Origin of the sequence: Psychrobacter sp. S4(2024) (genome assembly GCF_036861305.1) — a bacterium.
GTDB classification, from domain to species: Bacteria; Pseudomonadota; Gammaproteobacteria; order Pseudomonadales; family Moraxellaceae; genus Psychrobacter; species Psychrobacter cryohalolentis.
Genome location: NZ_JAZAQR010000002.1, coordinates 55996 through 171338, shown reverse-complemented (window position 1 = coordinate 171338; position 115343 = coordinate 55996). Strand labels below are relative to the sequence as shown.

91 protein-coding genes and 6 tRNA genes (2 of these 97 only partly in view) are annotated in these 115343 nt (G+C 42.3%); 49 read left to right on the top strand and 48 right to left on the bottom strand.

Annotation, left to right across the window (positions count from 1 at the left end; all coding sequences use genetic code 11):
• Both rpsB and tsf read left to right on the top strand, forming a co-directional pair.
• Positions 1-778: the 3' portion of a 30S ribosomal protein S2 gene (gene rpsB, locus VLA57_RS05660; protein WP_011279657.1), read on the top strand. Its footprint begins 17 nt before the window's first position; 778 of the gene's 795 nt are visible here — the last part of the coding sequence; the start codon falls outside the window, past its left edge; it ends in the stop codon at positions 776-778.
• A 256-nt stretch (positions 779-1034) separates the two neighbouring features.
• A complete protein-coding gene (gene tsf, locus VLA57_RS05655) occupies positions 1035-1919 on the top strand; it encodes a translation elongation factor Ts (protein ID WP_011512758.1) in 885 nt (294 codons plus the stop codon).
• A gap of 132 nt (positions 1920-2051) precedes the next feature.
• On the opposite strand, the gene VLA57_RS05650 is transcribed toward tsf, so the two are convergent.
• The 4 genes from VLA57_RS05650 to hflX form a co-directional block, all read right to left on the bottom strand.
• Positions 2052-2873, bottom strand: a complete 822-nt coding sequence (locus VLA57_RS05650) for a lytic transglycosylase domain-containing protein (RefSeq protein ID WP_133103747.1) — start codon at positions 2871-2873, stop codon at positions 2052-2054.
• 448 nt (positions 2874-3321) lie between these two features.
• Entirely contained in the window at positions 3322-4011 is a 690-nt protein-coding gene (locus VLA57_RS05645) for an LrgB family protein (RefSeq protein WP_133105494.1), read from the bottom strand.
• Positions 4012-4042: 31 nt separating this feature from the next.
• Entirely contained in the window at positions 4043-4471 is a 429-nt protein-coding gene (locus VLA57_RS05640) for a hypothetical protein (protein ID WP_041772203.1), read from the bottom strand.
• Positions 4472-4770: 299 nt separating this feature from the next.
• The gene (gene hflX / locus VLA57_RS05635; RefSeq protein WP_333954532.1) at positions 4771-6240 is read right to left on the bottom strand and encodes a ribosome rescue GTPase HflX; all 1470 of its coding nucleotides are present in this window, start codon (positions 6238-6240) and stop codon (positions 4771-4773) included.
• A gap of 413 nt (positions 6241-6653) precedes the next feature.
• On the opposite strand from hflX, the gene VLA57_RS05630 reads away from it, so the two are divergent.
• On the top strand, positions 6654-7454 hold the full coding sequence (locus tag VLA57_RS05630; RefSeq protein WP_333954531.1) for a lysophospholipid acyltransferase family protein: 801 nt from the start codon (positions 6654-6656) through the stop codon (positions 7452-7454).
• A gap of 155 nt (positions 7455-7609) precedes the next feature.
• Here the strand turns inward: VLA57_RS05630 and VLA57_RS05625 are convergent, their stop codons facing one another.
• Both VLA57_RS05625 and VLA57_RS05620 read right to left on the bottom strand, forming a co-directional pair.
• The gene (locus VLA57_RS05625) at positions 7610-8650 is read right to left on the bottom strand and encodes an aldo/keto reductase (RefSeq protein WP_333954530.1); all 1041 of its coding nucleotides are present in this window, start codon (positions 8648-8650) and stop codon (positions 7610-7612) included.
• A 41-nt stretch (positions 8651-8691) separates the two neighbouring features.
• Positions 8692-9189, bottom strand: a complete 498-nt coding sequence (locus VLA57_RS05620) for an FKBP-type peptidyl-prolyl cis-trans isomerase (protein ID WP_133105490.1) — start codon at positions 9187-9189, stop codon at positions 8692-8694.
• A 156-nt stretch (positions 9190-9345) separates the two neighbouring features.
• Here VLA57_RS05620 and VLA57_RS05615 point away from each other — a divergent pair, with 156 nt between their 5' ends.
• On the top strand, positions 9346-10005 hold the full coding sequence (locus VLA57_RS05615; RefSeq protein ID WP_227673128.1) for a DUF1294 domain-containing protein: 660 nt from the start codon (positions 9346-9348) through the stop codon (positions 10003-10005).
• 95 nt (positions 10006-10100) lie between these two features.
• Here VLA57_RS05615 and lspA read toward each other — a convergent pair whose 3' ends face one another.
• The 3 genes from lspA to VLA57_RS05600 form a co-directional block, all read right to left on the bottom strand.
• Entirely contained in the window at positions 10101-10739 is a 639-nt protein-coding gene (gene lspA, locus VLA57_RS05610) for a signal peptidase II (protein WP_201530782.1), read from the bottom strand.
• On the bottom strand, positions 10732-13575 hold the full coding sequence (gene ileS / locus VLA57_RS05605) for an isoleucine--tRNA ligase (RefSeq protein WP_333954529.1): 2844 nt from the start codon (positions 13573-13575) through the stop codon (positions 10732-10734). Before ileS ends, lspA begins: the two co-directional genes overlap by 8 nt.
• A gap of 652 nt (positions 13576-14227) precedes the next feature.
• Positions 14228-14944 (bottom strand): GntR family transcriptional regulator, encoded by a 717-nt coding sequence (locus VLA57_RS05600; protein ID WP_149493177.1) that lies wholly within the window; start codon positions 14942-14944, stop codon positions 14228-14230.
• 153 nt (positions 14945-15097) lie between these two features.
• Here VLA57_RS05600 and VLA57_RS05595 point away from each other — a divergent pair, with 153 nt between their 5' ends.
• Both VLA57_RS05595 and VLA57_RS05590 read left to right on the top strand, forming a co-directional pair.
• Complete coding sequence (locus VLA57_RS05595; RefSeq protein WP_041772206.1) at positions 15098-15796, top strand: aspartate/glutamate racemase family protein; 699 nt, start codon at positions 15098-15100, stop codon at positions 15794-15796.
• A gap of 68 nt (positions 15797-15864) precedes the next feature.
• The gene (locus VLA57_RS05590) at positions 15865-17223 is read left to right on the top strand and encodes an NCS1 family transporter (RefSeq protein ID WP_011512773.1); all 1359 of its coding nucleotides are present in this window, start codon (positions 15865-15867) and stop codon (positions 17221-17223) included.
• 95 nt (positions 17224-17318) lie between these two features.
• Here the strand turns inward: VLA57_RS05590 and VLA57_RS05585 are convergent, their stop codons facing one another.
• Complete coding sequence (locus tag VLA57_RS05585) at positions 17319-17870, bottom strand: protein disulfide oxidoreductase (RefSeq protein ID WP_333954528.1); 552 nt, start codon at positions 17868-17870, stop codon at positions 17319-17321.
• Positions 17871-18157: 287 nt separating this feature from the next.
• Positions 18158-19795 (bottom strand): carbon-nitrogen hydrolase family protein, encoded by a 1638-nt coding sequence (locus VLA57_RS05580; protein ID WP_201530774.1) that lies wholly within the window; start codon positions 19793-19795, stop codon positions 18158-18160.
• Between the two features lie 533 nt (positions 19796-20328).
• Between VLA57_RS05580 and VLA57_RS05575 the strand changes: the two genes are divergently transcribed.
• The gene (locus tag VLA57_RS05575; protein WP_020442745.1) at positions 20329-20961 is read left to right on the top strand and encodes a BLUF domain-containing protein; all 633 of its coding nucleotides are present in this window, start codon (positions 20329-20331) and stop codon (positions 20959-20961) included.
• 147 nt (positions 20962-21108) lie between these two features.
• Here VLA57_RS05575 and VLA57_RS05570 read toward each other — a convergent pair whose 3' ends face one another.
• Positions 21109-22551 (bottom strand): FAD-binding oxidoreductase, encoded by a 1443-nt coding sequence (locus VLA57_RS05570; protein WP_333954527.1) that lies wholly within the window; start codon positions 22549-22551, stop codon positions 21109-21111.
• Positions 22552-22950: 399 nt separating this feature from the next.
• On the opposite strand from VLA57_RS05570, the gene serA reads away from it, so the two are divergent.
• Positions 22951-24177, top strand: a complete 1227-nt coding sequence (gene serA / locus VLA57_RS05565; protein ID WP_011512778.1) for a phosphoglycerate dehydrogenase — start codon at positions 22951-22953, stop codon at positions 24175-24177.
• Between the two features lie 123 nt (positions 24178-24300).
• Here the strand turns inward: serA and trhO are convergent, their stop codons facing one another.
• Positions 24301-25386 (bottom strand): oxygen-dependent tRNA uridine(34) hydroxylase TrhO, encoded by a 1086-nt coding sequence (gene trhO / locus VLA57_RS05560; protein WP_333954526.1) that lies wholly within the window; start codon positions 25384-25386, stop codon positions 24301-24303.
• A 306-nt stretch (positions 25387-25692) separates the two neighbouring features.
• On the opposite strand from trhO, the gene VLA57_RS05555 reads away from it, so the two are divergent.
• On the top strand, positions 25693-28917 hold the full coding sequence (locus tag VLA57_RS05555; RefSeq protein WP_201530767.1) for an Eco57I restriction-modification methylase domain-containing protein: 3225 nt from the start codon (positions 25693-25695) through the stop codon (positions 28915-28917).
• 93 nt (positions 28918-29010) lie between these two features.
• Here the strand turns inward: VLA57_RS05555 and VLA57_RS05550 are convergent, their stop codons facing one another.
• The 3 genes from VLA57_RS05550 to metX all read right to left on the bottom strand — a co-directional run bounded on the left by VLA57_RS05550 (position 29011) and on the right by metX (position 31931).
• Positions 29011-29592 carry a tetratricopeptide repeat protein gene (locus tag VLA57_RS05550; RefSeq protein WP_011512780.1) on the bottom strand — a complete coding sequence of 194 codons (582 nt, stop codon included), beginning with the start codon at positions 29590-29592 and terminating at the stop codon, positions 29011-29013.
• A gap of 402 nt (positions 29593-29994) precedes the next feature.
• Positions 29995-30612 carry a methionine biosynthesis protein MetW gene (metW, locus tag VLA57_RS05545; RefSeq protein WP_011512781.1) on the bottom strand — a complete coding sequence of 206 codons (618 nt, stop codon included), beginning with the start codon at positions 30610-30612 and terminating at the stop codon, positions 29995-29997.
• Complete coding sequence (gene metX / locus VLA57_RS05540) at positions 30609-31931, bottom strand: homoserine O-acetyltransferase MetX (RefSeq protein WP_333954792.1); 1323 nt, start codon at positions 31929-31931, stop codon at positions 30609-30611. Before metX ends, metW begins: the two co-directional genes overlap by 4 nt.
• A gap of 511 nt (positions 31932-32442) precedes the next feature.
• Between metX and hemH the strand changes: the two genes are divergently transcribed.
• Complete coding sequence (gene hemH / locus VLA57_RS05535) at positions 32443-33462, top strand: ferrochelatase (RefSeq protein ID WP_333954525.1); 1020 nt, start codon at positions 32443-32445, stop codon at positions 33460-33462.
• Between the two features lie 86 nt (positions 33463-33548).
• Here hemH and VLA57_RS05530 read toward each other — a convergent pair whose 3' ends face one another.
• From VLA57_RS05530 to VLA57_RS05510, 5 genes are all read right to left on the bottom strand, one after another.
• The gene (locus tag VLA57_RS05530; RefSeq protein ID WP_020442752.1) at positions 33549-33905 is read right to left on the bottom strand and encodes a hypothetical protein; all 357 of its coding nucleotides are present in this window, start codon (positions 33903-33905) and stop codon (positions 33549-33551) included.
• 219 nt (positions 33906-34124) lie between these two features.
• Positions 34125-34913: an SDR family oxidoreductase gene (locus VLA57_RS05525; RefSeq protein ID WP_333954524.1), complete on the bottom strand. Its 789-nt coding sequence runs from the start codon at positions 34911-34913 to the stop codon at positions 34125-34127.
• 118 nt (positions 34914-35031) lie between these two features.
• Positions 35032-35562: a hypothetical protein gene (locus tag VLA57_RS05520; protein WP_333954523.1), complete on the bottom strand. Its 531-nt coding sequence runs from the start codon at positions 35560-35562 to the stop codon at positions 35032-35034.
• Positions 35563-35754: 192 nt separating this feature from the next.
• Positions 35755-38721, bottom strand: a complete 2967-nt coding sequence (polA, locus tag VLA57_RS05515) for a DNA polymerase I (RefSeq protein ID WP_333954522.1) — start codon at positions 38719-38721, stop codon at positions 35755-35757.
• A gap of 239 nt (positions 38722-38960) precedes the next feature.
• Positions 38961-39374: an organic hydroperoxide resistance protein gene (locus VLA57_RS05510; protein WP_333954521.1), complete on the bottom strand. Its 414-nt coding sequence runs from the start codon at positions 39372-39374 to the stop codon at positions 38961-38963.
• Positions 39375-39660: 286 nt separating this feature from the next.
• Here VLA57_RS05510 and VLA57_RS05505 point away from each other — a divergent pair, with 286 nt between their 5' ends.
• The 10 genes from VLA57_RS05505 to rimI all read left to right on the top strand — a co-directional run bounded on the left by VLA57_RS05505 (position 39661) and on the right by rimI (position 47947).
• Positions 39661-40551, top strand: coding sequence for a hypothetical protein (locus VLA57_RS05505; RefSeq protein WP_133105474.1), 891 nt, complete (start codon positions 39661-39663; stop codon positions 40549-40551).
• A gap of 157 nt (positions 40552-40708) precedes the next feature.
• Positions 40709-42304 carry a peptide chain release factor 3 gene (locus VLA57_RS05500; RefSeq protein ID WP_011512790.1) on the top strand — a complete coding sequence of 532 codons (1596 nt, stop codon included), beginning with the start codon at positions 40709-40711 and terminating at the stop codon, positions 42302-42304.
• Positions 42305-42493: 189 nt separating this feature from the next.
• Entirely contained in the window at positions 42494-43348 is an 855-nt protein-coding gene (locus VLA57_RS05495) for an RsiV family protein (RefSeq protein ID WP_333954520.1), read from the top strand.
• A gap of 82 nt (positions 43349-43430) precedes the next feature.
• Entirely contained in the window at positions 43431-44564 is a 1134-nt protein-coding gene (locus tag VLA57_RS05490) for an FHA domain-containing protein (RefSeq protein ID WP_333954519.1), read from the top strand.
• 491 nt (positions 44565-45055) lie between these two features.
• Positions 45056-45131: transfer RNA gene (locus VLA57_RS05485), tRNA-Thr, on the top strand.
• A gap of 67 nt (positions 45132-45198) precedes the next feature.
• A tRNA-Tyr gene (locus tag VLA57_RS05480) sits at positions 45199-45282 on the top strand.
• A gap of 85 nt (positions 45283-45367) precedes the next feature.
• Positions 45368-45441: transfer RNA gene (locus VLA57_RS05475), tRNA-Gly, on the top strand.
• 117 nt (positions 45442-45558) lie between these two features.
• Positions 45559-45633: transfer RNA gene (locus VLA57_RS05470), tRNA-Thr, on the top strand.
• Positions 45634-46116: 483 nt separating this feature from the next.
• On the top strand, positions 46117-47307 hold the full coding sequence (gene tuf, locus VLA57_RS05465) for an elongation factor Tu (RefSeq protein WP_011512793.1): 1191 nt from the start codon (positions 46117-46119) through the stop codon (positions 47305-47307).
• 163 nt (positions 47308-47470) lie between these two features.
• Positions 47471-47947 (top strand): ribosomal protein S18-alanine N-acetyltransferase, encoded by a 477-nt coding sequence (gene rimI / locus VLA57_RS05460; protein ID WP_333954518.1) that lies wholly within the window; start codon positions 47471-47473, stop codon positions 47945-47947.
• A gap of 85 nt (positions 47948-48032) precedes the next feature.
• Here rimI and VLA57_RS05455 read toward each other — a convergent pair whose 3' ends face one another.
• The 3 genes from VLA57_RS05455 to trxB form a co-directional block, all read right to left on the bottom strand.
• A complete protein-coding gene (locus VLA57_RS05455; protein WP_333954517.1) occupies positions 48033-48467 on the bottom strand; it encodes a MerR family transcriptional regulator in 435 nt (144 codons plus the stop codon).
• A 152-nt stretch (positions 48468-48619) separates the two neighbouring features.
• On the bottom strand, positions 48620-49444 hold the full coding sequence (gene aat, locus VLA57_RS05450) for a leucyl/phenylalanyl-tRNA--protein transferase (protein WP_333954516.1): 825 nt from the start codon (positions 49442-49444) through the stop codon (positions 48620-48622).
• Positions 49445-50467 carry a thioredoxin-disulfide reductase gene (gene trxB / locus VLA57_RS05445; RefSeq protein ID WP_333954515.1) on the bottom strand — a complete coding sequence of 341 codons (1023 nt, stop codon included), beginning with the start codon at positions 50465-50467 and terminating at the stop codon, positions 49445-49447.
• A 715-nt stretch (positions 50468-51182) separates the two neighbouring features.
• Here trxB and VLA57_RS05440 point away from each other — a divergent pair.
• Both VLA57_RS05440 and VLA57_RS05435 read left to right on the top strand, forming a co-directional pair.
• Positions 51183-54458 (top strand): DNA translocase FtsK, encoded by a 3276-nt coding sequence (locus VLA57_RS05440; protein ID WP_333954514.1) that lies wholly within the window; start codon positions 51183-51185, stop codon positions 54456-54458.
• A 288-nt stretch (positions 54459-54746) separates the two neighbouring features.
• Positions 54747-56240, top strand: a complete 1494-nt coding sequence (locus VLA57_RS05435; RefSeq protein WP_333954513.1) for an amidase — start codon at positions 54747-54749, stop codon at positions 56238-56240.
• A gap of 42 nt (positions 56241-56282) precedes the next feature.
• Here the strand turns inward: VLA57_RS05435 and VLA57_RS05430 are convergent, their stop codons facing one another.
• The 8 genes from VLA57_RS05430 to dapC all read right to left on the bottom strand — a co-directional run bounded on the left by VLA57_RS05430 (position 56283) and on the right by dapC (position 65564).
• Positions 56283-57197, bottom strand: a complete 915-nt coding sequence (locus tag VLA57_RS05430) for a DODA-type extradiol aromatic ring-opening family dioxygenase (RefSeq protein ID WP_083759460.1) — start codon at positions 57195-57197, stop codon at positions 56283-56285.
• A gap of 92 nt (positions 57198-57289) precedes the next feature.
• Complete coding sequence (gene rlmH / locus VLA57_RS05425; RefSeq protein ID WP_133105465.1) at positions 57290-57778, bottom strand: 23S rRNA (pseudouridine(1915)-N(3))-methyltransferase RlmH; 489 nt, start codon at positions 57776-57778, stop codon at positions 57290-57292.
• A 246-nt stretch (positions 57779-58024) separates the two neighbouring features.
• Positions 58025-58567, bottom strand: coding sequence for a DUF421 domain-containing protein (locus tag VLA57_RS05420; protein WP_133105464.1), 543 nt, complete (start codon positions 58565-58567; stop codon positions 58025-58027).
• 122 nt (positions 58568-58689) lie between these two features.
• A complete protein-coding gene (locus tag VLA57_RS05415; protein WP_133105463.1) occupies positions 58690-59205 on the bottom strand; it encodes an ABZJ_00895 family protein in 516 nt (171 codons plus the stop codon).
• Positions 59206-59244: 39 nt separating this feature from the next.
• Positions 59245-61368, bottom strand: a complete 2124-nt coding sequence (locus VLA57_RS05410) for a D-alanyl-D-alanine carboxypeptidase/D-alanyl-D-alanine-endopeptidase (RefSeq protein ID WP_020442768.1) — start codon at positions 61366-61368, stop codon at positions 59245-59247.
• A gap of 61 nt (positions 61369-61429) precedes the next feature.
• Positions 61430-62041: a 3'-5' exonuclease gene (locus VLA57_RS05405; RefSeq protein ID WP_020442769.1), complete on the bottom strand. Its 612-nt coding sequence runs from the start codon at positions 62039-62041 to the stop codon at positions 61430-61432.
• Between the two features lie 26 nt (positions 62042-62067).
• A complete protein-coding gene (locus VLA57_RS05400) occupies positions 62068-64011 on the bottom strand; it encodes a DUF294 nucleotidyltransferase-like domain-containing protein (RefSeq protein WP_333954510.1) in 1944 nt (647 codons plus the stop codon).
• Positions 64012-64331: 320 nt separating this feature from the next.
• Positions 64332-65564, bottom strand: coding sequence for a succinyldiaminopimelate transaminase (gene dapC, locus VLA57_RS05395; protein ID WP_333954509.1), 1233 nt, complete (start codon positions 65562-65564; stop codon positions 64332-64334).
• A gap of 294 nt (positions 65565-65858) precedes the next feature.
• Here dapC and VLA57_RS05390 point away from each other — a divergent pair, with 294 nt between their 5' ends.
• Entirely contained in the window at positions 65859-66527 is a 669-nt protein-coding gene (locus VLA57_RS05390; protein WP_333954508.1) for a hypothetical protein, read from the top strand.
• 9 nt (positions 66528-66536) lie between these two features.
• On the opposite strand, the gene glnD is transcribed toward VLA57_RS05390, so the two are convergent.
• A complete protein-coding gene (glnD, locus tag VLA57_RS05385) occupies positions 66537-69278 on the bottom strand; it encodes a [protein-PII] uridylyltransferase (protein WP_333954507.1) in 2742 nt (913 codons plus the stop codon).
• 173 nt (positions 69279-69451) lie between these two features.
• Entirely contained in the window at positions 69452-70243 is a 792-nt protein-coding gene (gene map / locus VLA57_RS05380; protein WP_413771532.1) for a type I methionyl aminopeptidase, read from the bottom strand.
• Between the two features lie 310 nt (positions 70244-70553).
• Between map and VLA57_RS05375 the strand changes: the two genes are divergently transcribed.
• From VLA57_RS05375 to VLA57_RS05345, 7 genes are all read left to right on the top strand, one after another.
• The gene (locus VLA57_RS05375; protein ID WP_020442775.1) at positions 70554-71609 is read left to right on the top strand and encodes an esterase/lipase family protein; all 1056 of its coding nucleotides are present in this window, start codon (positions 70554-70556) and stop codon (positions 71607-71609) included.
• 276 nt (positions 71610-71885) lie between these two features.
• On the top strand, positions 71886-73004 hold the full coding sequence (locus tag VLA57_RS05370) for a lipase secretion chaperone (RefSeq protein WP_133105456.1): 1119 nt from the start codon (positions 71886-71888) through the stop codon (positions 73002-73004).
• 347 nt (positions 73005-73351) lie between these two features.
• Positions 73352-73840, top strand: coding sequence for an META domain-containing protein (locus VLA57_RS05365; RefSeq protein ID WP_201530732.1), 489 nt, complete (start codon positions 73352-73354; stop codon positions 73838-73840).
• Between the two features lie 241 nt (positions 73841-74081).
• Positions 74082-75104 carry a Xaa-Pro aminopeptidase gene (locus tag VLA57_RS05360; protein ID WP_333954506.1) on the top strand — a complete coding sequence of 341 codons (1023 nt, stop codon included), beginning with the start codon at positions 74082-74084 and terminating at the stop codon, positions 75102-75104.
• A gap of 29 nt (positions 75105-75133) precedes the next feature.
• Positions 75134-75304 carry a DUF2256 domain-containing protein gene (locus tag VLA57_RS05355; protein ID WP_083759461.1) on the top strand — a complete coding sequence of 57 codons (171 nt, stop codon included), beginning with the start codon at positions 75134-75136 and terminating at the stop codon, positions 75302-75304.
• Positions 75305-75349: 45 nt separating this feature from the next.
• On the top strand, positions 75350-75496 hold the full coding sequence (locus tag VLA57_RS05350; protein WP_333954505.1) for a DUF2256 domain-containing protein: 147 nt from the start codon (positions 75350-75352) through the stop codon (positions 75494-75496).
• A 26-nt stretch (positions 75497-75522) separates the two neighbouring features.
• The gene (locus tag VLA57_RS05345) at positions 75523-76023 is read left to right on the top strand and encodes a hypothetical protein (protein WP_333954504.1); all 501 of its coding nucleotides are present in this window, start codon (positions 75523-75525) and stop codon (positions 76021-76023) included.
• 1 nt (position 76024) lies between these two features.
• Here the strand turns inward: VLA57_RS05345 and VLA57_RS05340 are convergent, their stop codons facing one another.
• Together VLA57_RS05340 and metH are read right to left on the bottom strand one after the other, a co-directional pair.
• On the bottom strand, positions 76025-78049 hold the full coding sequence (locus tag VLA57_RS05340; protein ID WP_333954503.1) for an AAA family ATPase: 2025 nt from the start codon (positions 78047-78049) through the stop codon (positions 76025-76027).
• An 81-nt stretch (positions 78050-78130) separates the two neighbouring features.
• Entirely contained in the window at positions 78131-81946 is a 3816-nt protein-coding gene (gene metH, locus VLA57_RS05335; protein WP_333954502.1) for a methionine synthase, read from the bottom strand.
• Between the two features lie 554 nt (positions 81947-82500).
• Here metH and VLA57_RS05330 point away from each other — a divergent pair.
• Both VLA57_RS05330 and VLA57_RS05325 read left to right on the top strand, forming a co-directional pair.
• Entirely contained in the window at positions 82501-83055 is a 555-nt protein-coding gene (locus VLA57_RS05330; protein ID WP_333954501.1) for a fasciclin domain-containing protein, read from the top strand.
• Positions 83056-83394: 339 nt separating this feature from the next.
• On the top strand, positions 83395-83997 hold the full coding sequence (locus VLA57_RS05325; RefSeq protein WP_133105450.1) for a fasciclin domain-containing protein: 603 nt from the start codon (positions 83395-83397) through the stop codon (positions 83995-83997).
• A gap of 286 nt (positions 83998-84283) precedes the next feature.
• Here VLA57_RS05325 and VLA57_RS05320 read toward each other — a convergent pair whose 3' ends face one another.
• The gene (locus VLA57_RS05320; protein WP_333954500.1) at positions 84284-85834 is read right to left on the bottom strand and encodes an alanine/glycine:cation symporter family protein; all 1551 of its coding nucleotides are present in this window, start codon (positions 85832-85834) and stop codon (positions 84284-84286) included.
• A gap of 969 nt (positions 85835-86803) precedes the next feature.
• Here VLA57_RS05320 and VLA57_RS05315 point away from each other — a divergent pair.
• The 4 genes from VLA57_RS05315 to VLA57_RS05300 all read left to right on the top strand — a co-directional run bounded on the left by VLA57_RS05315 (position 86804) and on the right by VLA57_RS05300 (position 90551).
• Positions 86804-87436 (top strand): LemA family protein, encoded by a 633-nt coding sequence (locus VLA57_RS05315; protein ID WP_020442783.1) that lies wholly within the window; start codon positions 86804-86806, stop codon positions 87434-87436.
• Positions 87437-87696: 260 nt separating this feature from the next.
• Positions 87697-88845, top strand: coding sequence for a TPM domain-containing protein (locus tag VLA57_RS05310; protein WP_333954499.1), 1149 nt, complete (start codon positions 87697-87699; stop codon positions 88843-88845).
• A 91-nt stretch (positions 88846-88936) separates the two neighbouring features.
• Positions 88937-89461, top strand: a complete 525-nt coding sequence (locus VLA57_RS05305; RefSeq protein ID WP_020442785.1) for a TPM domain-containing protein — start codon at positions 88937-88939, stop codon at positions 89459-89461.
• Between the two features lie 91 nt (positions 89462-89552).
• Positions 89553-90551: an adenosine deaminase gene (locus tag VLA57_RS05300; RefSeq protein ID WP_333954498.1), complete on the top strand. Its 999-nt coding sequence runs from the start codon at positions 89553-89555 to the stop codon at positions 90549-90551.
• Between the two features lie 16 nt (positions 90552-90567).
• Here VLA57_RS05300 and VLA57_RS05295 read toward each other — a convergent pair whose 3' ends face one another.
• Positions 90568-91368, bottom strand: coding sequence for an NAD-dependent deacylase (locus tag VLA57_RS05295; protein ID WP_333954497.1), 801 nt, complete (start codon positions 91366-91368; stop codon positions 90568-90570).
• A 35-nt stretch (positions 91369-91403) separates the two neighbouring features.
• Here VLA57_RS05295 and VLA57_RS05290 point away from each other — a divergent pair, with 35 nt between their 5' ends.
• Positions 91404-91763: a hypothetical protein gene (locus VLA57_RS05290; RefSeq protein WP_333954496.1), complete on the top strand. Its 360-nt coding sequence runs from the start codon at positions 91404-91406 to the stop codon at positions 91761-91763.
• 191 nt (positions 91764-91954) lie between these two features.
• Here the strand turns inward: VLA57_RS05290 and VLA57_RS05285 are convergent.
• Positions 91955-92031: transfer RNA gene (locus VLA57_RS05285), tRNA-Arg, on the bottom strand.
• Between the two features lie 298 nt (positions 92032-92329).
• Between VLA57_RS05285 and VLA57_RS05280 the strand changes: the two genes are divergently transcribed.
• The 4 genes from VLA57_RS05280 to queF all read left to right on the top strand — a co-directional run bounded on the left by VLA57_RS05280 (position 92330) and on the right by queF (position 96119).
• Positions 92330-93007 carry a c-type cytochrome gene (locus VLA57_RS05280; protein ID WP_011512827.1) on the top strand — a complete coding sequence of 226 codons (678 nt, stop codon included), beginning with the start codon at positions 92330-92332 and terminating at the stop codon, positions 93005-93007.
• Between the two features lie 239 nt (positions 93008-93246).
• Positions 93247-94194, top strand: a complete 948-nt coding sequence (locus VLA57_RS05275; protein WP_011512828.1) for an ABC transporter ATP-binding protein — start codon at positions 93247-93249, stop codon at positions 94192-94194.
• A gap of 179 nt (positions 94195-94373) precedes the next feature.
• A complete protein-coding gene (locus tag VLA57_RS05270) occupies positions 94374-95147 on the top strand; it encodes an ABC transporter permease (RefSeq protein WP_011512829.1) in 774 nt (257 codons plus the stop codon).
• A gap of 114 nt (positions 95148-95261) precedes the next feature.
• Positions 95262-96119: an NADPH-dependent 7-cyano-7-deazaguanine reductase QueF gene (queF, locus tag VLA57_RS05265; protein WP_011512830.1), complete on the top strand. Its 858-nt coding sequence runs from the start codon at positions 95262-95264 to the stop codon at positions 96117-96119.
• Between the two features lie 104 nt (positions 96120-96223).
• Here the strand turns inward: queF and VLA57_RS05260 are convergent, their stop codons facing one another.
• On the bottom strand, positions 96224-97942 hold the full coding sequence (locus VLA57_RS05260; protein ID WP_011512831.1) for a proline--tRNA ligase: 1719 nt from the start codon (positions 97940-97942) through the stop codon (positions 96224-96226).
• Positions 97943-98626: 684 nt separating this feature from the next.
• On the opposite strand from VLA57_RS05260, the gene VLA57_RS05255 reads away from it, so the two are divergent.
• The gene (locus tag VLA57_RS05255) at positions 98627-99394 is read left to right on the top strand and encodes a DUF4230 domain-containing protein (protein ID WP_011512832.1); all 768 of its coding nucleotides are present in this window, start codon (positions 98627-98629) and stop codon (positions 99392-99394) included.
• 309 nt (positions 99395-99703) lie between these two features.
• On the opposite strand, the gene VLA57_RS05250 is transcribed toward VLA57_RS05255, so the two are convergent.
• Entirely contained in the window at positions 99704-101329 is a 1626-nt protein-coding gene (locus tag VLA57_RS05250; RefSeq protein ID WP_333954495.1) for a cryptochrome/photolyase family protein, read from the bottom strand.
• A 137-nt stretch (positions 101330-101466) separates the two neighbouring features.
• Here VLA57_RS05250 and VLA57_RS05245 point away from each other — a divergent pair, with 137 nt between their 5' ends.
• The 7 genes from VLA57_RS05245 (at position 101467) to VLA57_RS05215 (ending at position 109534) form a co-directional block, all read left to right on the top strand.
• On the top strand, positions 101467-102150 hold the full coding sequence (locus VLA57_RS05245; protein ID WP_011512834.1) for a phosphoribosylanthranilate isomerase: 684 nt from the start codon (positions 101467-101469) through the stop codon (positions 102148-102150).
• A gap of 180 nt (positions 102151-102330) precedes the next feature.
• Positions 102331-103533 (top strand): tryptophan synthase subunit beta, encoded by a 1203-nt coding sequence (trpB, locus tag VLA57_RS05240; RefSeq protein WP_181210862.1) that lies wholly within the window; start codon positions 102331-102333, stop codon positions 103531-103533.
• 114 nt (positions 103534-103647) lie between these two features.
• Entirely contained in the window at positions 103648-104466 is an 819-nt protein-coding gene (gene trpA, locus VLA57_RS05235) for a tryptophan synthase subunit alpha (protein WP_011512836.1), read from the top strand.
• A gap of 262 nt (positions 104467-104728) precedes the next feature.
• On the top strand, positions 104729-105682 hold the full coding sequence (gene accD, locus VLA57_RS05230; RefSeq protein ID WP_333954494.1) for an acetyl-CoA carboxylase, carboxyltransferase subunit beta: 954 nt from the start codon (positions 104729-104731) through the stop codon (positions 105680-105682).
• 227 nt (positions 105683-105909) lie between these two features.
• Positions 105910-107283: a bifunctional folylpolyglutamate synthase/dihydrofolate synthase gene (locus VLA57_RS05225; RefSeq protein ID WP_333954492.1), complete on the top strand. Its 1374-nt coding sequence runs from the start codon at positions 105910-105912 to the stop codon at positions 107281-107283.
• Between the two features lie 230 nt (positions 107284-107513).
• Positions 107514-108701: an SPOR domain-containing protein gene (locus VLA57_RS05220; RefSeq protein ID WP_333954491.1), complete on the top strand. Its 1188-nt coding sequence runs from the start codon at positions 107514-107516 to the stop codon at positions 108699-108701.
• A 302-nt stretch (positions 108702-109003) separates the two neighbouring features.
• The gene (locus tag VLA57_RS05215; RefSeq protein WP_333954490.1) at positions 109004-109534 is read left to right on the top strand and encodes a DUF2726 domain-containing protein; all 531 of its coding nucleotides are present in this window, start codon (positions 109004-109006) and stop codon (positions 109532-109534) included.
• A gap of 25 nt (positions 109535-109559) precedes the next feature.
• On the opposite strand, the gene VLA57_RS05210 is transcribed toward VLA57_RS05215, so the two are convergent.
• The 7 genes from VLA57_RS05210 to gatC form a co-directional block, all read right to left on the bottom strand.
• Positions 109560-110516 carry a DUF1853 family protein gene (locus VLA57_RS05210; RefSeq protein ID WP_333954489.1) on the bottom strand — a complete coding sequence of 319 codons (957 nt, stop codon included), beginning with the start codon at positions 110514-110516 and terminating at the stop codon, positions 109560-109562.
• 102 nt (positions 110517-110618) lie between these two features.
• Positions 110619-110798 (bottom strand): hypothetical protein, encoded by a 180-nt coding sequence (locus VLA57_RS05205; RefSeq protein ID WP_333954488.1) that lies wholly within the window; start codon positions 110796-110798, stop codon positions 110619-110621.
• A 149-nt stretch (positions 110799-110947) separates the two neighbouring features.
• Positions 110948-111556, bottom strand: coding sequence for a hypothetical protein (locus VLA57_RS05200; RefSeq protein ID WP_333954486.1), 609 nt, complete (start codon positions 111554-111556; stop codon positions 110948-110950).
• Between the two features lie 214 nt (positions 111557-111770).
• Positions 111771-111847, bottom strand: a tRNA-Pro gene (locus VLA57_RS05195).
• 114 nt (positions 111848-111961) lie between these two features.
• A complete protein-coding gene (gene gatB, locus VLA57_RS05190) occupies positions 111962-113491 on the bottom strand; it encodes an Asp-tRNA(Asn)/Glu-tRNA(Gln) amidotransferase subunit GatB (RefSeq protein ID WP_333954485.1) in 1530 nt (509 codons plus the stop codon).
• Positions 113491-114987 (bottom strand): Asp-tRNA(Asn)/Glu-tRNA(Gln) amidotransferase subunit GatA, encoded by a 1497-nt coding sequence (gene gatA, locus VLA57_RS05185; RefSeq protein WP_333954484.1) that lies wholly within the window; start codon positions 114985-114987, stop codon positions 113491-113493. The genes gatB and gatA overlap by 1 nt, the downstream gene beginning before the upstream one ends.
• Positions 114988-115052: 65 nt before the next feature.
• Positions 115053-115343: the 3' portion of an Asp-tRNA(Asn)/Glu-tRNA(Gln) amidotransferase subunit GatC gene (gene gatC, locus VLA57_RS05180; RefSeq protein ID WP_011512845.1), read on the bottom strand. The gene runs 24 nt beyond the window's last position; the window shows 291 of its 315 coding nt (coding positions 25-315); its start codon lies beyond the right edge, outside the window; its stop codon occupies positions 115053-115055.

Below are 115343 nucleotides of genomic sequence, written 5' to 3'. Positions count from 1 at the left end.
AACCAAAATCGAAATGCGCGACCTATTACAAGCCGGCGCTCACTTTGGTCACCAAACACGTTTTTGGAATCCAAAAATGGGTCCATATATTTTTGGTGCCCGTAACAAGATTCACATCATTAACCTTGAGCACACTGTAAAAGCGTTTAACGAAGCATTGACTTACGTTAACGGCTTAGCTGCTAAGAAAAACAAAGTATTATTTGTTGGTACTAAGCGCGCAGCTAGCGGCGTTATCGCTGAGCAAGCAGCACGTGCTGGCATGCCATACGTTGACCATCGCTGGTTAGGTGGTATGTTGACTAACTGGAAAACACTACGCCAGTCAATCAATCGTCTAAAAGAGCTAGAAAAACAAGCTGAAGACGGTACTTTCGCTAAGCTTACTAAGCGTGAAGCGTTAGAGCGTACTCGCGATATGGAAAAACTTGAGCGTTCATTGGGCGGTATCAAAGACATGGGCGGTCTACCTGACGCAATCTTCGTTGTAGACGTAGATCATGAAGCAATCGCTATCAAAGAAGCTAAAAACCTAGGTATCCCAGTTATCGGTATCGTTGATACTAACTCTAACCCTGATAACGTTGATTACATCATCCCAGCAAACGATGATGCTATCCGTGCTGTGACTTTGTACGTAACTTCTATGGCTGATGCAATCATCGCCGGTAAAGAATACGCACAAACTCAAGCTGGTGGTAAAGCTGAGCAAGAAGCACCTGCTACTGAAGAAGCAGCTGATGCTCAAACTGAAGAAGCTGCTACTCCAGCAGAATAAATCGCTGAGTAATACGGTTTGATGTTGTAAGGCTGCTTTGATAGTTTGTCTATTAACAGCCATATAACATGACTTATAGTATAGACAGCATAAAGACAAACAATAGGCATGATGTAGTATTACTCGTCATGCCTTATTGTTAAAGCGGATTTGTTAAAGTGGCGTTGTTAAGCCGCTATACAGAATTCAAGTGCGTTTAGATATCGTGCACTCCCATATATAATAATACTCACCTACATAATAAAAGGTAACTCTTATGTCAGAAGTAAAAGTATCTGCCAAAATGGTAAAAGAATTGCGTGACCGTACTGGTCTTGGCATGATGGAATGTAAAAAAGCGTTAGAAGAATCAAACGGTGATGTCGAAACTGCCATTGATAACCTACGTAAATCTGGTCAAGCAAAAGCGGCTAAAAAAGCGGGTAACATCGCAGCTGACGGCGCTATCATCATCGCTCAAGGCGACAGCAAAGCATTCTTGTTAGAAGTTAACTGCCAAACTGACTTCGTTGCAAAAGATGAAAACTTCGCTGCATTTGCAGAAACAGTAGCGAACCTTGCATTAGAAAACAATGTGACTGACGTAGCTGCTATCGCTGAATTGCCATATGGCAATGGTCAAACAGTTGAAGAAGCACGTGTATCTCTAGTACAAAAAATCGGTGAGAATATCCAAATCCGCCGTGTTGAAGTACTTGAAGGCGCTAACATTGCTGCATACCGCCATGGTCTACGTATCGGCGTAGTGGTATCTTATGAAGGTGGCAGTGCAGAAACTGGCAAAAACCTTGCTATGCACATCGCTGCATTCAACCCTGTTGCTGTTGCTGATGAAGACGTCGCTGCTGATCTATTAGCGCGCGAAAAAGACATCATTGAAGCAAAAGCACGTGAGTCTGGCAAGCCTGACAACATCGTTGAAAAAATGATCGAAGGTGGTCTACGTAAGTACCTAGAAGAAGTTACTTTATTACGTCAGCCATACGTTATGGACAATGAGAAAAAAGTTGGTGACGTACTAAAAGCTGAAGGCGTAAAAGTACTTGGCTTCAAACGTCTAGAAGTTGGTGAAGGCATTGAGAAGAAGCAAGAAGACTTCGCTGCTGAAGTTGCTGCAACTCAAGCACTAGCTAACAAGTAAGTTTTAAAATGCAGTAAGTACTGAGTTTGTTTTTGCTCAGTACTTATAGATTGTTTGAAATAAAAATCACAGACATAAAAAAGCCCGTTATTTATTTAACGGGTTTTTTATGTCTGTGATTTTTATTTTGGATTAACGCAATGCTAAATAAGCAGAGTTGGCATAGCTTGCGCTATTACTGTTGCTACTCGTGCCATAACTAACGTTTTGCATGCCACCGCCATTACTGGTATTGGCTGTATTGCTATTGTTAGCATTCATCGTATTACCAGATAGCCCTGAATCGTTTTTATACAGGCTATGATAGCGGCTCATCACACTTTTGACATAGTTACGCGTTTCTTTAAACGGTGGAATGCCATTATATTTATCGACGTTACCTTCACCTGCATTATAACCCGCGACCGCAAACTCGACGTTGTTGTTAAAGCGGCGCATCAGCCAAGCGATATATTTGGCAGAACCTTCAATATTATCAGCAGGATTCCAAGGGTTACTCACTTTAAATCGACGTGCTGTAGCTGGCATTAGCTGCATCAAACCCTGCGCACCAACTGGTGAGCGAGCATTGGGATTAAAGGCAGACTCAGTATGCATCATGGCTTTCATAAGTCCTGGATCGACACCGTGGCGCTGCGCTGAAGCCATAATATAGCTATCATAAGAGTTACGAGTACCGCTGCTGCTTGCAGAGCTGCTCCCATAGTCATTGCTATTACTGCTACTACCACCATCATATAGACTAGAATCTTTATAATAAGTGACTTTTACTTTTTTAGTAAATTTATCAAAATTACCACTGGGATTGACGTTAGTGAGAAGTACTTGTCCGCCTTTGTCTTTATAGATATACATATTGCCTGCTTGAGCAGCGATAGGTAGGCTAGATAGGGCAACGGCGGTGAGTAAAACGGGAGACAAGCAGCGGGTTATGAAAGGTGCAACATTTATCATAGGGTTATCACTTTTTATCGAGTAGTAGCAAATTGCCTTGCTTATGGACGCATTGGTTTGCGCAATAAAGCGGTTATCCTGTCTGCAATATTTCATAGTCACTAAGCTTAAGTGCTACAACGCAGAACCACGGTTAACAAAACCAATTGCAATAGATACAAAAAATAATAGTTGCTTACTATAACATATAATAACTTTTTACTACATCTGATTGCCCTGACAAGCTGGCCAAACAAACATTTAAATTGTAAAAATTTTTAATAAAATCAATATGGTATTGCAGTGTACCTTATTAAGTGCGAGGTCAGAAGTAGCGACATACCATTTACAGTGAAGGCAAAATAGAGGAGGGCTATTATCACTAATATTAGCCAAAAAGCATTGAAATACACGATGCATCTAAATATTCGCAGCCGTATTAGAATAGCAGTGCTGTATTAAAGGACTATTAAGCAGACAGTGCTGTGATAAATATAGGTACCCAGACAGCAGTGACCAAACCGTTCACTGCTAAGCCAAACGCGGCATATCTGCCCGCTGTATGACTGATTTGCCATGCTTCTACGGTGCCGAACGCATGAGCGACTAAGCCAAGCGCTAAGCCTTTGGCACGGTCATCTTCAATGCCAATAAATAAGAAACGCGCTAATGTCCCGCCAATGAGACCTGAAACGATAATAATTAGGTTTGCCATCGCTAGAGGTGCTTTGATTAAATCTGCGATGCTCAGACCAATCGGCGTGGTCACTGAACGACTGGCAAATGCTAATATCGTATCGTGACTGAGTGAAAATAGATAGGCTAATGACATCGGTAATAATGCGCCAATCAAACTCGCCATCGCTACAATCAAGACAAGTTTCTTGATGGGTAAACCTTTGAAATTCATGGCAGCCAAAGGTATTGCCAATAAGACAGTGACATAACCTAATAGATGGTCAAAAACGGGTTTGGCAACGGCGTAATAATTATTGTAATTCCATTGGAAAATGAATAGAAATATAACGACCAATACTAGTGCGGTAATGACCATCGGTAACCATGAAAGTTTGCGTGCCAATATGCGAGCAATTACATGGGCTGCTAAAGTCAGTAATATCGCCGCAAAGGTTGCCACAAACACATTATCAAAACTCATAAGATTCCTTTATTCATACCGCTCAAGGCTGTCATTTTTGCTCATTAATAGTAGTGTTGCCGTTCATATCATTATTACGGTTCAGCCAACGATTGGATAACACGGCGAATCCCCAAATCGGTATCAGCGTACTAATCAGTATGGTAAGCATAAAGCCCCATAGCTCATCTCCTAAAGCAAATAACAGCAAGCCTGCACCGGCTGAAACTGGCAAAAAAGCAAAGCCACTATCCACAAGTAAAGTATTACTCGCTTGGGTAAGCCAGCCTGGAATACCTTTGATAAATCGCCAAATCATCAGAATAAAAAACATGGTCAGTAAGCCGACGATATTGGCCGCTTTTTCAATACCCGCCAACTGACAGACAAATACTGCCGACTCACGCACAGTAATGACAATGGTGAGCGTCAGTAGTAATGCCATCCATAAGGGCATTTTTGAAGAATGGGTAGACTTCATAAGCAAGTGGACCAAGTCAGGGATAGATAAAAGAGTAAAAAGATGAGTGAAAGGAGACTCACGAGTGCAGTATATAAAAGATTATATATAGAGTATCGCAACTAATAAAGCGTATCGGTCAATAGTGACCATATAGTCTGTAAGTAATAAAATCGATCCATCGATCCATCGATCCATCGATATATAGCTGTTGCTAATACGAGTTTCTCCTGTGCGCTATGTTGATTCAGCATTAAAAAGGACACTATTAATAAATAGCGTCCTTTTTAATTTTATTCAAAGTATTTTAAGTAAATGACTTATTTTTGCAAATCAGATGTTTGAGTATTTTCTATCAGCAAGTCTTCCGCTACTCTCTCAGCTTCAGCATTTAACGCCTCAAATTCAGCAAACGCTTTTTCTTCAGCATCCGTCATCGTTTGTTCTTCCACATCATCAGGCTGCTCAAACTCTTCAAGTATCGGCATCAGCAATGTTGCTTGCGCTAATGGCAACACATCTAAAGGTTCTAAGTTGGCTTGACCAAGTAACTGTCTCAGTCTATCGCTTGGCAAGCGAATCGTTAAGCACTCATGACCACTGTCATCATAGCTTTCTTCTTGAATAACACCGAGCTCATACAAAGCATTTTTTAACTGCCCTGCGCTATAAGGTAGTGTCAAATCAAAGGTGGTCAGTGTGCCCGTGAGTAACTGCTGCACGGCTAATGACAACTCTTCCATGCCTAAATTTTCTCTAGAAGAAACATAGACGCGGTTGGGTTGACCTTCGCTGGCATAACCGATACGTGCAGGCTCATCGGTCAAATCGATCTTGTTGTAGACATTGAGCACAGGCACATCGTTATCAATTTCAGCCAGTACGTCTTTCACCGCCTGAATTTGCTCATGCATGTCTTCGCTCGAAGAATCGATGACATGGAGCAATAGGTCTGCTTCAAGTGTCTCTTCTAAGGTCGCATGGAACGATTCGACCAACTCATGTGGTAAATGACGGACAAAACCGACCGTATCGACCAGTACCACGCGTCCAACACCTTGCCAATCTAAGCGGCGTAACGTCGGATCGAGCGTCGCAAACAGTTTGTCGGCCGCATAGATGTTTTCATCGACCAAGCGATTAAACAAGGTAGACTTACCAGCATTGGTATAACCCACAAGCGAAATAGTCGGCACATCTGATTTTTGACGGCGAGCTCGACCTTGCGCACGTGTCTGTCTGACTTTTTCGATTCTACTTTTGAGCTGCATGACTCGCACTTGCAGCAAGCGACGATCCGTCTCAAGCTGGGTTTCACCGGGTCCACGTAGACCAATACCCCCTTTTTGACGTTCCAAATGCGTCCAACCACGCACCAAACGTGTCGACAAATGGTTAAGCTGAGCCAGCTCTACTTGTAGCTTACCTTCGTAAGTACGTGCACGCTGCGCGAAAATGTCCAAAATCAGACCCGTGCGATCAAGTACGCGGCATTGTACCAAGGCTTCAATATTACGCTCTTGTGAAGGCGACAAACTATGGTTAAAAAGAACGATGTCCGCATCATGCTCGCGCACCAATTCTGCTATCTCTTCTGCTTTGCCGCTACCAACGAAATATCTGGCATCAGGACGGGCACGTGAGCCTGTGACGAGTGCCAAGCGGTCTGCGCCTGCTGAGTCTGCCAATAATTCAAATTCACCTAAATCATCAGGATCTTGAATTTGGCGGATGTCTAAATGTACGATGATGGCGCGCTCGCCACCGGTATGTCTTTCAAAATATTCCAAAGAGTATCACCTATCCATAAAGTAAATAAATCGCAACGCTGCTTATTCTAAATACCAGTTCTAAATATTTGGGTTTTATTCAATACATTGAATAAATTACCAAGCTTACTTAAATAGAATAACCATTATAGTTGCGTTCAGATAACCATTTATATGTGGTCTTATCAGTTGATATTAAAGCGTATTCACAAAATTAGCGATGATTTTATGTTACAGCGTTCATTAAGTAGGATTTTATCTTTGCAGCGCAATATTCTTTCTAAACTGAATCAGTTAGAGACATTAGCAGCAAATTACTCACAAAACCTATTCATAACTCAGTGAACAAGTCGTCACTGACTGCATAAACTTTGTTATACTCATTGCGTTTGTTTACCATATATAATCATAAGTTTTAATTACGAGGGACACAGATGAGCCAACCCAAGACAGGCTTTTCAATTAAACAGCAATTGGGGCGCGGCAAACAGATTGCTGGTATGACCACCACAATTGCTGGTGGGCTACGCGCTGCCCAACGTATCGGGGCATTTAAACAGCCACCACGCGAAACACTGCCGCGCTACATTCAAGCTTTTTGTCGCAAAATGGCAGGCTCTTTTGGCGTCAAGGTTATCGCCGTTGAGCGCGTAGAGCAACATCACGGGCTATGGGTTTCTAACCATGTATCGTGGATGGATATCCCTGTGGTCGGTACAGTGAGCCCTGCTTTTTTCTTATCCAAAGCCGAGATTGGTGAATGGCCTATCTTTGGTAAGCTGGCACACGCAGCAGGCACAGTATTTATCGAGCGTGGTTCCGGTGATGTGGGTTCAATTGCGTCGCAGATTGCTAACTTTTTAACCAAAGGCTTCTCGGTTATCTTTTTCCCTGAAGCGACCACCACAGATGGCAAAAAAATCAAACGTATTCATGGCACATTGCTACAAGCGGCGATAGATGCTGATGTACCTGTGCGCCCGCTAGTGATTGCGTATGTCAATAAAGACGGTACCTTAAGTGAAGAACTGCCTTATTACGGCAAGCTGACGATGAAAGACAGTTTGAAAAAGGTTTTAGATAGTAAAGATGTCACCGCTTACGTCTTACCACTAGAAGCGATCGATCCTAAAGGTTTGAGCAAAAGTCAGCTGACAGATTTATTACAATTACGTATGCAAGAAGGCTTAGCTGAATTACATTCACGTGTATTGACGAAAATAGCGAAAGTTTAATTCTATACGCTTTAAATTGGTTAGTTAAACGTGTATAAAAAAGGCGCAAATCTTAGTAGTTAATACTAACGACTTGCGCCTTTTTCTTTGCTATGCAAATACCTGAACTTCAGCTTTTTGAAAGCTGAACAATATCAATCTATGACCACGCAAAATTATGGTGACGGATTAGGATGTTGAGTATGTACCGCTTCGATAGCGTCTAGTACATCTGAGTCTAAGGTTAAGTTAATGCTATCAATATTAGATTTCAGCTGTTTGATAGTGGTAGCACCAATGATATTGCTGGTTACAAACGAGCGTGAGTTAACAAAGGCTAATGCCATCTGCGCCATATCTAAACCAGCATCTGCTGCGATTTTGGCATATTGGGCGGTGGCTGATAGTGCTTCTTCATTAGTGTAACGGGCAAAGCGATCATACATGGTCAAGCGCGCGCCAGTAGGACGTTTACCATCGAGGTACTTACCAGACAGCACACCAAAACCAAGCGGTGAATAAGCAAGTAGACCTACGTTTTCACGATGGGCAATCTCTGCCATCGCCACTTCATATAAGCGGTTAAGCAAACTATAAGGGTTTTGCACCGTAATAGGTGCGATCAAACCATTTTTATCTGCTTCCCATAAGTAGCGCATCAATCCCCAAGCAGTATCGTTTGATAATCCATAAGCACGGATACGGCCTTTTTTAATCTCATCATTTAACGCTTGGATGGTTTCTAAAAAAGGCGTCAAATCATCGAGCGGCTGTGCTGCCATTGCTTCGGTATAACCGAGCTGACTGAAATAATTCGTTTGACGTTCAGGCCAGTGTAGTTGGTAGATATCAATGTAATCGGTCTGCAAACGCTCAAGATTGCCATCAATAGCACTGCTGATATGCGCGGCATTAAAACGCGTTTGCCCGTCACGTAAAAAATCCATTGGCGATATTTTACTGGCAAGAACGACTTTATCGCGTTGTTTGGTCTTTTGGAACCATGTGCCCATAAAGCGCTCAGTATCGCCTTGCTTATCTTTATCCGGCGGTGAGGGATACATCTCAGCAGTATCCCAGAAATTTACGCCTTCGCTGAGTGCTAAGTCCATCTGCTCATGTGCATCGCTTTCGCTATTTTGCTGTCCCCACGTCATCGTTCCCAAGCAGATTTTGGAGACTTTTTCATTGAGTTGCGGCAGTGTTTGATATTGCATATGTTCTTCCTTTTTTATTTTATTCTAAAACAATTTTTATATTATATGAGCTTGATACCTGTGACACCCGGCGGCGTCACTTGAAAGATTTTAATTTTAAACTGCACGGATTGTCCAGCAAGCGGATGGTTAAAGTCTACTTCTACTTGGTCATCAGTGATGGCGCTAATCGTACCGGGTAGAGTGTTTTTGCCTTTGTCTTCAAATTCTACTAGCATGCCAATTTCAGGATTGTCAGCGATAAGCGCAAACTGAGTAGGGCTAAAGCGTTGGATGTTGTCAGGATTCCATTCACCAAATGCTTGCTCTGGCTCAAGATGAGCGGAACGCGTATCGCCTGCACGCAGATTCATCAGCACTTGCTCAAAGCCAGGTAGCAAGCTCTCATCACCTATAGTTAAAGTAACGGGTGTATCACGGCTAAAGGTTGAATCAATTACGGTGCCATTCTCGAGCGATACTTCAAAATGCAGCTTAACTAGGCTGCCAAAAGTAATACGTACATCTTCATTTGGTGTGATAAATTGTGAGTCGGTCATGGAAAATTTACCTATTACTGGAGTAGGAAGTTAGGTGGAATCAATATAAGAAATGATAAGTCATCTAGAAAAGGTTGTAAGCGCCAATAGTGTAACGTAAATAGTGTAATATATTTGGCGAATCTAAAAGTGAGCGCAACATTTATGGCAAAACTGATGGCAAATAAACAACAAGGTCGAGTCACAAAATGGCAAGACGATAAAGGCTTTGGCTTTATTGAAACCGAAGCAGGCGAGTCGGTATTTTTTCATGTCAGCGCGTTTAAAGCGCAGCGTCGTCCTGTTATCGGCGAAGAGGTTGTTTTTATCGTTGGATATGATAATCAAAGACGATTGCAAGCAAAAGAGGTGCAAGAGCTGAGCTTTGTACAACAAAAGATGGCGCAAAAAAATAAGCAAATTCGTCAGCGTAATCACAAACGTAACGCCCAAGCAGAGTTTGAAGCAGGACAAAAGAAACGCTTGTTTCTTGGTGTTGGATTTTATGGTGTATTGATATTACTGGCGGTCATGAATAAGCTTAGCTGGCTAGTCGTTGGGTGGTATGCTGTATTGGGTATGATAACCTATACCATGTATGCCAAAGACAAAGCGGCTGCTCAAAATAATGACTGGCGAACACCTGAGATGACATTACATATTTTAAGTGCGCTTGGTGGCTGGGTAGGGGCAATGGTCGCACAAACTTACTTGCGTCATAAGTCACAAAAGCCTGAATTTCGTATTGCGTATTATTTGACTGTCATCATTAACATGGCAGGGTTACTATTTATATTGGCGGATGGCGGTTTGGATTTTCTGGAAGAATTGTTATAGGTTTTAGATAGTGAAAATAAAAGCCAAAGAAAAGGTGGATTTACGAAAATGCAATCCACCTTTTCTATTAATAAAGTGATATGCCTTGAGACGCGTTAAACGTCACGCTTTTTTTCCAAAAACAGCATATCGATGACAATCAATAATACACCGATAGAAATGCCAATATCAGCAATATTAAAAATGGGATAATGCCAAACATCAGCATAATGCACATGTATAAAATCAATGACGTGACCATGTAATAAGCGATCGATCAAATTGCCCACGGCACCGCCTAACACCAATGCCAAACCTAGTGATAACAGCTTAGCTTGACGGGGCGCTTTAGCTAGATAGCCTATCAAGAATAGTGACATCAATAGCGCCAACCCTGCAAAAAACCACTTTTGCCAACCGCCAGCATCTGCCAAAAAGCTAAAAGCCGCGCCGTAGTTGTAAGCAAGCGTCCAGTTTAGAAACGGCTCAATCACAGGTACAGGTTCAAGAAAGGTCAGATTGGTTTCAGCCAACCATTTTGTCCACTGATCAAAAATAACCACGACCAGTGACAACAGATACCAGTTAAGTGCAAGGCGACCATTAGCAATCATCTTTGGCGTCTTATTCGAGCGACTTTTAGGCGTCGATGAGCTACCCGTAGTTGCATGAGCCGGTTTAGGTGAGTTGTCGACTTCGATAGACGGCTGTTTATCATCCGGTAAGTTCGTGGGATTAGGCGTTAAATTAGGCATAGTGGCGCACCTCGCCATCACCGCTGACGTTGGTTGCGCAGCGCGCACATAATTCTGGGTGTGCGCTATCTGTACCAATGTCGTCCCGGATATGCCAACAGCGCACGCACTTGGTGCCGGTTGCAGCATTTACTTCGACGACTAAGTCTGCCGCTGAACTATTACTGTCCGCTTGTTCATCTGTGCTTGCTACATTAGCAGGGGCAGAACTCAAAAGTTTTAAAGTTGCGCTACTGGTAATGAGTACAAAACGCAGCTCTTCACCAAGCTTATCTAGGCTTTCATGCATAGCGCCATCAGCATATAGATTAACGTCAGCGGATAAGTTGGCATTGATGATTTTTTCGCCACGTGCAGTTTCGATATGTTTATTAACCATGTCTTTTGCGAGCATGATACGTTGCCAGTCATCGTTACTGATGGCGCTCAGCTCAAACTCTGGGAAAGTATACCATTCCTCAGTAAACACATAGCTATCAGCACCATGTAATACTTCCCATGCTTCTTGGGCCGTGAATGATAAAATCGGCGTAATCCAGCGAATAAGTGCATGAGCAATATGATAAATAGCCGTTTGCGCAGAGCGGCGTGGCTGACCGTCAGTCTGGGTGGTGTATTGACGGTCTTTGATAATATCTAAATAGAAGCTACCCAAGTCTTGCGAGCAGAAGGCGGTGATATGTTGCGTGACTTGGTGAAAGTCCATCGCATAATAAGCACTGATGATTTGTGCTTGTACCGTTTGCGCACGCTCAATGATAAATTTATCAAGGCTAACCAGCTCATTAATATCAACGCTATTGGTAGCAGGATCAAAATCATCGGTATTGGCAAGCAAGAAGCGTAGGGTATTACGAATGCGGCGATACATATCGATTGCACCCTTAAAGACAGTTTTACCCGCGCTCATCTCATAACGATAGTCGCTCGATGCAATCCATAAACGCAACATATCCGCGCCTGTTTTATTGATCTCTTCTTGCGGCGTGATGATATTACCTAGTGATTTACTCATCTTACGACCGTTTTCATCAACTACAAAACCATGGGTCAGGACTTGCTTAAACGGTGGGCGCTCGTACATGGCTTCTGAGGTCAGCAATGACGTCTGGAACCAGCCACGATGTTGGTCAGAGCCTTCTAAGTACATATCAGCAGGATTGGTTAACTCGTCGCGCTGATCAAGTACGGCAAAATGCGTGGTTCCAGAGTCAAACCAAACGTCTAAGGTATCAGTCGCTTTATCATAATCAGCGGCTTCCGCGCCCAAGAAATCCTCACAGCTAGCATCAAACCATGCTTCTACACCGCCTTCATTGATTTTCTGTGCAGCAACTTCCATCAGCTCAAGCGTATTTGGGTGTAGTTCACCAGTTTCTTTATGGGTAAAGAAAGTAATCGGTACGCCCCACGTACGCTGGCGAGAGATACACCAGTCAGGGCGACCTGTCATCATCGATTCAATGCGATTTTGACCCCACGCTGGTGTCCATTGAACCGCTGGAATATCAGCAAGCGCGCGCTCACGCAAACCTTGTGTTTCCATGCTGATAAACCACTGCGGCGTAGCACGGAAAATAATAGGCGATTTATGACGCCAGCAATGCGGATAGCTATGCTCAATTTTGGTATGGCTAACTAAATGACCGTTTTCGTGTAGGGCAGCGATGATTTGTGGATTGGCTTTATAGATGTGCTCACCGGCAAATACTGCCGCGCTGTCTAAATAAACGCCCGTACCGCTGACTGGGTTTTCAATCGGTAAGTCATACTTTACCCCAACGATATAATCGTCAAGACCATGACCCGGTGCAGTATGTACTAAGCCAGTACCGCTATCAGTCGTCACGTGATCGCCTAAGATTAATGGCACTTGGCGCGCTTCAATCAGCGGATGCTGAGCATGTAGACCTTCAAGCTCGCGACCTGATACGGTAGCTAGGACGCCTTTATTCTCAAGTTTAAATTCACTTAACGCCGACTCAACCAAATCAGTCGCCAGTAGCAAGTAGCCGTTTTCAGTAGCGACCACACTATAGTCATGCTCAGGATGCACTGCAATAGCTTGGTTGGCAGGCAATGTCCAAGGCGTCGTCGTCCAGATAACGGCAGCGATATTGCCGTCTATTTCAGCCAATGCCGCAACTTTGTCACTGTCTACAATATCAAAGCTGACATAAATGGCGTCTGAAACTTTATCTTGATATTCAACTTCAGCTTCAGCCAGTGCAGAGCTACAGTCCAAGCACCAGTTGACCGGCTTCATACCGCGAGTCACATGACCATTGTCATAAATTTTGGCAAGGGCGCGCACGATATTCGCTTCTTGATGGAAGTTCATCGTTAAATAAGGATTATCCCAATCACCAAACACACCCAGACGTTTAAAATCCGCCTTTTGCAGTTCAATTTGAGTACTGGCGTATTCACGACAGAGACCACGGAATTCGGTGGCAGAAACCTTTTGACCCACTTTACCGTGTTTAGCTTCGACTTTTTGCTCGATAGGCAGACCGTGACAGTCCCAGCCGGGTACATAAGGTGCATCAAAACCAGATAGAGTTTTTGACTTCACGATAATGTCTTTAAGTACTTTATTGACTGCATGACCCAAGTGAATCTGACCGTTGGCATAAGGAGGACCATCATGCAAAATGTATTTGGTTGCCCCAGCACGTGCTTGACGAATTTTACCGTAAACGTCGTCTGCTTCCCAAGCTGCTAGCCAATCTGGCTCACGTTTGGCAAGATTTGCACGCATCGCAAATGGCGTGTCAGCAAGATTTAGGGTGTCTTTATAGTCTTGGCTTGGCATATCAGTACTTTTATCAGTCATAGAAGGCGTCTTTTAGAATGGTGATGAAAATGTAAATTGAGTTAAAAGTGCGTGTAAAGCTGGCTACAAAAGCTAAAGTAATAATTTGATTGAGAATAGATAACACTCGCTATTATATGACAAAAAGAGTGGGGTAAGAAGAGCTGCCGAGTATCGTTTCTATGTCCGCCAAAACCGCCACAAAATTCATTTAACAAGCGATTGCTGCTTTTTATATCTGCTAGGATAATAAAGGTGATAATAAATTGAGCAATCAATATCCATGCTGTCTTTATGTACAAGACTGCATCATATCACTATCGTCAGATAATCCCTACTCTCAGTAGTTGATGGTCGTTGTTGATTTAACTGTTTTTATTCATCGATTTTAATCTGCATCACATATCATATCCGCTTCAATTCTATTTAAAGAAATGAAACATACACTTACTAATATGGTTTATTAAGATGTAAATACCACGCAAGCTTATATGACGTATAAAGCCGTAGCAGAAGCGCTAGATTATCAGTATAGAAAAATGGATGCTTTAGTTGGCTAGTTTTTATCGCAGCTGATTGTTTTAAATAAAAAACCTGCCAGTCAAATGATTGGCAGGTTTTTTAATGTAAATGGCTTTAAAGGGTGCTAAAAGTGCATTTCTATTACCAATACTCAAGCAGGCACGATAGTCAGCTGCTCGGCTAAGCTAAAGAAAGGTTTTGCTGCGCATTTAAAGTCTAGGCTAGATTCTAAGTGATTCAAGTGTTGATTAATCAGCAATAACAGACCTTCTTCATCCCTGTTTTCAATGGCATTTACCATGCCAAGATGTTCGTCTTCAGCGCAGTTAGATGAGCCAACTTTATTATATAGCCCAATGATTAGCGTGGTACGTAATGTAAGTTCACTCAAAAACCGCTCTAAAACTGTATTGCCTGAAATCATTGCCAACTGCATATGGAAAGTGCGAGATAGGCGTAGCTCCGCAGGCTTATCACCTTGCGCCCGCGCATCAGCTTCGGCAGCTATCGTAGCACGCATGTCAGCAATGTCTTGCAGCCTGGCATTTTTGATTACTTTACGGGCAAGCGTACGCTCAATCGTGCGCCGTGCTTCAAACACATCACCTGCTTCTTTCGGTGACGGAGTTGAAACAAAAGCGCCTCGGTTGGGCTGTAATTGCACCACATGCATCGTTGCAAGGGTAGAGAGTGCTCGCCTCACATTGGCTCTGTTGCAGTTAAACAAGTCACTCAGCATCTGCTCGCCAAGCTTTGTTCCAGCGGGCAAGCGTTGCTCTGACACCGCAGCGGTGATGGAGTTAATAATAGTTTGCTCGGGTATTTCATCGAGCACAGGAACTGTTTGTTTGGTTTTCTCTATTTTCATAGACGCAATTATAGTGTGCGACTGTTATCGCTACAACAAATATTAAAAAAATAGATTGTTTTGTTAACAATAATAGTTAACAATGATTGTTAACAAATATAACATGCTGCTGATCTGTGAATAATGACGATAAACTATGAATAGCGAGGCTCTATGAAAATTCTAGTGATGAACCCAAACTCGACCACTTCTATGACCGATAAAATCGTTGAAAGCGCGCGTCAAAAAGCCAGTGCAGGTACGACCATTATTGGCGCTTCTGGAACGGATTCGCCTGCATCTATTCAAGGACATCATGATGAAGCGCTCTCTGTCCCTGGTTTGATTAAACGCTTACAACAAGCGGAACAAGAAGGAATTGATGGTGTGGTCGTCGCCTGCTTTGATGACCCAGGTATTGGTGCTTGCCGCGAAGTGTTTTCAGGTCCGGTTATTGGAATTTGTGAAGCGGCGGTCAAAGCCGCTAGTATGATTTCAACCTCTTTTAGTGTGGTCACCACCTTGCCACGTTCTGTAGCCGTGATTGAAGATTTGATTCATGGTTATGGTTTATCTCATCGTTGCAGAAAAGTACGCTCTGCTGCCATACCCGTGCTTGCTCTTGAGGAAGCTGGCTCTGGCGCCCGTGAAAAAGTTCGTGATGAAATTTTACGTGCAGTGCGTGAAGACAACTGCGAAGCGGTGGTTTTGGGCTGTGCTGGGATGGCAGACCTAACAGAATGGCTGACTGCAGAAACGGGTGTGCCTGTGATTGATGGTGTGACTGTGGCTACTCGTATGATTGAGGCACTGGTTGGCTGTGGTCTAAAAACCAGTAAAATTGGCGCCTATGCAGTACCTATCCAACATTAAATAAATAGAGATGGACGAAACAGCTATTAACCAATAAATATTCAACATTCTCAAGGAAGGAGAAGGTGATGGACAATATTCAAGGAGCCGTTGCTACGGCAGGCGTAAAAACAATAGAGCATAAAGGGGTTGGTGAAGAGAGCCTAGCGCCGCAAACCACACGAATTATGGGCTCTTGGTCTTATTTATTTACTTGGTTAGGTGGGTGTGTCTCTATTGGTACCTTCACCGTTGGGTCAGGTTTGGTTGGTACTCTTAACTTATTACAAGTAGTGCTAGCAATCGCCATTGGTTGTACGGTTATTGGTGCAGCGCTCATGATTAACGGTCGCGCAGGTCATAAATATGGCATCCCATTTATGGTGCAAAGTCGTTCATCTTTTGGTTTCACTGGTAGTCGCATACCAGCACTGGTGCGCTCTGTACCTGCGATTGTCTGGTTTGGCTTTCAGAGCTGGATTGGTGCCGGTGCCTTGAACTTAGTATCTGATGCTTTGTTTGGCTACAGCAATATAGTCGTTTTCTTTGTTGGTTTTCAGTTTTTACAAATTGGTCTGTCCGTTTTGGGTTTTCATGGTATCAAGTGGCTCGAAAACATTGGCTCAATTTTTATTATTGGTTCACTGATTTACATGTTTATTAGTGTGATTAATAAATATGGTGATGTGATTTCAACCAATCTTATCAATACAGAAGGGACTTGGGGAGCGCCATTTTGGGGCGCAACCATGCTGTTTTTAGGCGTTTACAGTACGATGATGCTTAACGTCTCTGACTATTCGCGTGAACTAAAAGAAGATGTTGGTCTTTTTCGTCAAGTAGCCATCTATGCCAACTCTATCCTACCTGCAACATTGTTTATGGGTCTAATTGGTGTAATGGTGACCAGTGCGACTGGTGAAGTTGATCCTATCAAGGTTTTTTCTAGCGCCGTTGATAACAAGCCTTTATTAATCATTACGATGCTTTTCATTGCTTTTGCGCAGGTCACTACCAATATCTTAAACAACGTCGTACCACCGGCCTATGCATTAATGGATATCTTCAAAATTAAGTATAAAACTGCTGCAGTTATTGTTGGGTTGCTTGCCTTTGGGACATTCCCTTGGGAGCTAGTAAAAGATGAATCTGCTGCGGGATTAAACTTATTTATTCAAACTTACTCAGCGTTTTTGGGTCCTATATTTGCCATCTTAGTCGTTGACTACTATTTCTTACGTAAGCAAAAGCTGGATCTTGACAAGCTATATGATGAAAATGGTCCCTATAAGGGCGTCAACATGGCAGCTGTTATCGCTATGGTAGTGGGGATTGTAGTCGCTCTATTATTCTCAAGTATCTCTTGGTATGCAAGCTTAATTCCAGCAGGCGCTATCTATTGGATCTTGATGTTAAAGATGCCGGCTGCACAGCGTTTTATGTCCTAATTTATTCAAATGTATAGACAAAACCCCTATAGCAGTGAGCTCTGCTATAGGGGTTTTTGCGTGAGGTGCTAGACTAAGACTATTTAATTTCAGCCCTAAAAAACTGACGACAGCCACAGTCTTAGTTTTAATGACCATAATGGTTGAATACCTGTAAGCCCTTGGCTCATCTCGCCATTTTTTAATATGACATAAGAGGGCGTGACTTGCCCTTGCCAATCATCAAAGATAGCGCCTTCTTTATCGTTTACAGTATTAAAACTATAGTTGTTTTGCTTAAGGTAGCTGTGTAACTCTTGGTCAGAGCCGGACTTTATAGCAACAGTAACGACTGGATAGCTATTTTCTGCAGCCAACGCATTAATATTCGGTGAGGTCACGCTACATATCGGACACCACGTACCCCAAAAATAGACCAGCATGGGTTTGTCTGCACTCATTGCTGCCAAATCAATACTCTGCCCTTGATAATCCATTAATTGCAACTGTGGATCGGCTGGCATGACCGGCTGTCGCCACCAGTTAACAGCAGTATAAATAATGGCAAATACCAAGCCGTAGAGCAGCACAGTTTTAATAAGTGACAGTGCTTTTTGCTTGGGTGTCTTTTTAGATCTCTCAGTCGTCTTGTCGCTATCAGTCGTCATAGTGGCTGCTTTTTTGCTCGGTGGCTTTTATAAGTACAGTGAATTCAGTATTAAAGCGATACAGTAGGACTGGGATGAATTTTACGCAGCCTCTGTCGGCGTAAGCACAGCATGCCAGAAAAATTTATACCAGTACTGTGTTGGAACACAACGTATCTGTTTTATTTTGAATTGACTGTAGTTTTTAATAGATAAAAATATACGGCTGAATAGTCAGCCGTATGATTAAAATATTAAGAGTCTCATTAATTAAGTATGCTATTAATTAACGGTTGGATAGTCCTCACTTAAGGCTTTTGTGCACGGTTTTGTAATGGATCGCCTAAAAGCACGCTACCAGAGTTTTCTCGAAGCTCATCATCGCTCAATTTACTGGCTGATATTTTAGATTTTCTCTTCCATTTCAAGCTATACAAATCGTCACGGCGATCAAGTAGATTGTGTACCGAACCTTCATTACGGACATGAATAAGCTTGTCTAAATTCACATCTGAAAAAAATACCATCTCAGTATTCGCCGTCGTTTCAGCCATAATCGCATCATGCGGGAAAGCAAAATCTGATGGCGAGAAGATAGATGACTGCGCGTATTGAATATCGAGACTTTCAACTTGTGGTAAGTTACCAACTGAGCCACAAATCATCACATAGCATTCGTTTTCAATCGCACGTGCTTGGGCACAGTGACGTACGCGTAGATAGCCGTTTTGGGTATCGGTCCAAAATGGTACAAACAAAATATCCATGTCATCAAGTGCCATTAGGCGGGCAAGTTCAGGGAATTCAACGTCATAACAGACTAAAATACCGATACGACCGGCATCAGTATCAAACACCTTAACTTCATCACCGCCTTCAATTACCCACGCGCTACGCTCATGCGGAGTAATATGGATTTTGCGTTGCTCTTCTACCGTACCGTCGCGGCGACACAGATAGCTGACATTGAATAAGGTATCTTCTTCGTCCAAGTACGGCATAGAGCCAGTAATAACGTTGACGTTATAGCTGACAGCCAGATGCGATATCTCATTTTTAAACCATTCGGTATAGCCTGCCAAAAATCGAATCGCAACGTTTTGATCGGTCGATTCACACAATCCCATCAATGGCGCGTTAAAAAATTCCGGTAAGCAGGCAAAGTCAGAGTTGTAATCAGCCATAATATCAACAAAGAATTCAACCTGTTGCAGTAGTTCCTCTGGCGATTCAACTTCACGCATCTGCCACTGAATACCGCCAATACGCACTTCAGATTTGCGAGTATTTGGCTTGTAGTCTTTTGGCTCATAATAAATATTTGCCCACTCAAGTAAGGTCGCAAAACCTTTAGACTGTTTGTCATCTGGCAAATAAGCGGTCAAAATACGCTTGACGATAAAACCATTCGATAATTGGAATGAAAGCGCAGAATCATGAATTTCACGTGAGGCAACCGCATCGATATAGTCACCGGGCGTTAAATCTTGATGGTTGTGGTAGTTTGGAATACGACCACCAGCTAAAATAGCTCGAAAGTTCAACTGACGACAAAGCTCTTTACGGGCATCATACAGCCTGCGACCCAAGCGATAACCACGATATTCAGGGTCAATGAGAGCGTCTAAACCATAGATAGCATCGCCTTCAGGGTTGTCTCTGATAATCTCTTTATGACCAATCAAATCATCATAGGTATGTGGATTAGAGAACTTTGCATAATCAACACGCATAGATAATACGATACCAATCAGCTCGTCATGATCAAATAAAGCAATCTGCCCTTCTGGGAAAGCGTCAATCAAAGTATGAATTGTATTCTTTGACCATGCGCCGCCTAAATTAACATAGACTCGATCCATTAACGCTTTTAGTTGCGGGTAGTCTTTTTTCTTAATCTCAGCAATCGTTAAATGAAAGTCTTCTGGTTTTTCAATCTTACTCATAAAATTCCTGTCTGTTGTTTCTGTATGCGGGTGTTGATAAGTGATATTGATAAATGAAGGTAAGACACATCTTGTGATTAATTTTTATATAAGTGGGATAAATAACGGCAAATTTAAGTCTCAACTTAAGGACAAGGTTTCGGCATAACAATGTTGAGAAAAATATACCAATAGGCTGTGAGAATCGTTACAATCATTTATCTGTGTATTTACAATAAGTTATAAGGATCGTTTCTCATATGATCTATTTTAATGAGGCATTTTTATAAGTTTGCAAGTGGCTCTATCGCACTTCAAGGGTGCTTTGACTGCCTTTTAACGTACATTGACTGCTGATTATAGTTTTATTGAAGTAAATGTCGACTGGTATGATATCAAGCTCGTCAGCTAATGACAGTCAAACGTCGTAAAGATTTGCTAGGTTTTTGTGAGTCTTTCTGCCTCGTCGAGACATCATTTGATAAATTTATACTTAATTTTATTTGGTTGTTTTTCCTTGCTCATATTTAATATTAACCCGTTAGGAATTTTTAATGACGCCTGAAATTCATACTGCTGCTTTTAGAACATTAGACGACATTGAAGATACTGCACTGGTGCAATTGGTGTACGTCAGTAGCATGACGCTTAGTTCGCGTTTTAGTACGACGATATTCGAAGAAGTAGAAAGTCATGCGCGTAATTATAATCAGCAGCAGGGTATTACAGGCACGTTATGCTATGGCAATGGGCATTTTTTGCAGTGCATTGAGGGTGAAAAGGCCAGAGTACTGACGCTAATTCAGCGTATATATGTCGATACACGTCATAAAAACATTCAAGTGCTATTAGTGCAAGTCATCAAGCAGCGCAGTTTTTCTGATTGGCGTATGCGCTTACTGTTTTTGGAACGTTGGTTATGGTCACCTGCGACCAAAAAACAAGCGGCACAGCTATCACCGTTTTTGCCATTTTCGCCCCACGATTGGAGACCTGATCATACCGAATTATTCTTACAAGTGATCAAAAATTTTGATACGCCGCCTCATATCAATGCAGCGGGCATCACTTACAATGCGCTAGGTAATATGGTGCGCCATGTCGCTGCGCCGCATCAGGCTTTTTTAGTTGTTCAGGGTTTTTTGAGTGTGCTGCTCGTCGCAGGTTTAGCGCTGCTGTATGTATAGTTTATGCCACTTTAGAAAGATATAGGCGATTCACTTAAGTATATCGTCCTAGTGTTATTTGAGCATAAAAAAAGACGCTAATCTTATCGATTGAGCGTCTTTCTATATATCTTTAATAATTAAAGATATATCAGGAGTAAAAACGCCTTACATATCGAAAATCTTACCACGGTTCATAATATTATTGGGATCAAAGACTTTTTTGACCTCTTTTAAATACTCAATCTCAGTTTCGCTGCGGCTATAATGTAGATACGGCTTTTTAGTCATACCAACGCCATGCTCAGCAGAGACTGAACCACCATATTTCTGTACCGTCTCAAACACGTACTTGTTAACAACCTGACACTCGCTAAAGAAATCGTCTTTACTCATATTTTCAGGCTTTAAGATATTAAGATGCAAGTTGCCATCACCGATATGACCGAACCAACAGACTTCAAAGTCAGGGTAGTTACTACTGACGATATGATCAATCTCAGAGATAAACTCAGGGACATGACTGATAAGTACCGAGACATCGTTCTTATAAGGGGTAAATACTGAGATAGTCTCAGAGATATATTCGCGTAGTTTCCATAGCTCTTCCGCTTGCGCCAGACTTTGACTCATCACACCATCGACGACCCAGCCTTGCTCCATGCACTCCTCAAATATCGCCATGGCTTTATCCATGATAGGCTCATAAGGCGCTTCAAACTCTAGCAAGGTATAAAACTTGGTACGTGATTCAAATGGCTCTTGTACTTGACCGTGTGCCATTAGTTTATCAATCGCCACATCATCAAAGAACTCAAACGCGGTCAAATCGATCTTTGCTTGAAAAGCAGACAGCACGTTCATGACATCATTAAAGCTGTCCATGCCTAAGACCATGACGTTTAAGTCTTGCGGCTGACGCTCAAGTTTGATTTGTGCATGGGTGACAAAGCCAAGTGTACCTTCACTACCGATAAACAATTGGCGTAAGTCATAACCGGTGGCGTTTTTTACCATACCGCGATTGAGCTGCAAGATATCGCCTTTACCAGTCACCACGGTCAGCCCCATGATCCATTGACGGGTCATACCATAGCGTATCACTTTAATACCGCCGGCATTGGTACCGATATTACCGCCGATTTGACTAGAGCCTGCTGAAGCAAAGTCGACAGGGTAGTAGAGGTCTTTTGATTCGGCAAACTGCTGCAATTGCTGAGTGACCACACCAGCTTCAATCTCAACCATACGATCGGCGGGATAGAATTGTCCGATATGGTTCATCTTATCCATACTGACCACAATCTCACCATTGGCGGCAACCGCACCAGCAGACAGTCCTGTACGACCGCCACTTGGGGTCAATACCACATCATGCTCATTAGCAAGTAATACAATTGCTTGTACTTGCTCGGTGGTCTTTGGAAAGACAATGGCGGCAGCAGCAGGAGCAAAGTGCTTAGTCCAGTCTTTGCCCCAATGTTCCAAGCTTTCGCTATCGGTTTTGATTTGGCTGGCGTCAAACTGATGGGCGTCAATCAGCGAATTTAATAGGGTCTGGACAGCCGCGGTATAGGTTTCAGATAGGGCTTGGCTAGATAAAGAAGTCATGGTCAAATCTCGGTATCAACGTGAGTGCTATGCATAGAGGGGATTATTATGGGAATTATCATATAACCAAATGGCTATAACTAAATGTGTTTAATGGTGTATGTTATTAAGGGAACATTAACGATGTATCTTATTGCAATTTAATAGGCGTAGCAACGATAGAGCATTATGAATTTGCCTCTGTATATGCGTACATAGCATAAAGAAGGGGTACTTGCTCATTTGGATAGCAGGATTCACTATAGCATAAAAAGTTTTCAGGATTGATAACCAATAATTCATCTAATCTGCTAACATCGCCGACCAATTTTGTGTAAGATATCCAGACTCTTTTCGTTTCATTCATCCAAGCTTATCCCTCAGATGATTTTTATAAGACAATTATAGGACAGTTCTCACATGGCGTTATCACTCCAAAAAGACAAAATCCGGTTTTTATTGCTTGAAGGTCTGCACGACAATGCTTTAAAAGTATTAAAAGATGCTGGTTATCAAAACATTGAAAATATCAGTCATGCATTGGATCAAGATGAGCTGATTGAAAAGATTAAAGATGCTCATTTTATTGGTATTCGCTCGCGCACGCAGCTGACGCGTGAAGTACTTCAGCATGCACATAAGCTTATCGGCATTGGTTGCTTTTGTATTGGTACCAATCAAGTAGACTTAGATGCTGCTCGTGAATTCGGTATCCCGGTCTTCAATGCGCCATTCTCAAACACCCGTTCGGTCGCTGAGTTGGTACTTGCTGAAGCCATTATGCTCTATCGCGGTATCCCTGAAAAGAGTGCCACTGTACATCGCGGTGGTTGGGGTAAGTCTGCGACTAACTCACATGAAGTACGCGGCAAAACCATCGGTATCGTCGGTTACGGCTCTATTGGCTCGCAGCTGTCTGTATTGGCTGAAAGTTTTGGTATGAAAGTTATTTATCATGATGTTTTGACCAAACTGCCACTAGGTAATGCAGTCCAAGTAGCTAGCTTAGAAGAGCTATTATCTACTGCTGATATCGTGACTTTGCATGTACCTGATCTGCCAAGCACACGCTACATGATGGGCGCGGCGCAGTTTGCGCATATGAAAGACGGCAGCTACTTTATCAATGCTGCGCGTGGTACTTGTGTCGAGATTGATGACCTTGCTGCCGTGCTTGAATCTGGCAAAATCTTGGGTGCAGCAATTGATGTGTTCCCAAAAGAGCCAAAATCTGCTGATGAAGAGTTTGAATCACCACTGCGTAAGTTCGATAATGTCATCTTGACCCCGCATATCGGTGGCTCAACCCAAGAAGCACAGGCAAATATTGGACTGGAAGTTGCAGATAAGTTTGTGCGATATTCTGACCAAGGCGATACAGCAACGGCGGTCAACTTCCCAGAAGTATCGATTCCGTTTAAAGAAGGCACGCATCGCCTGCTGCATATCCACAAAAACGTACCAGGCGTCCTGTCACAGATTAACCGTCTGTTTGCTGAAGCAAATATCAATATCTTGGCGCAGAGCTTGATGACAGAAGGCGATGTCGGCTATCTCGTTATGGATGTCGATTATAACGACTCAACCGCGGCTTTAGATCAGCTAAAAGACGTTCAAGAAACGATTCGTGTGCGTATTTTGTTTTAAGTTTTGTAATAACAGTTTGAATTTATAGTTAGCGCTATAAATAGCGAATAACAAAAAAGAGAGGCTCTATTCATAAGAGCCTCTCTTTTTTTATCGCATTTTCCATGTCCCTAAGGCATAAATTTAGCCAGCTTTAGTTTTATTGGCTGCGTCTGCTTGACGGCGAGCTTCGACCTTAGCTGCTTTGCGCTTCTCGATGACATCAATGACGTCACTACCGATATGGGCTTCACCACGTTTTTGTGCCAATTGCATTTGATGCTCACGCTCACGAAAGCGTGCTTTTTGCTCGTCAGTCGCTTTATCGATACAGTGCGGACATGACTCACCCTTTATGTAGGCAGGGCTTTGCATCTCAGCTTGCGTAATCGGCATACGACAGGCAAAACACTGCTCATAACTACCTTTTTCTAAGTTGTGATTGACTGAGACACGGTTATCAAAGACAAAGCAGTCACCTTCCCACATAGAATCGCTGGCAGGTACTTCTTCTAGATATTTTAAAATGCCGCCCTCTAAATGATAAACCTCTTCAAAACCTTGCTCGCGCATAAATGCCGTTGATTTTTCGCAGCGGATACCGCCCGTACAGAACATGGCGACTTTTTTATGCTTGCTTGGATCCAGCTCTTTTGCCACGTATTCTGGGAATTCACGAAACGTTTCGGTATTAGGATTGACCGCATTTTGGAACGTGCCAATTTTTACTTCATAATCATTACGCGTATCAATCAGGATGACATCAGGGTCTGAGATTAGGGCATTCCAGTCGCTTGGCTTGACATAGCGCCCTACCGACTGCAATGGATCGATATTCTCCACACCCATCGTGACAATTTCCTTTTTAAGCTTTACTTTGGTGCGATAAAAAGGCTGGGCATCGGTATAAGATTCTTTAAAAGTAAAACTGCCAATCGCTTCGATACTACGCAGATAGTCTAGGACATTATCGATACCTTGGCGTGTGCCAGAAATCGTTCCATTAATACCTTCACTAGCGATTAGCAACGTACCTTTGACGTCGTTATCGAGCATGGTATTTAGGATTGGCTCGCGGTACTGCTCAAAATCCGCAAAACGGGTGAATTTATATAAAGCGGCAACGACGATATTATTGGTGACGCTGTCGTAAGCAGGTGCTGACTTGTTATCAGTTACCGTGTTGTCTTGGATATTGCTATCTATATTTTTGTCTTGAATAGTACTCATGTTTTTCTCCTGCTGGCTAGGTCGCAAACCTAGTGCGTTGGGTTTAAATTATTTGTTGAAACTAATGGATAAAACTAATAACACTAGCATGATTGTGGAATTGATAAATGCGCCCGTAGTGTAGCAAATTTTACTAAGGTTTTGAATCATTTAATAGCTGATGGCATCGTTACAGGCCTACACGACTTATTCATTAATTTATCTGAACGATTATGGCTTTTAGGCGTTTATCCGATGAGTAGAGCTTGCTATAGTAGGCGTTTGCTCATCATTTTGTTCTATTTATTTCATTGTAAAGGCGCGCGTATGTCTCTGTTTCAATCTATCATCATCGAAAAATATGTCCGCGAACTCGATAACACTCAGCTAGAGACAGCATGGCAGACTTATAGCCATTGTTTTTTAAACCTATCAAAGCAAGACAACATCCGCTTAAGTAAAGAAGAGCAATACCAAGAAGGCTTCTTAAGGGATTTATTCGTCGATGTCTTTGGTTATACGTTAAACCCAAATCCTAACTATAATATAACGACAGAGTTCAAAAACCAGACCGGCAGCAAAAAAGCCGATGGCGCGATAATCAAAGACGGTCATGCTATTGGGGTAATCGAGCTAAAAGGCATGAATACCACTGACCTAAGCAAGATTGAACAGCAAGCTTTTGGCTACAAAAACAATCAGCCTAAGTGCCGATATGTCATCACCTCTAACTTTCACAAGCTGCGCTTATATATCGATAATGCGGTCGAGTTTATAGAATTCAATCTATTCACTTTGACTCAAGCGGACTTCGCATTACTGTATTTATTGCTCAATCGCGACAGCATCATGAGCGATTTGCCTGCCACCCTCAAGTCGGCATCTCTATCGCAAGAAGAGGCGATAACTAAGCAGCTCTATAAAGATTACTCGGTATTCAAACGTGAGCTATTCAATGATTTGATCACCAATAATCCGAGCGTGGATAATCTAGTATTGTTTCAAAAGTCACAAAAACTACTCGATAGATTACTGTTTATCTTCTTCGCTGAGGACAGTCATCTGCTGCCAGCCAACTTTGCCAAAGGCATCATCAGCGAGTGGGAACAGCTCAAGTCGCTTAAGATGACCGTGCCTTTGTACGATAGAGTCAAAGCGTACTTTGGTTATTTGGACAAAGGTCATAAGGATGAGCATAGCGAGATATTTGCCTATAATGGTGGTCTATTCAGTACGGATGAGCTGCTGGACAGCGTCATCATCAGTGATGATATTCTACAGACCCATATCAAGATACTGTCAGAGTACGACTTTGACAGTGAGGTCGATGTCAATATCTTGGGGCATATCTTTGAGAACTCGCTCACAGAACTCGATGAGGTAAAAGCACAGCTAGAGGGTACGGTGGTCGATAAGTCGCAAACCAAGCGCAAAAAAGATGGGGTGTTCTATACCCCGAAGTACATCACCAAATATATCGTCGAAAACACAGTAGGCAAGCTCTGTACGGATAAAAAGCTTGAGCTGGGTATTAATGAAGAGAATTACTATCAAGAAGCGGTCATCAATAAAGATGGTACTAAAAAGAAGAAAACTGCCAAGCAGATTGCCACAGAAAAGGTAGCGTTCGATAGCTTAAATGCGTATCGAGATTGGCTATTACAAATCACCATTTGTGATCCGGCGGTCGGGAGTGGGGCGTTCTTAAATGAGGCGCTAAACTTCCTAATCGCGGAGCATGACTATATCGTCGAGCTAGAAACCAAGCTATTCGGTAGCGGTCTGGCATATCCTGATATCGAAAACAGTATTTTAGAAAACAACTTGTTTGGTGTCGATATCAATGAGGAAAGCGTCGAGATTGCTAAGCTGTCACTGTGGTTACGGACAGCGCAGCCACGACGTAAGCTGAATAATCTGAATGATAATATCCAATGCGGTAACTCACTGATTGATGATCCCGCAGTCGCAGGTGATAAAGCCTTTAATTGGCAAGCAGCGTTTCCACAAGTCTTTGCAAAAGGTGGCTTCGATGTGGTGATTGGTAATCCGCCTTATTTGAGGGTTCAAGGTCTAAAATCACATTTTCAAAATGAAACAGTTTATTATGAAAAGAATTTTGAAAGTGCAACTAGACGATATGATATATATTCACTTTTTATAGAAAAATCTTCAAAGATAATCAACAATGAGGGGATTATTTCTTTCATTCTACCTCATAAGTTTTTAGTTGTAGAAGCAGGTCATGGTGTAAGATCTTTTCTTGCTAAAAAACGTTTAGTGCATTCCATAATACATTTTGGAGAGGAATCAGTGTTTTCTGATGCATCTACCTATACTTGTATAATCAACTTAACGTTAGATCAAAAAAACACTCTCTGTTTCAAAAATATTAGTCCTACAGAGCTATTCGATGAGAAAGCATACAAAGACGTTGATTATTCTGATTTAGATGGCAATAATTGGAATTTAATTGATCGTAGTAAAACTACCTTAATTAGCAAGCTGTCTAAAGAGAACTACTTTCTGAAAGATGTGTTCAGCTCGATAGGAGCGGGTATTGATTCTGGAGTTGATGACATTTTTATTTTATCTGGTGAGATAAAAGGTGATTACTTTGAAGGCTATTCTGAACAGTTGCAAGAGAATGTAAAGCTAGAAGCTATTGTTATGAAGCCAGTATCAAAGGGTGAAGATATAAAAAAGTATAGTAGTCCAAGTTCCAACAATTTTATGCTCTATCTTCATTATCATAATGGTAAGAAAACAGTTCCATTTGAAGAAGATTTCATTAAGAATAATTTTCCATTAGTTTTTGACTACATGATTAAATTCAAAGAGGAGATGATTTCTAGAAAAATTAGAAAAAAGACTAATCCGAAGTACTGGTATAGTTTGCATAGATCTAGAGATATATTGACTTTTCAAAATGAAAAAATTATGACTCCTGAAATATCATATGGTACGAATATGATTTTCGATGAAAAAGGATTGTTTCATAACACTAAAGTTTATTACTTAGTAAAGAACGAAGATAATTTAGAAAGTTATAAATATTATTTAACTATACTTAATTCTTCGATAATGTGGTTCTTTTTAAAGACTACAGGATATGTTTTAAGAGGTGGATATTTTACTTTTAAAACTAAATTTTTAGAACCTTTTCCGCTGCCTAAAGTAGCTAGCATGGAAAATCAGCTATTGTTATCAGAGAAAGCCGATCTAATGTTATCGCTAAACGAACAGTTGCAGGACTTAACAAGCAAGTTTATCCGCACCTTGCAGCGCAAATTTGATATCGACAAACTCAGTAAAAAGCTAGAAAACTGGCATGAGATAACTTACGCAGAATTTATCAAAGAGCTGGCAAAAAAGAAAATTAAAATGAGCTTGGCTGATGAAGCCGAGTGGGAAGAGTACTTTTTAGCTGAGCAAACCAAAGCGAAGCGGTTGATAGCAGAAATCGACCGTACAGACCGTGAGATAGATCAAATGGTTTATCAATTATACGACTTAACCGATGATGAGATTGCCATTATCGAAGCCAGTTAATGTAAGTATTTATCATTATGTGAACACAAAAAATCCAGCTCATAGGCTGGATTTTTTATTGACTAAGAGTTTTAAAACTAATTTATTTATAGATTATTTACTCTGAAACCAAGTATCGGCTTTGCTGCGAGCACTAGCGATATCAGCACTGGATAAGTTTAATGCCAATTGACCAATTTTGCCACGGGCTTTATTACGGACTTTTTCATCGAGCATGCCATCACGGGCAGCCAAATCATACCATTTATAAGCATCGACTAGATTTTTTTGCTTTTCATCTAACAAGGCAAGCGTATAGCTAGCACGGTTATCACCACGCATAGCGGCTTTTTCTAACCAACCACGTGCTTGTTGTAGGTTTGGTTGTACACCTTCACCACGCAAGTACATGATGGCTAAGTTAAGCTGAGCAGGGGCAACGCCTTGCTGAGCCGCTTTGGTATACCACTGAACCGCTTGTTTGGTATTTTGAGCAATGCCTTCGCCTTTTTGCAAACGCTTGGCCAGATAAAACTGAGCATGATCATTACCTTGAGCCGCGCGATTAGATAGCTCGCTAATAGGCATTAGCTCAAAACGTGACGTATCAAGTGGTACGTTTGATATTAACTCAGCGTTGGCAAAACCTGCACAAGAAAAAATGGCAGTAAACAACGCAGCTTTTAATAATTTCATAGCAGCTCCAAAATTAGGCAGTTAATAAGCAAAAAAAATTGTCCCGCTAAACATTGTCTCGCTAAAGACAGTTAGACGGCGATAACAATTAGGCGACATCTTACAAGACCAACTTACCTAATTATTAGCAATATAATTAATCGTTATCATGTGCCAATAGATTCCAATAAAGCCGACAAACGGTATTAATCGGGGTGCAGTTGACACTATTTCGCTAGCTTAACACCCAAACTTACGAAACTCAAATACTAATTACACGATTTACTGCCTATCTATACCTCGTTGTCCTCAATAAAATCATAGAGTTACTTAGGTGTAAGAATAGATTAAGACTCTATTAAGGTTAAGGTTGTACTTATGGGTGTCAATATTACTTTTAATAAGAACTAGCAGTAGCAAATATCATTTAGGTTTTTGTTTGGTGACGCGATAAATAGCGACATCTGCCAATAGGTTTGGCGCTTGTCTTATCAATGCTGTCATCAACGGTGAATGCCCTTTTTCAGAATCACTGACGGCAAAACGATTGATAATATGAATATCATGCTGCGCGCACAGTTTCTCAAAATCTTTAAAGGTACATAGATGAATATTTGGGGTGTTGTACCACTCATAAGGCAGCGCTTCTGAGACCGGCATAATACCTTTCAAACCCAAATGTATTCGGTTCTGCCAATGGGCAAAATTAGGAAAAGTAATAACTGCTTCACGAGCGACGCGCAGCATATCAAGCAACAGTATATCAGGCGATTTGACGGCTTGTAGTGCACGTGCCATTACTACAGTATCAAAACTATTATCAGCGAAACGCGCCAAGCCGTCATTCAAGTCTTGCTCAACAATGGATAAACCATTAGCGATGGCTTCATTGATTTTGTCCTCGTCAATCTCAAGTCCATAACCCGTTACACCGCGATTTTGCTGTAAATGCGCGAGCAGCTCGCCATTACCACAGCCTAAGTCAAGCACATGTGAGTGTGGGGCAATCCAACGCTCAGCCAATTGATGATCCATTCTCATGAGCGCGCTCCTAATGTTTTTTGACTGTTTTGGTCTCGGTTATCAGTCATAAATGGTGCATTTAGGAAGCCTTTGACAGCGCCCATATAACGCGGAATATCAAATAAGAAAGAATCATGCCCGTGCGGCGCATCGACATTGATATAGCTGACCGGTTTACCAGTCGCCATCAGCGCATCGACAATCTCTTGTGAGCGCTCGGGAGCAAAACGCCAATCCGTGGTAAATGACACAATCAGATACTGGCATTCAGTATGGGCAAAGGCGGCTTTCAATGCGGTCAGCTCTTGATGATTGGTTGCACTTATGTTGTCGATATCCGCACTGTCCGCTAAAGTATTTGCTAGCTCGTCTTCGCTACTATCTGCTTTTACAGACTCAGCAAGGGACGAGGCTAAAGATTCTGGCGACGAATCTATAGCAGTCTCTAATGGATAATCCCGTGTCGGGTCAAAGTAATCTAGCGCTTTGGTCATGAGCAAATAGGTATTGGCATCAAAATTTTCACTAAAGCGTTCGCCTTGATAGCGCAGATAGCTTTCGACTTGGAACTCGACATCATAGCCATACATAAACTTGCCAGATTTTAAATCACGGCCAAACTTGGCTTTCATCGCATCGTCAGTCAGATAGGTAATGTGTCCTACCATTCGCGCAAGGATAAGCCCTCGGCGAGGGTAAGTGCCTGCTAGCAGATAGCGTCCGTCTTTAAAGTCAGGATCAGATAAAATAGACTGGCGTGCCACCTCATTAAAGGCAATATTTTGCGCAGAGAGCTTGGGCGTACTGGCTATGACCACACAGCGTTTTAACCGATTGGGATAATCGACCGACCATTGTAGCGCCTGCATACCGCCCATTGAACCACCGACGACGGCATGCCAGACGTCAATGCCCAAGCGATCTGAAAGCATGGCTTGGGTCTTGACCCAGTCTTTGATAGTGACCAGAGGAAAGTCAGGTCCATATACTTGTGCTTGACTGCTATCTGGATTTATTGTCGTGGGACCAGTAGAGCCAAAGCAGCTACCGATATTATTGACACAAACAACAAAAAATCGATTGGTATCGATGGACTTATTGGGTCCGATCATATTGTCCCACCAGCCAGCTTTTTGATCTTCATCGCTATGAAAGCCTGCTGCGTGATGACTGCCTGATAGGGCATGGCAAATAAGCACAGCGTTTGACTTGTCGCTATTAAGCGTACCATAGGTTTCGATAATCAAATCGAATGATGGTAAAGTGCGATTACACTCTAGAGTTAATGGCTCAGCGAAATGAAGAGTCTGGGGCGTGACGACTCCGACTGAGTTCAATAATTCCTCAGTGTTGATTGAGCTTTTAGCATTGCCTTTAGCATTGCTTTTATCTGTGGCGGACTGGTCACTGGTATTATCAGGGCGTGCGTTCAAAGCTACCTCACAAGACAACAATCATCAATAAAATAAGAAGGACACTGTATCGACAACTCGTTCTGCCGATATTTTTAAATGGTTTGCTAAAAGCGTTTTATCTACACTGTTTTTTGACCATGTGCTTGCCTATTGTAGGGCGATGCGCATATGAGTACAACCTTCAAGCGCAGCCTTTCATACTTAGTTTTTATATTATTAAGCCAATTGAAAAAAATGCTGGGTCATTGCTACAGGTTTTAGGCGCTATCGACGTAGGCGAGTAGTGATAACTGCGTGTCAAATTGTACAAGGACACTTTTGCCATGCGTTATAAAGGGTTAAAATGCTACACTAACGGCGTGCTCATTGAATACTGTCTTAACAATCTTTTGTAGAGCTTCCTTCATCAACTTAACTATAAAACAGTGCTGCTATGAAACCTGACCTGCCTCCCCGTATTGCCGTTTTACTTGTCAACCTTGGTACGCCAGATGAACCGACCGCGCCAGCTGTCCGTCGTTATCTCAAACAGTTTTTGTCCGATCCGCGCGTGATTGAAATCCCGAAGTTCTTATGGGCGATTATCCTCAATCTGTTTGTGCTACCAAGTCGCCCGAAACGGGTAGCAGAAGCATATGCTAGTATTTGGGATGGCGATTCACCGATGCGCAATATCCTTAACGCGCAAGTTGAGATGTTAGACAAGCGTTTGGCTGAACGGGCTGCGCCATTTCGCGTGTCTGTTCATGCCGCGATGAGCTATGGTAATCCGGGTTTGCCTGATGTCATGGATCAATTGCGTAGCGAAGGGGTTGACCATTTCGTCATGTTACCCGTGTTTCCGCAGTATTCGGCGACTTCAACAGGTGCGGTTTATGATGCGATTACTAAGTGGTCGCTGAAGCAGCGTAATTTGCCCAATATAACGATAGTTAAAGATTACTTTGCTCATCCTTTATACATCAAAGCATTAGCAGATAGCATCCGTCGTTTTCAAGCGGTACATGGTAAGCCTGAAAAGCTCATGTTTAGCTTTCACGGTATTCCGCAGCCTTATGCTGATAAAGGCGACCCGTACCCGAAACGCTGTAAATGTACGGCGGCACAAGTGGCTCATGAGCTTGGTCTAAAACCAGATGAATGGATTATCAGTTTCCAGTCACGCTTCGGTAAGCAAGAATGGATTAAGCCCTATACCGATGTGGTGCTCAAAGAGTGGGGCAACTCAGGTGTGCGCTCGGTACAAATTCTGAGTCCTGCGTTTTCGGCAGATTGCCTAGAAACCTTGGAAGAATTGGCTATCGAAAACCGCGAGACTTTCCTGCATGCTGGCGGGCAAGAATACCATTATATTCCAGCGCTCAACGCTGATGAAGCACATATAGACTTGTTAGAGGCAATGAGTGCGCCATTGGTAAAAGGTTGGGCAGGGACTCTGGATGGTTGGGCATAAACGTTTTTAATATCAAATGAATATTCAAAAAAATACCGAACATCATGTTCGATATTTTTTTATCAATAATTTTCTAAAAGTACTCTTTAAAAGTCATTGTCATGGCTTAGTTTTGCTGCGTCTTTGTCAGCAATGTCGGCAATACTGGGGTAATGGCTATCATCTAAATTCTCTTCAACCAGCAACTCATCAATACGTGATTCATCGATATTTTGATGATGTACAGGGGTAAGACCTTGGGTTGCATCACTTCCGACTTGCGAATTATTAAATCCTGCATCATCGTCAAAGTCATCATTGTCGATAACATGCAGCATAGGATTGTCTAAATCGACCTCTTGGCTACCTTGGTTATCTTGACCTTCATCGATATCATTATCAATATTTTCATCACCTTCGATGTGATTCATCTCTTCTGGTAGCGGGGTTTTTGAGTGTTCCATACTGTCTTCCTTAGTTTTTATAGTTAACAAGCCTAGTAGGGTTTAAATGTGGTCGTATAGCTATTTTGTCCGCTTATCATCATTGCCTCTAGTAGTAAGGTGTCACAGGATGTTAAAAATATGTACGAAGGTTGCTTATTTAACCGTAAAAAAACGGCTGCCAAATCTTGGTAGCCGTTTAAATATTGTCATGTTACCTTTGAAATTTATAATCTAAATTTATTTAGTACCGATTTTACTATTGATAAAGCGCATTAATGAGTCAGGTGCGACTTGCGACGCTGTATGTAGCATTTTCGCAGGAAAGCCAATAGGATAGTGAGTCCGTGACAGTTTGCGATTCGGCTGAGCGCTTAATTTACACAAGGTTTTAGCCACATCGTCAACGGTTAGATTGATGCCCAAACGGTCGATACTGGTGACCTTGATGTCTTTCGTCATGTCGGATTTTACCCACAGTGGCATGACATCAATCACTTTGATACCTAGCTCAGCGTATTCAATGTTTAGCCCTTCAGTTAAACCGCGGACAAAGAATTTACTGGCAGAATAAGGTGCCACTTCAGATTGACCATATATCGCTGAGGCAGATGAGAGATTGATGATTTTGGCGTTTTTACTGTCGGCTAAATACGGCGCTATCTTATGACAGCCGATGAGCACACCTTTACAATTGATATCAATCAATGACAATTGCTTGTCCAAGTCAGTATTGGGCAACGCGCCACTTACCAATACGCCAGCATTATTAATCAAGACATCAATACCACCAAAATTCTCCAGCATATGATCGATCGCCGTATCCCATGCTTCAGGGTCAATGACATCTAGATGACCATGGACGAGACGATTGCCTTTTAGCGCTTTTTTAAAAGTTTTATCATCAATCGCACGCTCAAGCTCAACCGTGTCAATATCAAAAAGACCGACGCTATGACCTTTTGCGAGCAATCGTTTTGCTGTCGCTAGACCAATACCGCGTGATGCACCCGTAATGAATATATTCATAATGACTCGCTTAATGATTGGTGATAAATGATGCCTGAAAAAATGCGCTAATTTTTAGTATAGCAAACTCTCTATTAAAAGTTAGCGCTAAGACAAATGCTATCATGACCGGTGATTGCTACGCTTGGCATGATGAATAGCGCTTATTAAGTGGCAAGCGTCTTTCAAACATAAGCGGTTTAAAACGCCATATAAAGGTCAATGCAATCGCGTAAACGCCAGTTTCTGCCATTTCTTCAACAATCTCTCCCAAACCTTGAGGAATCATAATCGCGTTTTCGCCCATATATTCTAATAATGCTAACCCCACTATCATAAGATATAAATAAACCGGCACCGATTTTAATACTGCCCAGAGATAACGCCAGGTATATGCTAATAAACCCACGATAAGCAGATAAACTATAAGAAGCACCGCATCTTCCCACCAGTCATAGGACTGATTTAACAGTGAAAAATCGCTAGCAATAAACAACTCAGGTAAATAGTTTAACTCGCGACGGATCACCGCAAAAAACGTCAATACTGATGCCAGCCAAAAATAAAGACTTTGCTTACTTTCACTCTGCACTACATATTGCACGCAACGTAATATACAGGCTATCAGTAAGATAATGCCGGGGATTTCGATAATGCCATCTGCAGCCAAAATAAGCGCTCCTGATTTTTAGAATAAAAAAAGTGAGCGCTAAGGCTCACTTTAGACTAAAAAATAATTTGGGAAAAAATAAGATAGGTTTATTATACCGACAATTATAATACGCGACTGTTTTTTTTAGTTTACACTGCGAGTGTCAAGTATCTTAAATAGCATTAATCCTACTTAGAATCTCCTTAAGAATCAATGCGCCTCATCCCAATTCTGACCACTATCCGTCTCAACCAATAGCGGCACTGCAAAGTTGACGTTCCAGCCTTTTTCAACCGCTGTTGCTGTTAAGACATCTTGCATAGCATCAGTAATCAATTGGCTTATCTTATCGACCTTGTCGGCATCCACTTCGAACACCAGCTCATCATGAACTTGCAGTAGCATTTTTGCCTGCTCTTTAGGTAGTACTTTGTCGACGGCAATCATAGCAAGCTTAATCAAGTCAGCTGCAGAACCTTGTAATGGCGCGTTAATCGCCGCCCGTTCAGCGCCTTGTTTGACCATGCGATTGCTATGATTGATATCAGGGGTATAAAGCTTACGACCCAATATCGTCTCGATATAGCCATGCTCATAAGCGCTGGCACGAGTATTGATCATATAGTCTTTGACGCCAGGATAGCGCTCAAAATACATGTCAATGTAGTCTTGCGCCTCACTACGGCTCATCTGTAACTGTTTGGCTAGTCCGAAAGCGCTCATGCCATATAGCAGACCAAAGTTAATGGCTTTGGCATTACGGCGCTCGGTTGCTGTAACCTCTGCGACCTCTTTTCCTAGTACTTCGGCGGCAGTAGCGGCATGAATATCTAGCCCTTCATTAAAGGCATGAGTTAGATTTTTATCACCTGAGAAATGCGCCATTAAACGCAGCTCAATTTGCGAATAATCCGCTGCTAATATTACTCGACCTTCTGGCGCAATAAATGCTTGACGAATCAAGCGACCAGTAGCGGTACGAATAGGAATATTTTGTAAGTTGGGATCAGTTGAAGATAAGCGCCCAGTACTGGTCAATGCTTGATGATAGCTGGTATGCACGCGGTCAGTCTTGGCATCTGCTACATTATCAAGCGCATCGGTATAGGTGCTCTTAAGTTTAGAGAGTCCGCGATACTCTAAAGTAATATCAACCAAAGGATGGTCGATTTTTGACAATACCGCTTCACCAGTAGAGTATTGACCGGTTTTGGTTTTTTTGCCACCCACGACGCCAAGCTTATCGAATAACATCTCGCCAAGCTGCTTAGGAGAGCCAAGATTAAATTCTTCACCGGCGACTTCGTACGCACGTTTTTCTAGGGCAATGATTTCTTCATCAAAGCGTTTAGATAGCTCGTTTAAAAACGGACGCCTAATTAAGATACCGTTTGCTTCCATTTGGCACAGTATTTCCGCTGTTGGGATTTCTAGCTCGTGTAGCAGCTTAGCGTTATTGGTATCATCAGCAAGCTTTTGACTAAACAGCTCAAATAATTGATAAGTAATGTCAGCATCTTCACAAGCATAGTCGCTAGCAATATCAATCGCTACTTGATCGAAACTCACTTGCTTAGCGCCTTTACCAGCGACATCCTCAAAGCTAATGGTCTGCGTTTGCAGGTAATGCCGTGCTAAATCATCCATGCCATGACGGGTAATGGCAGCATTGATTACATAACTGGCAAGCATCGTATCCATTGCCCAATTGTTGGGCTTGTCATGAATATTGCCTAAGAGGTTTATATCATAAAGGCTAAGAATATGGGCATCATACTTTAAATGTTGACCGATTTTACCGATGTTTGGGTTTTCTAAAATAGGCTTTAAACGTGTCAATACGGTATCGCGGTCGAGCTGTTTTGCTGTTAATTCATCGCCTTTTAGCGCATGAGTCAGCGGAATATAATAAGCTTCGTGTGCTTGCACAGCAAAAGACAAGCCAACCAATTCAGCCTGACGCCAATAGACACTCGTGGTTTCGGTATCGATAACGAAATGCGGTGCAGCTGCTAACAATTGAACTAAGTTGTCAAAGGCAGGCTCGTCTAAAATAGTATGCCATGCTCTATCATGACTTTTACTATCGGTAATATCACCGATGGTGCTTGATTGTAGGGATTTAGCGATTTGCGCTTGTGACTCGGCATCAGCCTGACTATGAGCAACACTTTGCGTGCCATGCCCATTAGCGTTGGCGGGGTGATTAGGGTGATCAAGTGACGCTAGCTCATTTCTAAATTCGAGCTCACTATATAGCTCACGTAGCTCATCGATGTGGGCGCAAGGATCGGTGTTTATTTTTAAATCTTGCCAGTCTTGCCCCACTTCTAAATCAGTGACAATGGTTGCCAGCTGCGCGTTCATCGGAATATCATCGGCATATTCGAGCAAGTTTTTGCCAGCACGCCCTTTGATATTGGCGACATTTTTGAGCATATTATCGATATTGCCATATTCGTTTAGCAAATCTTTGGCGGTCTTTTTACCAATACCGGGCACACCTTTGATACCGTCAGAGGAATCGCCCATCAAAGTTAAAAAATCAATCATTTGCTCAGGATTGATACCGAATTTTTCAACCACGCCAGCGCTATCAGTCATCTTGCCTGTGAAGCTATCTTCTAGTATGACGCAGTCATTAATCAGCTGCATCATGTCTTTATCTCCAGTTGAGATAACCACGTGATGCCCTTCGGCAACTGCACGATAGGCGAGCGTACCGATGATATCGTCGGCTTCTGCGCCTTCGATACGTAACAGTGGAATCCCAAGCGCGGTGACCAAACGATGAATATAAGGAATCTGCTCGGCAAGCTCGATATCCATTTTTGGACGATTGGCTTTGTACTCTTCTGACATAGCATGACGAAAAGTCGGTGACTTGGTGTCAAAACAAACGGCCATATGGGTTGGGTGATAGCGGCGCATCAGCTTTAAAAGTGCATTGAGCGTGCCACGTATTGCATTGGTGACTAGCCCTTGCGAATTCTGCATGGTTTTTGGCAGCGCATGATAGGTACGAAACAGATAATAAGAGCCATCGACCAAAATAAAAGGTGGCTGGTTTTTGTCCACATGCGTGGTGTCCATTGTCGCCACATTGGGCATCGTTGCAAAATTTGGTAGCGTATTGGGATTAATAGGCGAGTGGGAGTTGTGATCGTTGGCAGTCATAGAAAGTCACTTATCAGGTTTTGGGTCGCAAGTATTGGTCAGTAAATATTTTGCAGTAAGTATGGGGTGAAAAGATACCCTCATTATAACGATAAAAGCGCTGCGTGCCGAATAGATGATGAACGAATAGAATGTATAAACAGTTACGATGTGTACGACCTAAAATGATAATTCATAAAAAAAGAACCCAGATCAACTGAGTTCTTTTTATCATTGTAACTATTGTAGTTACTAGAAATTTATTTTAATTCTGAGGTTACTTCGCTATCAACATTACCATGGGTCGCTTTAGAATATGGGCAGACCTTATTGGCTTTCTCAACCAATTGCTGAAACTCATCCGCTGATAACTCTGTATTTTCACCGATAACGTGAATCTTAACGGCCAATTTAAAGTCTAGACCTTCACCTTTCTTTAAATCTACTGATACTTCAGTAGTAGAATCAAACTTTGCTTTTTCTGCCCCTTTAACGGCACCAAGTGCACCATCAAAACAAGCAGCATAGCCCATAGCGAACAGTTGCTCTGGGTTATTACCGTCTTTACCAGAACCGGGTGCAACCATATTGATGGTTAAATCGCTGTCTTGTACGCTAGCTTTACCTGCACGGCCACCAGTGACAGATGCTTTAGTCGAATATAGGGTTTCCATAATGTATCCTTTTATATAAATTGTTTTCCATCATTTCTAGATAGTATTTTTGAGTCTTGTTATAGCTAGCTATAAAATAGCCCATCTAGCATACCAGAGGACAAGGCAAGCTTTATATAGCGGCAGTAAAAGTATGATATGAATTTGTAAGTTTACCTTTTAAGTTTATGAAACAAAACCTAAGTTTGCTATAACTCATCGTTACAGTAGGGTAAACTAGGGACATAAAACAGAGATAACGTACTTGTAACGATTGATGCCAGCATTTTATAAAGGACGCCGGACGATGAATAAATTAATAATAACCCCTATTGCACTTTCATTATTGGCGTTTGCGCTGATAGGCTGCGGCGAGGGTGAAGATGCTATTTTTGGTTCAGGCGGTAGTAATGAGTTGACAATAAGTACTATAGAACGCAGCTCAAATGCGATTGCACGTATTGATACAACTTATAATACAGGCACTCGTAGTGTTAAAAAAAGCAATATTGTAGGTAGCTATAATCAAAACCCAGATGATTTAGATATGTCAGTAGTATTGGCAGATAAATTCGAAGGAACCCTTGAAGATAAAAACATAGAAGTGAAAGATCGTATTGTTAAACGTCCTATTTATGAGAAAAATAGCAGCAATAAACTCAAATTTGAAACCAGCTATAGAACACTTAATTTATCAGGTGTTGATGCACGTGATTATAATGCTGGTAATAGCTATGTAAATCGTCGAGGTATTTTTACCGATTTAAACAACTATACTAAGATACCGAGTAATATTGGTTTTCCGAGCGGCTCTGTATGTTATATCCCCGTGATCACTAGTGAGCGCTCGTTCTTCGTCTTTGATGCCAAGGATAAGACTGGATTTAGAACGCTAGACAACTGGGTTAGTGATGCTGAACAACGCTTTAATGATAAGCGTCAATCTAGTACGACTAGAATCAATATCGGTTCCAACAATAGCCAAAAGACAGCACAGGTTAAATTCTTTGCCGTTAATAATGACCCAGAGTATATCTATAGCGGTGTAGATTATGACAGCAGTATCTATGAAGCCGATTTTGTTGATAATGCTGCACCTATTCCAAATGAAGACAGCATACGTGGCGTAGTCGACTGTACGATCGTTAATAAAGTTGCCGCCGACTTTTTAGCCACGCAAATCACAAAATATTATTAAGCTCAAAAAGTCATAAACACTCTCTATTTGCTTGATAGAGAGTACTTTTTTATGCGCTAATTCTGCACCTTGACGTTAAATCCGCTACAATATGCCCATTGTTTACACTATTTATTTAGATTGATTTCTAAATGATACAACGTTGAAGCCAAAAATTATGAGCGTAGATCCAAAGAAATTAAATAAAGAAGTGGCCAAACGCCGCACCTTTGCCATCATCTCGCATCCTGATGCTGGTAAGACGACGATGACCGAAAAGCTGCTGCTATGGGGTAAAGCGATTCAAGTAGTGGGCGAGGTCAAAGGTCGTAAAACCGACCGCCATGCGACATCTGATTGGATGAGTATGGAGCAGGAACGTGGTATTTCTATTACCACTTCGGTCATGCAGTTCCCTTATAAAGAACATATGGTCAACCTGCTAGATACACCGGGTCACGCTGACTTTAGTGAAGATACCTATCGTACTCTGACCGCTGTAGACAGTGCGCTGATGATGGTCGATGGCGCAAAAGGTGTCGAAGAACGTACCATCAAATTGATGGAAGTTTGCCGGATGCGTGATACGCCCATCATCTCATTCGTCAATAAACTTGACCGCCAGATTCGTGAGCCGCTTGAGCTATTGAGTGAAATCGAAGCGGTATTAAAGATTAAATGTATTCCTGTCACTTGGCCTATCGGTATGGGACAGGATTTTGTTGGTGTCTATCATTTAACCGAAAACAAAACCTATTTTTATGAGAAAGGTCATGGCGGTGATATGACGGTCGCTGAGACGCGCGAAGGCTATGATTATCCTGATATCCGTGAGCGCTTGGGCGCTTTGATGTTCGCCTCATTTGAAGAGTCATTAGAATTGGTACAAATGGCGCTAGAAGATTTCGATGTTGACGAGTTTTTAGCCGGTGAGATGACACCCGTATTGTTCGGTACAGCGCTAGGTAACTTTGGCGTCAATATGGTACTTGATACTTTAATCAAATATGCGCCGCCACCAAAAGCGCATCCGACCAATGAACGTGAAGTAGCGGCGACTGAGACAACGTTTAGTGGTTTTGTCTTCAAGATTCAGGCAAACATGGATCCGCGTCATCGTGATCGCATTGCATTTTTACGTGTCTGCTCAGGCAAGTACGAAAAAGGTATGAAATTAAAGCATGTACGTTTGGGTAAGGACGTACGTATTGCTGATGCTTTGACCTTTTTAGCAGGTGACCGTGAAGCGTTGGAAGAAGCCTATCCGGGTGATATTATTGGTTTACACAATCATGGCACCATCTCTATCGGCGATAGTTTCACTGAAGGCGAAGAGCTCAACTTTACCGGTATCCCGCATTTCGCCCCTGAGCTATTCCGCCGTGTTATTCTAAAAGATCCGCTTAAATCAAAAGCGCTGCAAAAAGGTTTACAGCAGTTGAGCGAAGAGGGTGCAACACAGGTCTTTATGCCGCAGATTAATAATGATTTAATCTTGGGCGCGGTCGGTGTACTACAGTTCGAAGTGGTCGCCCATCGTCTCAAAGAAGAGTACAAAGTACAGTGTATCTTTGAGCCGGTATCGATTGCGACCGTTCGCTGGATTCATTGCGATGACGAAGTGGCGTTAGCCAAGTTTAAGCGCAAAGCCCATGACCAACTATCGCTAGATGGCGGTGGTCATCTGACTTATCTTGCGCCATCACGGGTGAACTTGCAGCTGATGCAAGATCGCTATCCAGAAGTGACGTTTAGCAATACGCGTGAGCACTAAAATCCATTATTCCACTTTGCTTAATCTTAAAAGACACGTTATCGTGTCTTTTTTATTAGCTTATCAAACAGCGTATTATTGATTTTAATCCCTATGATTGTAGAAAAAACACGAACAGTGTTCCTACAATATAGGACAAAGGTTACGGTAGAATATCAGTAGATCTTATAGATATATTAAAGAGGCTATATGAAAACTGCTAATCAACGTCCTATTATTGAGTCACAATCAGTCCAGCAATCTTCTACGGATGCGGGTAGGCTGCGTTTATTGTCAATAGTAAGTAGTGGGTTGCTGTTTGGCACGTTAAGCTTCTCAGCATATGCCGGTAGCCTTTTTAGTAGCACAGAGTATCTCGATTATCAGTTACCCAAAAAACTACAAGAAACCTGCACGGCGCGTGATAACTGTCCGGAGATTGAAGTTAAGTATCTTAAAACCAATCACAAATGGATAAACGATATCACCAATCAGCGTATCAATACGCTGGTTGTAAATAGTAAACCCTCTGAATCTGCGCCTATTACTACCAAAGCCACTCCAGCTGCTGTCAAAAACGCGCTTGATGGTTTTGCTGCCTCGCAATTGAATGAGCTACCGAGTGACAGTGCATTTGCCTACAGCCTAACGGTGACACCTGAGTATGTGGGTCATATTAATGATTTTGAGACGTTCGAGATAAGTTCATATGTCTTTACTGGCGGCGCACATGGAATGCCGTATAGCGAATATCTAGTGTTTGATCAGAAGACGAAAAAACAAATTAAACTGGCTGATATGCTGCAAAGCGGTAAAAAGCCACAGTTTAAGGCGCTTGCCTATAATGCTTATAAAGACTGGGTGAAAACGGTCGATAAAGATGTGAAAAACTACGAAAAAAATTGGCCATTTACCTTAAGTGATAACGTCACATTGACGGATAAAGGGATTGATATTCGTTATCAGCATTATGCTATCGCTCCCTATTCCTATGGTATGCCAGTGCTTAGCATTCCTTATAATAAGCTTAGCGGTATCATACAACCGCGCTTTATCCCTAAATAATATAGCTATAAACGTCAAATACAATAGGATGGATCAGCTAATGACCATCATGAATATTTAATAATAAATAAGGAGTCATCGCATGACAAACGATATTGATAGTATGAATGCCACAACGACCAATACATGGCAGTTGAATGCCTTGACAGAGGCACTTGGTGATCTGACATTAACGGTCACTGACAGCCTCTCTGTGGGCCGTGGTAGTGATAATGATCTGGTACTAGGTAGCAAGCAAATTTCACGCAATCATGCACAACTGAGTGTCTTAAACGGTCAGCTATATGTAAAAGATCTAGAGTCGTCAAACGGCACTTTTATTAATGATGAGCGTATCGCTGCCAATGAATCGAAGCAGTTAGCAGCAGAGGATACGCTTGGGTTTGCAAGCTTTATTTTTCAGGTAAGTAAGCCAGTGGCGGCTACTGTTATTCATGAGCAAGCAGTTGCAGATAAACCAACGTTAATGTTGAGCCCTGATACTGAGATAGCACCTATCGTTGAAGCAGAGCCAGTGGTTAAAGAGACTATAATCGAAGAGATATTACCTGTCGAAAATTATTTAGAAGCAATGCCTATTGATGCTGTGCAAGCAGAACCGATTGTTAGCGCTGCTCAAACAGATGAGCCAGTGATTAAAGAAACAGGCATCACTGATATCTTAGCCGCCGCAGATAAAGCCGAACCTGTATTGAGCGAAGTAGAATATAGTCCTACTGAAACTTCAAGTGTCCCTAGCGTGGCTGCTGAGCCCGAAGTAATAGATTATATCTCAACCGAAACTACATCAACGCCTTCTGCTCATCAAGAATCACTTGTAGAGCAGCCCGTCTTAGCTGATGAGCCTTTGCTACATAAAGACGCTGTATCCGAAACCCTTTCAGAAACGTCTCCTGTAAGTGAGGCGCCAGTCATTGAAGCAGCTATTGAGCCAGAGCATGACAAAACCACTAAGACGGCCTTGCAAGAAGAAGCAGATCCAGATGTACTGCGTGCTAAACAGGCAGCCACTTCACAGTTTTCGGGCACAGCCAATCTAGGTCAATCTCGCGATTTGGGTACTACAGGCAATAATGCGATGGATCAAGCACTGGATAACCCTGCCACTACTGGAGCAGTTGAAAAGAAACCGAGTGGTAGTTGGTTTATATGGGTGTTTGTCGCGATTATTATTATTGGCTTAGCACTATGGTTGTTTAATACAGGCATGGTATAGCCAATTTTTAACGAGAGAGCTATCTTTGTTTATTTAAATAATAAATTGGTCAACTGGTAAAAGTTGTAGTTGATTGGCTTTAAGATATTTTTGCTTTAAGAGATTAGTGCTATGTTAGGATAAATTTTGCATCGCTTTAAATAGTAATTTTATAGCGAACAAGTTTTGTCTTAGCATCGCAGGAATCACAAGTTTTAACGGTATCTTTTCAAAATTCTGCCGCTGATAAGTATTAGCGCTTGGCAGGTTTACACAATTATTGAATATTTCTAGCAATGAATAACCAATCTAAAGAAGTTAAGTGTCTAGGTTTTTTGACTAAAAGATAGAGCTTAAGAATAAGAGGATCAAAAGTCATTATTTTTGAGCAATAAAAATCCTTTTATAATCAGCTGTTTGAGATTTTTTATTAAAATAAAGCCAAAAATACTAAAAAAGGGCTTGCGCATCTCAAAATATTTGATAGAATAGCCACCACTTTGAGAGAACAAGCCGACTTAGCTCAGTTGGTAGAGCAACTGACTTGTAATCAGTAGGTCGCCAGTTCGATCCCGGCAGTCGGCACCATCTCTCTCAAAGTAGCTTTTTATGAATATGTCTTAAACTAAAGCCATTTTTGTTTAAAGCAACCTAAGGTGGGATTGGGGAGCGGTCAAACCCAACAGACTGTAAATCTGTCGCGAAAGCTTCGAAGGTTCGAATCCTTCTCCCACCACCATATTTTTCTAAGTTCGTCTTAGCGCCAAGCATACTCTATATCAATCCATGATTCTTTATTGGAGTCAATCCAGATAAGAGTAAATGCGGGTGTGGTATAATGGTAACACCTTAGCCTTCCAAGCTAATGACGCGGGTTCGATTCCCGCCACCCGCTCCATATATGTACCATTGCACAAATCATCAATACTCATCACGACAGTCAGTTATTATTGCTGTATCGTGATATTTTTTTTAGTGCAACTTAGTGGTTGGCAGCTGCAGTTGTTAAAAACATGCTCATATAGCTCAGCGGTAGAGCACTCCCTTGGTAAGGGAGAGGTCTTGAGTTCAATTCTCAATATGAGCTCCATTTATTGTTCCATTATTTATATTCGCTTTGCTAATGTTTGTCTGTAGCTCAGTATTGGTATCAAAATTATAAAATATCGAAAATTATACATACAGTGTGGCAGAGAATAATTCAAAGGTGACACTGAGGTGTTGCCTTTTTGCGCTGTCAGTTTATTAGTAGTTGTTATCTTTATCTAATAAAAGAGCTGTATAAAGAATTAAATGAATAAGAGTTAGATAAAGTAGTGCAATAGCAGTACTGTATATTAACTTGTCATGTTCAACAGATTAAAAAGCACGTATAATGCCCCTATTTATACGCTTAACAGCTAAAATATCGAATACAAAGATAGTATAGCGTTATAGCTAGTATTTTAATAAATATTGGTTTAATAGAAAAAACACAGTGTCAACGGTTTGATGGTCATACATCATAAGCCGTCAAACAGTTATTTACCGATCTTTGATTGGTAAATATTCACCAAAAAAAGAGGAAATACCCATGGCAAAGGCCAAGTTTGAACGTCTAAAACCACATGTTAACGTCGGTACCATCGGACACGTTGACCACGGTAAAACCACCCTTACCGCTGCAATCGCAACCGTAGCTGCAATCACCTCTGGTGGCGAAGCCAAAGACTACGCGTCTATTGACTCAGCACCAGAAGAAAAAGCACGTGGCATCACCATCAACACCTCACACGTAGAATATGACACCCCATCACGTCATTACGCTCACGTTGATTGCCCAGGTCACGCCGATTATGTTAAAAACATGATCACCGGTGCAGCCCAGATGGACGGCGCAATCCTAGTTGTATCAGCGACTGACGGCCCTATGCCACAAACCCGTGAGCACATCCTGCTTTCACGTCAGGTTGGCGTACCGTACATCGTCGTATTCATGAACAAGTGCGACGTTGTTGATGACGAAGAATTGTTAGAGCTAGTAGAAATGGAAGTTCGTGAATTATTAAGCGACTATGACTTCCCAGGTGATGACACCCCAATCATCCACGGTTCTGCGACTGAAGCCCTAAAAGGCTCACAAGAAAAATATGGTCAACCAGCCGTTGTAGAACTATTAAACGTTCTTGACACCTACATCCCAGAGCCAGAGCGTGACATCGACAAAGCATTCCTAATGCCAATCGAAGACGTATTCTCAATCTCAGGTCGTGGTACTGTTGTAACTGGCCGTGTTGAATCTGGTATCGTACGCGTTGGCGACGAGATCGAAATCGTTGGTATCCGTGACACGCAAAAAACCACCTGTACTGGTGTAGAGATGTTCCGTAAACTGCTTGACGAAGGTCGTGCAGGCGAAAACTGTGGCGTACTACTACGTGGTACTAAGCGTGAAGACGTACAACGTGGCCAAGTACTTGCTAAGCCAGGTTCTATCACTCCTCATACCAAGTTTGACGCTGAAGTATATGTATTGTCAAAAGAAGAGGGTGGTCGTCACACACCATTCCTAAACGGCTATCGTCCACAGTTCTATTTCCGTACCACTGACGTAACTGGCGCAATCCAATTACAAGACGGTACTGAAATGGTTATGCCTGGTGATAACGTTGAGATGGGCGTAGAGCTTATCCACCCAATCGCTATGGACAAAGGTCTTCGCTTTGCTATTCGTGAAGGCGGCCGTACTGTAGGCGCTGGTGTTGTTGCTAACGTATTGAACTAATACTTAATGCTGTCAGAGTAATCTGATCTTCGTTAATCATTAGTCAAAAGCCATCCTCGAAAGAGGGTGGCTTTTTTTTGGGTATGGTTTGCTAATAGAATGACAGTGTCGACAATCAACGATAATATAACTGATATTAAAGCCAACAAATAAAGGGGCGCTGATGTTAGATATAAAGATGCTATTAGATGAACCAGATAAGCGTAAAGAAATGGTCGAAGCAGTTGCAGCTGTTGAAGCTATGGTTCAGCTACAAGACCCTTGGACATCTCAAACAATAGCTGACCTGCTCGAACAGGATAGTATCAGTCTGATGGTTGTTACTGATAATTCTGCAAACGAATTGGTTGGCTACTGCTTATACCAATTATTGTTTGAGCAAGCAGAGATTTTACGCATTGGCACTCATCCTGATTATCAGCGTCAAGGTATAGCATCACGAGTTTTTATTAGACTAGATGAGGCGTTAAAGGCCAATCAAGTAGAGAGTCTTTTATTAGAAGTGCGGGCAGACAATACTGCTGCGATCGCGTTATATGAGCAGCAAGGGTTTACTGTGATTCATACACGTAAAAGCTACTATCAAGCAGCGCATCAACCGGCAGTCGACGCGCTAATCATGCAGCGTATTTATAATTAATCTTAAAAAATATTAGTAGCTTTTATTGTTTGAGATTTAAAACAATAACAAATATAAAATTCGGTGTGGTATCGAGGTTTCCTTATCAAGATAAAGGCAGTGTCTTTTTACACACGTCAATGTCGAGTTTATAATCACTATCAGCCTTCATATGCTGAAGAATATCAATGCGTTCGGTCAACATCTCTATCATCAAACTGATGGTCGTTTGTTGTTTTCTGATTTGAATCAGTTTTTGCTGGGTAATGCTCAGCTGTAAGTCAATATCAAGCTGCCCATCATAATAATCATTGAGGCTGTCTTTGATTTCAGTCAGGGTAAAGCCAATTGCTTGCGCGCTTTTAATTAATTCGATACGTTCAACACATTCTGGATGAAACTCAGTATATAGCCGCGAACCTGCCTGACGCTTACGCGATTTTAGTAGTCCCAATTGATCATAGTGACGAATCGTATCTTTAGTGGTGTTGGCTTTGGTTGCCAGCTTACCTATTAATAAAAAAGAGGTATCAGGTGCCATAATATACTCATGATCGTTATAAGTAAGTTACTGATTTATGAAAATATTGCTGATTAAACGTAATAGTATTAATCATACGTACTCAATCGAGTCGCGCTATTTTAACTATCGATTAGCCAGATCAACTTTAGATTTTAAAATAAAGTAATAAACTAGAGGTTTAATTGCCAAGGTTGCAAACTCCCTAACAGCGGTACCGCTAGAGGCTTATGCGAGTTTTTGTGCCAATTATCTGAACTATTAGATATTAATATATCTAGTTGAGCCAAAAACTCAGTACGTGACAAGGTAATAGCACCTAAACTCATGAGATGATCGTTAGGGAGTTGACAGTCGACAAGATTAACATTGCTTTGCTCACATAAGCGCATCAAGCCCCAAAATGCTAGCTTTGATGCATTAGAAGCGATATGGAACATCGATTCACCAAAATAAATACCACCTATTTTTAAGCCATATAAACCACCAACGAGCGTGCCTTTATCATCCCAAACTTCAATACTATGCGCGAAGCCTTGAGCATGTAGCTCGCTATAGGCTTCAATCATCTCATCATGAATCCAAGTATGTTCGCCTTCAGGCTGACTTTCATTAAGATCGTCATTAACGCCATTACTACGCGGTAAACTACAAGCGTGTATGACTTCATCAAAAGCTTGATTCAGCGTCAACTGCCAACGACTACGGTTTGCTTGCTTACGTAGCGATTTACTCGGCTGATAGTCTGTCGGCTGCATCACACATCGGGGTTCAGGGCACCACCAAGCAATTGGCTCATCGTCATTAAACCAAGGAAATAGACCCTGTGCGTAAGCAGAAATCAGCGTCTCAGGAGCTAAATCTCCCCCGATAGCCACAATACCCATACCTTCAGGATCTACTATCGCTGGCTCTGGAAAGTCATAACGCCCAAGACTCTTGATATGTTGAACAAAAGCCTCAGGCGTTATGCGAATATTATTAACAAAATCGCTCATTTACGCTTCTTTGTCAGCTGTCAACGTTGAAGCATAAGTATGATCTTGAGCGACCGTTTCGCCTATTGCATCTAGGTACTTTTCAGCATCAAGTGCTGCCATACAGCCCGTACCAGCAGAGGTGATCGCTTGACGATAGACATGATCTGCGACGTCACCTGCGGCAAAAACACCTTCGATACTGGTTTGGGTAGCACTACCATTAAGCCCGCTGTTGACGATCAGATAACCGTCTTTCATCTCTAACTGACCTTTAAATAAATCAGTATTCGGCTTATGACCAATGGCGACAAACATACCAAACACGTCCAGTTGCTTGGTGCTGCCATCAATCATAGATTCAATAACAACGCCATTTACGCCCATATCATCACCAACCACTTCTTTTACGCTGTAGTTCCACTCGATTTTGACATTACCATTTTCGGCTTTTTCAAATAGTTTATCTTGTAGGATTTTTTCTGAGCGTAAGCTATCACGACGATGGACTAAAGTGACTTCAGCTGCAATATTTGATAGATACAGCGCTTCTTCAACGGCCGTGTTACCACCACCGATAACTGCCACTTTTTGGTTTTTATAAAAGAAGCCATCACAAGTTGCACAAGCAGAAACGCCAAGACCACGGAATTTGGTTTCTGACTCTAGACCTAGATACTGTGCTGATGCGCCGGTTGAGATAATAAGAGCATCACAGGTGTAATTGCCATTATTACCGGTCAGCTCAAAAGGACGCACATTTAAATTCACAGCATTAACATGATCATAAACCAGTTCAGTACCAAAGCGCTCGGCATGGGCTTTCATACGCTCCATTAATGCAGGACCAGTCAAATCATGTGCATCACCCGGCCAGTTATCAACTTCGGTCGTCGTCGTGAGCTGTCCGCCGACTTCCATACCGGTGACCATAACAGGCTTTAGGTTGGCGCGTGCTGCATACACAGCGGCAGAATAACCAGCAGGACCTGAACCTAAAATAATGAGTTTTTCGTGGCGTGGAGCAGTATTGTCAGTTGCCATAAGATTTCCTTGCTAGAGCAATAAAAGTGAAAGGGTTCAACGTTAAAATAATAAGTAGATATTATAAAAGATAAGCGTAAAAATGACGACGTATCTGGTTATTATGGTTGCTATGTGATAATAACATAAGGGCTAAGAGCAAAAAGTGCAAGTTTGCTAAAACAAATATGGGTATCATTAGAACTAAAGTATCTGAAGCTTGAAGTTTTAGTACCAAAAATGAGCCCATATTCAAATATAGTCAGTGAAAAGTGATATATAAACATCACGTACTGCTGGTATTAATTTGTCTTGCTTCCTGTGCCTACGCAGACAGAGGCTATAAAAAATTTATACCAGCAGTAACGTAGAGCTTTAATATATTTTGGTTAGATGCTAATGCAAAAAGAACAGGCATCATTTTTCACTAGCTGCATTTTTGGCTAAATCACTACTGGATTGATTTTCTTATGCGCTTTATTGATAACACGGTCGCCATGGCAGCTATGTATTTGTTATTATAAGAAGTTGTATGCCGCGCACAAAACAAAAACAGCAATGCGGTCAATATTTTGCCGTAGTATTTTAGATAAAGTTTTTGTGTTATTACGCCACATCAGTCGTAACCTATTACAGCAGTTTCTATCAAGAATTTATGTCAGCATGATTAAGCTTAATCATGGTTTGACGACTATTGAGTATTCATGACGAGTATTAACAACAAGGCAGATCTTACGTGATATCAGCACCAATTATTGATTACTTAAAAAAGGGCATATTTACCCTACTGGGATTACTCCTCGCGGTTTATTTGTTTGTTATTTTGATGACTTATACCGGTAATGATCCTAGCTGGTCGCACATCAGTAGTGATATGACGACCATTAATAATATGGGCGGCGAGATGGGCGCATGGCTCTCAGATTTGCTGTATAGCTTCTTTGGTTTTGGTGCATGGTGGTTACTGGCGTTTCTGGTTTATGAGTCAGTACTGATTTGGTGGGATAATAAACCGACGTTTTGGTTATTACGCTTGGTTGCTTACGTGTTTTTAATATTGAGCAGTAGTGCATTATTTGCCCAACTGATCGCATTGGTACAGCAGGTAGCAGATCCAATATCATCAGGGCTCAAAGGAGTTGCGGGCGGTATTATTGGTCTTGAGCTACAAGCGAGGCTAGCACAGCTATTATCGCAGTGGGGGAGTGTGACGTTTTTGGCAGTGTTTGTCGCTATTACGACCACCTTTGCCTTTAATATTCATTGGATGAGTATTTACGAAAAAATTAAAACTTTGTCTTGGTTTGGGTCAGGTGTCAAAAACCTTGATAGCAGCCTTGATGCTAGTCAAATAACACAAGAAGACAATGCTAATAGTGCTGCCGATAAACAAGGTCGTGATATAGCAATAAGTGATACTAATACTCCAGAATATGAGCAATTGCCTCTTGAGTTGCAAGTGGATGAACAGGCTAAAAATAAACAGCAAGACAATAGAAGTGGTCGTTTTAATAGCGCATTGACAGACTTTTTATCGTCTTCAGGATTGGGTGCCAGTGTAAAAGCTTCTATGGCAGCCGCTGCGCAAGTCGCCAGTGAAAGTACCAAACGAGAAGAGCAGCTGCAAACTGCAGCCGCCACAACGATTAGCAATAGCGCTTTTAATCTGAATAAAACATCAGTACCTGCTATCAATGCTACGCCAATGCCTATCAGAAAGGTTGAGCCAAGTTTTGCATGGAACGATGCAAATACTGTCGCTGATTTATTAGCAAACCAGATAGAAAATGAGCAAGATACGATACCTTATGATGTCGTAAATGCTCCATATTCAGAGGCATCAGCTGCTGCTTCTGTTGACAGCTTAAGTATTGAAATTTCTTCTGCTAGCCCAGTTCTTGATATCACTCAAGAGGAGACTCAGCAACAAGCAGCACATTCGTTAAATGATTATGCACCGAACATGTCAACTACGCAGCTAGATACTCCTGAATCAACGCCTAGCGTCGATAGCTTAGTGGATGCGTGGTTGGCAGAACATGAGGCAGTGCCGGAAGCGACTGATTTTAGCCATGAACAAGAATTATCTGCCGTAGAGACATTAACAGAAACTGCAGCTGCACCTATTCAGCAGCAAACTACTCTCTCACCAAACGACACTACTGACGACGTTCCTAATAATGCTGCAAATGACTTGTTGAACGATTTGGAGTCTTTTTCTGATGCTGATGTAGAGAATACATCAGAAATAATAGATATGACACCGACCAATACCCCGCCTGCAAATCCAAAAGCAGAGAGTACGGCTACCATATCAAGTATCGAGTCAGCCACAGTAACTAAACCAACCATGAGTTTTGCAGTCCCAGAAGGTGATAGTAGCAATCATATTACGGATATGATGCCAGAAGACGACAATGTTTATGATAGCACTGACGCGATTGATGCTCCCATTATGCCTCATATTAGTGATGATATTGCATTCAGTCAAAAATCACGCTCAATGCAAACGGCTGCCTATCGTAGTAGTCTGTCGCCGATTCCAGAGATGTCGATCTTAGATAAGCCAGACCCCAATCGCCAGCCAAGTTATACGCTTGCTGAGCTTGAGCAGTTATCAGAGCTACTGGAAATCAAATTACAAGAGTTCAATGTCAAAGCAAACGTTGTCAATGCGATTCCAGGACCTGTCGTCACTCGCTTTGAAGTAGACCTAGCGCCTGGGATAAAAGCCAGTAAAGTCACAGGGATTTCACGCGATTTGGCACGCTCATTATCGATGGCATCTTTACGTGTGGTCGAGGTTATTCCTGGCAAGCCATACATTGGCATTGAAGTGCCCAACAAACAGCGCGAAATGGTACGCTTAATTGAACTATTGGATACCGAAAAATTTAAAGATCCTAAAGCGCAAATCAGTATGGCGATGGGTAAAGATATTGGCGGTAAAGCTATTATTACTGATCTTGCACGAGCGCCGCATATGTTGGTCGCTGGTACGACGGGTTCTGGTAAATCAGTCTTGGTCAACGCGATGTTACTATCGATGCTGCTCAAATATACGCCGAACGAGCTGCGAATGATTCTTATCGATCCTAAGCAGCTTGAACTTGCCAACTATAATGATATCCCGCATTTGCTGACCCCAGTCGTTACCGATATGACTGAGGCGGCAAGTGCCTTGTCATGGTGCGTCGCAGAGATGGAACGTCGTTATCAGCTTATGAGCTTGCTAAAGGTGCGTAAACTAAATGAGTTTAACAAAAAAGTGATCGCTGCTGAAAAATCAGGTAATCCAATGCTTGACCCATTATGGCGACCCAATGACAGCGTAAGTATTAGCCAAGCACCAAAGCTAAAAACCTTACCGATGATTGTCATCGTTGCCGACGAGTTTGCCGATATGATTATGCAGGTCGGTAAGCAGGCAGAAGAGTTAATTACACGCTTGGCGCAAAAATCTCGGGCAGCAGGGATTCATTTAATCCTTGCGACTCAGCGTCCTTCAGTTGATGTGATTACTGGTTTGATTAAAGCCAATATTCCGGTACGAGCAGCGTTACGAGTCAACTCAAAAGTCGATTCACGGACTATTTTGGATAGCGGCGGCGCCGAAGATATGCTTGGTAATGGCGATATGCTGTTCTTAGGGCCTGGGCAGATTGAACCTGATCGTGTCCATGGAGCTTATGTCAGCGATGAAGAAGTCAATAGCGTCTGTGATGCATGGCGTGAGCGCGGTGCGCCTGATTATATCGACAATATGGCAGGCAATTTTGAATTGTCTAGTCCTAGCGGTGGCAGTAGTGCTGCCAATGCCTCTGGTGAAGATGATGACCTGTACAACGAAGCCGTTGGTTTTATTATGGAGACTCGTAAAGTTTCCGCTTCTAGTATTCAGCGTAAATTTAGCATTGGCTATAACCGCGCCGCACGTATTGTTGACTCGATGGAAGAGGCGGGACTGGTCAGTTCAATGGGTAAGAGTGGTAAACGTGAGCTACTAATGTAGAGCTTATGTTTGACTGGATAGTAAAAAGACGATTTACGAAAGTAACTCGTCTTTTTTATTGAAGATATTAAAAAATTTTATGTATTAAAAAGTGTTAAGAGCATGATTGTCAGGCTATCAATCAATTGCCCATATCAAATATAATTCTAAATACCGTAAATGACTAATGAGTTTGTTTATTCATTATAAACAGTAAGGTTTTATACTAAACTGGATACTGTCTGTAAATCGGATACATATTAATCTTTTCAAAATTTTAATTTGATTATTCTCCAAGGAAGGTCGGTTATGTTTAAAGAATATACCCAATACGATGCATTAGCACTCGCGGCATTGGTCAATGCTGGGGAAGTCAGTGCCAAAGAGTTGCTGGATGCGGCAGTCTATCAAGCCAATCAGCTCAATCCTAAATTGAATGCTATCATTCATCGTTTTGACGAGCGCGCTTATGCTGCAGCGCAGGCGGGACTGCCAGCTGGTGTATTTAACGGTGTCCCTTATTTGTTAAAAGATTTGTCATTTAGCTTCACTGATGAGCCGATTACGATGGGCAGTCGTAGCGTCAATATCATATCAAAAAGCGATAGCGAAATCGTCAAGCGTATGAAAGCTACGGGTGTGAACACTTTTGGTAAGACCAATACCCCAGAATTTGGCTTGATTATCACCACTGAGCCAAAAGCACATGGCGTGACTCATAATCCTTTTAAAAAAGGCTATAGCTCTGGTGGCTCATCGGGTGGTAGTGCGGCGGCAGTGGCAAGCGGTATCGTACCGATGGCAGGTGCGGGTGATGGTGGCGGCTCGATACGCTTTCCTGCTGCATGGTGTGGCACGTTTGGACTCAAACCCAGTCGTGGACGTAACCCAATGGGACCGTTATTTGGTGAAGGCTGGGAAGGGGCAGTAGCCGATCATGTAATTACACGTAGCGTGCGTGATAGTGCCACGATGCTTGATGCGACTAGTGGTGCTGAGATTGGGGCGCCTTATGTCATAGCGCCGCCTAAAGGTACTTTCTTAGAAGCAGCAATGCGCGCGCCACGACAACTGACCATCGCCTTGCATCAACAGCCGTTGGTTGCTAATACTATGGTCGATAAAGAAGTACTGGTCGTATTAGAGCAGACCGCTAAGCAGCTAGAAGCCATGGGTCACCGCGTAATACCGGCTGAACCTAATATTAATATTGAACAATTCTGGCATAATTTTTTAGTCGTTGTTTGCGCGCATACTGCGTTTACTATTGATAATATTGAGCGTTGCTATGGTGCGCAGCATATACAAAATCTTGAACCGCAAACGTATAACATGGCGATGTTAGGACGTTCACTATCTGCTGTTGATTTGGCGCACGCCAAGCATGGCTGGCATGATAGCCAATATCAAACCGGTATTCTGCTAGAGACCTACGATATGATTTTGTGCCCAACCGTTCCAACACCGGCAGTAAAACATGGCGTGTTACCACCAAGTCGCATGGATGAAATGCTGATGCGCAGTGCTGGTTTGCTAAATAAAGGCATGAATATGGGCAAATACGCCTTTAGCTCAGGCATGATTGAAAAGTTAAGTTCGCCAGTGCTTGGGAAGATGGGTTTTACCTTATTGGGTAATATTACAGGCTTGCCAGCCATGTCGTTGCCTGTCGGTATGAGTAAAAAAGGTCTGCCGATCGGTATGCAATTGATTGGGCGTATGAATGATGAGACGACGTTATTGAGTGTAGCAGGCGAAATGGAGCGTGCAGGTTTATTTACTAAACTTGCTTTTGAAAAGTAGTGTGGTATACCCGCATATATCTGACGCTTTGATTGAGAGCCTTTAATCAAAGCGATAGATATCCATGCCTAAGCTATGATGCGCCATACTTTGATGCACGACTGAGACACGTTGACCGGCACCTAAAGCAAAAAATAGCGGCAGTAAATGCTCATCACTTGGGTGGATATCTTTATAGTCAGGATATTGCTGCCAGTCTAAGGCGCTTGGGATGTCGGTTTTGAGCTGTTGTAGCAGCCAAACTTTAAAATCTTTTGCGGTTTGATCAATACTGTCTGCTTGCCAGCGTAGCGCCTGCAAATTGTGAGTGATATTCCCTGAACCAATAATCAGAATTTGCTCATCACGCAGCCGTGCCAGTTGCGCGCCCAATTGATAGCAGGCGATACTGTCATAATACTGTGGCAAGGATACTTGTACGATAGGAATATCAGCCTGTGGATACAGGTGTAAAAGTGGCGCCCATACCCCATGATCACTGACACGTAAGGGATTGACCCTACAAACAATACCACGGGCACTCAGTTGCTGCGCCAAGGTCTCAGCAAGTGCTGGATGACCAGCAGCAGGATATTGCAGCTCATATAGCTCTGGAGTAAAACCTGAAAAATCATGCCACGTTTTTGGCTCAGGATTGCTGCTGATCTCAAGTTTCGCGGACTGCCAATGCGCGGACATAATGACGATGGCACGAGGTTTGGGTAAGTTTTGTCCTATACGAGCTAGCGCGCTCGTCGTAGCAGATTGCTCGATAGCCAGCGTCGGTGCACCATGCGATATAAACAGCGCTGGTAACTTAGGGCGCTTTGCCGCGCTCGATATGATAGGCGTATCTGTCCAAGCCGCCGCCGCTGTAATTGGCGTCGATATTAGTGGGCTATGCAAATCGTCGCGATTATCATCGCGTTGCGGATTGATACTTTGGGCATTGGGTGTTGCAGGTTTAGGATGTCTCATGTGGCATTTATTAGGGCGCGCGTCCATTTTTCAATCTGTTGTGTCACTGTGATTGATGATATTTTCCTACGTGATAGTTTTCTATTGCTACTTTAATTACCACGGTGATAAGGGTGGTTATGATTGATACTCATCGCGCGATATAGCTGCTCCATGAGGACAACGCGCACTAAAGGATGCGGTAGCGTAAGCGCCGATAACGACCATTTCACATCTGCTTTTGCCAATACCTCTGGTGACACACCATCGGTACCACCGATGACCAAGGCAATATCATCGCCTTGCTGCATACCATCAGACAATTTATCTGCCAAATTTTCGGTCGAAAGCATCTTACCCTTGACATCAAGTACCCACAATTGCTCACGTCCTGCTGTAGCATGAGCGGCTAAGATCGCCTGTCCTTCTTGCTCACGGTATTGAGCTAAATTGGCATCTGATGGATTCTTAGCACGTTTTGCCGCCGCAATTTCAACGACTTCGGTAGTGAGCATAGGCTGAATACGCTTATGATATTCATCGAAACCGGTTTGTACCCACTTAGGCATTTTATTACCTACGGTCAAAATTCTTACTTTCATAACAGCTACCATTTTAAGAAGTGGTTAAATAAATGTAATAAGAAAACCTGTTAAATACTAGATTCTTTACTCAAGACGTATTTGATAAATAATTATTCTGTATGATTTTAATGCTTTCAAAGCCCACTTACTTACTAATAGTCCAACAGCCACCTAAAAAGGATAAAGTAAGACAAAGAGAAGAGTCATGCTGCTCTATCCTTTTTAGAGCTGATCAAGTTTTTAGTAAAAATTTTATCAACTGTATTACATGAGCGGAGCAATCGTCTCTGATACTGTATCATCCGCTTCTTGATTATTGCTATAAGAAGGACTGGGCTTTGGAATAATAGTCAGTTTGGCATCGGACTCAAAAACCACCGCTTCAACCTCATCAAAATTGTGAATACCCTCAGAGCGCATGGCACATTCAATTTCTTGACGGGTCAGACGCTCATCACGCATGGCATCGGGCAAAAACTGACCTTGATAAAAGACAATACGCGGCTCAGATAAAATAAAGCTGCTAAATTGCGGTGAAATAGAGGCGTATTTGGTGACCAAAAACTGTAATAAATACAGTGAAAGAATAGCCGCCATACCTTCGATAATCGGAATGTCTTTGAGTAAAATCGTACTGGCACTTAATGACCCAATCATCACTGTGACAATCCAGTCAAAATTATTTAGCTGAGAGGTTGAGCGTTTGCCTGAAATTTTAGTAAACGTAACAATCAAAACGTAGACCACGACTGTGGTCAGAATAATACGCCCAAGCTTATCAACATTGTCAAAAAAAATCATTTCCATGGTCTTATCTCCTATTCATCAAAGTTCATCAGCGTAAATACAGCGTAACGGAATTTAGAGATGAATAGGGCAAAAACTTTGTAGTTGCTTGTTTATAATGTTCAATTGCTGGAAGTAAGCAATTAAGCGCCCTTGCGATTGGGATCAAGCAGGCGGTTAATTGCCCAAATGCTGATACGTGCACTCACCAAACTCAGCACCAATATCATGATCAATGCAGAAATTAGTGGTAAAGGCTGCTGCATGCTCATCTCAAGCAGTACTTCACGGCTGATGGAATCGAATAGAAATACCCATATCCCCAAAAAGTAAACCATAGTGAGTAGCCAAACTACGATCACGCCGCCAAACATTAAGCGGTTGATCTCGTCTCTATCTAGTGCACGCTGTTGGTGCTTGATAAACTTATGCACGGCAATATAAGCGCCCAAGACAATAGACAGCACAGTGACCAATTGCGCATTGAGAGCAAGCTTGGTTTGAATCATCATAAATACAGCGCTGGCAAGCATATAGCCAACGGCAAAAAACCCAATATAGAGCATCAATTTGGGTTGAGTGGCAGTTGTATTTAAGTGTGATCCTTTACGTCCTGATGGGATGATAGGTTTGCTAAGTGACGCGGGCTTACGTGACATAAAATGTCCTTTATAAAGTAAATAATTTGGCGTAAAAAATTAATGCTGCGCTGTCCAATCTAGCATGGCGTCAAGTACCGTTCTTGCTGTATAAGTATTTAGCGCTTGCTCATTATTGATCAGTCCCACTACCACATAATCCTGTCCTGATAAGCCTTTGACATAGCCTGCCATCGAAGTGACATTGTTTAAAGTGCCCGTTTTTATCCAAGCTCGACCAATGGCGTTTGATTCTGGTAAACGCTCGCTATGTGTCAAAATGGTGCCACTGACGCCAGCGATACCTAACGAGTTTACATAAGCATTAAAGCTTGGGTGAGCGTAAGCATAAGTCAGCAGCTCGCTTAGATTAGCAGCGCTGATGGTACAATCACGGCACAACCCTGAACCATTGGTCAGATGTGGCGGCGGCGTGCTTAGATGCGTTTGCCACCATTCGTTGATGGTTTGTAAGGCAGCAGGGTAGCTCGTTGTCGCAGGCTTACCAAATTGATATAAGCTGTGCTGACTATTAATAGCTTTATCGACGTTTTTATTAATGGTTGGATTAACGGTTTCATCTCTGGGTTTATGATAAGCGCCTATTGATAACGCTACTTGCTCAGTCATCACATTATTAGAGAAATGATTGATATCATAGATTTGCTGCGTTAAGTTTAAGGAAGGATAACTAACAATTGGTAAAGGCGATATTGGTAGAGCTGCCAAACCGCGCGCTGATATGGATTTCTTATTCTTATATGGTGTTTCTTGAGCGACAACGTTGCCCGTTAGCGTATTATCCAGTGCTTGCCATTTGGCTTTGATCACGCGAGCCGCAAAATCTTTGGCATCAGGATAAGCGACATAAAAAGCATGGTTGCCGCAGTTATCGGGTAGAGATGTATCAAAGGTCAGCTGAGTTACTTGCCACTGCGGCGCTAAACTATAACGTGCTTGACCACAGGCAGAGGGGCGTATATTTATCTTATTTGGCAACTTATAATCTGCCAGCTGCGGCGTATAAGTCAGCTGTGCTTGGGCATTATCTAATGGATAGCTTTGGATACCAATAGTACTGAAATTTACCAAAAAACCATCGGGACTGGCGTTATAAGGACGTAAAGGCGCGTTATCAAATGCCGCAGGATCTTTAGTGACATGGTTAAAAATAGTGCTATCTACAATGATATCGCCATCGATATGACGGATGCCTGCTGCTTTCACTTTATAGAGCAATTGCTGTAAGCGCTCATGGGTCATTTTTGGGTCGCCACTGCCTTGAATTATCAAATCACCAAGCAATGTATTACCAATGATAATACCAGTATGATAAACGCGCGTATGCCAGACAAAGTCAGCGCCTAAGATATCTAAGGCAATAAAGCTAGGAACGAGTTTCATCGTGCTGGCGGGCGTACGTGCTATGTCAGGCTGATGATTGAGTAATGGCGAAAACGATATTTTTATTGAGGTCTCACTGTCAGATTTTTTATTGTCGCTGTTATTATTATCTGCGCCATTAGCACTGATATTGTCGTTCTGATGGGAAGAATAATTAGCAGTGTTTAATACGTTTTCTGGCAGTAATGACGGAGTACTCATCAAGCTTTGATGGGTATAAGGATCATCGGTATAAGCGTGTAATTGTCTGTCGTGCTGTCTGATGGTTTGCTTTTCGATGGTTACTAACGCGCTTTGGTAATTGGCTAACGGCTTAGGGCTCGGCTTGTTTTGCACCAGTTTTTGCTTGCTGTTATTGGCATCAGTATTTATCTCGTCTGAGCTTGCAGGCTGCAATTGATTGACCGCCTTTTTACTATCGATAACCTGAACGACAGAGGGCAAGCGGCTGGCGTTTTTGTCTCCCACAGGTGTGATAACGATACTGATGTCTGCTGCGCTTAAATGGGCTCGCGCTAATGCGGTCTCAATCTCTTGCGGTAAGGCAGCGTGCAGCGGTAATGGCGCTAAAGTAGGAGCAACAACTAGTACCAATAAAGATAGACGTTGACCGATATTTTTCGGCGTTTGCAAATATTGGCTAATGGCTGTTGTGCGTATAGAAGAATTATGAGTTCTAAGTAGAGTTGGTTTTACTAAGGAGCGCATGAGCAGCCTATCATCAGGTGGCAAAAACAGGATATGGTAACATGAGTTGCTGTTTTCGCGTAGCTGTAGCATGTAGTTGTAAGCGTGCTTTTATCTTAAAGCCTTGTCTAAATAATGCATTTTAGCCATTATATTAGCGCATATGCAAAAATGCCATTGCCGTCATGATGGCATCATTATAAGCATCGTGGGTGCCAAGCTCAGGAATATTATAATGCGCCAAGATACTATTCAAATGCTGTGCTTGGCTTGAAAGCCCTTGGCTACGACCCATCATACGCCGGCTATAAAGGGGGCGGATATCGATAATCTCATTAGGCAAATGAGTACCCATATAATGCTTTACTAAAGGGTTTAAGAACCCGACGTCTATTTGCGGACAAAACCCCACAAGTGGCCGATTACCAATAAAGGGCAATAGTAACCCCAGCATCTCATCATAGCTCATCGCATGCTCAACATCGGCGGTGCGCAGTCCATGAATGACGATGGTATCGCCCTCAGGCATGACAGGCGGTCTGCAAAGCAGATGCAGCCCATTTCCTGTATCAATCTTATCGCCATTGATATGAATGGCAGCTACCGATAATAGGTGATGCTTCTTTGGATTAAGTCCGGTCATCTCACAATCAATTGCAACCCACTGCTCATCGACAGGTGCCGTAAACATTGATGCCAGTTCAGGTCGCTGTAATTGTTTTTTTTGCCAAGCAGTAGACAGCTGTTTTAGCCAGTTCATAGTCATTTATCTCCAAGGCTAACCGGTTTACCTTAACCTAATTCAAGCTGATAATGTCGGCTTAACTGGTCTTTAAAGCTTTTTACTACCGCCAAACACTCTTTTAATAAATCACGCTCAAGGGCAGACAAGGTCGTTGGATTGACTTCTTTTGCATGCTTATTGTCTGTCAATAAAGCAACCGATAGGCGCTGGGCCATAAAGAACTCTAGGGCTTCAAGCAAGGTATCCGCCCGCTCTTGGGTTAAGGCATGAGTCTGTACCAAAGCTTTCAGACGACCTTTGCTGCTAGGGTCGGTAAAGAGATCGTTTTCTAACGCCAAGGTACGGATACCATGTACCAATGGAAAGATACCCGCTTTTTTGAGGTCAATAGTATAATCGCCTGGTTTACCACCTAATAACGGTACTAGCTTTTGCCACCATTGATTGACATCGCCGAACTGTAGCGCTGCTCGTGCAAATTGGCGCACGAACATCAAGTCTGACTGCCTATGGGCCGTCTTTATATGTTCACGAACCTGCGTCAATAGCGTTTCATCACCGCAGACATACTCACCATCGAATATAGCGGATAAATAAATACTATGCATCGGGTCGGTGTTTTTAAACCATAGACTAATCTGCGCTTTAAACGCTTTTAATGGTTGCCGCCACATGGGATTATTCATCATGATATGACCATCACAGAGTGGATAGCCAAGTTCTGCTAAGTGCTGGTTAAAGGTATCGGCAAATTGTGCCAGCTTAGGGTGGTCATAACCATCACGCATGATGAGCGCATTGTCTTGATCGGTACGCATGATTTGCTCGCCGCGACCCTCTGAGCCCATGACGATAACACAGGTATTCTCCATTACTTCATCAGGAACGATGAGTTGCCAAAGTTTGGTAAATACTTGCGCGTTAAGGGTTTGTACCATGCGGCTGACGTTGCCCATTTTGATACCGTTTTGATGCTGAGCACGTATATAGCGCCCAATGAGTTCAACTGCGGTCGCCAAACTTGGCAAATCTGTGGCTTGGTTAATTTGAATACTAATCAGCTGAGAATGATGACCAATGTGAGCAAGCATATCGCCTTGTGCAAGCACACCGATGACTTTACCATTAGTATCTATCACTGGTAACCTGTGAATGCGATAGCGAGTCATGGTCAGTAACGCATCACCAATCTCATTATCAGCGTTAATGGTTCGCAGATTAAAACTTGCATAGTTTTGACAAGGCGTTGTAGTAGTGTTCTGTTGGTCGCTGACGGCGCGGCAGATATCATTATCGCTGAGGATACCCAAGGTACGATCGGAGCTATTTTTATCTTGTAAATGTCCTGATGGGCGTATCAAAACATGCTTCAATCCAGCCTCAGTCATGGTACGTGCTGCTTGATATAGACTATCGTCTGCGTCAACGATATGGACTGGTAATAAAGTGATATCAATCACCGGCTGTAGCATGATTTGCTGTACTTCCTGAGGGTCGTCATAGCTGGCAGCGTCAAGTTTTTTTCCACCATGCCTCAGCTGTAAAGCTTTTAAACGCTCTGGCAGATTTTCTGACAATAATTGGCGTACGAAATGGTTTTGGGCACCGATTTTATCAATGGTTATCCCATTTACTTGCAGCAATAAAGTATCTTCGACAGCGCGAAACTGATAAGCAGCCGGCTGCGAATCAATGTTTTTATCTTCTTGCAGCCCATCTTCTATGAGCGACTCTGGTGAGCGTCTGCTATCAAACCAATCGTTACTATTAAGATGGGCAGTATGGTTGTTGCCCAAATAAGAGGCGACAAAATCACCATCTAACAGCTGCTCGACATGACCTTTAAGCACCACATAAAAGTACTGCAAATCATCCGCTAGTAACATCTCATCTTTGGCAAGATAACGCACTTGGGTATTTTTTTTGATACTTTGGCGTTCAGCGGCACTTAATACATCAAATGGTGGTTGGGTAAAATCAAGATGGGGCATGGCATCATCCTTGATGGCATAAGCAATAAGAGGGATGTAAGTATGATAAATACAGTCAGGGAAAAGTAATATCGATACATCAAGTACTGCTGATATTTTTCTTGCTTGCTGTGCCTACGCAGACAGAGGCTGCAAAAAATTTATACCAGCAACACTGTAGCGTTTTTGAGATATTTTGACTATATATCATCAAATGGCGGTGCTGTATGATTCGGCTATAAGACTTACTATAGCATCATCTAACAGAAAACCGCCAATAACCATAATTATATTGTGGTTATTGGCGGTTTGTTAAGCTTAATGCGTTTTAAATAGCGATTTTAAGCACCCAGTAATTGACGAATGCGCTTGATTGCCTCGCGACTTTCCTCGACGCTTGCCACTAAAGCAATACGCACATAGCCTTGCCCCGGATTTTCACCATTGACCTCGCGTGATAGGTAACGTCCGGCAAGCGCGTGAATATTGGCATTCTCATAGAGTGCTTTGACAAATAATTCATCATCACCACCGAATTGCACAGGCGCTTTTATCCAAAAGTAAAATCCTGCCTCAGGCATACGTAAATCCAGTAATTCTCCAAGCTCCGACATCCAGAGTGCAAACTTTTCTTGATACAGCGCTCGATTGTGTGCCACATGCTTCTCATCTTCCCAAGCGGCGATCGACGCCAGCTGATGAGGTATCGGCATCGCGCAGCCTTGATAAGTGCGGTATTGCAGATAAGAATCTAAAATAGTGGCATCACCAGCTACAAAGCCTGAGCGCAAACCGGGTAGGTTTGAGCGCTTCGATAAAGAGTGAAACACCAGACAATTTTTGAAATCGTGTCGACCAAGGGCCGCGCAGGCTTGCAGCAAGCCTATTGGCGCTTTATCAAAATACAGCTCGCTATAACACTCGTCGCTGGCAATGATAAAGCCATATTGGTCTGATAGGCGCAACACTTGCTCCCAATCGTCCATCGTCATGACCGAGCCAGTTGGGTTATTTGGGCTACAGACAAATAACAACTGCGTACGCGTCCAGATATCTTTTGGCACACTACGAAAATCCCCTTTAAAGCTATTGTCTGAGGTGCAAGGGATAAAATAAGGCGTTGCTTGCGCTAATATCGCCGCCCCTTCATATATCTGATAAAAGGGATTGGGCATAACTACTATAGGCGTAGGCGATTGGTTGAGCATTGCCGTCTGACTAACAGTCTCTGGCTCGTGATTAATCACTGCCTGCACGATACTAAATATTGCCTCACGTGTGCCCATTACTGGCAATACTTGCGTATTAGGGTTGAGGTGATTTAAGAAAAAGCGCTTCTCAAGCCAATGAGCAATGGTTTGACGCAGCTCAAACAGCCCATTTGTGGTCGGATAATGACTTATTTTGTCCAAGTTTTCGCGTAGTACGTCCAGAACAAAGGCTGGCGGCGCGTGTTTTGGCTCACCAATACCCAGTTTGATTTCATCATAGCTATGGGCTGGAGTACTATCAGCCAGTAAAGTGGCCATCTTAGCGAATGGATAAGGGTGTAGGGACGTCAAGTTGTGATTCATAGGCAGGCTAACTATAATAGACAGTTAATAATAAAGTTATAAAGAAAAATTACATTTAAGCAGTGTAGCACTTCTCTTATTTTTTGTCTTTTTCTTCTTATATTTCCTTATAGTGCTTTGTAATGACTTGGCTAGAGGATATTTAAGCATTGTTATTTTAACTATATGGCTGTGTAAATAGGTAATCATGTGGCCATATCGTAACGCGTTATTATAAAAGCGACATGGTGTATGTATCATTAAGTAAAGATAAATGTTGGTTTTTCTGACAGCATATTTTAGGAATAATTTGATATGTCTAGTATGTTAAAAACGGACAGTCTCGATGCTAAGGATATCAATGAAAAATACTTTGATACTCATGAAAGTCTTGACGTTTATAAGCAGTTAAAGCAGCGTGAACAGACTTGGTGGAAATCACGCCAGCAGTTGACATTATTACAAGAACGTCAAATGTTTTGGTTTGGCGATAACAGTTTTATGATGTGGCTGCTGTGGCAATTGGTCAGCTATATAGTGGTTGCCATGGTACTCATGCTGCTTAGTAAGTTGCTAGATATATCGTTACCTCTGTGGCAATACATCGCTTTATTTGTCATACAAACCTTAATTTTTATTGTGATGCTGAGTTTTAAAGACAGATTTGCTAGGCAGTTGCAATATAAGATTAATCAAGCCGATTTGTCACGTGAAGAGACGCTTAATGAGATGACTATCTTGGCTTCCGATAGCTTGTATCGCGATGTTCATGCCAAAGCACCTATTACTTTGAAGCAAATCTACCGATATTATAATGCAGAATTTCATTTGGCAAGCTTGCACCGCCTCCTACAAAAGGAGGTCGATGCGGGACGCTTGATGTATGGCGAGCAAAAGGTAGAAGCAGATATACTGCCTCTAGAGCTTGCCGATGATGCCCTGAAGGAATATGCTCGTGACATCATCTATAAAAGCTTGATATAAAAAGGCAAGTTAAATAGCGTCATTACGGAGACTAAGACTGTCTATCAGTGCCATTTTTAACGTCTTAAGTTTATCAGCGCTCAGTGCTTGATCGTTTTGATCGCTGATATAAAACATATCTTCTGCACGCTCGCCAAGCGTAGTAATACGTGCGGCATGTACTTCAATCTGCTGCTGCAAAAATACTTGTCCAACACGCGCAAGCAAACCTGGCTGATCAAGGGTCTCTAAGCTCATAATATGCTGACTTGAGGCCTCATTAAACTCAAAGTTAATCGTCGTTGCTACATCGAAATGTTTAAGCTGGCGTGGAATCCGTTTGTGCGTCAGTTTGGGCGCAGTCGGATTTTTAAAGGCATCAATCAGTCGCTGCTTAAGCTCTTGTTGGCTGTCGCTATCAACCAGTAAAGTACCGCTACGGTCGAGTAGTACATAAGAGTCTAAGGCAAAATCACGGGTCGCTGTGATAATACGGGCATCCAATACATCAAGATTCATCTGATCGAATACGGCCATAGTAACCGCAAACAAATTGACCTGATCTTGGGTATAAACAAAAACCTGTACTGCATCAAGCGCTAGCTCTCGATGCTCACGTAGAACGACTAATGGCGGACTATCAGCATTTGACGCTCGACCTATAGGCGGATGATTCAAAATCGCTTCAGTATGCCATAAGATATCTTCTGCAATTTCACGCAAAAAATACTCATCGCCCAAATCATCCCACAATCTCAACACCTCATCGCGATTCATATGCTGATTGTCGACGTTATCTAGCATTATCAGTGCTTGCTTGCGTGTGGCACTAATCATATCTTGACGATTGGTTGGGGCATCAATATCCGCCCGCAAAATACGGCGCGTTTGCGAATATAGCTGCTTCATAAGGGTCGCACGCCAGCTGTTCCAAAGTTGTGGATTAGTGGCGTTCATATCCGCGACGGTTAAGACATACAGATGGTTTAGATGGGTAACGTTACCCACCAAATCTGCAAATAGTGTCACAACCTCTGGGTCTGAGATATCTTTTTTCTGAGCTGTCATTGACATCAGCAGATGATAACGGGTCAACCAGCCAACCAGATTGGCGTCGGCAGTACTCATACCATGAGCCAAACAAAACTCAATCGACTCGATTTCGCCAAGTTGACTATGATTGCCGCCACGACCTTTGGCAATATCATGAAACATCGCCGCTAATACCAAAATCTCTTTGCGCTCAATGCGCTGAAAGATGGAGCTCACGAGCGGAAAATCTTCATAAAAATGCGGATCCGTAAAACGGTGCAGAATACGAATCAAAAATAAGGTATGGGCATCGACCGTATAACGATGGAACAAGTCATACTGCATCAAACCAGTAACTTGAGCAAAGGCGGGGATATAGTTGCCAAGCACGCCATAGCGATTCATGGTACGCAGACGATGAAAGAGATAATTCTGCTCTTTTAAATTGGCTAGAAACAAGGTTTGATGCGTAGGATTGTCGCGATAAGCCTGATCAATACCACGCGCTGCAATTTTTAGCGCGCGCAAAGTATGGGTACGGACATTCTTGATGCCATACTGACCCATAAGTAAAAACATCTCTAAAATCGACTCGGGATGCTGCGCAAATACTCTGTGATGCGCCATTGCGATTTGGTCGCCGACTTGGTTAAAGCGGGCATTAATAGGCTGTTTTTTTGGGCGTTCTTCATCAGGCAACTGTGCCTCGATAATGGTTTCGTAATAGTGATTGGTTAGCATTTCAGACAATGTTGATATTTGCATCGCACAGCGGTAATAATCGCGCATAAAGCGCTCTACCGCAGCATTTGGTTGATCATCTGTCTGGGTATCATAGCCCATCAGTTGAGCAATCTCACGCTGATAATCGAATAACAGCTTGTTTTCATTGCGACCAGTCAGTTCGTGCAGGTAGTGCCGTATCTGCCATAAATAGTTTTCTGAAAAGCTTAATTCATCGAATTCCTTTTCAGTCAAAAAGTTCTGTTGTACCAGATCATAGAGCTTACTGACCCGAAAATAGCGTTTGGTCACCCAGCCAATAATATGGATATCGCGCAGACCACCAGGAGCGGTTTTTATATTGGGCTCAAGATTATATTCTGTGGCATTGTGCTGTAAATAACGTGCTTTTGCCTCATCGATTTTTACATCATAAAACGAGCGCGGGGACCATTGATTGTTTACTATTTGGTGCGGGACATTTTGCAAGGCGTCATTGCCTATTAATAGGCGAGCCTCTAATAATGCACTGGCAATAGTATGGTCAAGCGCCGCCTCCAAGCAGTCACTGACGCTGCGTACTGATAACGCAGGCTCAAGTCCAATGTCCCATAAGAGTGCCACCAAGTTATCAATTTTACTACTGGTATCAGCGTCAATATCATGTGGCATCAGTAGCAAAATATCGATATCTGAATGTAGCGATAACTCACCGCGACCATAGCCACCAGTTGCAAACAGTGCCAAATCCGTCTTATCAAGCCCAAAGCATTTAAATAATTCGATCAATAAATCATCAATCACGCAAGCACGCGCGCTAACCAGTTGCCGGATATTGACGCCACGTTCGAGTGCGCGGCTGATATCGTCATTTATTTGAAGCAACCATTCAGGAATACCAAATAGCGATTTTTCTACCACGCTCGTGTCTGTTGATAAAGAGGCAGTTGTCATATTGTCTGCTGAAAACAAAGGCATCGGTGTCAAATCAATAGCGGTGACATCACAATTAAACATGAGATTTATCCAGTTAAAAGTTTGAAGTCTAGTTCAGTAAATAAGGATCGCTAAAAATAAAAAGCGATCAATAAGATGGAGAAAGTATAAAGATAAAAAACCATCAAGAATAGTGGGGGACAACCATTAATAATAGACGAAAAAAAAGACCGCCTAAGCGATCTTTTATTGTATTACTGAGTCAAGAAACTCAAATCTTCTTCAGGGCGCGTGGTGAATACTTCACAGCCATTATCCGTTACGACCATGGTATGCTCCCACTGGGCGGATAGCTTGCGATCTTTAGTGATAGCAGTCCATTCATCCGGTAAAATCTTAGTCTGCCATTTGCCTTCGTTAATCATAGGCTCGATGGTAAAAGTCATGCCAGTTTTTAGCTCAAAGCCCGTACCTTTTTGGCCATAGTGCATGACTTGTGGCTCATGGTGGAACTCATTACTGATACCGTGACCACAGAACTCACGCACGATACTAAAACGCTCAGGCTCAACCACTGCTTGGATAGCCGCACCAACGTCGCCCAAACGCGCGCCGTTTTTGACCACGCTCATGCCAGCATATAGGGCGTCTTGTGCTACTTTGCAGATACGCTGCGCCATGATAGAGCCATTGCCGACGATCCACATTTTTGAGGTATCACCATAATAGCCATCTTTAATCACGGTCACATCGATATTGATGATGTCGCCGTCTTTTAGCAATTTATTTTCGGATGGAATACCATGACAAACCACGTGGTTAATCGAGGTGCAGATAGATTTTGGAAAACCATTGTAGTTAAGCGGTGCAGGAATAGCTTGTTGCACATTAACGATATAATCATGGGCAATTTGGTTCAGTGCTTCAGTACTGATGCCCACTCTGACATGCTCATCAAGCAACACAAGGACATCGCTGGCAAGTTTACCAGCCACGCGCATTTTTTCTATGGCTTCAGGAGATTGGATAAGAGATTTTTTAGTCATCATCGTCGTACTTATAGTTATAGAATTTAGGTCATCAATTATAGCATAAACGCACAAGTTGCTGCTTGAATGCAAGTTATTGAATATTTCAATCATATCGATATTGACTGACTTTATATACATAAAAATGACTATAGAGTCATCATAATAGGCGTGTGAATGTCAAAAACCAGTTGAATGTTACAGAATATATAAGTATTGTAATTTTGTTTGCTAAATGATTTAGTAGCCCTCTATACCGCTTTGTGCAGGATGCAACAAACAAGGCATATAAAGATAGAATCACGTTTACGATAACAAGGATGTTGTTATGTTTATAAAACCCTCTCTCCGCGCTGTGCTAACACCAAGTGTAGCTCTACCGTCATTAGGTGCCATTGCCACCGGTATGCTTTTGATGACTATGCAAACCACCTCTGCTCAAGCATCTGGTCAATATTACAACTGTGCAAATGCTGACGGCTGCCAGCTCGTGAGTAGTCAGTACTTCACCTCAGATTATACCAAAACCAAATATCCAATAGTACTAGCCCATGGTATGGGAGGCTTTACTAAGATGTTCGGCTTGGTCGATTATTTTTATGGTATTCCTGAAACACTCATGAGCGGTGGCAGTCAAGTGTACACCACAAAAAGCTCTTCTTTTAATAATAGCGAAATTCGCGGCGAGCAGCTTTTACAGAAAGTAAAAACCATCAGTGCCATTTCAGGCAGCCCAAAAGTGAATTTATTGGGTCACAGTCAAGGCGGTATTGATGTTCGTTATGTCGCTGGCGTGGCACCAAAGTATGTCGCTTCTGTCACTGCTATTTCCAGTCCAGAACAAGGCTCAAAAACGGCAGATGCAGTGATGCAAACGCTTTCTGAGGATAGTTTGGTGACACAAGCGGTATCTGTTTTCTTACAGCTATTCGGTGGCGTTACGGATATTGGCTCAGGTACGAGCCCAACAGAACTTAATAAACAAGAAGCTTGGAATACAGCTGTCGCGTTATCAACTGATGGTGCTGCCAAGTTTAATGCTAAATTTCCTGCGGCGATGCCGACCAGCTATTGTGGTCAACCTACAAATACTGAAGTTAATGGTATCAAGTATTACTCATTTAGTGGCGTTGGGCAAATAACCAATGGTATTGATCCTAGTGATTATTTGCTCGCACTCACAGGGACAACCTTTGACAATGATCCCAACGATGGCTTGGTATCTGCCTGCTCAAGCCGACTGGGTTATGTGATTCGAGACGACTATAGTATGAACCACTTAGATTCAGCCAATCAAATTCTTGCCTTAACAGCGTGGGGACAGCCTGATCCAGAAACTTTGTATCGTGATCACGTCAATCGTCTGAAAAAAGCCAATTTATAACGTTCATATATGAGTTAGCAGATTTATAGCTTTTAGAGAGAAGAGAAAGGGTCAATACTGAAATGACCCTTTTTCTTTATTCGTTTTTATCTATAGTCAGTGAAAAGTAATATCGACACATTATGTACTGCTGGTATCAATTTTTCTTGCTTGCTGTGCCCATGCAGACAGAGGCTGCAAAAAATTTGTACCCGCAGTACCATCGCGTTTTTAGAGTATTTTGACTATATCGTAAATCCATACATAAACCCATTGATCAAATAAGATATTCTCGTTATGTCAAATAATCGCCGTTCACCCTTTTTGCCAGTCATCATCGCTGTGATAGTCGTGCTAGTAGTAGCGATTATTTGGTGGTTTAAGCCTAATGACAATAGTAAACTCTCTTCTCAAGCGGTTTCTACAGTACTCGACAGTCAAGCTAGCGCTAAATCTACAGACGAAGCGAGCTCTGATAGCGGCATGAGCAAAAAATCTAAGCAAAGTACGATTAAATTTACCACAGGACTTGAGAGTTTACCGCGCTCCTTGCAAGGTACTGATGTCGATGGCGAGATTATCATTGATGAAAACAAGCAACTGGTCGTTACTGAAGGCTTACGGCGTTTATTTGATTATTTTTTATCGGCACTTGGTGAAGAAGAGGAAGCAACTATCTATGCTCGCGTAGAGAGTTATATTCGTAGTCATACGCCAGAGCCAGCCGCCAGTCAAGCGCTTGCTATATTTGACCAATATGTGGCTTATCTCAAAGCCATGCCTGAGATTGAGAAAAAGTACGGTACTCTACAGTTGCAAGCGACCCAAAGTGGCGAGCTAGATTTAAACGTCGTCACTCAGCAAAAACAAGATGTCGCTAGATTGCGTCAACAGCGTTTTGATAAAGAAACCATTATCGCCTTCTTTGGTGCAGAAGATGAGTATGATGACTATAGTATGGAGATGGTCAGAATCAACCAAAATGCCCAACTGTCTGATGCGCAAAAAGAAGCTACAAGACAAGATTATATTAGCCGCATGCCAGACAATGCGACCAAAACCAACATTGCCCAGCAAGCCAATCTAAACGAGTTGATGACGCGTACAGAACAGATGCAAGCAAAAGGTGCCACGCCTGAAGCGCTATACAATATGCGTCGAGAGCTGGTTGGTGCACCAGCGGCAGCACGCTTAGCGCAAGTAGATCAAGCAGACGCTAGCTTTGATAAACGTTTTAATCAGTATCAAGCGCAAAAACAGCAACTTCTAACACAAAGTGCCAGTCAATCACAAACGCAATCACAAACGCAAACCCAAATCAATCAAATCGAGCAGCAACTGTTTAGCGAGTCTGAACGTAAGCGTCTAACAGGTTATGCCGCCCTGCAGCAGCAGAAAACTGCTGATATGAATTAACCAAAAGACAGGCTATAGGTGGGAATTTAAAGGCAAGTAAAAAGCTATAAACATAGCTTAATAAGTTTTGAAACAATAAATTTATTCTTAAGGATAGATTTATTGTGTGTTAGCAGCTCATAACTGGCTTAGCAAGGCATATTAGCAAAAATACCATAGAGTGGAACAAATATAGCGGTCATTGGTACTCAATCTATCATGAAAGGCTTATGAGAAATCAGCATAATAGCCGCATTGTTTAGACTAAAGAAAACAACAAATTCATCAGAGCAAGCGCTACTGATTAAAATGATAAACAATGAGTATCTTACTTTGTATATTAATATTTGAAACCTCTAGGATTTTATATGAAAAATATGACCAAAATAATGATGGCTGCTACCCTTACTGTAGGTACATTGGCTGCTGGTTGCCAAACTGCTCCTATCGTAACGGCGCCTGTGACTCAACCAATTACTGCTAATGCACTACAAGCGTATGATTGGCAGCTTGTTGATGCCAAGCGTGCAAATGGTGACAAGGTCACTCAGTTATTCTTTGATCCAGCCAAACCACTTACCCTAAAATTCTTCAAAGATAACGGCAATGACCGTGTTGCTTTTGCCAATACTTGTAATAACATGGGTTCTGACTATAAAGTTGTCAATGGTAACGTCATATTAGGCAATATCCTATCTACTATGATGGCATGCCCTGAGCCACAAGCCAGCTTCGATACTGCTACGCTTGCCACGGTACAAGGCAAATATAGCACCAGCACCAATGCAAGCAACACACCTATATTGACCATCAAAAATAACAGTCAAGTTGCACACTTTAAAGCGGTTGCTAAATAATATAGATAGCCAGTTACTATCGTTATATGATAACCATATATAAAAAATGCCTCATTTAGCAGTGGGGCATTTTTTTGTCTAAAATTTTTGTTTAAAAGAAGAGGGCAATCTACGTTACACTAGCGACATCGCTGTTGCTGATTGCTTATATTTCATTTAGCACTCTTCTACTTGATATTATTAATAGTAAGTTGCACGTTTTAAATAGCTCATATCGAATGGATCTATAGGACTTTATCGTATGTTAAAAACCACTGTCTTAAAACCGACTGTTAATATTCGTAGGCTAAATAGTACTGTTCCTATTATCATGCTTTCAATGCTGGCAGTATTAACAGGCTGCCAGACAATGCCAAATGCTTTGTCCAAAGCGCCTAGCGCAATGGCTATAAATAATCCGCTCACTATTGGCATGCCAGCAGTAGATCGACAAGGTTATATTGCTTATGTAGAGGAGCAAGGCGTGGGTGCTGCCAAGGTCTCGACGCTATATCGTATCCGCCCTGATGGTAGCGGGCGTCAATTGATTGATCAGCTAAATGGCTATATCTACGCGCCTACGTGGTCAGTGGATGGTCAAATGCTCGCTTATAGCAAACAAGCCGCGCGTCAGCATCCAAAGATTTATATTTACGATGTCAAAAGCGGTAGTCATAATTTGGTCGTCAACGTAGAAGGTAGCAATTTATCTCCGTCATTCTCACCCGATGGCAAAAAGCTTATTTATAGCTCAACCGTTGGCGGCAATGCCGATATTTATGAGATGCGTTTAAGCGATGGCGATACCAAACAGCTCACCACGCTACCGAGCACTGAAGTGCAGCCAAGCTATGCCAGCGATGGGCAGAGCTTTGTCTATACCAGTGATAAAGTCCGCGCTGGTCGCCCAAGCATTTATCGTTATAGTTTTGCCACGGGCAACGCCGCGCTGATATCGACGGGAGGCTATGCTGCCAGCCCCCAGCTTAGCTTAGATAGTCAGCGTTTGGCATATCTCAATGGTCGCAAAGCGGCAGTAATGACGCTTACCACAGGACAAGTCATCAATCTGGCAGAGACAGGACTTGATGAGCCAGCGCGCCTATCACCTTCTGGACAATACGCCCTCTATCCGATGCGTCAGTCAAATCTGGATAGGCAAGTAATCGGTCAAAGCAGTCAAAATGGCGGTAGCTTAGTTATCCATTCTCTAACAGGGAATACCAGTTATGCCATTAGCAGTAAAACGGGCGGGGTAGTGCGCTCACCAATTTGGGGTCGCTAAGCGATTTTTTTAATTTAAAGGTAAGTATCATGGCGCATAAAAAAAAGAACGTCCGCAAAAAACTCTGCCCTGTCTGCGAGCGCGAATTTAGTTGGACTAAAAAGTTGGATAAAAACTGGGACAGCATGGTCTATTGCTCCGACCAATGCCGCCGCGTGAAAAAGTATGAAGGATTGAATCATCAAAAAGAAGATAAATAGGCGTTAATAGTCAAGTAGGGGTATATGGGCACGAGGGAGCAGGCTATGGCACATAAAAAAGTAAACTTACCGCAAAAAATCTGCCCCGTTTGCCAGCGTCCCTTTACTTGGCGCAAGAAATGGGAAAAGGATTGGGCACAGGTGATTTATTGTTCGGAGAAGTGTCGGCGTGGGAAAAGTAAAGTAGATTGAGTTACTTCAAAATATTAAGGTGAATTATGAGTGAACATTTTGAATATTCAAGCTTTCGAGAAAAGCTTATTGAACACTTATTTATTGGTGAAATGCTTAAGTTATCGTGGCTAAAGGACGATTGTCAATTAGAGGTCATGAAACCTGAAGTTGACAACGCAGGTTGCGATGTTGTCCTCGAAGATAATAACATCATTCGTCATATTCAACTAAAGACTTCAAAATTTGGTGCGAAGACATCAGGTCAAAAAGTTAATGTTCGCTTAGCCAATAAGCCTTCAGGATGTATTGTTTGGATACTATTTGATGAAGATACATTAGAGTTAAAATCTTTCTACTTTTTTGGCGCAGTGGCAGGAAAACCATTAACTGGATTAGAAAATGCTAAAGTTGCAAAGCATACCAAAGCGAATGCTAATGGTTTAAAAGCGGAACGACCCAACATACGCATGATTAATAAAGGACAATTCACTAAATACGACAGTATAGAAGCTTTATACGATGTATTGTTCGTTCCAAAATTCTAAACTAGGGATTATTATCCTTTATATGCTGAAATATTGATTCGCATAATTCTGTGGCTGATGGTGTTAGCTCCCATCGCTCACTCTGCATCAGTTCAACTATGTCTTGGCAGAAATTAGTTTTACTCTTAATAGTGCCTTGGTTTCCATCTGAAAAAGAAAAAGATGTTTCATTAGTTTCTAACTGAGGTAAAACTCCATCTTTACGCATTTTATTTAGAGCTGTATCAAAATATTTACCTATCCCTTTAGGTGATATTTGATAGCTATCTGTAAAATATTTTTTATACTCATCGCTGTAAGCTAGCTTTTTTTTGTTCCCTTGTTTAGCTAATCCATTGTCAGGACACATCTCAAAAAACTTCTTTACGAGAAATTTCCTAGGCAATGAGTTTTCGGTCTCCTTACCTTGAGTAATCGCAATCTTATCCCTTAGCTGTTGTTCCAGCTCATTGAATCTAGGTTTTTTCTTTAAGTCTGAGTCTGCTATTACTAGAGCGTTAGAAGTGACAAGTACTGCATTTAGACCCTTGTTCTTGCCGCTGTCCACATCCTCTAAAGAATCAACTTCGAAATCCCAATGTTCTAAGTTTGAACCTTGATATTCTACAAACGCATAGTGATAGCCATCTATAAAGCGTGAATAATCTTCCCACTTATCTTCATCAATTACCTTTAACTCATCCAAGTACTTTTTTAAATATTGGACGAAATATAGGCGATCAGTAATGCCTTCAATCCAAACAGTGCAATTAGCTAAGAAGACCGACGAAGGAGATACACCAAGCGTTTGTAGTATAGTGCGGTCACCATCACAGCGTCTAATTACAGTTTTGTATTTGTTTTCTTCATTACCAACATTTTCTTTATCTACACGATATAAAGAAATACGTTTATCTTCATTTATCATATCGAGCAAGTAATTAGAATGACTAGTTGCCATATAGTAATGATCAGTTTCATTCAATAAAAATTTCATTAACTGCTTAACATAGCCGGCGTGCAAATGTATTTCTGGCTCTTCGATAAAAAAGAAAGAAGGTTCAGTGGTTAAGAACGCCTTATAAGTAAGGATAATAATTTGTTGCAAGCCATCACCTAGTTGCGAGATAGGAAACTGTTCTGCTTCTCCAATTTTGATATGCAAACTATCATCTTTACGATGAGGTATAAGAGTGACAACTTCATTATTGAAAAAGTAATGAGAAAGTTTAGCTTGATAATCGTCAATTCTTTGACGTTCTTCAGGCATTCCTAGTAGTGAGTCTGTTAGAAATTCAAAGAAGTCTTCGCCTGTCACTATTTGATGATCTAAAAAGTCATAATCTTTGTAAACTCTAAGTAAAAGCATGTTTTTTCTTAGTTTATCTAAAATATCTTTATTGGTTACTTGAGTATAATCTTCCTTATCTGGTGCAATTGTACTTTTATGAATTAAAATATCATTCTTATTGGATATTATTTTTTCAATTTCAGACTCAGCTAAGGACTCTAAAGGCTTAAAGTGTTTTAAGCTTCTCAAAGAGTTTATATAAAAAATCTTTAAAGCTGATATGTTTATAAGTTCATATCCTGCTTCTAAACTAAATAGTTCTTCAATAATATTTTGTAGCTCATCAAATAACTTGGAATAAGAATTATCGTTGTAGCTCTGCCTACGATATAAGTCATATATTTTATAGGCTGTTGGATGACTACTTTGAGATGGATAGTTAGCTCTAGCTATCGCTAAATTAACCTGATCTTTAATTTGAGTAAGCTTCTCCAAGTTTGAAGTGTAATTATTTTTTATGACATTAAAGCTATTAAACTCGAAGGCATTTGTGTTCCATTCATCATTTACAGAGAACATATTAAGTAACACACCTACTTTTTGCAACAACTGCAAATAAGAAGTTAAGTTTTTTAAAGATATTTCGTCGATATAAATTTTACAAGCTAACTCCCGCATAAAACGACTTTTACCAGAGTTATTTGCGCCCACAATAATATTCAAACGCTTTAATTCAAAAGGATTGTTTCGATTCAAGCCCTCGCTTGAATCGAAATCTGTATATCCTTCCTTAAACCAAAGTTCATAGCTTCTTTCATATCTACAACCTAAATAATACTACAAGTTCGGATTTAACCACTTCTCAGCAGTCTTTATATCCCAGCCTTTACGCTCAGCATAACTCTCTAACTGATCACGACTGATCTTACCGACGTTAAAGTACTCACTATCAGGATGTGAGTAATAGAAGCCGCTGACTGATGACGCAGGCCACATCGCATAGCTTTCAGTCAAGGTCGTACCGATGGCATCGCCCGTACCAAGCCATTCAAACAGTTTGCCTTTTTCCGTATGTTCAGGGCAAGCAGGATAACCAGGTGCTGGACGGATACCAACATATTTTTCTTTAATCATCTCATCATTGGTAAGCGACTCAGTCGGTTGATAGCCCCAATACTCTTTACGAATCAGCTCATGCAGATGCTCGGCAAAGGCTTCGGCTAAGCGGTCGGACAAGGCTTGCACCATGATGGCATTGTAGTCGTCACCAGCCGCTTTATACTTCTCAGCGAGCGCCTCTGTACCGACGATCGAAACTGTAAAGCCGCCAAGATAATCGGTGTGCGTATCCGATGGTGAGATAAAGTCTGCCAAGCTAAAGTTTGGCTTACCACTGGCTTTGTCACTTTGTTGACGCAAATGCTCAAATTGATATTCTGATATGCCGCCCTCAATCGGAGCTTTATTATAAACGGTGACGGTATCCGCGCCAGTACGACGAGCTGGCATGAGTTTAAACACGCCTTTTGCGACGATTAATTGCTCATCAATCATCTTTTGCATCAGCTCATTGGCATTATCAAACAAATCACGCGCCGCTTCGCCAACCACATCATCTTGCAATATTTTCGGATATTTGCCAGCAAGTCCCCAAGAGATAAAGAACGGTGTCCAATCGATATAAGGCAGCAGGTTAGTGATAGGATAATCGTCAAAGATCACTCGCCCTAATTTATTAGGTGTCGGTGGCACATAGTTATCCCAATCATACTGAAAGCCAATCTTGACCGATTCGGCATATGTGACCTTTGCCGCCTTTGGTTGGCGCTTAGCCAGACGCTCACGTACCTTGATATATTCTGCGCGGGTTTCATCAATGAGACCCTGACGATGCTCTTTGGATAGCAGTTTCGTCACCACACCAACGGAGCGCGAAGCATCCGCCACATAGATGACGCCATCGTTTTGATATTGTGGTTCGACTTTGACTGCGGTATGCGCTTTTGACGTGGTTGCACCACCAATCATTAATGGCAGCGTCATGCCACGTTCTTGCATTTGCTTAGCCACATAGACCATCTCATCAAGGCTTGGGGTAATCAGACCTGATAAGCCAATAATATCGACTTTCTCAGCTATCGCGGTATCGAGGATTTTTTCACACGGTACCATGACGCCCAAATCAACAATGTCATAGCCATTACAGCCGAGTACCACGCCGACGATATTTTTACCGATATCATGGACGTCGCCTTTGACGGTTGCCATGAGGATTTTACCTTTCTTTTCACCCTCGACTTTTTCAGCTTCAATGTACGGGTTCAGCCACGCGACGGACTGCTTCATTACCCGAGCAGATTTCACGACCTGAGGTAAGAACATTTTACCAGCGCCAAACAAGTCGCCAACGATATTCATACCGTCCATCAGTGGTCCTTCGATGACCTCAAGTGGACGCGGATATTTTTCCCACGCTTCTTTAGTATCCGCTTCGATAAAGGTAGTAATACCTTTTACCAACGCATGAGCAATCCGTTCTTCGACGGTGCCTTCACGCCATGTCATATCGACGGTACTGTCTTTTTTCTTACCGCCATCTTGATAGTTTTCAGCGATGGTCATCAGGCGTTCGGTGGCATCTTGCCCAGTTTCGCCTTGATTGCGATTAAGCATCACATCTTCGATGGCATCGCGTGCCTCTACAGGAATGTCATCATATAGCTCAAGCATGGCAGGGTTGACGATACCCATCGTTAATCCGTTTTGAATCGCATGATAAAGGAATACAGAATTGATGGCTTCACGAATCGGGTTACCACGGAAACTAAACGAGACGTTAGAGACACCGCCTGAAACCATCGCATTTGGCAGGTTTTCTGTAATCCATTTGGTCGCGTTAATAAAGTCGGCACCGTAGTTATTGTGCTCAGTGATACCGGTAGCAACCGCAAAAATATTGGGGTCAAAGATAATATCTTCAGAAGGGAAGCCCACTTCATCGACCAACACATCATAGCTGCGTTTACAAATCTGAGTTTTACGCTCAAAGGTATCCGCCTGTCCATCTTCATCGAATGCCATGACGATGATGGCTGCGCCGTAACGCATACAGAGCTTGGCACGTTCGACGAACTCAGCGTGACCTTCTTTTAATGAGATAGAGTTGACGACACACTTACCTTGAGTGCGCTTAAGACCTTCTTCGATAATATCCCATTTTGATGAGTCCAGCATCAACGGCACACGGCTGATGTCTGGCTCGCCTGATACGAGGTTCACAAAGTGAATCATCGCTTGCTTAGAATCAAGCATGCCCTCATCCATATTGATATCGACGATTTGCGCGCCGCCTTCGACTTGGTCACGGGCAACGTCAAGCGCCTCAAGATAAGCTTCGGTTTTAATTAGGCGTAAGAATTTCTTCGAACCCGTAACGTTGGTACGCTCACCAACGTTGACGAATAGACTGTCTTTATTGATGGTAAATGGCTCAAGACCAGATAAGCGGCAGGCAGGCGGAATCTCAGGAATAATGCGCGGTGGGTACTTTGCTACCATATTAGCGATTTGACGGATATGCTCAGGTGTTGTACCACAACAGCCACCGACGATATTTAGAATGCCTGCTTTGGCAAAGCCTTCAAGCAGTGCGGTGGTTTCATCGGCAGTTTCATCATATTCCCCAAACTCATTAGGCAGACCAGCGTTTGGGTGCGCAGAGACATAAGTATTGGCAATATTCGATAGTGTTTGGATATGGGGTCTAAGCGCGTCCGCACCGAGCGCACAGTTAAAGCCAACGGATAGCGGTTTGGCATGACGAATCGAGTTATAAAAAGCTTCAGCAGTCTGCCCAGATAAGGTACGACCTGACGCATCTGTAATCGTGCCTGAAATCATAATTGGCAATTCAAAACCAATATCATCAAACACGCCTGTGACGGCAAAGATTGCTGCTTTGGCATTGAGCGTATCAAAAATAGTCTCAATCAAAATGATATCAACGCCACCTTCCATTAGCGCCAAGGTTGCTTCGCGATAGTTCAGCACCAATTCATCAAAGGTAATATTACGAAAGGCAGGGTCATTAACGTCAGGTGATAGCGAGCAAGTACGCGATGTCGGACCAATAACCCCAGCGACAAAGCGTGGTTTTTCTGGATTCTTCGCAGTGTATTCGTCAGCGGCTTCACGTGCGATTTTAGCAGCCGTTTTATTTAGCTCAGGCACGAGATACTGCATATCGTAGTCTGCCATCGACAGCCGCGTACCATTAAAGCTATTGGTCTCGATAATATCAGCGCCAGATTCCAAATGCGCCAAATGAATCTCTTTAATCATATGTGGCTGCGTCAGCACCAATAAATCATTATTGCCGCGGACATCTTGCTTGATATCAGTAAAGCGCTCACCGCGATAGTCCGCTTCCTCTAATTTATAGTTCTGAATATGCGTGCCCATGGCGCCATCGAGCATCAAAATCCGTGCTGCCATTTGCTCTGTAATGCGCGCTCGCGCCGTTAGCTGCTGATCCTTATAAGGGAATACAGCAGGCGGCGTCAATATAAAGTCATTGGGATTAGCATTTGGGTTACTGGCGTCAGTTAGATTGGTTAAAGAAGTATCAGTTTGAGAACGGGCTGTTGGAATCATAGGAGCGCTGCTTATAGAGTCAAAGTTATAAAAAAGAAGAGGAAAAAGTCGTTATAATTTTTAATAGAGAAGACGTCAAAACCATCAATGCCAGTAAAAAATAGTAAATAAATACAGATGATTTTAGCAGAAAATATATTGCCAATGTAAGGTTATCAAAGTCTATTGCATAAAGCGTGTGAGCACAAATGAATATGATTTATCTTTAGGGTTACAGAAAGCTTTACTTATGATTATAAACGTAAAAGTATCACTTTATAATGCAAATACAGATTACATGCCCACCACAAAAAGTAGCGTAAATAGCCGTTTACGCCACTTAAGGATATGTTAATTTAATTTCAGAAGGATTGATGTTTCATAAGCGGTGCTTATTAGTAAGGGTTGATGATTTTATTTGCAAGTTTGCCTATATATTATTTTTCATGGGTAATCATGCATTATCAAATCAGTGATTATATCGTTAAGCGTTGCTGCTAAGGAAAGCCAATCTCATCTGACATACCAGATAAAAACCAACAGATTATAGATATTTACTCATTAAGGATAATATTATGAAAATCATCAAAATCGCTGCTATTGGTACTTTAGCTGTTTCAATTGCAGGTCTAAGTGCTTGTAACAATATGATGCCAGCCAAAAGCGCTCCTATGAAAGCGCCCATGCATAGCCAATCAATGGCAAAAATGAATGTAGTACAAATTGCCCAAAGCAATCCTGACTTCTCTGTACTCGTAGAAGCTGTCGTTGCCGCTGATTTAGCGGTCGCGCTCTCTAATCCTAATGCCAACTATACGATTCTTGCGCCAACCAATGCTGCCTTTATGCAAGCGTTACAAGAAAATAACATGACCAAAGCACAGCTCTTTGCCAATAAACCACTATTGACTAAAATCTTAAGCTATCACGTGATTAACGCCGCAGCACCTATTTATGCCAAGGATGTTAGACCAGGCAATATAACCATGCTAAGCATGGACACGCTTATGGTCACAGCCCAAGGCAAATTGATGGATGAAAGTGGACGTACAGCAAATCTCTTAAAAACGGACATTACTGCAAGTAATGGTGTGGTACATGTGATTGATAGAGTTCTAATGCCTAGATAGTCTTTTGGCAAGGTTTTATAAACTAGCCATTATATGCGTATAAGATCAATCGTTTAAGAGCTGTTCTACGCAGCTCTTAAATTCGTTATAGATTCAGATAACGAAACGCCTGTGTTATATACGTGATTGCTACAGTGCTACTACCTAAGAATATATCAATTAAAAATCAATCAGTTAATATTGTAGATGATTTCAGATAACGTCCCTTTAAAGAATGTCATATTCTAAACAGTATTGTGCATTTTAAAAAAACTGTTTATGCAAAAATTATTACTTATCGAATCAGTACTTATCAAATTTTTATTCACTCAATAGTTATTAATATCAAAGGAATGTCTTATGTTAAAAAAGAACTTACTATCTATCGCCGTTGTGGCGGCAGCAATGTCATTAGCAGCTTGTAACGATAAAGAAGTCGTTGCTGAGCCAGTTGAGCCAGAAGCAACCACTGATGTAGTCGTTGAGCCAGAAGTCGCAGCTGAACCAATGGTTGAAGCGGATGTTGCCCCTGAAGCAGCAGCTACGCAGACTATTGGTGAGATGGCAGCTGGCAATAAAGACTTGACCATCTTGACCGCTGCACTACAGGCAGCTGGGCTTGATTCGATGCTGATGGCTGAAGACAAGTACACAGTATTTGCACCTACTGATGATGCATTTGCTGCTTTATTAACTAAATTGAACATTACCAAAGAAGAATTACTTGCTGATCAAGCGACGTTAAAAAGTGTGCTTCCATACCATGTCGTACCTATGGTTGTAAAAGCCGCTGATATTCCTTATGGTACTGCGATTGAAACGGCGAATGGTCAAACCATCACGATTAGTGATGCCAATGTCATTACAGATTCAAATGGTAATACCGCCAACATCGTTGCCACTGATATGATGGCAACCAATGGTGTAGTACATGTAATTGATACAGTTTTATTGCCTAAATAAGTTTTGGTTAATAGACTTACTAAATCTTTCTGGTAAAAAGTAAATGATGTAAAAATACCTAAAGCCTAGCCATTGAGTTGGGCTTTTTGCTGCCTAATAATTGCTGCTAATAATTTGAGTCGATGCAATGTAAAAGGAATCCAGTAGTACCTTATAACATTTGTATTTCTTTTATTTAGGACCGAATATAGTAGAAAAGAGGCAAGAGCGCACATACAAAAAAGCCCAAGACAATGGTCTCGGGCTTTTTTAATAACTGGCTAGTAGGCAAATACTTTACAGAGGATTAACGATGCTCTTTATTTAAAGGATCTTGTGCCGCTATTCTTTGTTGTTCTTTTAGATGACGCTCTTCCCAATAAGGCGCGTTTTTGATACCGAATTTTGCAGGGTCAAATGTATAGCGTGTTACACCTGCTTTAAGCTGTGCTTCATAGTCTTTAAGCATGGTAAGCGTCGGACGAGCCACAAAGAAGATAACAAGAATACCAACAATATTGAGCCAAGCCATGAGGCCAACACCGATATCACCAATTGCCCAGATGTAACCAGCTGAGTTTAGAGCACCGTAAGCAACCATTACCATGATTAAGATTTTTACTAAGAACAAACCTGTCTTATTTGCACCGCGCCCGATAAAGCGAGTCAAGTAAGCAACGTTCACTTCAGCGATGTAGTAGTAAGCCAAGATAGTGGTAAAGGCAAAGAAGAATACAGCGACTGCAATAAAGACATTACCAGTAGTACCATATACTGATTCCATTGCCATTTGGGTAAAGGCAGGCGAATTGATTTCAGTAGTAGCGGCTACATTTTGCAGAATGAACTGACCTTCTGGCAAAGTACCCTGAATATTGTACATACCAGTAGACAGGATCATAAAAGCAGTAGCAGAACAAACCAGTAGTGTATCAACATATACTGAGAATGCCTGTACTAGACCCTGCTGTGATGGATGCTGAACTTCAGCAGCAGCAGCAGCGTGAGGACCTGTACCTTGACCGGCTTCGTTAGAATAAATACCACGTTTTACACCCCAACCGATAGCAGCACCAAAGCCAGCTTGCGCCGTAAAGGCATCACTAATGATCAAACCAAATATATCTGGGATCAAACTGAAGTTGCTGAACATGATAATTAAAGCTAAGACAATATAACCGACTGCCATGAAAGGAACCGCATACTCGGTAAACGTTGCGATACGCTTGATACCACCAAAAATGATGATACCTAGTACGACTAAGATGATGGCTAAGCCGATCAGACGCATAGAGCCGATTTCTAGGCCTGCAACGTTCATAGTAGTACCTTCACCCATAAGTTGCGTGAAAGCACTAAGAACGCCATTTGCCTGTACACCTGGTAAGAACATACCACAAGCTAAGATAGAAGCGATTGCGAAGAGGATACCGTACCATTTTTGACCAAGTGCGCGCTCAAAATAGTAAGCAGGGCCACCGCGATATTCGCCAGTGATGACGTCTCTTTCTTTATAAATCTGTGCCAGCGTAGATTCAACGTAAGCAGTAGAAGCTCCTAAGAACGCCACAACCCACATCCAAAATACGGCACCAGGACCACCGAAACCGATAGCCGCAGCTACCCCTGCGATGTTACCCATACCCACACGCCCAGCTAAGGCTACTGCCAGGGCTTGGAATGAAGAGATACCATCTGCACTGGATTTACCAGTGAATAGTAGTCTGACCATTTCACCGAATAAACGTACTTGTACAAAGCGCGTCATGATGGAATAAAATAGACCTGCGCCCAAGCATAAGTAAATTAATGCAGGGCTCCAAATAATTCCGTTTACTAAATTGACTAAACCTTCCATATATCTATTCCTTCAACTGTCTCAAAATGACTATATATGAGGATGCATAGAGTGAGTTAACGGTTTAATATCCTTATTAAAGCCAACCACTCAAATTATCTGCATGTACTTAAAACAATGATTTAAGCTTCATATGTACATAGTCACCAAGAATGGACTGTAGTTGTCTGTGTTTATCCGCTTGGTTTATTATCAAAGTTTGGCTGTATTTGCTCATCTCTTGATAGCACTTATATATGAGTATCAATCGATTGACGATGGTTGCCATATTTTTACTGTCTCTTTACTTTGGTAATCCGTCATCCTGCCATAAACATAAACGCTGTTATAAATAAACCAGTGGATAAAACAGGCGGTTATAATTGTAAATACCCATCATCGCGATGGTATTCAGCTTACTATGAGCAGTATCGGCTAAGTACAATTGCGTAATAGAGTCATAAAGCGATGATTTATCTGTCTATTAATCCTTTTAAAGGATAAATAAACGAATCGCTAGTACTATGAAGAAAATAAGTCCACTACCAAATGTATGCAAACCGTACAGCTACGTAACTGCAATTTGCCATATTTTTTACCCAATTACTAGAAATTTCTTCTTAGCGGCAGCCATATATATGTTATGACAAGCTTTATTATGACAACAAGTACCGTAGAATATGGCATAAGGTCGATTTATCTCAATTTGGATGATTTTTCAATAATTCATGATAAGTCAGGTTATATAGATACATAGTCAAAACAGAGTGAGAGATTATGCTACAAGTCGTTGCTTGCGGTTGTGTTTTGGTAACGATGAATTGTAAAAAAAGCGTTATAGCGCCATTATTAGCACAACATATTGTAGGCTACAAAATATAAGCTTATATAGTCATAGTATTGAAGTCAGTATCAAAAAAAGCAGTCAAAAGTCATTTTAAAATTTTGTTATCAGTTGTTTGATATTTATCATTATTAGGAGAATCCACAATGACCCGTAAATCCATTGTAAAACCCATCTTGCTATCAGCTGTATTAGCCACGTCTACTGTCGGCTTGACAGGTTGTGGTTATAATAATCTTCAGGCTCAAGATGAGCAAGTGACGGCTTCGTGGTCAGAGGTGGTCAACCAATATCAACGTCGCTCGGATTTGGTGCCAAACTTGGTAAAAGTAGTACAGCAGTATGCCAAGCAAGAGCAGGAAGTCTTTACGCAAGTGGCTGAAGCCCGCTCACGCGCTGGTGGTATCACCGTAACGCCAGAAGTACTCAATGATCCTGAAGCGATGGAGCGTTATGCGGCGGCGCAAGAACAGATGACGGGTGCACTATCACGTTTGATGGCAGTGTCTGAGCGTTATCCTGAACTGAAATCTGATGCGCTGTTCCAAGATTTGCAAGCGCAATTAGAAGGTACTGAGAACCGTATCGCCGTCGCTCGTAACCGCTATATCCAAGAGGTGCAGGGCTACAATACGACTGTACGTCAATTCCCAACCAATATTACGGCAAAAGTATTTGGGATGAGTGCTAAACCAAACTTTAGCGTCGCGAACGAAAAAGAGATTTCTACTGCACCAAGCGTGGATTTTGACAATGGCGACTCAAAGACGGCTCAATAGCAGCAAATCAATAATGATGAATCATGCGTTTATTTCACGCCGGTATGCTTCATCTATTAAACGAATTGTGTAGCCGTCTTAGCGTTTCTTACTGGTATGAATAGGTTGCGTCTAATATTAAATATAAGCGTCTCTTAAAGCCTATTTATATCGTTAAGCCATTAAAAACAGGTAGAGCATCAAGTACTGATTAAATACTTACTGATTGCCGCTCTACCTATTAATTTAGTAAAGATCTGACTTGAGGTGGTATACAGTTAATGACTCATTTAAAAACACCCCTAGCAGCGTTGTTATTCGCCCTTACTATTGGTAGCGCGTCTACATTGTATGCGGCGCCTGATGACAGTACGCTTGCTGCCGATAGCACCACGCAAAATCGCAGTGTGGAAGACTTAGTGGCTATTGCAAAAGCCGCTGAATCCAATGAAGCTATTAATGATGCTGTTTTAGGCAATGAGGCGATTAACGAAACCATACTCGGTAATGAAGCTATCAATCCTAATGCATCCAATAATGAGGGCGTGGCAGAGGCAAATGCGACCAAACGTCCCCCTGTTAAATCAACTGCTGACAGTGTCGATGCAGACAAACTGATTTTAAACAATCCTGTCATCGACCAAGCTAATATCTTAAACCCACAAGAGAAGCAGCGCTTAGAAGCACAGCTACGTACAATTTATCAGCAAGGTTTGGCACAAGCAGCAGTGGTGATTGTCCCAACTACCAATGGCATGCCTATCTTTGATTATGCCTTGCAAGTTGCTGAAAAATGGCAGCTGGGTAGTAAAGACATCGATGATGGTTTGCTTGTGGTTGTCGCTGTCAATGACCGTGATATGTATATATTGACAGGTTATGGACTCGAAGGTGTACTGCCAGATGCGGCGGTCAATCGCATCATTCGAGAGGATATTACCCCGTTATTTAAGCAAAATAATTATGGCGCAGGGATATTGGCAGGCGTAACAGCCTTACAAAGTCGTTTATCTGCTGATCCTGAAGTGCTTGCTCGTGCCGATGCGCAGGCAGCTGAACGTACTACCCAACAAGGCTCAGACGAGCTGCCATCTCCTATTTTTCTATTCATCATGGCGATGATATTTGGTAGCTTTATTACCAGTATATTTGGTCGAGTATTCGGTTCTGTACTGACGGCCGGTGGTTTTGTTGCAGGCTCACTAGCATTGGGCGGTGGTCTATTTATGACCATCATTATGGCGATATTTTTATGGCTGTTCTTGATTTCACGCGGTGGCGGTAAAGGCGGGTCTGGCGGCGGTAAAGGAGGTAGAGGCGGTGGTATGATATTCCTACCGGGTATGGGCGGTGGCGGTGGCTTCGGCGGCGGCGGTTTTGGTGGTGGCGGTGGCGGTTTTGGTGGTGGCGGCGCTGGCGGTTCTTGGTAAGCATTAGCCCGTTGTTTTTCAGTGGCTTCATAGCCGCCTAGTAAAGACACTAAATAACCATTAGTAATGACGTACTTGAGGAAATAGTATCATGGCAGAGAATAACGCTTCAAAATCCAGCTTTGCCCGCTGGTGGCGCCAAGTCTTATTTATCCCCGTTTTGCATAGTAAATGGTTGACGCCCGCGGCAAAAGCTCGGTTGACAGAGCGGGTGACACTTGCTGAGCAAGGTCACCGCGGCGAGGTATTTTTGATCGTAGAAAATCATTTGCCTATTCAAGAGGCCTATCATAGCGACTGCCGTGACCGTGCGATTGATTTATTTAGTGAGTATCGAGTGTGGGATACTGAAGAAAACACTGGTGTGCTGATATACGTCAATGTTTGCGAGCATAAGCTTGAAATCGTCGCTGATCGTGGTATCAGTGCCCATGTTAGCCCAACAGTTTGGCGCGCAATGTGTGACAAAGCGGTAGTCGGTATTGCCAATCAGAAGACAGAAGAAAGCTTGACTGAATTGCTAGATGAGGTTGGTCAAGTACTGCGCCAGTATTATCATCTGGAGCAAAACCCATCAGGTAATGAGTTGTCTGATACGGTGGTTTTTTTAAAATAAACCCTGACGGCCATCAGCATGAAAGATTACACTAAACACTTATCGCTATATTTAATAAATAACCGATATACAACGCCAATACTGGAATATTATGATTGATCTAATAAAAAGACTGCCAAAAGCAGAACTGCATTTACATATTGAAGGCTCGCTCGAGCCTGAGCTTATGTTTAGATTGGCAAAAAAGAACCAGATAGAGATTCCTTATAAAGACATAGAGGATGTGCGTAATGCTTATAACTTTACCAATCTGCAGACGTTTTTAGACATCTATTATGCCGGTGCCAATGTCTTGATTACGCAGGATGATTTCTACGATTTGACATGGGAGTATATTCTCAAATGTGTCGAAGACAATGTCATTCATACAGAGATATTTTTTGATCCGCAGACGCATACGGCAAGAGGCGTGGCGTTTGAGACAGTCATAACAGGCATCAAACGTGCACTGGCTGATGCCAAAGCAAAATATGGTATTACCTCTTGTATTATCATGTGCTTTTTACGGCATTTATCACAAGAAGAAGCGTTTGAGACGTTAGAGCAAGCATTGCCATTTAAAGACGATATTATCGGTGTCGGTTTAGATTCTTCAGAATTAGGCAATCCGCCATCGAAGTTTATAGAGGTATTTAAAAAGGCAAAAGAGGAAGGCTTTAAGTTGGTTGCCCATGCTGGCGAAGAAGCGGATTTCTCTTACATTTATGAAGCGTTAGATTTATTGGATATCAGTAGAATCGACCATGGCGTGCAATCTATCAAAAGCGCTGAGCTGATGCAGCGTCTAAAAGATGAGCAGATGCCGCTCACCGTGTGCCCGAATTCTAATATCGAGTTGAGAGTATTTGACAACTATAAAGAGCACAACATCAAAGAGCTGCTAGATTATGGTCTAAATATCACTGTCAACTCAGATGACCCTGCTTATTTTAAAGGCTATATCAACCAAAACTTCATTAATATCAGTGAGAATTTGCCACTGACAGAAGATGATATTATCACCTTGGTAAAAAATTCTTTTAGATCGTCGTTTATCAGTGATGAGCTAAAGCAGCAGTATTTAGACAAAGTAGATCAAGCGGTAGGCTAATGGGATGCCAGTTATATCATAGAACGCCTATTCTTTTTACTAACTCTGGCAGGATGACACCAGCTTTTGCTGCCAGAGTAATATCGACTAGCGTATTTGGTGTCGGATAAGGATTTATCTCGATAATTTTGGCACCGTTATGTTTTGCCAGTTGTGCCAGTCCGGCAGCGGGATAGACGAGGCTGGAAGTACCGATACTAATAAATACATCACAACTCGCGGCAGCTTCCTCTGCTGTCTGCCATGCCCGCATCGGTAACGACTCTCCAAACCACACAATATCAGGTCTGATATAACCATCACAATGCTGGCAAGTCACTAGAGCTTCCTCAAAGTTAATGCTATTCTCGCTGTCATAAGCGCCTTTTAATTGGATTGTATAAGGTGTCTGACATTGACTGCATCGGTTACGCCATAGATTGCCATGCAGGTGGGTAACAGCGCTACCTGCTTGCTCATGCAAATCATCAACATTTTGAGTAATGAGGGTTAGTTGCTGATTAGTCGATTGACTGTGATACTGCCACTGTGCCAATGCTGTATGGGCAGGATTGGGTTTTTTACTAGCCACGAGCTGTCTGCGCCATTGATACCATGACCAAACCAGCTTTGGATCGCGAGTGAAGGCATCTGGTGTCGCCAAGTCCTCCGCGCGATAATTTTCCCACAAGCCAGTTTGCTTATCACGAAAAGTCGGAATGCCGCTTTCTGCTGAAATCCCTGCGCCAGTTAAAAGGCAAATATGCTGTTTCGATTCTAATAGTTCAGCAGCACGCTCTACTTCTGCTATTAACGCTGATGATAATTCTGCTAACATAAGCTAACCCTTGCTAATAATGGATATCCTTTCTTATGATAGACGGAATTTGGTGGCTTGTCATATTGACGGCAGTTATCGTTGGATTATGGTTTTTTGCAAAATCACGTGCACCAAATAACTTACATGATATAAAGTCAAGAGATAAGAAAAAACCGATAAATGACGCCTTACAAAAGACGGCGGAGATGATTAAGCAGTATTTTCCTGATTATCGAGTGACACGAAAGGGCAGTCATTTGCTCGTTACTCGACAAAATATAAAAATCGCGATGATTACGATCGACCCCAAGCTTGCTGCCAGTCAACGCCGTTTGGGTGATATACCAGTGATTAATTATCAGCGTGTGCCTAGCCGTGCGCAACTAGATGCCAATTTGCAAGAGGCAGAGTAGATTGGTACGAATATTTAACTAGGAGAAGTAACACTCCGTCATAAGTCAGCATAAAATGGAGTTAACAACAATATATACAACATTTTATAGGTACTAACAGACGAGCTTATTAATGATAAAAACTTCAAGGTTTTGTTTTAAATGGTTTTATAGATTTGAGGTAGTGCTGAGAAATGGCGAAATACGATGATTGGTGCGCTCGGCGGGAATCGAACCCACGACCCTCGGCTTCGGAGACCGATACTCTATCCAACTGAGCTACGAGCGCAAAAGTGCCTAAAAATAAAGACCGCTTAGTCTAACAAATAAAAGTCATAAAGCCAATGAATGAAGCCCGCTATTGAGGTTTTTTAAGAAAAAACAGCATAGTCCGCAAACAGGCATGGCAATCTACCCGTCTTTTCCCTTATAATGTCAGGGAGAATCCATATTTATAATCACCGATTACAAGTGCGCTCGCATGCGGGATGGCTGTTTGCTATTGACAACGGTTTGTTGTCAAAGGAGGACAGACAGAATGTCTAAGTCATGCTGACCCTTGTATACGTAATAAGAGAACGTGACGAATGAGAAAAGTAGTTATGTTATCGGCAGCTGCCATTCTAGGAATCGCTAGTATCGCTGTGAGCCAAGCTGAAAGTGCTATAGATACACCCGTTACTATATCTGCTGTCGCAGAAGGCAAAGAGGTTGTCGAAAATGCCCCTCAAAAGCTAGGTGATGAGCCTCAAGCGGCGGCTGACACCACGGATGGCGCTGCTTCTGCTGATGCAACTGCACAAGCAGACGCGACAGCAACAGATGCACCAGCCGAGGCAACTGCGGCAGCCGCACCAGCTGCTGTCGAAGAGCCAATTCCACAAGATACGCCGCAAGTACAAAAATTGATTGCGTTATATCCAAATCTGATTGCTCGTATTCAGCCTGTTGCCAAAATATGTTTTGAAGAAGATGAAGTTTGTGACGTGACGGCTCGTTCTGCTGGTCCAGCTGCAGGCGATGGTCCTCGTGATGGTAAAGCAGTCTATAACGCGGTATGCCAAACTTGTCATGCGTCAGGACTGCTTGGCTCTCCTAAGTTAGGTGATGCGGGTGCTTGGGGACCTCGTATAGCAAAAGGTAAAGATACCCTATATACCCATGCTATCAATGGTTTCAATGCTATGCCTGCCAAAGGCGGCGCAGATATTCCTGATGAAGAAGTGCAAAATGCCGTTGATTATATGGTTGGTGAAGCCAGCTAGTTTTTATTGCTAAGGTACTTTAATATCGCACTTTAAAAGGCAATAAATAAAAAGCATCTATCTCATAGTGAGGTAGGTGCTTTTTTATATATGATTGATAGGACTCATGTCGTCGTTATAATATTCCACCGTTGAAATAGCTTCCCTTCAGCCTCACATTAATACACTACAGCAACGATTATAAGAATTGGCATGCTGATACAGCATTTTTTAGATTAATCATTCATAAAGAGGTATTCATGTCTGAAGTACCAGCACTATCGATTCAGAATTTATCCAAAACTTATAGCAACGGATTTTCGGCATTAAAAGATGTCAGTCTTACGGTTCCGCAAGGGGGATTTTTTGCGTTACTGGGACCAAATGGTGCTGGTAAGTCAACGATGATTGGTATCATTAGCTCGCTCTTTAAACCAACAGCGGGTAGTGTCCATATCTTTGGTACGGACTTGTTATCTGATCCCTCAAAAGCCAAGCAATTTTTGGGCGTAGTACCGCAAGAGTTTAACTTTAATCAGTTTGAAAAAGTTGAAGATATTCTTATTACTCAAGCAGGCTATTTTGGCATTGCAGCAAAGGAAGCAAAACCGCGTGCAGAGAAGTTGCTCAAAGCTTTGGGACTTTGGGACAAACGTGACAGCAAATCGCGTGAGCTCTCAGGTGGTATGAAGCGTCGATTGATGATTGCACGGGCGCTCATACATAAGCCACGTCTATTAATATTGGATGAACCGACTGCTGGTGTAGATATTGAGCTACGCCGCTCAATGTGGGAGTTTATGGAGCAGATTAATATTGAGGAAAACACCACCATTATTTTAACTACGCATTATCTTGAAGAAGCTGAGCAGCTGTGTAAGCGTATCGCGATTTTGGATCACGGTGAAATTCGTATCAATACTGAAATGAAAGACTTGCTTGCGCAGTTATCGGTTGAGACTTTTGTCTTTGATGTGGCGACTCCGTTAACACATCAAATAGTATTAACTGGTGTGACGGATGTCGTGCAGCCGGATGATTTGACGATTGAGGTGACATTGACAGAAGGTGAGTCGTTAAATGGTGTCTTTACTCAATTGTCTGAGCAAGGTATTACGGTCGCGAGTATGCGTAATAAAGCCAACCGCTTAGAAGAGCTGTTTATGCGTCTGGTAGATAAAAGCCTACATGAACCTTTAAGCTCGTAGCTCTTTAGCATTAGCTACCTTTGAAAGTTGGGCTTTATAACAAATTTTTATGAATAATAAGACCGTATTAATAAGTCTTCATTCAACATGTATATTAAATAGAATAATCAGATAGGCAACTCTGTTTACACTAGAGACTATTTACTCTAGCAAGCATAGGCGCTTAGGAGAGATACCGCATGAACTTTGCACAACGCTGGATTGCATTTCGCACTATTTTGGTTAAAGAAGTGCGCCGGATTCTACGTATTTGGCCGCAGACGTTATTGCCGCCAGTCATTACCATGAGCCTGTATTTTGTCATCTTTGGTAAGATGATTGGACCACGTGTGGGTGAAATGGGCGGTGTGCCGTATATGCAATTTATCGTGCCTGGTTTGATTATGATGGCAATCATCACTAACAGCTATTCTAATGTGGTCTCAAGCTTTTTTAGTGCCAAATTCACCGCCAGTATTGAGGAGCTTTTGGTCTCGCCCGTATCAAAACATGCTATTTTGATGGGCTATATCAGCGGTGGTATTTTCCGCGGATTAGCGATTGGTATCATTGTCTCGATCGTGGCGCTGTTCTTTACTGATTTGGGTATTGAGCATTTATTTGTGACCATATTTACTGTCCTTGGCACCTCTATTCTGTTTTCATTGGGCGGCTTTATTAATGCTGTATTTGCCCGCTCTTTTGATGATATCTCCATTATTCCAAGTTTTGTATTAACGCCGTTGACATATCTTGGCGGGGTGTTCTACTCGATGGAAAACTTATCACCATTTTGGCAAAATATCTCATTATTGAACCCAATCGTTTATATGGTCAACTCATTCCGCTACGGGATTTTGGGCTATTCTGACGTCAATGTCTGGTATTCAATGGGTGCTATTTTTGCTTTTTGTGCGATATTTTATACCATTGCCTATCGACTATTAAGTGACGGCTCGCGCGTACGTCTGTAGGAAGAATAAGGTTTATATAAATCTTTCATCCCGTTCGAGCACTTGAACTGGTTAATAATCTTACTAAAACTTTAAATGTTATTTAATTTCAATCATTACTATTAGGAAATACCAATGAGTATCCACGGTATCTTGGGTGAACAAACCACTGATTATCCAACTGAGTATAGTCCAGAGACGTTATATCCGATTGCTCGTAGTATGGGGCGAGAGGTCATTGGTTGGCAGGATGATAAGCTAGAGGTAGGTTTCGATTGGTGGCAGGCATTTGAGCTGTCATGGTTAAATGAGCAAGGTATATCGCAGGTTGCGATAGCACGCTTTGGCATTCCGGCAAGCTCGCCATTTATTGTTGAATCAAAGTCATTGAAGCTTTATCTAAATAGTATCAACTTTACTGAATTTGGTAGTTTGGAAACAGTACAAACGCTGATAGCGAAAGATTTGTCGAAATGCGTACAAGCTGAAGTTAATGTTGAATTGTTTGACTTAGAGGATGAGCATTCAGGGCTATTGATCGCTCAGCCTGATGGCATTTGTATTGATGATGCACTAGCGGACAGTACTGAGAAAGTAGCATTAACGCTGCATCCTGATGCGTCATTATTAGAACGTAATACAAGTGATGCTAAAATATCAGAGGGTAAAACTTTTAGCTTTTATTCTAATCTATTACGTAGTAATTGTCCGGTGACCAATCAGCCAGATTGGGGGACATTGGCAGTTTCGATAACCAGTAATAAGCCAGTTAATAACGCAAATATGCTGCGTTATATATTAAGTTTCCGTCAGCATAATGGCTTTCATGAGCAATGTGTCGAGCAGATATTTGCTGATTTGAGTCAATACTATGAGCCAAGTGAGCTCATGGTTCGTGCTTGGTATACACGTCGAGGTGGTATTGATATCAATCCTTGTCGTGTCAGCGATATTGCATTATTGCCTGTGCCTAGTCGTTTGATTCGTCAATAATAAAAGCATTATGAATGGTTTTTAAATAAACCTCTAAGAATAAAAAAGCGCCTATCTCATATACTGAGATAGGCGCTTTTTATGGTACTAATTTTATCGTTGCACTATTTACCGCTGACTTTAGCAATTACTTCATCACGGCTAAGTAGTTGCTTTTCACTATCACGGCGATTAACGTATTCGTACTTGTCTTCTGCCAAGTTACGGTCAGATACTACGATACGATGCGGAATCCCAATCAGCTCAAGGTCAGCAAACTTCACGCCTGGGCGTTCATTACGGTCATCAAGCAATACATTGATACCAAGAGCTTTTAGCTCCTCGTACAATGCCGTTGCTGTTTCCATAACGGTGTCTTCTTTTGATTTCATTGGCACGATAGCGACTTCAAAAGGTGCTAAAGAATCACTAATATCTGGTGTTGATGGCCACATAATGCCGTTTTCATCGTTGTTTTGCTCAATAGCAGCAGCGATAATACGGCTGACGCCAATACCGTAACAACCCATCATCAAAGTGACCGGCTTGCCATCTTCGCCTGATACCGTGCAGTTCATCGCTTGTGAGTACTTATCACCCAACTGGAAGATATGACCGACTTCGATACCACGTTTGATCTGTAGCGTACCTTTACCATCAGGAGAAGGATCGCCTTCGTGTACATTGCGAATATCAACAATACGGGTGATATGCGCGTCACGCTCCCAATTCATACCTGTCGTGTGCTTGTTAATTTCATTGGCGCCAGAGACAAAGTCGGACAATGCCGCTGCTGCACGATCTACAAAGACGGGCATATTAAGCTCAACGCCGATATAGCCTTTATGCAGACCAGCGGCTTTTAGCTCTTCTTCCGTTGCCATCATTAAAGGGACATTGGCTTCTTCAATTTTTTCGGCTTTTATGGTGTTTAGTGTATGGTCGCCGCGTAATACCACAGCGATAAGCTGTGGCTCACCTTCTGGTGTATGACCTTGCACAATCAATGTTTTGACAGTTGTAGCAAGCGGAACGTTTAAGTGCTCAGCAACGGCTTCACAGGTTGGCATATTGACGGTATCAATATTCTCGCGAGCCATCGTTGCAGGCTGGCGTTCTGCCATACTCACAGATTCTGCAAGCTCGACGTTGGCAGCATACTCAGACGAATCAGAGAAAGCAATATCATCTTCGCCGCTGTCTGCTAGGACATGAAACTCGTGTGAGGCAAAGCCGCCGATTGAGCCAGTATCTGCTTGTACAGCACGGAAATCAAGACCTAAGCGCGTGAATATGCGCGTATAAGCGTCATACATCTCATCATACGTCTTTGCCAGTGATGCTTGGTCAACGTGGAAGGAATAAGCATCTTTCATGGTAAATTCGCGTGCGCGCATCACACCAAAGCGTGGACGAATCTCATCACGGAACTTATTTTGAATTTGAAAAAAAGTAATCGGTAATTGCTTATAACTGCGCAGCTCGCCTTGGGCAAGATTGGTGATGACTTCTTCGTGCGTCGGTCCCAATACAAAATCGCGGTCATGACGGTCTTTAAAGCGTAGTAGCTCAGGACCATAGTCGTTAAAACGTCCGGTCAGCTGCCAAAGTTCAGCAGGCTGAGTCATCGGCATAAGCACTTCTTGAGCGCCGATATTTTGCATCTCTTCGCGAACGATACGCTCGACTTTTTGCAATACGCGCAAACCCATTGGCAACCAGATATATAATCCAGAAGCGATTTTGCGAATCAGACCGGCTCTAACCATTAATTGGCTTGAAGCGATATCTGCATCACTGGGTGTTTCTTTTAGCGTGGCAAATAAAAATTGACTGGCTTTCATAAATAAAGCGGAACCTTATCGACGATAAAATAAATAAGAAATAGTAGGATGTTGAGCGTGTGGTTTGATAGCCGACGCAAGATTACCTGTTATTACTTGGTAATAGTGTAGGACATGCCCTAGCTAGAAAGCACTACAACAGACAGTACGCTAGTGAGCAGTGCGTTCGTAAACAGCATTTAAAAAAGGATATAACATATTATTTTGTATAAAAATATCAGACTTCATCGAGCACTGTTTTTAGCATAAAGCTCGAAAAATACCTGTATACCGATATTTTAAGCATACAACCTGACTATGTTAGGTAAAGTTCGCCTAAGACGCAATGACTTTTTGTTTTTTCAGAGCGAAGGTTACTTAAAGGGCTGAATGAGACAGCTATAACTCGATTATTTACCAGTTCTAAATGTATTTATAGCAAATAAAAAGAAGTTTTTTGAAGATGACATCATGAGTGATTATGTAGGGTATTGGTAGTCATTACTTGAAGTTGCTGCTTAAAAATAGCATTTATTATTTAGTACGTGATTTTTTGTGTAGTTCCAATGATAGGTATAGTGAATTCAGCATTAAAAAAATTCATCCCAGTTCCGCGTTGGAATATAACGTATCTGTTCTATTTGGAATAGACTATAGTTATAAAAATAATCGATAAAATTATGATAAAACCATAAAGGTGTTTATATGAACAGTTCTGATAATCGAAATCCTCTTGATACGACTGATTCAAAAGCGAAAAAATCTATCGCTATGATGTCGTGGATCGTATTGCTTGCTAGTCTCGCAGCCGTCATTTTCGCTATCTATACTGTGCAGAATATTACCAAAGAAGAGCCCATAGAAACCATCACTCGTGAGGGTGTGGTGACACAAATTCAGAAGTTGAATCGTTTGGAGACGGTGGCATTCAGCGTTGATACGGTGATTACTAGTCAGCGTTCAGGCAGTTGGATGAAGCTATGGCAAGACGAGCAAAAGGCGCTATTTATTGCTCGTGGTCGCGTAGAGGCGGGCATTGACTTGAGCGCATTGACACCTGAGATGGTACAAGTGATACAGCCTACCGAGTCGGAAGTAAATGATGCTGAAAACGCTGATGTTAATGCCTCCGTTTCTATTATGCCCCAAATTAATATTACGCTGCCGCCATCAGAGATATTTTCAGTCTATCTAGATGATATCGAGATTTACGATTGGCAAACGGGGGCTTTTGGTATGATGCAAGTCGATCCAAAAATTCTAAAACAAGCACAAAGCATGGCAAAAGCCGAGGTGCTTGAACGTGCTTGCCGCGGTGATGTCATGACAATGGCGTTAGATAACGCGCAAACTCAGTTACAGCAGTTATTTGCATTAACTGGCGCAGTAGTGACGGTCACCACGCAAGGTGCTGGCTCGTGTCAAATGCCGTTAGTCGCTTCAGCATCGGCGACTGCTACGGTTAACAAATAACCAAACCAATTCTCAGCAGATAATGGTTGTATAGTGAGTTTATTACGAAAGTGTTATAGCGCTATTGGTATGAATTTTGCGCAGCCTCTGGGAACGCAGCACGCCAGTAAAATTTATACCAATAGCGCGTTTAAATGTTCATAACATTTTTATTTTTATCTGACTATATAGTCAGGGAAAAGTAATATCGATACATCAAGTACTGCTGATATTCATTTTTCTTGCTTGCTGTGCCTACGCAGACAGAGGCTGCAGAAAATTTATACCAGCAGCACTGTAGCGTTTTTTGAGATATTTTAACTATAGATATTACTCTTTTTTAAATTCAGCAATCGCTAATTGTCGTGCCAGTTTATGCTCAACGATTGGCACAGGATAATCAATATCTGCAAAGGTACCATTCTTACTCAGAGCCTTGCGCATTTTATCCTCTCTATGCAAAATGCTGGTAGGAATCGGTTTTAATTCAGGCAGCCAAGTCTTAATGAATATTCCCTCAGTATCATGGCTTTTAGCTTGGCTAAAGGGATTCATAATACGAAAATAGGGCGCAGAATCTGTACCTGTTGATGCGCTCCACTGCCAGCCACCATTATTAGACGCAAAGTCACCGTCTATCAGCTGTTGCATAAAGTAACGCTCACCCCAGCGCCAATCAATCAATAAATCTTTGGTCAAAAACATCGCGGTAACCATGCGCAAGCGATTGTGCATAAAGCCTGTCGCATTAAGGCAGCGCATCGCTGCATCGACTAATGGCACACCCGTTTTGCCCTCACGCCATGCTGCAAAAGCATCTTCATCATATGACCAGTTGATTTTCTTATCAGTCTCATATTTATAAGCTTGATGGCGGATAAGCTCAGGTTTATAGTCTAAAACATGGCGATAAAAATCTCGCCAAGCCAGCTCGCTTATCCAGCGGTTGATGTCGTTATTGTCACCGCTGTCAAAGTTGTCACCATCATTTCTACGTAATTTCCCTAGTGCCTGAGTAGCTTGTAAGTAGCAAAGTCTGGGACTGATTGCGCCAATAGTAAGATAGGTTGATAATTGACTGGTCGCCTGTAAGCTCGGCACATCACGGCTCACATCATAGTTATCGATATCATCCGCGATAAAGTGCTCTAATCGATGACAGGCTTCCGCTTCGCCAGCAGGATAAGCAAGGCGCGCTTGGCTAATTTGCTTGTCCGTATCTATATTTTGATAGGATTCATGAGTTTGTAGATATTCTTGATAGTCGTGGACAGTTTTTTTGCACAATGCTTCTATATCTTGAGTAGTGTTTGCACTGTGTTCTGATAATGTTAAATTAACTTGTTTATTATCTATGATGGCAAGTGCTGTATGAATTTGTATGTCACTAACCTCCAAGGTATGCCGCCATTTTTTATAAAATGGGGTAAACACTTGATACATGCTGTCATCATTGGTAGTGATACTTTTCGGTGGTAAGATACATTGGTCATGCCAGCGGATAAACTCAATTTCGTTGTTTGCAAGTTGTTTGGTTAACAGTTCATCCCGCGCAACCTCATTACCTTCGTACTCATGATTTGCCATTACGCAGCTGATATTATTTGACTCACATAATGCGCTCAACGTAACTATACAATCAGTAAAACTAGGGCAGACCTGCACGGTTAAAATGATGTTCAACTGATGCAGTTTTTCTGCGAGGATAGGAAGTGTTCGCGCAATATGATCAAGCTGTGTAAGCGACATGTCATGTGCCTGCCACTGCTCAGGGGTAAGAAAAAATACCGCGCTGAGCTGAGCATTGTCTTCGTTTGCACGCTCACAAATGGCAGCCAAAGCAGTATTGTCATGAACGCGTAGATCACGGCGAAACCACATGAGATAATGAAACTGATGACTATCCTCGACTTTGTTGTGTGAATTATTTTTTATCGCTACCGCCGTTTTAGACATTCATCTATTCCCATATTAATCAATCGCAATCATAAACAAAACTATGAATAAAAGTATGCTAGGATAAGTTTTTGGATGCAATTGATTTGCTCCTTTATTAACAAATCATCATATTCAGTCTTTCGCAAGGTTACCTCATGCACGTTAAGTTTTGTGGATTTACTCAACTTGATGATATTAAAGCTGCTGTTAAACTCAATGCGGACGCCATTGGCTTTGTATTTTATCCGCCAAGTCCTCGTGCGGTTACAATCGAGCAGGCGCAAATATTGAGTGCTGCAGTACCGGCTTTTATCAGTGTGGTGGCTTTGGTCGTCAATATGCCTGAAGATGAGCTTATTGAACTGGCAAATCATGTCTCTTTTGATATTATCCAATTTCATGGCGATGAAACGCCCGAGCAGTGCCGTCAGCTGGCAAATCTCGTCAATAAACGTTGGATTAAAGCGTTGCGTGTCAATACTGAACAGGATGCGCTTGAGAGTGTGAATATGCAAATTGACAGTTTTGCCGCAGCAGGCGCAAGCAGCATTTTACTAGATGCCTACCATCAGCATAAGTATGGCGGTACAGGCGCACGCTTTGACTGGAGTCTGATACCGAATGACAGCTCACTACCGATTATCTTAGCCGGTGGACTTGATGCCGATAATGTCGCTGCCACTTATGACTTACCAATTTATGCCGTTGATGTCAGCGGTGGGATTGAGTCTGATAAAGGCAAAAAAGACGTTGGCAAAATGCATGCCTTTATGAAATCAGTCAAACGCGACCGATGGCAAAACGAGACGCTTAGCGAATCTTCGAATATAAGTAGTTAGCTTTACTGCTGTCAAATTGCCAAAGCAAACTATGTAAACAGTTTTCCCTATAGTTTTTCTAAAAAACAGATATCCTAAAAAATACCACTTATTACAGTAGGAATTACCATGAGTCATGTCGCTAACAAAGATGTATCTGCCACCGCACACGCTATTAATAGCTTTACTAATCCAGAAAGCGTGCAAGATTTTAACCAGTATCCTGATGCGCGAGGACATTTTGGCGTCCACGGCGGACGCTTTGTCTCTGAAACCTTGATGGCAGCGTTAGAAGAGCTAGAAACGTTATATAACACAGTCAAAAAAGACCCTGCATTTTGGGAAGAATATCACAATGATTTGGTCAACTATGTTGGACGCCCAACGCCTCTCTATCATGCCAAGCGTCTAAGTGATGAGATTGGCGGTGCGCAGATTTACTTTAAGCGTGAAGATCTTAATCATACTGGCGCGCATAAGGTCAATAATACTATTGGTCAAGCGCTCCTTGCCAAAATGAGTGGCAAAAAACGTATTATTGCAGAAACTGGAGCAGGGCAACATGGCGTTGCGACGGCGACGATTGCCGCGCGTTTGGGACTAGAGTGTATCGTTTATATGGGCGCGGACGATGTTGAGCGTCAAAAGATGAACGTCTATCGTATGCGTTTACTTGGTGCGACAGTTGTGCCGGTAACATCTGGCTCACGTACTCTCAAAGATGCGATGAATGAAGCCATGCGTGATTGGGTTACCAATGTGGATAGCACATATTATATTATTGGTACGGTTGCAGGTCCGCATCCTTATCCGTTACTCGTACGCGACTTCCAAGCAATTATTGGTAAAGAAGCGCGTGTGCAACATCTGCAAATGACGGGTAAATTACCAGATGCGCTAGTCGCTTGTGTTGGCGGCGGCTCAAATGCCATTGGTCTATTCTTTGACTTCTTAAATGATAATGACGTTAAAATGTATGGCGTGGAAGCAACAGGTGATGGTATTGAGACGGGTCGTCATTCTGCACCATTAGCTGCTGGTCGTATTGGTGTATTACACGGTAACCGTACTTACTTGATGGCCGATGATGAAGGTCAAATCCAAGAAACCCATTCTATCTCAGCTGGTCTTGATTACCCTGGTGTTGGTCCTGAGCATAGCTTCTTAAAAGATATGAAGCGTGTTGAATATGTTGGTTGTACCGATAAGGAGTCGTTAGAAGGTTTCCATGAAGTCACGCGTAAAGAAGGCATCATTCCGGCGCTTGAATCTGCTCATGCGGTTGCTTATGCACTAAAGCTGGCTAAAACGATGACGCCTGATCAAACCATTATCGTCAATATGTCTGGTCGCGGTGATAAAGATTTGCATTCGGTGATGAAGGCAGAAGGGATTGAGCTTTAATAGCTACTTTTTAGTAACAACTGGATTATTCCTTGGAAGAAAAATTACTGATTTGACCCGTTATTATTAAATAAAGGGTCAAATGAGCCAGTTTATAATAATTAAGAGACCACTATGACCCGAATTGAAAGCACCTTTGAAACCCTAAAAGCACAAAATAAAAAAGCACTCATCCCTTATGTGATGGCAGGCGATCCCAATCCAAGCAACTTTGTTGGCTTGCTGCATGATTTAGTCAAGCATGGCGCAGATATGATTGAAGTGGGCTTACCATTTTCTGACCCAATGGCAGATGGTCCTACAGTAGCATTGGCAGGCGAGCGTGCATTAGCAGCGGGTACGAGCACTCGTGATGCACTAAAGATGGTCAAAGAGTTCCGTCAGCAAGATACGCAGACGCCAATTATCCTGATGGGTTACCTTAATCCAGTAGAGATTATCGGTTATGATAACTTTGTCTCTTTATGTGAGCAGTCAGGCGTCGATGGTATTTTGATGGTTGATTTGCCGCCAGCAGAAGCGGGTAGCTTTACCCAGCATTTGACTGAGCACGCGATGAATGAGATTTTCTTATTATCACCAACTACGCTGGCTGAACGTCGTCAGCAAGTATTGACCCATTGCGGTGGTTATATCTATTACGTGTCTTTAAAAGGCGTGACGGGTTCAGCAACGCTAGATACTGACGATGTTGCAAAGCAAGTACAAGCCATTAAAGCAGAGACGGATTTGCCAGTATGTGTGGGCTTTGGTATTCGTGATGCGACTTCTGCCAAAGCAATTGGTGCTCATGCGGATGGTATTATCGTCGGTAGTGCATTGGTACAGAACTTTGCTGATATCGATGCCAATGATATCACTGCAGTCGCTAATGCTCAGCAGAAAATTATGGCAAAAATGGATGAGTTACGCGGCGCACTCGATAGTTTATAAGCACCCGCTCAAACAGTTGGGCAAGTTATCGTCACAATATTTATGACAGTATTTATAACAATGTTTATAAAGACACAGGCAAATGGCTTTGCTAAAGTTAGTTTACGTGTGTAAACTAACATCACATATAAATGGTCACAGTTATGCATTAGCGTGCCTTATAATTGCTAAAGTCATGAGGATATGTGACGATTAAACTGATTCTTATAAATGGACTCTTACGGACAAGTGCACAAGTGAGCTTGCCAATAAGCCTTAGATAATGGCGAATAATATGACTGATACGATGACAAAACCTGATATAAATAACGATAGTACAAGCCTGCAGCAGAATGGCAATAAAGCTGGTCAATCATGGTTTGAGCGCCCGATTCCGGGTATCAAACAGCAATTAACGGCGCAATTGACCGCTGTAGAGACAGAGCCTTCTACAAAATGCAGCAGCTGCCATTCGATCATTACCAATACAGCGCTGATTTTTAACTGTTACGTGTGCCCGCATTGTGACCATCATTTGCCAATGAGTGCTCGTGAGCGCTTGAACTGGCTGCTTGATAAGGTAGAAGGCGAGCTTGGGCAAGAGTTTACTGCCAAAGACCCGTTAAAGTTTGTAGACAGTAAGCCGTATCCAAATCGCATGGCAGAAGCACAAGAAAAAACGAAAGAGAGTGAAGCGCTGATTGTGCTATATGGCAAATTACGCAATCTCGATATCGTAACTTGTGCCTTTGACTTTCGATTTATGGGTGGCTCTATGGGCTCGGTGGTTGGCGACCGTTTTGTTCAAGCTGCCGAAAAAGCCCTCGCAGACAGAGTACCTTTGGTCTGTTTCGCTGCCTCTGGTGGTGCGCGTATGCAAGAAGGCTTGCTATCATTGATGCAAATGGCAAGAACAGCAGCAGCAATCGAGCGTTTGAGAATTGCTGGCGTGCCATATATCGTGGTACTGACCAATCCTGTTTATGGCGGTGTGACCGCATCTCTTGCGATGCTTGGTGACATTCACTTAGCAGAACCAAAAGCTATGATTGGCTTTGCTGGTAAGCGTGTGATTGAACAGACAGTACGTGAGACACTAGAAGAGCCGTTTCAACGTGCAGAGTTTTTGCTAGAGCATGGTGTGGTTGACGAAGTGGTACATCGTCATCAAATGATTGATACCATTTATCGTCTGCTGGCGAAACTGTGTAGCGTACCCAATGTTGATGCTCAGTAGGTAGTAAAAATAAAAACACGTGGGTTAGATTCAAGCAGCTGTTTTATAATTTCGCTGCATAATGATCGAGCGGCGTGCTAATATCTGCCAAATATGTAAAACTAATGAATAGCATTTATCGTGAATAACGGTAAATGCTATTTTTGCTTTGTAGCAAGCTAGTCATACTGTTTTTATTTTTTTATAAGTTTTATCTTTTATCTCAAACTTTGATATAGGTTCTGTCCATGTCTGATTCTTTAGCGTCTCATAGCCCCAGTAATAGCCCTGACAACCAAGCCACCTTAACCGAATGGCTGAATTATATGCAGCAGATTCATGTCTCGGCGATAGATATGGGGCTGTCACGAGTACTGCCAGTTGCTGAGGCATTGGGAGTCGTACAATCAGCCAAAGATGACGCCTATGTATTTACGGTTGCAGGTACTAATGGCAAAGGCTCGACGACTGCGGTCATCGCGCAGATGTGCCAAGCCGCAGGATATAAAACTGCCTTATATCAATCGCCGCACTTGAGCGTCTTTAACGAGCGGGTACGGATCGATGGCGAGATGGTCAGCGATGAAACCCTGATTGCTGCCTTTAGCAAGGTAGAAGCGGCACGGTTGCAATGTGATTTAACATTGTCATTTTTTGAGATGACAACACTGGCAGCTTTGCTCATATTCTCTGAAGCGGATTGCGATGTTTGGGTGTTAGAAGTAGGGCTGGGCGGTCGCTTAGATGTGGTCAATATCATCGACCCTGATATGGCAGTGATTACCAATATTGCCATCGATCATGTTGATTGGTTGGGTGATAATGTGGAAGCCATCGGAGCGGAAAAAGCAGGTATTTTACGTGATGGGATTAGCGTCATTTACGGTGCTACAGAGATGCCAAATAGCGTACAGCAAGCGATAGATAAGCATCAGGCGACTTGTTATCAAGTCAGTAAAGAGTTCAGCTATTGTGAAAATAATTCGACTACGTGGCAATATAGCAATGCCGCTGTCACTCTGCAATTGCCTCGACCCGCACTGTCATTGACCAATACTGCCAATGCTCTGTCAGCAGTACTTGCAAGTCCCTTAGACGTCGATACCAATGCTATAGGGCAAGCGCTAAAAACAGTTAAGCTTGCCGGTCGCTTCGATTATCGTGAAGTCCATGAGCGTCATTGGCTATTTGATGTGGCGCATAATGATCAAGGCGTTGAGTTTTTATTGGCGCAATTATTACCGCTTTGGCAGCAGCATTTAACACAGCAAAGTACATCTGAACAAGTTAATCAAACTTCAGGTGAACCTGCTACCATTAAAATGTTGTTTTCTATGCTAGGTGATAAAGATATTAATAAAGTGGTGCAGCGTTTGACGACAGCAGGCTTACCAATCAGTGATTGGTTCATCGCTGAAATTGATTATCCACGTGCTGCCACTACGGATCATTTGCAAGGTATCTTAGCGAGCTATGTCGATGATGCTCAGATACATGAGTTTGCGCGTTTGCAAGAAGCCACTCATGCGATTATAAATGCCAGTCAGCCACAAGATTTGATTGTAGTCTGTGGCTCTTTTCATACGATTGGAGAGGCATTGTCTACGCTTGAAACGCGATAATTTACGTTAAAACATTGACTGTTTGATGTTAGTCTTAGTAATAGCGTGGTGGCAGACAGCATGAAAAATATGCTTTATAATCAAAGTGATTAAAACCTAGCGCATTAGTATTAAAACGGATGGAAGCAACTGGCGCTAATGGCTTGCTGATTTAAGCTATCTATAATATAGTTTAAAACAATAACCGCGCCGCCCAATCAACCTTATTACCAACTAAGAGACGTAAACGGATGAATTTTTCGAGACAAGCCTTATTGGGCATTGGGATGATTATCGGTGGTAGCGTGATGCTATACGCCATGGTACAACAAATTGGTGATACCAATAAATCACAGCCAGCATCGGCAATGATCGATCAACCGAGTGCTGAGCCTACGTCTGTACAACCACTGACAACAGATATCGAAACAGAAAAACGTATCTTGGCACAAAAACAAAAAGAGCGTGCCGCTCGCGTTGCAGAACAAGAAAAGCGTGCTCAGCAGTTCTTAACTGAACAAGAAGCGGCAGAGGCGCAAGCATTGGCAAAAGCACGCGCTGAAAGTCAGCAATATCTGGCGAGCACCACACCAAGTATCGAAGATAACGCTGATACTAACAGTACTAATAAAGAGGCGACGAAGAACACACTTGCAACACCTATATCAGCGCCTTCTAGTGCAGAGACGTCCACTGATGGTGCTGAAGCAAAGAAGAAAGCACTAGCAGAGCAGCAGGCAGCTGAAAGACAAGCAACTATTAGAGAGCAAGCTGCTGCTAAGAAATTAGCAGATAGCAAAAAAGAAGCAGACGTTAAAAAGCAGGCTGAAGCGCAAGTAGCTGCGGAAAAAAAGCGCGAGGCGGATGAAGCCGCAAAAAAGACCCCACCTAAGTCGCCCTCTGACTATCAAGTCAAAAGAGGAGATGGGCTGATTAAACTGGCACGCCAGTACGATATGCCGGTAGAAGTCTTAGCTCAAGCCAATAATCTCTCACCATCAACATCGCTAAATCTTGGTCAAACCATTACGATTCCCTCGCGTAAGCAAGTAGAGCGTTTAGAGCGAGAAGCGACGGCGGCTGAACAGGCACGTGAAGAAAAGCGTCAAAGAGAAGAAGCTTTAGCAAAAAAGTCAGCAGACGCTAAACGTGATGCTCAGCAAAAACTCAGCGAAGCCCGTAAAGAAGTCAAAGAAACCGATGCTAAAGGTAGCTTTGGGGTACAAGTAGCGTTAGCAAACGACCAATCCAAAGCGGATGAGATGGCAAAAAAATTCCAATCTGCAGGTTATCAAGTTAAGACCAGCCCGACGAGTCGCGGTGTACGGGTTATTGTCGGTCCTGAGCGTGGTAAAGTAGCCGCTTTAGCCTTGAAGGATAAGATTAATAGTGACCCTAAAGTGAATACCACCAGCGCTTGGGTATTATACTGGCGCTAGATGTTGTTAAACTGCTAAACGCATGATAATGAAATAGCAGCTAAAATCTTAATGAGAGTGCTTTCATTTATTATCATTTGATGCTTTATAATTAAAACACGACATCTATTGTCGTGTTTTTCGTTTTAGTGTTTGTCCATTTGCTCATACTTAGTTACCATGAGCACCATTTTTGTTTCTCTCTGTATAACCTGTTAGCCCATAAGGGTCGACCTGCTGCAGTTAAAGGTAGTTTGTTATGTTAGCTAGGCTAGCATATAGGCAAACTATCTACCTGCTTAGATATTGCATAAGGTAAAACCATGTCATTTGGCGCTATATTTTTAATATTGGCAGTTGGCTTTTTGGGGCTGATTACCTTACCAAAATTATTTTCTAATAAACAAGCTATTGAACCAGATCCGACGCCTGTACGCGGTGATGAGTTGGCTATTTGGCCGTTTGCGCCGATGCCTATCATGACCCCTACTGAAGTGATATTTTTTAATAAGTTAAAAAATGCATTACCGGAATATCATATTTTTGTGCAAGTACAGCTATCACGGATTATCGAAGCGAACAGTAATGAGACGTCTGAGCGCAGTTTTTGGTTCAATCGTATCTGCCGCCAAAGCGTTGATTATGTGATTGTTGATATCGATGCGCAGACTACTTTGGTTGCCATCGAGCTTGATGATTGGACACATAGCAGTAAAGCAAGGCAAAAAGCCGATGACAAAAAAGACAAGGCGCTTGCCAGTGCGGGCATTGCTATCGTGCGTTTTCATGCGGAGCGCATGCCGAGTGCCGACATGCTGAGATATGAGCTGATGCAAGTAATTGAAAGTTATTAAAAGCTATTAAGATGATGATAAAAGCTTAAAGTTTATTTTCTACTTGTTCGGTCTGCTTAGGATAAATGACAATAGGTCTATCGCCTGCAAAATATAAACCTGTTTTTAATATATCGTTTTTAGAATTGTTCAGTGGCGACTGACGACCGTCATAAAAATCGCGCCTAGTAAACCATTCAATATAATGGGCGGCTCGTAATGCCCTTATATCAAGAGTCGCGAGAGTGCTTGTGTCGTACTTATCACACCATTCGTGTATAGGAAAGCTTGGTGATAACCAAGACGGATAAGTAAAATTGCAGGTATTGATTGGTAAAAAGAACCGCCCTTTTATCACCCCATAACGCTTACCGATTTTAACTTGTCCATGATTTTCGGTATCTACCCAAATGCTACCAAACTGCTTGGTTTGCATGTGGGTCATTTTGCGTTGTAGATTGTCGTTGGAGTTGATACCGACCCAGTTGATCGGCTCAAAGGGCGCTGACCCCATAAAGAACTTGATAGCCAGCTCCCAATGTTCAGTGAGCTTCTCCTCATGATTATATAAAATCAAATCCAGCTCACCCGTCGTCTGCTTGCCGTTAAATAATTGCACATTATTAGCAAGCATCTCGTACGGATGCAACTTACGAGCAAAGCCATCCTCTAACCAAAATGACAGTAAGCCTTCGAAATGAAAACCTAAGCGATTGGGGCTTGGACGCTTTAGTAAGTAGCGCGTCAGCGCCTGATAATCATTGGTGCTATCCAGCTCGTCTAAACGTACTTGATACGCTTCAAATTGCGTTTGCCAAAAGCTGGCACTGTGCACCGAGATAGTGTGAGTATTTTGGTAAGGCGCAACGTCAAGCCATTTAGTCAAAACGTTTGGGCAAGCAAGCACATACGCCAAATCACGCACATAAGGTCGCTGGTAAGTTTCCCAAGGTGCGTCATTTATAAGGCGAGTAGATGTGGGCTGAGCGATAGGCTCTGACATAAGTTGAACCAATGCAAAGATGTAGCATTTACCCTAACGGCTCGCTCTATAAAAGTCTATAGGACACGAGTATCGGCTAGGGTAGTGCTCAGTTTTTTGGCTTTAAAATATGATATTAATGTGATGAATATGAATGCTGATATCAGGCGGTGATAGCAAGTAAGGCAATAGGATACTGAATACCGTTTTTAGTATTGGCAGTAGCCATTTTGGTAAGTTGCTGGATTCATTATAAGGTGACTGCTGTTCTAAATGAGGTGGGGTGTAATCTTGCTGAGTCATTATCTAGCTCCATAATTTACCGTAACTTGATTGATACGGCTTATTGTTGCTAGTTTATGGAAGGAAGTTGTTTGTATCACCTTAAATGAGGTGAGTTCATGCCCTACTTGGGGTATAAATTTTTTCGGGGTGAAAACTTTGTATTTATATCACTTCTTTTTTACATCAGCCAATACGTCATTAGCATTACTAAAACGAGATTCTAAGGTGCTTTTGCCTTGCCCGTATATACTCTGTTCTACAATTGCACTAATGATAACGGCTTGACTTGAAAATGGTTGCTTACTCTCAATTCCTTTGGGTGAAGTCATTAACTCTAGTAATAAGCCTATAGTGGTTTGATAGCTTTTTTCGTTACGTTCATTTAATTGATTATGCTCATTTGGTGAAATTTTAGCTTTTGCCATTAAAGGAAACAAATCTATTAAATCACATCGAGATTCTAGATAACTTAAAAGTTTCATTCGCTCTTTTGACAGTTTGCTATCGTCTTTAACTTCAAACGCTTTAAAATATGGCATAATTTCATATATAAATTTCATTACCTCTTTACTAACGCTTTCCTCTACATGGACACCTTTTTCTTTAGCTGCCTTTAGCAGTAATTCATATGAGTCATCTGGTAAAGCTATACTAATGAACTCTCCATTCATCGTTGAGTTTTCTTTTATGTATTTTATTTCGTGCTCAAGCTCAGCAATTCTATTTTTGAGTGCTTCGTTTTCTCTATTTCGCTGATCACTATTTTCTAATGGCATAATTCATACCTCTATGAACCCTTAAATCAAAGTAAATATAAGACAAGCCAGCCTAAAGCTATATGAACGAATGGCTTTCGATTGTTCCTCATGCCTTGCACGATTTTTATTATTGTTTGCTCAATGAAGCATCATACAATCCCTAGCCAAATTTAGCACAAAAAAAAGCCAACCATTGAAAACAATGATTGGCTTCTCTCTTTACTACTATGTTTGGTCGGAACGGCAGGATTTGAACCTGCGACCACTACACCCCCAGTGTAGTGCGCTACCAGACTGCGCTACGCCCCGAATGACTGACTATTTTACGCAAAATTATGCATATTGCAAGAGCTATTTATTTTAGCCAAAATCTACAATTGTATTTTACATATCATAGCCAGTATAACCAATGAGCAGTTAACCTTAACCCAGTAACTCTTTTAGAATTTGGTTGACTTGCTGTGGATTAGCACTACCGCGACTGGCTTTCATTACTTGACCAACTAAACCATTGAAGGCTTTTTCTTTACCGCCGCGATACTCTTCAACCATCGTTGCATTCTTAGCAATGACGTCTTCAACGATGGTTTTGATAGCGCCCGTATCAGTTTCTTGCTTAAGACCTTTTTCCTCGATGATTTTATCTGCTGCATCATCAGCATCGCCACCTTCGCGCTCATATAAGGCACTAAAGACCTTCTTAGCTAGTTTGCCAGATAGGGTATCGTCTTTGATACGCGATAGCATACCAGCCAATTGCTTGGCACTGATAGGGGAGTCAGTAATTTCCTTATCATCTTTATTCAACGCACCAAGTAGGTCGCCCATTACCCAGTTGCCTGCCATTTTGGCATCTGCTTGCCCAATTTCTGCAACCACACTTTCAAAGTAATCAGCAATTTGACGGCTACCAGTCAAGATACGAGCGTCATATTCTGAAAGACCAAGCGCTTCTTCAAAACGCGCACGGCGGGCAACTGGTAACTCAGGCATCGCTGCACGAATGCTATCAACCGTATGCTGCTCAATACGCACAGGTAGCAAGTCAGGATCAGGGAAGTAGCGATAATCATTGGCATCTTCTTTGGTACGCATAACACGAGTTTCGTCGCGCTCTGGGTCATAAAGCATCGTTGCTTGCACAACTTTACCGCCGTCTTCTAAGATGTCAATCTGACGCTCTATTTCGCGATTGATGGCACGCTCGATGAAGCGGAATGAGTTGAGGTTCTTTAGCTCAGTACGTGTACCAAGCTCGCTTTCAGGCTTACGGATAGAGACGTTACAATCACAGCGGAATGAGCCTTCTGCCATGATAGCATCTGAGATACCTAGCCACGTGACCAGCTGATGAATGGCTTTGATATAGGCCAGTGCTTCGTGAGCTGAGCGCATATCAGGTTCAGAGACAATTTCGATCAGTGGCGTACCAGCGCGGTTTAGATCCACGCCCGTCATACCATCGACGGCATCGTGTACTGATTTACCAGCATCTTCTTCTAGATGCGCGCGGGTGATACCCATACGTTTTGGATATTCGTTCTTTTCACCTTCATTGACCACGACATCTATATAGCCTTCGCCAACGATAGGGTTGGCCATCTGGGTGATTTGATAGCCTTTCGGTAAATCAGGGTAAAAGTAGTTTTTGCGGTCAAAAGTATTAAATAGACCCAGCTCAGCGTTGACGCCGATACCAAATTTTAGCGCACGATCAACCACACCAGCATTTAGCACTGGCAAGACACCCGGTAAGCCTAAATCTACAATACTGGCTTGGCTGTTTGGCTCGTGACCGAAGTCAGTCGGCGCGCTCGAGAATATCTTACTTTCTGTGTTCAGCTGACAGTGAATCTCGATACCGATGACCACTTCATAACCATCGACGAATAGCTCTTTACGAACATCGTGTTTGCGAACGGCGTTGTTATCAGTAGTAGTTGCTGTATTCATTATACCGTCTCCTTCGCGATGGTAGAGTGTTGCAGATGATGATCTGTATGCTGCTGGAATAAATGAGCAGTAGAGAGCAATTTGCTCTCTTGCCAATATTGTCCAATCAATTGCAAACCAATAGGCAAGCCTGCTGAGGTTAAACCAACTGGCTGACTAAGCGCAGGTAGACCCGCTAAGTTGACACCAATGGTATAAACATCACCCAAGTACATCGTTGCAGGATCGAGGTCTTCACCAAGTTTATAAGCTGCTGTTGGCGCCGTTGGACTGGCGATCACATCACAGTTGGCAAAAGCATCTTCGAAGTCTTTGATAATTATGCGGCGCACTTTTTGGGCCTTAGTATAATAAGCATCAAAGTAACCAGCAGATAGCGCATAAGTCCCTGACAAAATACGGCGCTGTACTTCAGGACCAAAGCCTTCAGAACGCGAGCGCGTATATAAGTCAATCAAGTCTTTAGGGTTTTCACAGCGATACCCAAAGCGCACACCATCGAAGCGTGATAGGTTTGATGATGCTTCAGCTGGTGCGAGCATATAATAGGTAGCAAGGGTGATCTCTGGATCAGTGATTGTCACCTCTACAATGGTCGCGCCAAGTTCTTCGTATTTCTTTAACGCTGCACGAGCTGCTTGTTCGACTTCAGTATCAAGTCCTTTACTAAAATATTCTTTAGCAACGCCAATACGTAAACCGGCAAACGGTTTATCACCAGCGCTGGTAGCAGCGTCATTTAAATCTTGTACATAATCAGGCATGTCGTATTTGATAGAAGTCGCATCGCGTGGGTCATGACCAATCATTGGCTGTAATAGGAAGGCACAGTCCATGGCACTGCGACCCATACTACCAGCTTGATCAAGACTCGAGGCATAAGCAATCATACCGAAGCGAGAGACGCGACCATAAGTAGGTTTGATGCCCGTTAAGCCGCAAAATGAGGCAGGCTGACGAATAGAGCCACCGGTATCACTACCAGTCGCAACGGGTACAAATCCTGCTGCAACGGCTGCTGCACTACCACCTGATGAGCCACCAGGTACATGCGCTATGTTCCAAGGATTGTGCACCGCACCATAATATGAGCTTTCATTGTCTGAGCCCATCGCAAACTCATCCATATTGAGCTTACCCAGGCTAATCATTCCAGCTTTATCAATGTTAGTGACGATGGTCGCATCATAAGGAGAGATAAAGTTATGCAGCATTTTAGAGCCACAGGTCGTCAATACGCCTTGAGTACAAAAAATATCTTTATGCGCCATGGGTACGCCAAGTAATGGGCGTTTGTCCCCTTGTACACGCATCTCGTCCGCCGCTTGTGCTTGCGCGCGCGCTGTCTCAGAGGTATGAGTGATAAAACTGTTAATCTTGCTATCAAGGGCGTTAATACGTTTGATGTAGTGGTCAGTCAGCTCAAGGCTGCTAAATTGTTTGTCTTGCAGACCAGTAATGAGCTGCTGGGTACTTAATAAATGAAGTTCAGACATAAGGTGTCGTCCGTCAAAATGTTAATAGCATAAAGTAAGATACGAAATCAGAGAGCGACAGCCGCCTATTCAATCACTTGCGGTACCAAATACAAGCCATCTTCGACAGCAGGGGCAACCGATTGATTGCGTTCACGATTGATATCGTGTTTAGCGACATCAGCACGCAAATCTTGGCAAGCTTCATGAATATTTGATAAAGGTTTGATATCGGTGGTATCGACATTACCAAGCGTGTTCATCAGCTTAAGTATTTTAGAGATATCAGCAGCATAGCTATCGGCAGTATTTTCATCGACACCTAAACGGGCAAGGTTGGCAACTTCTAGAATTTCTTCACGGCTGACAGTGTTGTC

What these genes read in the sequence shown, in the direction of transcription:
- polA (WP_333954522.1), bottom strand. Translation starts at nt 38,721, where the DNA reads ATGACTGCCAACGATCACAACTCCCACTCGCCTATTAATCCCAATACG.
- VLA57_RS05555 (WP_201530767.1), top strand. Translation starts at nt 25,693, where the DNA reads ATGTCTCTGTTTCAATCTATCATCATCGAAAAATATGTCCGCGAACTC.
- VLA57_RS05410 (WP_020442768.1), bottom strand. Translation starts at nt 61,368, where the DNA reads ATGCTACAGCTACGCGAAAACAGCAACTCATGTTACCATATCCTGTTT.
- VLA57_RS05415 (WP_133105463.1), bottom strand. Translation starts at nt 59,205, where the DNA reads ATGTCACGTAAGCCCGCGTCACTTAGCAAACCTATCATCCCATCAGGA.
- rimI (WP_333954518.1), top strand. Translation starts at nt 47,471, where the DNA reads ATGTTAGATATAAAGATGCTATTAGATGAACCAGATAAGCGTAAAGAA.
- VLA57_RS05225 (WP_333954492.1), top strand. Translation starts at nt 105,910, where the DNA reads ATGTCTGATTCTTTAGCGTCTCATAGCCCCAGTAATAGCCCTGACAAC.
- VLA57_RS05490 (WP_333954519.1), top strand. Translation starts at nt 43,431, where the DNA reads ATGACAAACGATATTGATAGTATGAATGCCACAACGACCAATACATGG.
- VLA57_RS05325 (WP_133105450.1), top strand. Translation starts at nt 83,395, where the DNA reads ATGTTAAAAAAGAACTTACTATCTATCGCCGTTGTGGCGGCAGCAATG.
- gatB (WP_333954485.1), bottom strand. Translation starts at nt 113,491, where the DNA reads ATGAATACAGCAACTACTACTGATAACAACGCCGTTCGCAAACACGAT.
- trpA (WP_011512836.1), top strand. Translation starts at nt 103,648, where the DNA reads ATGACCCGAATTGAAAGCACCTTTGAAACCCTAAAAGCACAAAATAAA.
- VLA57_RS05330 (WP_333954501.1), top strand. Translation starts at nt 82,501, where the DNA reads ATGAAAATCATCAAAATCGCTGCTATTGGTACTTTAGCTGTTTCAATT.
- VLA57_RS05260 (WP_011512831.1), bottom strand. Translation starts at nt 97,942, where the DNA reads ATGAAAGCCAGTCAATTTTTATTTGCCACGCTAAAAGAAACACCCAGT.
- VLA57_RS05275 (WP_011512828.1), top strand. Translation starts at nt 93,247, where the DNA reads ATGTCTGAAGTACCAGCACTATCGATTCAGAATTTATCCAAAACTTAT.
- VLA57_RS05250 (WP_333954495.1), bottom strand. Translation starts at nt 101,329, where the DNA reads ATGTCTAAAACGGCGGTAGCGATAAAAAATAATTCACACAACAAAGTC.
- VLA57_RS05585 (WP_333954528.1), bottom strand. Translation starts at nt 17,870, where the DNA reads ATGACGACTGATAGCGACAAGACGACTGAGAGATCTAAAAAGACACCC.
- hemH (WP_333954525.1), top strand. Translation starts at nt 32,443, where the DNA reads ATGAAACCTGACCTGCCTCCCCGTATTGCCGTTTTACTTGTCAACCTT.
- VLA57_RS05215 (WP_333954490.1), top strand. Translation starts at nt 109,004, where the DNA reads ATGTCATTTGGCGCTATATTTTTAATATTGGCAGTTGGCTTTTTGGGG.
- VLA57_RS05595 (WP_041772206.1), top strand. Translation starts at nt 15,098, where the DNA reads ATGAAAATTCTAGTGATGAACCCAAACTCGACCACTTCTATGACCGAT.
- VLA57_RS05295 (WP_333954497.1), bottom strand. Translation starts at nt 91,368, where the DNA reads ATGTTAGCAGAATTATCATCAGCGTTAATAGCAGAAGTAGAGCGTGCT.
- VLA57_RS05360 (WP_333954506.1), top strand. Translation starts at nt 74,082, where the DNA reads ATGTTAAAAACCACTGTCTTAAAACCGACTGTTAATATTCGTAGGCTA.
- VLA57_RS05630 (WP_333954531.1), top strand. Translation starts at nt 6,654, where the DNA reads ATGAGCCAACCCAAGACAGGCTTTTCAATTAAACAGCAATTGGGGCGC.
- VLA57_RS05510 (WP_333954521.1), bottom strand. Translation starts at nt 39,374, where the DNA reads ATGGAAACCCTATATTCGACTAAAGCATCTGTCACTGGTGGCCGTGCA.
- tsf (WP_011512758.1), top strand. Translation starts at nt 1,035, where the DNA reads ATGTCAGAAGTAAAAGTATCTGCCAAAATGGTAAAAGAATTGCGTGAC.
- VLA57_RS05350 (WP_333954505.1), top strand. Translation starts at nt 75,350, where the DNA reads ATGGCACATAAAAAAGTAAACTTACCGCAAAAAATCTGCCCCGTTTGC.
- VLA57_RS05570 (WP_333954527.1), bottom strand. Translation starts at nt 22,551, where the DNA reads ATGACTTCTTTATCTAGCCAAGCCCTATCTGAAACCTATACCGCGGCT.
- VLA57_RS05210 (WP_333954489.1), bottom strand. Translation starts at nt 110,516, where the DNA reads ATGTCAGAGCCTATCGCTCAGCCCACATCTACTCGCCTTATAAATGAC.
- VLA57_RS05640 (WP_041772203.1), bottom strand. Translation starts at nt 4,471, where the DNA reads ATGAAGTCTACCCATTCTTCAAAAATGCCCTTATGGATGGCATTACTA.
- VLA57_RS05650 (WP_133103747.1), bottom strand. Translation starts at nt 2,873, where the DNA reads ATGATAAATGTTGCACCTTTCATAACCCGCTGCTTGTCTCCCGTTTTA.
- ileS (WP_333954529.1), bottom strand. Translation starts at nt 13,575, where the DNA reads ATGACTGATAAAAGTACTGATATGCCAAGCCAAGACTATAAAGACACC.
- VLA57_RS05430 (WP_083759460.1), bottom strand. Translation starts at nt 57,197, where the DNA reads ATGAGACATCCTAAACCTGCAACACCCAATGCCCAAAGTATCAATCCG.
- map (WP_413771532.1), bottom strand. Translation starts at nt 70,243, where the DNA reads ATGACTAAAAAATCTCTTATCCAATCTCCTGAAGCCATAGAAAAAATG.
- VLA57_RS05280 (WP_011512827.1), top strand. Translation starts at nt 92,330, where the DNA reads ATGAGAAAAGTAGTTATGTTATCGGCAGCTGCCATTCTAGGAATCGCT.
- trxB (WP_333954515.1), bottom strand. Translation starts at nt 50,467, where the DNA reads ATGGCAACTGACAATACTGCTCCACGCCACGAAAAACTCATTATTTTA.
- VLA57_RS05505 (WP_133105474.1), top strand. Translation starts at nt 39,661, where the DNA reads ATGAATAAATTAATAATAACCCCTATTGCACTTTCATTATTGGCGTTT.
- VLA57_RS05255 (WP_011512832.1), top strand. Translation starts at nt 98,627, where the DNA reads ATGAACAGTTCTGATAATCGAAATCCTCTTGATACGACTGATTCAAAA.
- VLA57_RS05645 (WP_133105494.1), bottom strand. Translation starts at nt 4,011, where the DNA reads ATGAGTTTTGATAATGTGTTTGTGGCAACCTTTGCGGCGATATTACTG.
- VLA57_RS05420 (WP_133105464.1), bottom strand. Translation starts at nt 58,567, where the DNA reads ATGGAAATGATTTTTTTTGACAATGTTGATAAGCTTGGGCGTATTATT.
- lspA (WP_201530782.1), bottom strand. Translation starts at nt 10,739, where the DNA reads ATGCCTAATTTAACGCCTAATCCCACGAACTTACCGGATGATAAACAG.
- aat (WP_333954516.1), bottom strand. Translation starts at nt 49,444, where the DNA reads ATGAGCGATTTTGTTAATAATATTCGCATAACGCCTGAGGCTTTTGTT.
- VLA57_RS05370 (WP_133105456.1), top strand. Translation starts at nt 71,886, where the DNA reads ATGTCAAATAATCGCCGTTCACCCTTTTTGCCAGTCATCATCGCTGTG.
- VLA57_RS05365 (WP_201530732.1), top strand. Translation starts at nt 73,352, where the DNA reads ATGAAAAATATGACCAAAATAATGATGGCTGCTACCCTTACTGTAGGT.
- trhO (WP_333954526.1), bottom strand. Translation starts at nt 25,386, where the DNA reads ATGAGTACTATTCAAGACAAAAATATAGATAGCAATATCCAAGACAAC.
- VLA57_RS05575 (WP_020442745.1), top strand. Translation starts at nt 20,329, where the DNA reads ATGACGCCTGAAATTCATACTGCTGCTTTTAGAACATTAGACGACATT.
- VLA57_RS05390 (WP_333954508.1), top strand. Translation starts at nt 65,859, where the DNA reads ATGTCTAGTATGTTAAAAACGGACAGTCTCGATGCTAAGGATATCAAT.
- VLA57_RS05270 (WP_011512829.1), top strand. Translation starts at nt 94,374, where the DNA reads ATGAACTTTGCACAACGCTGGATTGCATTTCGCACTATTTTGGTTAAA.
- VLA57_RS05405 (WP_020442769.1), bottom strand. Translation starts at nt 62,041, where the DNA reads ATGACTATGAACTGGCTAAAACAGCTGTCTACTGCTTGGCAAAAAAAA.
- VLA57_RS05590 (WP_011512773.1), top strand. Translation starts at nt 15,865, where the DNA reads ATGGACAATATTCAAGGAGCCGTTGCTACGGCAGGCGTAAAAACAATA.
- dapC (WP_333954509.1), bottom strand. Translation starts at nt 65,564, where the DNA reads ATGAATCACAACTTGACGTCCCTACACCCTTATCCATTCGCTAAGATG.
- VLA57_RS05600 (WP_149493177.1), bottom strand. Translation starts at nt 14,944, where the DNA reads ATGAAAATAGAGAAAACCAAACAAACAGTTCCTGTGCTCGATGAAATA.
- VLA57_RS05435 (WP_333954513.1), top strand. Translation starts at nt 54,747, where the DNA reads ATGTTTAAAGAATATACCCAATACGATGCATTAGCACTCGCGGCATTG.
- VLA57_RS05200 (WP_333954486.1), bottom strand. Translation starts at nt 111,556, where the DNA reads ATGCCATTAGAAAATAGTGATCAGCGAAATAGAGAAAACGAAGCACTC.
- VLA57_RS05310 (WP_333954499.1), top strand. Translation starts at nt 87,697, where the DNA reads ATGACTCATTTAAAAACACCCCTAGCAGCGTTGTTATTCGCCCTTACT.
- VLA57_RS05400 (WP_333954510.1), bottom strand. Translation starts at nt 64,011, where the DNA reads ATGCCCCATCTTGATTTTACCCAACCACCATTTGATGTATTAAGTGCC.
- VLA57_RS05355 (WP_083759461.1), top strand. Translation starts at nt 75,134, where the DNA reads ATGGCGCATAAAAAAAAGAACGTCCGCAAAAAACTCTGCCCTGTCTGC.
- queF (WP_011512830.1), top strand. Translation starts at nt 95,262, where the DNA reads ATGAGTATCCACGGTATCTTGGGTGAACAAACCACTGATTATCCAACT.
- VLA57_RS05320 (WP_333954500.1), bottom strand. Translation starts at nt 85,834, where the DNA reads ATGGAAGGTTTAGTCAATTTAGTAAACGGAATTATTTGGAGCCCTGCA.
- VLA57_RS05615 (WP_227673128.1), top strand. Translation starts at nt 9,346, where the DNA reads ATGGCAAATAAACAACAAGGTCGAGTCACAAAATGGCAAGACGATAAA.
- metW (WP_011512781.1), bottom strand. Translation starts at nt 30,612, where the DNA reads ATGAGAATGGATCATCAATTGGCTGAGCGTTGGATTGCCCCACACTCA.
- VLA57_RS05500 (WP_011512790.1), top strand. Translation starts at nt 40,709, where the DNA reads ATGAGCGTAGATCCAAAGAAATTAAATAAAGAAGTGGCCAAACGCCGC.
- VLA57_RS05345 (WP_333954504.1), top strand. Translation starts at nt 75,523, where the DNA reads ATGAGTGAACATTTTGAATATTCAAGCTTTCGAGAAAAGCTTATTGAA.
- VLA57_RS05580 (WP_201530774.1), bottom strand. Translation starts at nt 19,795, where the DNA reads ATGAGTAAGATTGAAAAACCAGAAGACTTTCATTTAACGATTGCTGAG.
- VLA57_RS05315 (WP_020442783.1), top strand. Translation starts at nt 86,804, where the DNA reads ATGACCCGTAAATCCATTGTAAAACCCATCTTGCTATCAGCTGTATTA.
- VLA57_RS05455 (WP_333954517.1), bottom strand. Translation starts at nt 48,467, where the DNA reads ATGGCACCTGATACCTCTTTTTTATTAATAGGTAAGCTGGCAACCAAA.
- VLA57_RS05620 (WP_133105490.1), bottom strand. Translation starts at nt 9,189, where the DNA reads ATGACCGACTCACAATTTATCACACCAAATGAAGATGTACGTATTACT.
- serA (WP_011512778.1), top strand. Translation starts at nt 22,951, where the DNA reads ATGGCGTTATCACTCCAAAAAGACAAAATCCGGTTTTTATTGCTTGAA.
- VLA57_RS05375 (WP_020442775.1), top strand. Translation starts at nt 70,554, where the DNA reads ATGTTTATAAAACCCTCTCTCCGCGCTGTGCTAACACCAAGTGTAGCT.
- VLA57_RS05525 (WP_333954524.1), bottom strand. Translation starts at nt 34,913, where the DNA reads ATGAATATATTCATTACGGGTGCATCACGCGGTATTGGTCTAGCGACA.
- gatA (WP_333954484.1), bottom strand. Translation starts at nt 114,987, where the DNA reads ATGTCTGAACTTCATTTATTAAGTACCCAGCAGCTCATTACTGGTCTG.
- VLA57_RS05300 (WP_333954498.1), top strand. Translation starts at nt 89,553, where the DNA reads ATGATTGATCTAATAAAAAGACTGCCAAAAGCAGAACTGCATTTACAT.
- VLA57_RS05625 (WP_333954530.1), bottom strand. Translation starts at nt 8,650, where the DNA reads ATGCAATATCAAACACTGCCGCAACTCAATGAAAAAGTCTCCAAAATC.
- VLA57_RS05245 (WP_011512834.1), top strand. Translation starts at nt 101,467, where the DNA reads ATGCACGTTAAGTTTTGTGGATTTACTCAACTTGATGATATTAAAGCT.
- VLA57_RS05290 (WP_333954496.1), top strand. Translation starts at nt 91,404, where the DNA reads ATGATAGACGGAATTTGGTGGCTTGTCATATTGACGGCAGTTATCGTT.
- VLA57_RS05205 (WP_333954488.1), bottom strand. Translation starts at nt 110,798, where the DNA reads ATGACTCAGCAAGATTACACCCCACCTCATTTAGAACAGCAGTCACCT.
- VLA57_RS05550 (WP_011512780.1), bottom strand. Translation starts at nt 29,592, where the DNA reads ATGAAATTATTAAAAGCTGCGTTGTTTACTGCCATTTTTTCTTGTGCA.
- VLA57_RS05530 (WP_020442752.1), bottom strand. Translation starts at nt 33,905, where the DNA reads ATGGAACACTCAAAAACCCCGCTACCAGAAGAGATGAATCACATCGAA.
- VLA57_RS05495 (WP_333954520.1), top strand. Translation starts at nt 42,494, where the DNA reads ATGAAAACTGCTAATCAACGTCCTATTATTGAGTCACAATCAGTCCAG.
- rlmH (WP_133105465.1), bottom strand. Translation starts at nt 57,778, where the DNA reads ATGAAAGTAAGAATTTTGACCGTAGGTAATAAAATGCCTAAGTGGGTA.
- VLA57_RS05220 (WP_333954491.1), top strand. Translation starts at nt 107,514, where the DNA reads ATGAATTTTTCGAGACAAGCCTTATTGGGCATTGGGATGATTATCGGT.
- VLA57_RS05305 (WP_020442785.1), top strand. Translation starts at nt 88,937, where the DNA reads ATGGCAGAGAATAACGCTTCAAAATCCAGCTTTGCCCGCTGGTGGCGC.
- metH (WP_333954502.1), bottom strand. Translation starts at nt 81,946, where the DNA reads ATGATTCCAACAGCCCGTTCTCAAACTGATACTTCTTTAACCAATCTA.
- tuf (WP_011512793.1), top strand. Translation starts at nt 46,117, where the DNA reads ATGGCAAAGGCCAAGTTTGAACGTCTAAAACCACATGTTAACGTCGGT.
- glnD (WP_333954507.1), bottom strand. Translation starts at nt 69,278, where the DNA reads ATGTTTAATTGTGATGTCACCGCTATTGATTTGACACCGATGCCTTTG.
- accD (WP_333954494.1), top strand. Translation starts at nt 104,729, where the DNA reads ATGGCGAATAATATGACTGATACGATGACAAAACCTGATATAAATAAC.